We start from the raw sequence: 114,586 nt of genomic DNA, 5'->3' as shown, positions 1-114,586 counted from the left end.
ACTCCGGCTCCCTGCTCGCCACGGCCCTCGACTACCGGGTGACCATGCTGTCGTTACGGGAGCAGGAGGAGGAGCTGCGGAGTGCGGCGCTGCGCGACCACCTGACCGGCCTGCCGAACCGGCTGCTGCTGGAGGACCGGCTCACCCAGGCCGGGCTGCGCGCCACCCGCGACCCCGACTACCGGTTCGCGGTGATGCTGCTCGACCTGGACGGCTTCAAGGCGGTCAACGACTCCCTCGGCCACGCCGCCGGCGACGAACTGCTGATCAAGGTCGCCAAGCGGCTGACGAAGCTGCTGCGCCGCACCGACACGGTGGCCCGGCTCGGCGGCGACGAGTTCGTGGTGCTGATCGGCGGGGTGAAGGGCACCGACGGTCACCATGTCGTCCGGGACGCGATCCGCAAGACTCTGACCGAGCCCTTCGTCATCGACGAGGTGCCGGTCACCGTCGGCGTCAGCATCGGGGTGGCCGTCTCCGGCGACGGCGCGACCGACCCCGACCGGCTGCTGCGGGAGGCGGACGCCGCGATGTACCGCGAGAAGACCGCCGGCCGGCGCTGACACCGGACGGCCCTCACTCCTCGATCTCGAGCACCAGCCCGCCGCCTGCTGCGGCGTGGGTGACGCGCTGCCGGCGCCGCTGCCGGTCAGGCGGAGTCGCGGCGGATCAGGGTGGGCTGGAAGATGACCGAGCGCGGGGAGCGGCCGGGGTCGTCGATGTGGGCGATGAGCAGGGCGGCCATCTCGGCGGCCATCTCCTCGACCGGCTGGCGGACCGTGGTCAGCGCGGGCCGGCACTCGAGGGCGGCGCTGGAGTCGTCGAAGCCGACGACCGCCACGTCGGAGGGCACCCGCCGGCCCCGGTCCTGGACGGCGCGCAGCGCGCCCTCGGCCATCAGGTCGCTCGCCACGAACAGGCCGTCCAGCGACGGGTGGGCGTCGAGCAGCGCGTGGGCCGCGGCCTCGCCGCCGGCCCGGGTGAAGTCGCCGGTCACGGCGGGGATGTCGAGGCCGGGCAGGGCGGAGCGGAACCCGGCGAGCCGTTCCGAGCCGGCCGGGATGTCGAGCGGCCCACTGACCGTGGCGATCTCGCGGCAGCCCCGGGCCAGCAGGTGCTCGGCGGCGAGCCGGGCGCCGGCGCGCTGGTCGACGTCGACGTAGCTGACCGGCAGCGGGCCGGGCGGCCGGGACGACAGCACCGCCGGGATGCCCAGGGCGTGCACCTGGGCGGGCAGCGGGTCGTGCTCGTTGCTGCTGATCAGCAGGACGCCGTCGACGTGGCCCTGCCGCAGGTAGCGGACGACCCGGTGGTGGTCGGCGGCGTCGGTCGGCACGACCACCAGGTGCACGTCGTGCGGGCGCAGCGCTCCGGTGGCGCCGGCGGTGACCCGGCCGAAGTACGGGTCGGTGAAGATCCGGTTCAGGAAGGAGTGGTCGTCCGGCCGCTCCGGCTCGCTGATCACCAGGGCGACGGAGTCGGAGCGGCGGGTCACGAGGCTGCGGGCGGCGACGTTCGGCACGTACCCGGTGCGGGCGATCGCGCGCTGCACCGACTCCCGGATGGCGGGCGCGACCGAGACCGCTCCGTTGATCACCCGGGACACCGTGGCCCGGGAGACGCCTGCCGCGGCGGCGACCTCATCCATCGTGGGATGCTGTCCGCCACGGCCGGGTCGGGAATTCATGAGCACTGTTCTACACCGCCGGTCAGGTGGCGGCAGCGGGCGGTACGGGGAAGGTCACCACCATCGCCACCCCGGGGTCGCGTGGTTCCGCGACGGCCTGGCCGCCGTGCGCGACGGCCAGTTGCCGGACGATCCAGAGCCCGAGTCCGACACCCTGCGGCCCGCCGACCGCGAACTGGCCGAAGAGCCGGGACCGCAGCTCCGCCGGGATTCCCGGCCCGTGGTCGCGCACCTCGAGCCGGTCGAACCGGCCGTCCCGGGTGAGCCGGATGTCGACGGGCGGCCGGCCGTAGCGCAGCGCGTTCGTCACCAGGTTGATCAGGATCTGCTCGAACCGCTGCCGGTCGACGTGCAGCGTCAGGCCGGCGTCGATCGTCACCCGGATCTCGGCGTCCACGCGGACGTCGAGCAGCGCGTCCTCGACAAGTGGTTCCGCCGGGTGGGCCGCCAGGTCGAGGCGCAGGTGCCCGGTGCTGTCGATCCGGTCCAGGTCGAGCAGGCCGTCGGCGAGCCGGGCGATCCGGGCGGTCTGCCGCAGGGCCGCCTCGATCATCCGCTGGGTGTGGACGCCCGCCTCGTCCTGCAACTCCTCGAGCGCACCGCGCACGGTGCTCAGGGGTGCCCGGACGTCGTGGGCCAGGGTGCTGACCATCGCGGCCCGCCACCGTTCGATCCGAACCAGCCGCTCCCGGTCGTCGCGCAGGTGCCGGGCCTGCGCCTCGATCAGCAGGGCGACGGTGAGCGAGATCGGCATCATCACGACGGCGCTGGCGAGCACCATCTCGGGCTGCCCGGTCAGGATCAGCGGCACCAGGTAGGCGGCGGTGGCGGGCAGCAGGAAGAGCAGCAGGATCCAGCGCGGGAAGTGCAGCGCCGCCCACGCGTACAGCAGCACCAGGAACGGTCCGGTCCCGGCCGCGATGCCGCCGAAAGACCAGGTGGACAGGCCGATGACGGCGAATCCGGCGAGCCCGAGCACGGCCGGCGCGTTCGGCGGGGTGCGATGCCACGGGAAGAGCAGGGCGACCAGCCCGAGGGCGAGGTCGCAGGCCGCGACGATCAGCAGGCGGTGCGCATGGCCGGGGTCGTTGACGATGCCGAGCAGGGCGAGCAGGCCGGCGAGGAGGACGAGGACGGCGGCCTGCCGGGCCGCCGCCCGGGGCCCCGTCCCGAGCAGTCTGAAAGGCCCGTTGTGCACCGGTTCGGAGTGTAACGGAGTTGCTGCCCCTCGGGGACGCAGCCCGAGGGGCAGCAACCGTCAGGGCCGCCCGTCCACCCCGCACTTGACGATCGGGCGGATGCAGTCGTTCACGCGGCGCGCCATCTCCGCCACCGGCCAGGCGTTGAAGAAGTCGCCGTGCATGGTGTAGCCGGCACCGGACGCCAGCCGCAGCCGGGCCGGGTCGCCGGTCACCGGGTACCGCATGACCTGCCGCAGCTTCGGCACGACCACCGGGTGACTCGGCGGGCAGGCGTTGTTCACCGGGTACGCCATGTGGCTCTTGTGATCGGCCGAGTCCAGGTTGCGCCCGTCCCAGCAGTGCGGGAAGTCGAGGTACGACTCCAGCATCGAGCCGGCCGGGCAGTTCACGAAGTCCGGCGACGACCCGACGTGCCCGGCGTGCAGGCACGACCACCGGGCGAGGGTGTTGTCGGCCGGGCCGGCGGCCTTCGCGTTGCCGGCCACGATCCGCAGCCCCAGCGGCAGCGGCTGGGTCTGCGCGATCAGGTCGTCGCGGACGCCCTCACCGAGGTAGTAGAAGATGCCGGTGACCGGTTCCACCGGCTGGTTGTCGCGGTAGAGCGTCGGGATCCAGTACGACGACTTGTCGATCGACGGGTTGCAGTTGCTGTTCGCGTTGAGCAGGGTGTCGACCGTCGAGGACGCGTTCGTCACGGTGCTGCCGAAGAAGCTGTGCATGTGCGAGGCGCCGGGCAGGTTCGGGAAGATGATCGGGTCGTCCGGCAGCCGGTGACTGAACGGGCAGTCGGCCAGGAACTCGGCGACCCGCACGGCGCCCGGCGGGATCGTCGGCGGTGTGGTGGTGCCGCCGGACCCGTACACCTGGAACTCGGCAAGCGAAACGCCCCACTGCGTCGCCCGCGCGCTGGTCTCCAGCCGCACGTACCGGCCGGTGCCGGTCACCGTCAGGGTCTGCTTCCCACCGCCTCCGGCGGCGGTGGAGTGCAACGTGGTCCAGGTGCGGGCGTCCGCGGAGGCCTTGACCGCGAAGGTACGGGCGTACGCCGCCTCCCAGTCCAGCACGACCGAGGTGATCGTCGCGCTGGATCCGAGGTCGACCTGCAGCCACTGCGGGTCGCTGAACGCGCTCGACCAGCGGGTCCCGGCGTTGCCGTCGACGGCGTTGGCGGCCGGGAACGCGGCCGACTCGGTCGACGACGCGGTGACGGCCCGGCCCTGGGAGAGCAGCGTGTCCGCAGCGGCGGCCTCACCGGCCACGGCGATCGCGAAGCTGGCGAGAACCGCGGCCACGGCTCCAGCCATGACCCGCCTCATGACGCCACCTCCGCTGCGCTGCGGCGTCGACATGAGTTCCTGACTGATCCAGCTGATTCGCTCGCAAGCTCGCTCATTGGTACACCCGCACGTAGTCGACGAGCATCCGGGACGGGAACGGCGTGCTCGCGTCGATCGGGCCGGGGAAGTCGCCGCCGACGGCCAGGTTCAGGATCAGGTAGAACTTGTGGTCGAAGATCCACGGGCCCCGGGTGTTCTCCACGGTCTCCTTGTTCGCGTCGAAGACCTGCCGGCCGTCCAGGAAGAACCGGATGCCCTTGCTGTCCCACTCGGCCGCCCAGACGTGGAAGTCCTGGGAGAGGTCGACGGTCGGGTACTTCTGGCCGTACCCTCCGGCGCCGTTGTAGGCCGGCGCGTGCAGCGTCGAGTACGCCTCGCTGGTGTTACGGCCGAGGACCTCCATGATGTCGATCTCACCGTTGTACGGCCACGGCCGCCCCTGCAGGAAGTCGTCGCCCATCAGCCAGAACGCCGGCCAGAGCCCGTTGCCCTTCGGCACCTTGACGCGGGCCTCGATCCGGCCGTACTGGACCGAGAACTTGTTGCTCGTGTTCATCCGGTGCGACGTGTAGTCGCGGCCGTTGGAGGCTTCCTTGCGCGCCTCGATGACGAGGGCGCCGGTGCCGTTCATGGACGCGTTGCGGCTGTCCGGCGTGTAGTACTGGATCTCGCCGTTCTGCGGGAAGCCCGGGTCCATCGTCCACTTGGTGCCGTCCGGCCTGCTGCCGGCGGGACCGTCGAACTCGTCGGCGAAGACCAGGCGGGTGGCCGGGAAGACAGGGTCGGCGGGCTTCGCGGGCGGTGCGGTCGGGTTGCCGCCGGTGCCGTAGACGCTGAACTCCCAGAGCGAGTAGCCGTAGGCGCTGCTGCGGGCGGTGCCGTACATCCGCACGTACCGGCCGGTGCCGGTGGCGTTGACGACGTCCTTCAGGCCGTCACCGGTGGTGGTCGAGAAGATGGTCGACCAGGTGGTGGCGTCGGCGGAGACCTGGATCTGGTAGGCGCGGGCGTACGCCGGATCCCACTGCAGGACGACCTGGCTGATCTGGGCGGTCGCGCCGAGGTCGACCTGGATCCAGCCGGGGTCGACCCATCCGGTGGTCGGACTGGTGGCCCAGCGGCTCGCCGGGTCGTTGTCGAACGCCTTGTCCGCCGTGCACGGGTTGCACTGCGGGTCGTTCTGCTCGGTGGAGGCGCGAGCCGGTTTCGCGTACGAGAGCAGGCCGTTGCCGGGGTTCGTGGTGCCGCTGCCGGAGAAGACCTGGAACTCCCAGAACGAGTAGCCGTACGCCTCCAGCGCCCGCTGGGTCAGGTTGATCCGCACGTAGCGGGCGGTGCCGGTGACCGGGATGCTCTGTTGCCCGCCGGTCGCCGAGGTGGTGGTGTACGCGGTGGTCCAGCTGCTGCCGTTGCCGGAGAGCTGGATCTGGAAGCCCCGGGCGTACGCCGCCTCCCAGTTGATCGCGACCCGGCTGACCGCGGTGGCCGCGCCCAGGTCTACCTGGAACCACTGCGCGGCGGCGAAGGCGCTCGACCAGCGGGTGCCGTTGTCGCCGTCGACGGCGGACCCGGCCGGGGTGCCGGCGCCTTCGCTGGACGAGGCGGTGACCGGCTTGTTCTGCGAGACGAGGACCTCGGCGGCGGCGGCGGCCGGTCCGGCGGGGACGGCGAGGAAGGCCGCGAGCAGGGCGGCTACGGACAGGAGGCGACGTTTCATCACGGGGACTCCTCGGGGGGAATGTTGCGGAGGTGTTTCACAGCGTGGACGGAACTGTGAAAGCGCTCTCTTGTCCGACACTGTGAACCGGCCGATGAGGGCTGTCAATGCACCGAGAACGACGGGGAAGCGCTTTCTCCACGCCGGCGACATGCATTGACGCAGCTCAGTGCGGGGAGGGCGGAAACGGGCGTCCCCAAGTTCCGGAACCTGGGGATGCCCGTGGAGGTCAACTGCGGAGGCCGGTGCCAGGGACGGGCGGCGGCGCACCCGGAACGACCGCTGCTCGATGCCGGCGTTGCCATGGCCGCCGTAGGGGGTACACGTACACCTTTCCGACGCCGAGCGCCGCCGGGCTTGGGCTGGGGCCTGGGCTTGGGCTTGGGCTGGGACTTGGAAAGCGCTCTCCAAGTACCAATATTGTTTCTGCCATGTTGCCGGACGTCAATAGAAAGCATTGACATCTACGGTTCCGGAACCGGAGACTGCGCGAGTGCCAGCACATCATCGGGCATTTTTCACGGCCATCCTCGCCGCCGGCCTTACCGCCGGCCTTACCGCCGGTTGCGCAGGGCGGCAGCCCGCTCCCGAGGCCACCGCGCTCTCATCGGCCCCCGCCGCGCCACCGGCGGGCGCCCCGCTGCCGTCGGCCCTCTCCGCCTCGTTCTCCACCACCGACACGGCCTGGCTCGAGATCACCATCGCGATGAACGAGCAGCTGCTCCCCCTTCTCGACCTCACCAGCGCGCACGGCCGGGAACCGGGCCTCAAGGAGCTGTCGGAGCAGGTCAGGATGCGTACCATGGAGGAGTTGACCGAGTTGCGCCGGCTGCACACCGAGGCCGGGCTGCCCGCGGAGAACCCGCACAAGGGCATGCCGATGCCGGGCATGGTGACACCCGAACAGGTCGCCGAGGCGGCCGCACTGACCGGCGACGCGTTCGACGCGGTGCTGCGCACCCGCTTGACGGAGCATCTGCAACAGGGTCAAAGCCTGCTGCTCTCCCTGCTCAAGACGGACAGCCCGCCGCCGATCGCCACCGTCGCCGAACGCGTCAAGCTGAACCGCGAATTCGCCGTTCAATCACTGCGGTGGGTCACCGAAAATCCGCGCTGAAAAACTGTTATCCGCTCCCCTCCTGACCGTCACCGCACGCTTTCCGGCGCGTTCCCGCGCATTCCCGTCCCCTTTTCGCGCGGGCGGCATCGCGCGTTCGCCGTCGCACCGCGTGCATCCCGCCGCGCCCGCCTTCCCGCATAGCGCGGCCGCCGTCGCACCGCGTGCACCCCGCCGCGCCCGCCTTCCCGCATCGCGCGGCCGCCGTCGAACCTCCGCTGTGGCCGAGCCCGGGGCCACCGCCCCGGCTCGGTGTCACCCGGCGATCACCGCAGGTCGTAGTTCTCGTTCAAGGCGGCCCCGCGCTCCGGCTGGTACTTGTCGAAACCCGCGGATCGCACTGGTGCCCGTCGTTGACGCAGTGCCGCACCAGGGCGTCGGGCGTCGGGCGTCGGGCATCGGGCATCGGGCGTCGGGCGTCGGGCGTCGGGCGTCGGGCGTCGGCGGATCCCACACGTTCGTAGTGGAACGAGTAACCCCGCCCACTGGAGCTCCAGCGGACGGCGGAGCAGCCACCGAAGGCATCCATCGCGGATGCCGGAGCAGCCACCGAAGGCAGCGATCGCGGACGTCGGAGCAGCCACCGAAGGCGGCGATCGGGGGCGACTCGCCGTTCTCCACGGAGGAGGCGAGGGCCGACCGGCCATGTGACAGCAGGGTGTCCGCAGCCTGGGCGGACTGGTTGCCAGCGGCCGGTGACTCGGAGAGCGCTTTCCCCCAGCCGTTCCGACATGACATACGTCAATGCCTTCAGGCTGCCGGAGGCCGGTGCTTGCGCAGGCCGCTGTTCCCCGCACTACCGCTTCCCCACCTGTTGAGCGGGCCATTGGAAAGCGCTCTCCCCGTGCTATAACTTCGGTCATGCAGAGCCAGCGGCTGCCCACGCTCGAAGATGTGGCCCGCGTGGCGGGTGTCTCCCGGGCGACCGTGTCCCGTGTCGTCAACGGCATCCGCAACGTCGACCCGCAGCTGCACCAGCAGGTGTGGAACGCCGTCGACCAGACCGGTTACGTGCCCAACCGGCTGGCCCGGTCGCTCGTCACCCGCCGCACCGGCACCGTGGCCCTGGTCGTCTCCGACTCGGAGACCCACGACGACGACCCGTTCATGAGCCGGTTCTTCTCCGACCCCTACTTCGGGCGGGTGGTCGGCGGCCTGATGAGCGTGCTGCGGCCCGCCGGCGTCCAGCTGGCCCTGCAGATGGTCGGCGCGGACGGTCACCGGCGTCTCATCGGCGACCTGCGCAACGGCCAGGCCGACGGCGCCGCTGTGCTGTCCCTGCCGGCCCACGACCCGCTGCCCGGCCTGCTCGCCACCGCAGGCATCCCGGCCGTCCTGATCGGCCGCCCCGCCGAACCCGTCCCGATCAGCTACGTCGACCTCGACAACGAGGCCGGTGCCGCCCTCGCCGCCGACCACCTAGCCGCCCGCGGCTGCCGCCGGCCGGCACTGATCTCCGGCCCCGCCGAGGTGCCGGCGAGCGTCGACCGCGACTCCGGTTTCCGCCGTGCCGCAGCCCGGCACGGCCATGCCTGGGTGCCGGGCGCCACCGGCAATTTCACCCGCGAGAGCGGCGCCACCGCCATGCGCGAGCTGCTCACCGCCCACCCTGGCCTGGACGGCGTCTTCGTCGCGAACGACCTGATGGCCCTTGGCGCCCTCGCCGTCCTGCGCGAAAGTGGCCGCGCGGTCCCCGACGACGTAGCCGTGATCGGCTTCGACGACAGCAGCGCCGCCCTGGCCGCCGCGCCGGCTCTGACCACCGTGCGGCACCCCCTGGAGGACATGTCCGCCGAGGCGGCCCGCCTTCTGCTCACCCAGGTGGAGACGCCGGCCGGCCGGGTACGATCGGTCATCTACGAGCCCAAGCTGGTCGAACGCCAGAGCGCCTGACCCGGCACCGCATTGCTGGTGGATCGGCTGCGGCACGGAGTGCGGCGGCGGGTGGCGGCCGGGACGGTGAGCGCCGCAGGTGCGGTATGTCGACGCGGCGGCGCTCGGTGAGGCGGATGAGGGTGGGGTCGTGTACCCCTGCGTTCGGCTTTCCTGTGGCCAGTGGATGGCCAGGCGCGTTTCGCTGCGAAGGGTCCGAGCGGCGATGTTGATCTGCTAGCGATGCAAAATCGTCGTCACAGCCCCATGATCACAGCAATTTCGCATCGCTAGCAGATCAACTTCTCGGCATGGGCAGCGCGTCCGGCGTCACCCGGGCCGGGAAAGGGGCACGGGGCGGCGCCGGGTCAGAGGATCGCGCGGAACTCGGGCCAGCATCCCCAGAAGCGTTCGACCTCTTCGATGATCGGTTGCAGGTTGGTGGCGATGTCGCGCGGCACCGGCGTACCGTCGTCCCAGCGCGGCACCGACGGCAGGTAGTAGAGACCGCCGCGGACGCCCGGCTCCACACCGAGCGTCAGCACGTGACCGTCAACCTCGAACTGGCGGGCGAACCGGCCATGACCCCGCAAGATCGCGCCGGAATGATGTTGTGCCTCTTGGCGGTGCAGTTCCCGGACCGTCATGGTGTCCTCCATCGTGACGCCGGGGGTACCCGGCATCAGTGGATACGCCGTACGCCCGCGAGCCGTTCATCACAGACCGTGACATTCCTCTGTGGATGCCGGTGGGCCGCCCTTTCGGGCGACAGCGCACGGGTTCGACCGCGCGGCGCGGCTCCGGCGGCACCGGACACGCCGTCCATGGCGAGAAGTTGATCTGCTGGCGATGCGAAATCGCGGTGATAACCCCATGATCACAGCGATTTCGTAGCGCTAGCAGATCAACAACGCCGCGCCGAGCACCGCTCGCACTCGCCGGTTGACAACCGGCAGCACAGGCCGAAAGCACGGCCGACAGCACAGGCTGGGAGCACGGGCCGGGGGCACGGGCCGGGGGCACGGCCGACAGCACAGGCTGGGAGCACGGGCCGGGAGCACGGCCGACAGCACAGGCTGAGGGCACGGGCCGGGAGCACGGCCGACAGCACAGGCTGGGGGCACGGGCCGGGAGCACAGGCCGGGGCTGCCTGACCGCACGTGGTGAACGCACACCCCGGTGTGGGCTCGCTCGCGTTGACAGCAGGCGGCATACTCCCCGCGTGCGCAAGAAGATTCTGACCTGGTCGGCGGTGGCCGTCGTCGTGGCGGCCCTGGTTGTCGCCGGCGCGACCCGGCCGTGGCGTGACGCGCCCGGCGACGCCGTCCCCGGCGGTCTCGAACTGCCCTGGATGTGGCAGGCAACCGTGGACATGGATCCGCCCGGCCGGGCCTCCGTGCTGGTGGGCGGTGACTCGATCGGTTTCCGCGGCACCGACATCTTCGACTCCGAGGGCAAGATCGCGGTGGTTGGGCGTGCGGGCGACTACCGGATGCTGCTGCACGGTGGCTGGGATTCCGTCGCCGCCGGTGCCGATGTGCTGCTCTCGCCGGACGGGCTCCGGGTGGCCCGGTCCGCCGTCGACACCGAGGGTCTGGAAATCATCGACCTGACGACCGGGAAGTCCCGGATCCACCCGGTGGAGCTGTCGTCGGCCGGTCCGATCGCCTGGGCGCCGGACGGCCGGTCGGTGCTGACCTCGGTCTACGTCGGCGCGAACAGTGAGAACGTCCAGTTCGTCCTGATCGATCTGGACACCGGGGGCCGCCGGCTGATCGGCGAGGAGATCCCCGACTGGTCGGTGCGCAGCGCGTCCCGGGGTGCGTTCGCCCCCGACGGCCGGCACCTGGCCATCACGTCCGGTGAGACGCTGCGGTTGATGGACCGCACCGGCGCCACCGTGTGGACGGCCCAGCTGGGCGACCGGGCCCACCTCGCCGGCACCGGCGCGTTCACCCCGGACGGCACGCGCATCGCGATCGCCCGGCTCGACGGCTGCGTGCAGGACTGCGACGAGACGGCCCTCGCCGCCCGCCGCTGGACTGTCGGCTACCTCGACGCCGCGACCGGCGCGCCCGCGACCGGGCCGGAGCTGCCGGCGGTGACCGGGATGGCGATCCGCGCGCTCGGCTGGAGCCAGGGCCGGGATCTCGTCGTGGTGCGGCATCTGCCGGAGAAGGACGCCTACCGCGAGGCCCAGTCGGACGCGACGCCGGGATTCTGGAACGACACCGGATGGTACGAGACCGGCGACATCGCCCTGCTCGGCCTCAGCCCCGGCGGCGGTACGCGGACCCTGCTCGACCCGCCCGGTGACGTGCTGACCATCGACGTCGCGGCCGACCTGCTGCAGGCGGGCCGGTTCGGCGGTGCCACACCGGCGGCGAACCCGTTCCCGGCGCGGCCGATCATCGTGTGGGCCGTGGTGCCGCTGATCTGCCTCGGCATCGTCTTCGTGCCGCTGATCTTCGCGGCGGTCGCAACCGTCCGCCGCCGGCGCCGCTCGTCTGCCCCGGCCGGTCCGCCGAGCAAGCCGGGTCCCACGCCGGCGTAAGGGCCGGGCCGGGCGCCGGCGTGGGATCAGCGGCGGCGGCGGTTGCCCCGGTAACGGTCCTTGCGGCCCGACGCCACCACCAGAGCGATCAGCCCGACCACGGCGACCGGCACCACGACCAGGACCATCGGCGACATCCCGAGCAACGCCGAACGGGGCTCGGGTGCCGCGACCCGGTCCGGTGCGATGGTCGGTTTCGCCGTGGATTTCGTGGTGGGTTTGCGCGACGGCGCCGGCGACGGCTTCAGGTCTTTTTTGATCACCGACAGGATCCACGGCGCCACCGCGTCGACCCGGGTGGCGATGTCGGGGCCGGTGTGCGGGCAGTCCGGCCCCCGGCTGACCACCCCCACCACGATCGGGGTGCCGCCGTCGGGCTCGGTGAAGTACGGCCCACCGGAGTCGCGTTCGCACGGGCTGGTGTCCGCGCGCGGCGCGATGCCGGAAAGTCCCATCTCCGACGCACCCACCGACGTGACCGTGAACCTGCCGGTGCGCGCCCGGTCGGGGGTGCGGGAGGCGCCCGCCTTCGTCAGCCCGTACCCCACCAGCCTGGTCTTCTGGCCCGAGGCCGGTTTCTTGCGGCTCAGCCGCAGCGGGGTGATGTCGGTGATCGCCCGGTCGAGCCGCGCCAGGGAGATGTCGGCCTCGCCGTGCTGGCGCACCTCCACCACCTCGGCCTGATAACCCGCGTCACCGCTCTGGTCGGTCCGGCCGACCGTGGCGTACGTCTGCTCGGCGACGGTCCGCGACACCCGGTTGCCCTGCGCGTCCTTGAAGCAGTGCGCGGCCGTCAGCACCCAGTGCGGCGAGATCAGGCCCCCGGAACAGGAGCTGTCCCGGGTGCCGCCGTCCGCCGTCGGGATCCCGAGAGCGATCAGCTTGACCGAGAACGGGTAACGGCCGTCCGGCACGCTTTCCCCGTTCGCGATCGCCTGAGCAGGCGTCGCAGTCGCGATCACGCCCATCGTGACCGCGACCGACATCGCCAGCGTCTTCCACATGTGTCCCACCGCCCGTGCAGCCTAGGCAATTCCGGCAACCCCACCTGGATTGACGAACGGGAGACCCGAAAGGTTGAGTTTTTCGATGATCTAGGACTTTCCGGCGCCGGGCTCGGCCATCCGGCGGTGCATCTCGGCCTTGAGACGGTCCGGCATCACCTTCGCGCCGACGCCCTGCGCCTTGGTCTTCAGCGAACCGGCGACCACCTTCTCCTTGTCCTTGAGCATCGCCTCGAAGCCCTGCGCGGCAACCTGCGCCGGGTCGTCCTTCTTGCTCTGGCCGACCCGGGTGTCGTCCATCTCGGCGCGGTGGAAGAAGTTGGTGTCGGTCGGGCCGGGCATCAGCGACGTCACCGAGACGCCGGTGTCGTTGAGTTCGGCGCGCAGCGCCTCGGCGAACGACTGCACGAACGACTTGGAGGCGTTGTACACCGCCTGGTATGTGCCGGGCATCTCGGAGGCGATCGACGAGGTGAACAGCACCTGGCCCTGCCCGCGCGCCACCATGTCCGGCAGGACGCGCTTGGCCAGGTGCACGGTGGAGGTGACGTTCACGTCGATCACGTTGAGTTCGTCGGCCAGATCGGTCTGGCGTACGAAGTCGCCCCCGATGCCACGGCCCGCGTTCAGGGCCAGGGCGTCGACGGGCCGGCCGGTCTCCCGGATGGCGGCGTAGGTCTGTTCCACCCCGTCGAAGGTGGCCAGGTCCGCGCGTACGGCGACCACCTGGTTCTCACCGTCGCGGCGCAGCACGTTGGCGGCCTCCTCGATGCCGGCGTCCTCCGCGACGATCAGCAGGTCGTAGCCGTTCTCGGCGAACTTGCGGGCGAGTTCGTACCCGATGCCGCTGGAGGCACCGGTAACCACAGCGAATTCGTTGATTTCCGTCGTCATACCGCTGAGATGCCCGGCTCGCCGCCGTTCTAACTGCCCCCGGACGGCCGGTAACCGAACGCCGCCTCGGCCGCCGCCGGTCGCCCGGCAACAGGTCCACGCCGACCGTCGTCATGCGGTGCCCAGCCCCGGCCGGGCGGATGTCAGGCGGGGTCGTCGTGGAAGCGGATCGCCACCCGTGCCACGCGGCCGCCCGCCCAGCCCAGGACGACCGTGCCGGCGCCACCGCGGGACCACCTGAACCGGACGACGCCGTCCGGCCCGAATTCCACGGGTTCGATCGTGTCGTCGGGCGGGTCGGCCGCGTACGCCCGCGCGATCGCCTCCCGTCCGTGGAACGGGCCCACCGGCGGCCCGGTGAAGGTCATCACCGCGTCCGGGTGCAGCGCGTCCGTGAAGGTCTGCCAGTCGCCGGTGGTCACCGCCGCGTTGAACGCCGCGACGTAGGCGCGGGCCGCCTCCTCGTCGCTCATCAGCGGGACAGGTCGTGTTTGCGGTGGGTGGCCTTCTCGACCAGGGTGGCCGGCAGCAGGCGGCGCAGCGCGAACACCAGCGGGGCGTTGCTGCCGACCGCGTAGTGCGGTTTCGGCCGGGGCGCCTCGATGGCCTTGACCACCGTCGCGGCGACCTGGGTGGCGCTGATGCCGGTGCCCTCGTTGCGGTTCAGGGCCGCGAGCATCCGGTCGAAGTCGGCGCGGTGCGGGGAGTCGTCCGCCACGTACGTGGTGCGCCGCTCGCTGATGCCGGTGTTGATGGAGCCGGGTTCGACGGTGGTGAGCCAGACACCGTACGGCGAGTACTCGTGCCGGGCCCCGTTGCTGAACCCCTTGATGGCCGCCTTCGTCGCGACGTAGGACGACCGGTAGGCCAGCGGGAACGACGCCAGCATCGACCCGACCATGACGACCCGGCCGGAGCGGCGTTCGCGCATCCCGGGCAGTGCCAGCTGGGCCAGCCGCACCGGGCCGAGCACGTTTACCTGGAACAGCCGCCGCAGCGCGTCCCCGGGTAAGTCCTCGAACGGGCCGGACTGGCTCTCCCCCGCGTTGTTGACCAGCACGTCCACTTCGGTGAGCAGGCCCGCCAGGGACTCGATCGACGTGTCGGAGGTGAGGTCGAGCGCCACGTACTCCACGCCGGGGGCGCGCTGGGCGTCGCTCAGTGCGGACGGATGGCGGCTGGTGCCGATCACCCGGTAGCCGCGGGTGGCGAGGGCGGCTGCGGTGGCGAGGCCGATGCCGGAGGAAGCCCCGGTGACCAGAGCGGTGCGCTTCACCGGCTGACCATACCGTCAGTCACACCGGGTTGACCCGGACCGCGTCATCAGACGCGGCGGGTGAGCAGCACCGCCAGCAGGATCGGCGCGAGCCCGGCGACCGAGGCGGCGATGGCGATGGAGTGGTCACCGGAGTGGAACGCCGTCCAGCTGTTGACCGCGGCCAGCGCGACGATCACGACGAGTGCCAGCCAGAGGAACGCGGACATGATCCGGCGGGCGACGACAACGACCTGTGAGGATTGCACTGTCATCGGCTGCTCCCTTGAACGAGTGGCGTCGATCTTAAATGGTCAGCGCCCGCGGCGACAGAAATGTCACTTACCCATGTCCGCGCGGTCTCATGACGACGGATCGGAAACGGCGGGCGCCCGGTTTCGCACCGGGCACCCACCGTCGCAGCAAGGCGAGCGGCCGACCTCAGGCACGCATCACGGTGGCGATCGGGATCCCGGCCGCGCGCAGCGCCGGGATGAACCCGCCGAGCACGCCCGCCACGATGCCGGCGAGGATGCCGGCCACCCCGGCGTCCCACGGGAACTGCACGTTCGCCAGCAGCGGCTCGGAGTCGCCGAGCAGCATCGACACCGCCTTGAGCCCGGCCACCCCGACGCCGATCGCGGCGGCCGCGGTGAAAAGCCCGGTCAGCATCGTCTCGGCGAGCACGATGCCGGCGAGCAGCGAGCGCGGGGTGCCGACGGCCCGGCGCAGGGCGAACTCCTCGACCCGTTCGCCGACCGTGGCGAGACCGACGTTGAGGATGCCGGCCACGCCGATCAGCAGGACCAGGCCGGCCATCGACAGGAAGATCAGCCGCATCAGCTTGAGCTGATCCTCCATCTGTTTGCGGGACTCGATCAGATTCGGGTACGACTCGACGCCCGCACCCCGCAGCTTGGCCGTGAGGACCTGCTCGACCGGGCCGCCCGGATAGGTGAGCACCTGGATCGGCATGCCGAAGTTCGGGTCGTTCAGGGCGGTGGCCGGCATCCAGTTGGTCAGCTCGTCGTGCCGGACGTAGGCGCGCGGCTGGATGTCACCGTCGTCGACCACACCGACGATCTGCGGTGTGACGTTCTGCTTGGCGCCGTTGATCCGCATCTCGGCCGGGACGTGGTGGCTCTCGAAGCCTTTCGCCGCCTCCTTGTTGATCACCAGGCGGGGTGACAGGGACGGGACCGTGCTCGCGTCCAGCCAGTCGCCGGAGACGTGCCGCAGCGGCCGGAACGTGAGCAGATCACCGGAGACCGCGGTCAGCGCCACCTCGATGGCCTCCCCGGTCGGCGGGCCGGGCACGCAGTTGCCACTGGGGTCGCAGACCTCGGTGCTGCCCCAGCCGCCCTGGTCGAAGGGGGCGGCGCCCGGGTTGATCGGGCTGACCCCCGGCTCCCCGATGATCGCCTGGGTGAAGATCAGGGAGACCGCGTCGGGGCGGCCGGCCACCGTGTCGGCGACGATGCCCGGCGACTTCGCGTGCGGCATCACGTCGATCATCAAAGTGCCGTCGTACGCGGACCGCAGCTCCAGGTCGGACATCAGCGCGCGTTCGGCGATGCTGGCACCGGCCTGCACGGTGACCACCGCGAGCACGCCGAGGAACAGGCTGATCATCGAGAGCAGGGTGCGCAGCTTGCGGGCCCGGATGCCCTGCAATCCGATGATCAGGGCGGACCGGAACCGGCCGGAGAGCCGTCTCATACCCGCACCTGCTCGGTGAGTACCCCGCCGACCAGGCTCATCGTGCGGCCCATCCGGGCCGCGTGGTCACGGTCGTGGGTGACCAGGATCAGAGCGCAGCCCCGGTGGGTGGCCGCCGACAGGGCGTCGATCACGGCGGCGCCGGTCTCGGTGTCCAGGGCGCCGGTCGGCTCGTCGGCCAGCAGCACCCGCGGTTCGCGGACCAGCGCGCGGGCGATCGCCACCCGCTGCTGCTCGCCACCGGACATCCGGGTCGGCCGGTTCTTCGCCAGGTGCGCGATGCCGACCCGGTCGAGCGCCTCCATCACCTGGGCGCGCCGCTGCCGCCGCGGCAGCCAGCCCTGCCCGTTGACCAGCGCCATCGCCACGTTCTGCGCCGCGGTCAGGTGTTTGAGCAGGAAGAACCGCTGGAAGACGAACCCGAAGTGCGAGCTGCGCAACTTGGCGGCCTTGCGTTCGGGCAGCCGGCTGATGTCGTCGCCGGCCAGCCGGTAGCTGCCGGAGTCCGGTCGGTCGAACAGCCCGAGGATGCTGAGCAGGGTGCTCTTGCCGGATCCGGAACGGCCGACGATCGCGACGCTCTCGCCGGCGTGCACGGTCAGGTCGACGCCGTCGAGGATGGTGCGTGGTTCCTGCTGGCCCTTGAGGACCTTCGAGATGCCGGCCAAGTCGATCATCGGCTGGTTCATCCGGGCTGCCCCGGCTGGGCCTCGGCGGTGGGCAGGTTCGGCCCCGGGACGGCGACCGTCTCGTCGCCGGTCAGGCCCTTCTTGATCTCGATGACCTTGCCGTCGGTGAGCCCGAGGGTCACGTCGACGGTCGTCCGGTTGCGGTTCTCGTCGACGAGGTCGACCTTGCCCTTGCCCTGGGTGCCGGCGACCGCCTCGACCGGCAGGACCAGCACGTCCTTGGCCTTGCCGGTGACCACGTCGAGGGTCACCTCGGCGCCGTTGATGAGCTTGACGTCGGCGGGCGGCGTGCAGACCAGTTGCAGGCCGGTCGCGTCGGAACCCGCCGGCGCCTCGGGACCGGTGGTCGGCTCGACCGGCTGGACGGGCGCGACCGGGGCACCGGAGGCGCCGGTCGTCGGTGTCACGCTCGGCGCCGGCGGCTCCGGGATCGTGCCGGCGGGGAGGGCGGCGATCGTACCCTTGGCCTTGCACTTGAACGGGCCCGGACCGTTCTTGATCTGGCCGGTGACGCTCTTCGCCGCGCCCGAGATGCGGTAGGCCTGGTTGCTGTCGATGTCCGCGACGATGCCGTAACCGGCGTGCCGGGCCGAAATGATCGGCATGCCCTCGGTGACCGCCGACCGGTCGTCCATCAACCGGCCGGCCATGATCGAGCCCTTCGGGATGGTCACCTCGTGTGGGTGGCCCTGCTTCCAGATCGTCGCCACCCACAAGGCCCGGGTGGCCGGCTTGGTGGCGGGGGTGCGCTGCACGTAACGGATCTCGCCGTCCGTCGGCGCGACGACGCCGAAGACCGGGTTGACCGCCACCTTGCCGGCCAGGCTGATCTGGTTCGTCAGGTCCTGGCGCTCGGGCTTCACCGTGGTCAGCACGGTGCCGCGTTGCTCGAGCCCTGGTGTCTGGGCCGGTTCGGCCTCCGACGTGCAGCCGCTGATCAGCATCACGCCGGCCGCTGTCACCGCCCCCGCGCGGGCCAGTCCGGGTCGTCTCACGGTGCCTCTTCTCTCCGAGCCGGCAACCCACCGGCCAAAGATGATCTCGAATACGCTGTGGCGCGGAGCAGACGGTACAGGGCCGTCGCAACCTCACGCGAGAGCGTGATCGAGACGCGGAGAATCAGGCGGCGCCGGTGGCCGGGGCGTCCGCCCGTACCCCCGCTGTCCCGTCCTGCGGGTGCCGCAACCCGGGATGGCCCGCCGGCAGGTTGCGGCGGATGACCCACCAGCTGACCGCCAGGCACGCCGCCACCAGCGGCCAGCTCAGCGCCACCCGGGCGATGCCCAGCTCGGTGACCCGGCCGGCCTCGTAGAGCGGCACGAACACGGCAACCCGGATCACGTACTGGCAGACCCAGACCCAGCTGCCCCGCGAGTACGCCCGCACAAGGTCGGGATCGCGCCGCCACCGGGTCCGCTGCTTGAGCACGCCACCGACGATCAGACCGAGCAGCGGCCACCGGACCACGATGCTCAGGACCCAGAGCAGGGCGCTCGCCGCGTTGCTGAGCAACTGGAGCAGGAAGAAGTTCTCCGCCTTGCCGGTCCAGAGCGCGATCAGGCCGGCCACGCAGACGCCGAGCAGGCCGATCACGACCGCGCGGGGCTTGTCACCGCGCCACATCCGCCACACCGAGAGGGCGAGGGCGAACACCACCGCCGCACCGACACCGGCCCAGATCGAGGAGTCGCCGATCAGGTAACCGGCCACGAACCCGATCGGCGGCAACGACGCGTCGACCGCGGCACGACGGCCGTTGAGCAACTCCGTCAGCGATTCCGGCTCCGCCATCTTCACCCTGCCCCTGATTCAGTTAGGTGAGCCTAACTGAACCGGGTGTCCCTCAGCCCACCGGCCCGTACGCGACCAGGTAGGCCCTCGCCCGCCGGTACGCCGCGACCAGCTGGACCAACGCCACCGCGAACAGGGCGCAACAGGCGAGCTGGAGCGCGGCCGTCCAGAACCGGCCGCCGTCGGCCAGGCGCAGCGCCGCCGCGACCCCGTTCAGCACCAGGGCCAGCGCCGCACCGGTCATCGCCGCCGGCAGCACCCGGCGGGCCCGCGCCGCCTCCCCGACGGCCAGTCCCCGTTCCGGCTCGGGCAGCTCCTCCTGCTGCCGGATGGCCCGCGCGACCCGGCCGGCGACCTCCGGCGTCAGCCGCGGATCGGCCTTGCCGGCACGCCGGTTGAACACGAACACGACAACCGCGACACCCACCGCGATCATCAGCACGGTCACGGCCACGAACACACCGTCCGACACGTTCATCGCTTCTCCCGTCCCGTCCTCATGCCCCGCCGCACCGTTCCCGGCCCGGGTCGATCCGCCAGATCCGGACGGTGCCGTCCAGGGCGCCCGTCACCAGATGGGTCCGGCCGTCCGGGGCGTCCGCGAACTCCATGTCCGTCACCCGGTCACTGTGCCCGGTCAACGCGCTGATCAAGCATCCGGTACGGGCATTCCAGACCTCGACGGCCTCGTCCATCCCGTTACGGGTCGCCAGATAGCGGCCGGCGGAGTCGTAGAGTGCCACCTTTCCCGGATCCTCACCCTCCTCCACATCGGAGAAGGCCAGCGTCTGCGGGGTCCGGAGCGGCAGCGTGCGGACCAGAGAGCCGTCGGAGGTGCGGCGCACGGTCAGGTCACCGCCGCGCACCACGAACGTGTCACCGGCCGGGCTGGGCAGGATCTCGTCGCGGAAGGTCCCGAGCTGGGTTCCCGAGGTGACGTTCCACAGCGTACGGTCCTCGCCCGGCGCGGGTTCCTCGGGCACCTGCAGCATCGGGCCCTTGAACGCCTCCTCCTCGTCGAAGTCCGGCAGGCCGCCGGGCATCTCCACCGTCCGGATGACCCGCCCGTTCGCCACATCCACGAAGTCGACTGTCTGCGGGGAGTGCCCGACGAGCAGAACCGGCTTCTTCCCGGCCTCGACCACTCGGTGATCGGTCACGTCCGTGAAGGCTCCGACGAGGTCGCCGTCCGTCACGCGGTGCACCCGCAGGTCGAGTTTTGCCTGCTCCGGATCATTCAGGGTGATCACCACCATCCGACTGCTGAGGTCGAATGTCAGGGCGACCTGCGAACTGACGGCCGGAAGCGGATGTGTGGCAACCTCGCGGCCTTCGCCGTCCCAGACGCGAAATTGGTACCGCCCTTCCATTTCGGAAGTTGCGGTATCCGTCACCGCCGCGATCCGATCGCCGCTCGGGGTGATGACCGGAGACCCGACGAGCATGTCGTCACTGAGGATGCGTGGCGCGGCCGCCGGCTGGGCCACATCGTACAACTGGGCGCCTCTTTTGCCGGTCACCACCAGCGTCCGGCGGCCACCCGGCAGGGTGAGGATGTCGCTGGCGCCATTGCTTCGGAAGATCACTTTCCCACTTGCCAGATCCCGGATCTCGGATTTCTGCAGGTCGGCGCCGGTGTCCACGAAGTCCGCGCTCTGCCAGTCGAGGAAAGTGGTGCCCAGGTCGGAGATCGAATTACCCATGTACCAGCTACGGGCGGCAGCGAGCTGACGCCCCTCGGCGTCGAACAGCCTCAGATCCGAGGAGCCCCGGTCGATCACCCCGAAAGTGTTGCCGCCGGCCAGAAGCACCAGGACCGAGTCCTCCGCCACCGTGGCCAGCCGACGTCCGGTGTCGGCCCGCCAGACCGTGGTGGCCAGTTCGCTGCGGCTGTTCTCCCTCGTCACCACGAGCCGATCGGAATTGCCGAACAACGGCTTGCCGGCGTCCGCGAGCAGCGGGCCGGCGCTCTCCCCGGACGGCAGCCGCCACAGCCGTACGCCGACCCCCCACGTCGTGGTCGCCAGGTAGGTGCCGCCGGGACTGACCGTCACCGAGTCCGGGTCGTGCCCGTAGGGCAGGTTGATCGTCACCGTGTCGGTGTCGCGGGGTACCAGGCCCAGCGGCAGCACGGCCAGCGCCACCAGGACCACGGCGATGCCGGCGACCTGGATCCGGCGGAACCGCCGGCCGGGGCCGGCACTGCGGGCCGGAGCCGCGTCCAGACCGGCGAGACGTTCCTGCAACCGCACGTGCCGGAACTGGTAGGCGCCGCCGGCCTGCCGCAGCAGGTCGCGCCGCCGGGCGTCGACCAGGAACGCGGTGAGACGCCACGGCAGTTCGCCGCGGGCCGCCAGCACCAGCCGGGCCAGGGTGAAACGGGTCCAGGCTCGGCTGATCAGCAGGAGCATCGCGAAGACCAGACCCGGCAGCACCATGGCACCACCGACCGTCAGCGGCCAGGTGTCGAAGATGGCGACACCGGCGTCCCGCCAGCGCGCCGAGACCAGGTCACCCAGATCGGCCCGCGCCGGCCAGCCAGCCCAGCCGCTGCGCACCTTCGTCAGATAGCTGCCGAACACCATGCCGAGCACCACGCCGGGCAGCAGGAGCAGTCCGACGAGCAGGCCGGCGACCGCCGACCCGACGAGCGCGGAGTTGCGGTCCTGCCGCAGGAAACCGGTCGGCGAGACGAGCTGGGCCCGGTCCGGCGGCGCCTGGAGCCAGCGGTGCACGGCCAGGGCCACGCCGACCACCACGGCGGCCGCGACGACACCCCAGCTCCAGGCCGCGTACCACTCGACGAGGAACGTCATCCAGGCGTTGACCAGGAAGATCGCGATGGCCACGGCGGCGGCGATCGGGATGCCCGGCATGGCGATCACCTTGAGGCCGGTCAGGAAGCCGATCCGAAGCCGGCCCAGCGACCCGCGCACCGTGGACACCAGGCGGCCCGGTGTGCTGCCGGACGTCGCGTACCACACCAGCGTGGTCAGCACCGCCACCACGCTGCCGATCCAGGCGCCGGCCTCGATGCCGCCGGGCAGTTCGCCGCTGCCCTCGGTGACCACGTGCCAGACGATCGTCGCGACCGCCAGCAGCAGGCCCGCGGTGATGCCCACCAGGATCGCGGCCCACGGCGACAGCAGCCGGTCGCTCATCCGCCACCACACCAGGTCCCGTTCCCTGTGCCGGTGCAGGTAACGGGAGAGGAACGTCATGTACCGCCGCACCTGCTCCGGTTGCCAGTCGCCGTCCGCCGCGTACGCGGCGTCGATCACCCGGTCGGTGAGTCGCTGCTCGACGGCGTACCGGCTGCCCAGGCCCAGCAGTTCCGCCGGATGCCCGCCGAGCCGGTCGTAGACGGTCCGGGCGATCGACACCATCAGCGGCGTGGAGAACGCCCGGGCCACCGGACTGTCCGGCCGCGGCGACCGCAGCTCCGCGAAGATCGGCGCCCAGTCGACCTCCGGCCGCGGGGTCACCGCCTCGAGGTAGACGATGGCGTCCTCCGCCCGCACCGGAAGCACCTCGACCACTGCCGCGCTGCGCAGCATCGGGGAACCGGTCTTGATCAGGTCCTCGTACTCGAAGACGCGGCAGGTGACCACCACCGGCCGGTCCCGGTCGATCGCCCGGTTGATCGCCGCGACCGCCCCGGCACGGGCCGCCTCGGCGATCTCGTCGAGGCCGTCCAGGATCGGCAGGAGGCGGTCGGCGGCGAGCAGCCGGCGAGGCACCTCGACCCGGCCGCCGTAGTAGGTGGTGGCGAGGAACTGCACGACGAACTCGTCGAGGTCCTGCACCATCGGGTCCCACGACGAGACCGGGATGAGCACCGGGACCCGCACACCCGCGTCGTCGGCCTGCCGTGCCGCGAGCAGGCCCACCTGAAGCAGCAGGGCCAGCACGGTCTTGCCCGCGCCGGGCTCGCCGAGCACCACCAGCCGGTGCTTCGGCAGCAGCCGGAACGCGGCGGCCAGCTGCTGGGTGGCGACGGCGATGTCGTTGCGGATCCGGCCGTCCAGGCGCAGCGACCGGTCGTCGTCGAGCACCGCGTCCCGGTCGTCGCCGACGCCACGCCGGCTCTCCTGCCACCGCAGCGGCAGGACGTCGCCGGCGCGCAACCGGGCGTCCGCCTCCTCGGTGCTCTGCTCCCGGAGAATCCGCGCGAGGTCGTCGGCCAGGTCGTCGACGGGTGGGCCGTGACCGGCCGACCGGCCCCGCGTGCCGACCTGTCGCACCGTGCTGCGCAAACCCATGGCCCGGCCCTCCACTCCTCACCAGCGAGGCTAGGCCGCGGCATCCGGCGCCGCATTCACCCGGATGGATCGTGACGCGGGAAAATCGTTGCCGCCGGCGAACCGTCCGTGTCCCCGTCCGCGCCGGGCCCGCGCACTTCGCCGAGCCGACTGATCGCTTCCGGACCGCGGGCCGGTGCGGTGACCGGCGCGAGCACCGCCACGACCCCGGTCAGCGCCACCACCAGCCACAGCGCGCCACCGAGCCCGATCACCGACGCGATCCCGCCGATCAGGGACGGCCCGGCGATGAAGCCGAGATAGCCGCATGTGGACACGGCCGCGACCGCGGTCGCGGGCGAATGCGACCGCTGAGCGGCCGCGGTGAACACGACCGGGACGAGGGTGGCCAGACCGGCGCCGAGAACGGCGAACCCGGCGACCGCGGCCCAGCCACTGTCGATCAGCAGTGCCGCAGCCAGGGCGGCGGTGGCGACGGTGGCAGCGAGACGTACGGTCCGCACCGGTCCCACCGCGGCCACCACCCGGTCGCCGACCATCCGCCCCACGGTCATCGTGACGCTGAATGCGACAAATCCGGCGCCGGCCAGCCCGGGTGACGCCCCCAGCGACCCGCTCAGGTAGACCGCGCTCCAGTCGGCCACGGCCCCTTCGGCGAGCAGCCCGGCGAAGGCCAGACCACCGAGAACGGCAAGCGCAGGCGTACGGATCAGACGCCCGAGCCCTCGCACCACGCCCTCGTCCGCCCCACCCGCAGACACCGGCTCCCCACCGGTCCCGCCCGCAGACACCGGCCCGCTCTCCGGCGGGGCCGCACGCGCCGGCCCGTCGGGGTCGGGCACCGGGATCCGGCTGACCACCACCGCGACGAGCAGGCCAAGCCCGCCGGCCGCCAGCAGGTGCGTCGCCACCGGCAGCCCGAAGCCCGCCGCGACCGAACCCAGCACCGCCCCGGCCAGGCCGCCCGCGCTGAAGACGCCATGGAACCCGGAGAGCACCGGCCGCCCGTACCCCTGCTGCACCCCCAGCCCCGCGGAGTTCATCGACACGTCGAGCGCGCCCATCGCGGCACCCCAGACGAGCATCGTGAGGAACAGCCAAGGCAGCGACGACGCGAACCCGATCATCGGCAGCGTCACCGCGAACCCGGTCAGCGCACACCGCAGCACCCGCCCGGCCCCGAACCGCTGCACCAGGAACCCGGTGACCAGCATCGACCCGACCGAACCCAGCGCCGGCGCGAGCAGAGCCAGCCCCAGCTCCCCGTCGCCGAGCCCGAGCGCCTCCTGCACTGCCGGAATCCGCGGCGTCCACGTCCCGAAGAGCACTCCGTTGGCGGCGAACGCCAGCCCCACCGCTACCCTGGCCCGCCGCAGCCCATCCGTGACCATCCCGCTCCCCTCCCCTGTGCGTCACCGCCGATCAAGCAGCACCGCCGATCCCGTGCGTCACCGCCGATCCCGTGCGTCACCGCCGATCAAGCAGCGCCGCCGATCCTGCACGTCACCGCCGATCAGCAGCGCCGCCCATCGCAGCCCCGCCCATCGCAGCCCCGCCCATCGCAGCCCCGCCGATCCGCAGCACCGCTGTGGGAACGCGACAGCACCGCCCGAAGTCCGCAGGACAAAACACCTGCCGCGCTCCAGGTTTACCGGTAAACAAGACGAAGTTTACCGGTAAACTAGAGGCATGACGACGACACCTGTGACATTGCGCGACGTAGCCCTCGCCATGGGTGTCTCGCACACGACCGTGTCCAACGCCTACAACCGGCCCGCCAAGCTCAGCGAACAGTTGCGCCGGCAGATCCTCGACACGGCCGCCACCATGGGCTACCAGGGGCCGGACCCGCTGGCCGCCGGCCTCGTCCGCGGCCAGGCCGGCGCACTCGGCGTGATCTTCGATGAGACGCTCGCGACGGCGCTGACCGACCCGGCCGCTCAGCTCTTCCTGCAGGGCGTGGCCCGGGCCGGACAGGATTCGGCGGTCGGGCTGACCCTGCTTCCGGCACCGCGGTCGGGCGCCGACGACACGGCCACTGCCGCGCGGATCGCCCTGGTGGACGGCTTCGTGGTGTACTCCGTCGCCCTCGACCACCCCGGCTTCCAGGCCGCACGCCGCCGTCGCAACGTCCCGCTGATCGTGGTCGACGAACCCGTGCCGCCCCTCGGTGACGACTGGATGTACCTCGGTGTCGACGACCGGGGCGGCGCTCACCAGGCCGCCCGGCACCTGCTCGACCTGGGGCACCGCCGGATCGCGATCCTGGTCGACCGTCTCACCCAGGGCGACCATCGGGGGCCGGTGAGCAGTGTGCGCCTGGCCGCCACCACCTATCAGACGGCGCGTGCCCGGCTCGACGGGTACCTGTCGGCGCTCGACGGGCACGTCCCGATCTGGGAGTGCGGCGGCGGCACCCCGGAACACGCGGACCCGGCCACCCGGGCCCTGCTCGCCGCCGCACCGGAGCATCGGGTGACGGCGATCCTGGCGATGACGGACGAGCTGGCTCGCGGGGTGCTGCGGACTGCCGCGGACCTGGGGATCGACGTGCCCGGCGAGCTTTCCGTGGTGGGGTTCGACGACGTGCCGGAGGCCGGGCGCACCGATCCGCCGCTCACCACGGTCCGCCAGCCGCTGAGCGAGAAGGGGACGCTGGCGGTCGAGATGCTGACCGGCGTACGGTCCACCGGCGACCGCCTGCCCACGGAGCTGGTCGTCCGGGGCAGTACGGCGCCGACTCCTTAACATCGGTGCGGCCGGACCGACAGAACATCTGCGGGCCGGACCGACGACACATGGCGAGGCCGGGCCGACAGAAGATCGGCAAGGCTCGCCGACAGGGGACACGCGGGCCCGCGGACGGGCGATCACCGAGGAGGACCGGCATCACCAGCGAGCTCTCGTTTCTGCTGCTCAAACCCGACTGCGTGCGGCAGGGACTGATCGGCGCCGCCGAGCGTACGATCGCCGACGCCGGCCTGACCGTCGAGGACCGCCGCCAGGTCCGGCTCTCCCCGGCCGACGTGCGCCACCTCTGGGCGGAGTACACCGACGACGGCCACCCGCTGGCCCGCGCGTTCCTGGACCGCTACCTCACCACCGCGCCCTCGGAGATCGTCCTGGTCAGCGGCGAGGATGCGTTTGAGCGGACACGCCGGGTGAAACGGGCACTGCGCTCGCGGTACGCCATCGGCGTGTTCGCCAACGTCGTGCACGCCGCCGAGTCCCGCACCGAGCTGACCCGGCAACGGGACCACCTGTTCGGCGGTACGTCCCACGATCTCAGCGTGCCGACCCGCCCCGCCGGCCTCGATCTGCGGGCACACTTCGACGTGCCGGCGCTGGTGAACCGTCTCTGGCCGTTGCTGCAGCAGGATCTGGTGCCGCCGAGCCCGTACCCCTTGGAAGTCGGCCTGCCGGAAGCAGCAGTGATCCTCGGCAGTGATCGCAATCGGACACTCGACTCGACGGTCTCCGCGATCTGGCAGGCCCTGCCCGGCATCGACCCCGGGCACGCGGTGATGCTGGCCCTCCACACCGACCGGGTGGGCGCCTACCCCGTCGCCGCAGGCGGGCGCCGCACCGTGAAACGCTGCTGGAAGGCGCTGCGCCACCACGGCATCCAGGCCTGCGGGCGCGCCACTTTCCCCGACGCCGCCCTACCGGCCACGCCACCGCCGGCCCACTGGTCACCCCCCGCCGCACCCCGGCCCACCACGCCGCCGGCCCACCGGTCATCCACCCAATCGGCCACGCCGGTGCCAGCCCATCGGTCACCTTCCGACATCGCACCGGCACCCACAGTGCCGGCGCACAGCTGACCCGGGCCGGCGGGGCGCCAGGCGGGTGGACGGGTGCGCGGTCCATACCGGCCGCGCATCATCGCCGCGTCCTACCCTCCGGCCCTCGTGGCGCCGAAAGTGCCGTCCCTGCCGAGATGTTGATCTGCTAGCGCTACGAAATCGCTGTGATCATGGGGTCAAAACCGCGATTTCGCATCGCTAGCAGATCAACAACGCCACGCGGGCCCAACGCAGCCGATCGCGGCCACCCAAACCACCGGCCGCGTGCAATCAACCGGCGTCCAAGCCAACCGCATGCAGGGACACCACCACGCTGCCGCCCACAGCCCGCAGCCGCCCGCAGCCGCCCTCAACCCGCAGTCGCCCGCCGCAGCGCGCCGCCCGTCGCCGCCACCCGCCGCAGCCCACCGCAGCCCGCCGCAGTCCGCAGCCCTCAGCCCGCCGCAGCCCGCCGCAGTCCGCCGCAGTCCGCCGCAGTCCGCAGCCCTCAGCCCGCCGCCCGGCGCCGCCCGCAGCCCGCCGCCGCCGTCCGCGGGCCGCCGGGCCGCCGGGCCGCGGCCATGCTCTGCGGTGGGACGCGGTGAGGGCCGCACCCCCACGAAGCGGGTGCGGCCCTCAGCCGAGTGATGGCTCCCTGGTCGGGGGCCTGCGGTCACTTCTTCCAGTTGCCGCCGTTGTGCTGGAGGTCGTGGTCGCGGAAGTCGGGGCCGCCGTGACCGTGGTGGCCGTGGTGGCCGCCGTCCCAGCCGTAGTAGACCTTGAGCGCCCACCCACCGCGGTGGAAGCTGCGCACCGGGAAGCACCGGTAGCGCTCCCAGCGGTCCTGCCAGACGCCCATCCGGCCCACCTTGTGGCAGGTCCGCGGGCTGCGGAAGGTGTCGATGATCCGGTCGCGGCCGCGGTGGTCCTGTTTCTGGGCCGTGGACTTGCCGGACTCGGCCTGTTGCGGTGCGGCCGGGCGGGCGGTCGAGGTGGTCGATGCGGTTGCGGGGCCAGCGGCCATTGTTGCGCCGGTGGCGACCGCCACGCCCGTCATCACGAGCGTGCGCGTCAACTTGTTCATGGGTCACCTTTCCACAAGAAAGGGCTTTTTCGGACAAGCAGCAGCATATGATCTTGTCCGACCCGGGACGGCCGACACCGCGATCACGATCGGGTGATTCTGCGATGCCCTTGCTTGCGGAGCGGCCGGTTCCCTCCTGCGGAGCCACGGTGGGCGATTGCCCGTACCAGAGCGCCCGAAGATCTCAGACGGCGATCCTGGTCCGGGCCGCCGGGCGCAGGTAGACCGCCCAGGTGACCAGCACGCAGAGGGCGTAGAAGGCGATGAAGGCGATGTACGCGGCGTCGGCGTCGCGGTAGGTCAGGAACGACTGGCGGAACGCCAGGTTGACCAGGACGCCGCCGACCGCGCCGATCGCGCCGGCGATGCCGATGACGGCGCCGGAGATGCGGCGCGCCTGGTGCTCGTCGCCGGCGTACTTCTGGCGGAAGATCGCCGGGATCATCTTGTACGTGGACCCGTTGCCGAGTCCGCTGAGGATGAACAGTGAGATGAAGCCGAGCAGGTAGAGCGGCAGCGACCGCTGCTGTGACGCCACCAGCACGATCGAGGCGCCGACGGCCATCGCGATGAAGTTGGCGAAGGTGACCCGGGCGCCGCCGAGCCGGTCGGCGAGGGCGCCGCCGAGCGGGCGGATCAGCGAGCCCAGCAGCGGGCCGAGGAAGGTCAGGTAGGCCGCCTTGATCGGGGTGTCGAACTGCTCGGCGAACTGCACCTGGAGCACCTGGCCGAAGGCGAACCCGAAGCCGATGAACGAGCCGAACGTACCGATGTAGAGCAGGGACATCACCCAGGTGTGCGACTCCTTGGCGGCGTCGCGCATGCCCCGCTTCTCGTTGCGCGCCTGGCTCAGGTTGTCCATCCAGAGCGCCGAGGCGACGGCCGCGATCACGATGAACGGGATGTAGATGCCGGCCACGATGCCCGGCGAGCCGGCGCCGAACGTCGCCAGCACGAAGAGGCCGACCAGTTGCGCGACCGCGACGCCGAGGTTGCCGCCACCGGCGTTGATGCCGAGCGCCCAGCCCTTGAGCCGGTCCGGGTAGAACGCGTTGATGTTCGCCATCGAGGAGGCGAAGTTGCCGCCGCCGACACCGGCGAGCGCGCCGAGGATCAGCAGGGTGGAGAAGGAGACACCGGGTTCGATCAGGACGGCGGCCGCGATCGACGGCACGAGCAGCAGGGACGCGCTGATGATGGTCCAGTTGCGGCCACCGAAACGGGCCACGGCGAAGGTGTACGGGATCCGCAGTGCCGCCCCGACCAGAGCCGGCACGGCGGTGAGCAGGAACTTCTGCGCCGGGTCGATGCCGTACTGGGGGCCGAGGAAGAGCACCAGCACCGACCAGAGCGTCCACACCGAGAAGCCGATGTGTTCCGAGAAGATCGAGATGATCAGGTTGCGCTTGGCGATGGCGGAGCCGCCGTTGTCCCAGAAGTCCCGGTCCTCGGGCCGCCAGTCGTCGATCCAGTGGCCGCCGAGACTCTTGGCTGCCGGGCGTTCCAGTACAGCTGTCATGTCAATCTCCCAGAACGATCAGATCGCCGTCGGCCCGCACCGGGTAGACGTCGATCGGTGGTTGGCCGGACTGGGAACACCCGGTGGCGAGGTCCCATGCGTTGAGGTGCAGCGGGCAGACGACGACCCGGTTGTCGATCTGGCCGTCCGCCAGCGGGCCGCCCTTGTGCGGGCAGACCGCCGAGACGGCGCGCAGCGAGCCGTCCCGCAGGTGGAAGACCGCGATCGTCTCGCCGCCGACGACGTAGGAGCGCCCCTCGCCGGGCGGGATGTCGGCGAGCGGGCCGAGGACGGTCCGGGTGTTAGAGGAGGCAGAGGTCGAGAGGGTCATGAGCGCACCGGAACCTGCGGGAGGACGGTCAGGGGAAGGGAGGTACGGAACTGGCCGGGCGTGGCCGGTTCGGCCCGCTCCTTCCAGGGGTCCTTGTAGGCCTGCACGGCCTCCTCGACGGCCGCGTCCAGGTCGGCGGCGACGCCGTCCGCGTCGTCGACGACGATCTCCCGGATCCGGTCGATGCCGATCCGCGGCACGAACGTGTAGGTGCGTTCCAGCCAGTTCGCGTTCTCCCGGTAGTACTGCAGGAACCGGCCGGTCAGGCGGATCACTTCTTCGGCCGTGCCGACCGTGGTGAGCAAGTCGCCCTTGCGGATGTGGGCGCCGGCCGCGCCGCCGACGTAGATCTCCCACTTGCCGCCGTCGATGGCGACGACACCCAGGTCCTTGCAGTACGCCTCGGCGCAGTTGCGCGGGCAGCCGGTGACGGCGAGCTTCATCTTGCCGGGGCCCTCGAGACCCTGGTACCGCTCCTCCAGCGCGATGCCGAGCGCCGTGGAGTCGCCGACACCGAAGCGGCAGAAGTCCGAGCCGACGCACGTCTTCACGGTCCGGAAGCTCTTGGCGTACGCGTACCCGGACGGCATGTCCAGGTCCGCCCAGATCGCCGGCAGCTTCTCCTTCGGCACGCCGAGCAGGTCGATCCGCTGTCCACCGGTGAGCTTCACCATCGGCACGTCGTACTTCTCCGCCACGTCCGCGATCTTGCGCAGCTGGGCCGGGGAGGTGACGCCGCCCTTCATCTGCGGCACCACCGAGAACGTGCCGTCACGCTGGATGTTGCCGTGCACCCGGTCGTTGATGAACCGGGCGTCGCGCTCGTCGACGTACTCGTCCGCCCACATCATCTTCAGCAGCGAGGCCAGGCCCATCTTGCTCTTGGCGTCGTGCTCGCCACCCGGCACCAGCTTGTCGAAGACCGACGAGACGCTCTTCAGCTCGTACTTGCGGATCGCGGCCATCAGCTCCGGCTTCGGCATCGGCACACCGGGTACGTACCAGGACGCGGCCGGGTCCTCCTCGACCTCGCCACCGGCGGCCCATTCGACGATCCGCTGCACCAGCGGCTTGCAGGTCCCGCAGCCCTTACCGGCCCTGGTCTTGTCCATCACTCCGCCGACCGTCTTGCAGCCGGCGCTGACGGCACCGCAGATGGCGCCCTTGCTGACGCCGTTGCAGTTGCAGACCTGCGCGTCGTCCGGCATGTCCGCGGGCGCCACCTCGCCGGCCGGCCCGCCGATGTCGAAGAGCAGCTCGGCCCGCTCCTCCGGCAGCGCCATGCCCCGGTCGAACGCCTGGATCAGGCCGGCGGCCTTGCGGTTGTCACCGACCAGGGTGGCGCCGACCAGCACGCCGTCCCGGATGATGATCTGCTTGTACACGCCCTTGCGCGGCTCGCTGTAGACGATCACCTCGTCCTCGTCGGTCGCGGGCTCCTTCAAGCCCATCGAGGCGACGTCGATGCCGGCGACCTTGAGCTTGGTGGAGATCTTCGAGCCGGTGTACGCGGCGTCGAGGTCCCGGCCGGTGATGTGGTCGGCGAGCACCTTCGCCTGGTCCCACAGCGGCGCGACCAGGCCGTACATCTCTCCCCGGTGCTGCGCGCACTCCCCCACCGCGTAGACGTCGGACTCGCCCCGCACCCGCATCTGGTCGTCGACCACGATGCCGCGCTCGACCGGGAGCTCGCTGTCCGCGGCGACCTGGGTGTTCGGCCGGATGCCGGCGGCGACCACCACGACGTCGCACTCGATGACCGTGCCGTCGCCCAGTTTGACGCCGGTGACCCGGTCCTTGCCGAGGATCTCGCTGGTCATCGCGTCGACGATGACGTCGATCCCGAGTTTGTTCTCGATGCTGTCCTTGAGCATCGAGCCGGCCTTCGCGTCCAGCTGGGTGTTCATCAGGTGACCCATGGCGTGCAGCAGGGTCACGTGGTTCAGGTGGTTCTGCAGGCCGCGGGCCGCCTCCAGGCCGAGCAGGCCGCCACCGATCACGACGGCCCGCTCGTGGTCCCGGGCGTACCGGATCATGGCGCGGGTGTCGTCGAGCGTCCGGAAGGCGAAGACGCCCTGGTGGTAGCCGCGCTTCGGGTGGTGGATCCCCTTGATCGGCGGCGTCCAGGCGTAGCTGCCGGTCGCGATGATCAGCTTGTCGTACGGGGTCTCGCTGCCGTCGTCCCCGAAGACGACCTTGCGCGCCTTGTCGATCCGCTGGATCTTCACGCCGGCGTTCAGCGTGATCCCGTTCTCCTGGTACCAGGCCAGGTCGTTCAGGAAGATCCCGTCCTCGGTCTCCACCCCGGCCAGCAGGTTGGAGAGCATGATCCGGTTGTAGTTGCCGTACGGCTCGTCGCCGAACATCGTCACGGTGAAGTCGCCGTTGCGGGCGAGGATCTCCTCGACCGTGCGGGCGCCCGCCATGCCGTTGCCGATGACGACCAGTCGCTGACTCATCGAATCTGCGTCCCTTCGGGTGCGGCGGGCGCGATGGACACCGCGCACACCTTGAAAGCGGGCATCTTGGAATGGGGGTCGAGAGCCGGGTTGGTCAGCGCGTTGGCGCCCGGCCAGTGGAACGGCGCGAACACCGTGTCCGGGCGGATGCCGTCGCTGAGCCGGGCCCGCAACGTCGCGGCGCCCCGGCGGCTGCGGAGCTCGACCAGGTCGCCGTCGGCGATGCCGTGGCGGCGGGCCAGGTCGGGGTGGATCTCGGCGCGGGGCTCGGGCAACGCCACGGTGAGCGCCTTCACCCGCCGGGTCTGCGTGCCGCTCTGGTAGTGCTGCATGTTGCGGCCGGTGGTCAGCACGTACGGGTACGTGGTGTCCGGAAGCTCCGCCGCGTCGCGGTGCTCGACCCGGATGAACTTGGCCCGGCCGCCCGGCCGCGGGAAGCCGTCGGCGAACAGCCGCGGGGTGCCCGGGTGGTCCTCGCTCGGGCAGGGCCAGAAGACGCCCTGCTCGGCGTCGATCCGCTCCCAGGTGATGCCGTTGTAGTCGGCGAGGCCACCGGCACTGGCCCGGCGCAGCTCGTCGAAGACGGCCCGCGGGTCGTCGGTGAAGAACCGGCCGCGACCCAGCAGCTCGGCCAGGTCGGCCAGGACCGTCAGATCCGGCTTGACCATCGGTGGCGGCGGCAGAGCCCGGCGGCGGCGCAGGACCCGGCCCTCCAGGTTCGTCATCGTCCCCTCCTCCTCGGCCCACTGGGCGGTCGGCAGGACGACGTCGGCGAGCGCGGCCGTCTCCGACTCGAAGATGTCCGAGACGACCAGGAAGTCGAGGGACCGCAGCCGCTCGATGACGTGGTTGCTGTGCGGCGCGGAGACGGCGATGTTGCTGGCCAGCACCATCAGGACCCGGACACCGCCGTCGGTGCCGAGCCGGTCGAGCATCTCGTAGGCGCTGAGCCCCGGCATCGGCAGCTCGTCCGGGTCGATCCCCCACACCCCGGCGACGTGCGCCCGAGCCGCCGGGTCGTCGAGCCGCCGGTACCCGGGCAGCTGGTCCGCCTTCTGCCCGTGCTCACGGCCGCCCTGCCCGTTGCCCTGTCCGGTGATCGTCCCGTACCCGGAGAACGGCCGGCCGACCAGCCCGAGCGCGAGCGCCAGGTTGAGCCAGGCCTGCGCGGTGTCGGTGCCGTTGCTGTGCTGCTCGGCGCCGCGGGCGGTGAGGATCATGCTGGGCGTCTCGGTGGCGAGCAGGCGTACGGTCTCGCGCAGTTGCGCCTCCGGGACACCGGTGATCCGCTCGACGCGTTCCGGCCAGTAGGAGTTCACCGCCGCGCGGACGCCGGCGAAGCCCTCGGTCCGCTCCTCGACGAACGCCGAATCGACGAGGCCCTCCTTGAGGGCGATGTGCAGCAACCCGTTCGCCAGGGCCAGGTCGGTGCCGGGCGACGGCTGCAGGTGCAGGTACGCGCCCGCGGCCGTGTTGGTCCGGCGCGGATCCACCACGATGTGCTTCGCACCGGCCGCCCGGCCCTCGTCCAGGTACTGCATGGACGGCGGCATCGCGTCCGCCGGGTTCGCGCCGACCAGCAGCACGGTCCGCGCCTTCGCCACGTCGGCCAGCGGGAACGGCAGACCCCGGTCGACACCCAGCGACCGGTTCGCCGCCGTCGCCGCCGACGACATGCAGAACCGGCCGTTGTAGTCGATCGCCGACGACCGCAGCGCCACCCGCACGAACTTGCCGAGCGCGTACGCTTTCTCGTTCGTCAGTCCCCCGCCGCCGAAGGCGCCGACGCTGTCGTTGCCGTACCGCTCCCGGCTCTTACCGATCGCGGCCACGATCAGCGAGTACGCCTCCTCCCAGGAGGCCTCCCGCAGCGGGCTGTCCCGGTTGCCGGGCTCCTTGCGCACCAGCGGCGTCAGCAGCCGGTCCGGATGGTCCAGCAGATCCGCCGCGGAAAAGCCCTTGGCGCACAGGCCGCCCCGGTTGACCGGGAAATCGGCCGGTTCGAGCCGCACCCGGGGAATCTCGGGTGTCAGCGTCATGCCGCACTGCAGGGCGCAGTACGGGCAATGCGTCTGGGTCGCCGTCACAAGGAGTAGCCTCTCGGCCGCCCGTTAACCCCGCAGACGCCTTACGGTGACGCTGTTGTCAGCAATTCCCTACAACGGGCTGCCGGCGAATGTGAGCCGCCCGGCATCTGTCTGTCGCGCGGCGTCTGTTTTCCGTGCGGCGTCGAATCGGCGCAGGACCAGATCGGTGACCGCCGGGTTGTGGCACAGCGGCGGTGTCACGGCGTCCGCGCCGGCGTCGCGCAACGACCGGTAGAACAAGCCGTCGGCCAGCAGATAGGCGGCGACCGCCACCGTCCGGGCACCGTCCCTCCGCAGCCTTGCCACGACCTCCGGAACCCGTGGCCCGTCCCCCGACGTATAGGCGACCGTGGCACCCCCCGGCAGCCGCGCCGCGACCCCCGCCACGTCGGCCCGCCACAGCGGATCCGACGAACCGGCCGCCGCCAGCACCACCGCGTCGGCCGCCGGCAGATCCCGGATCATGCTGTCGAGCAGGACGTCGTCCGGCCCGAGCGGCGGCGCCACCGGGAAACCCGTGCCTTCCACGGCGTCCGCGATGTCGACCCGCACGTGATAGCCGCACGACAACAGCAACGGCACCACGACAGCGTCCGCCACTGTCGGGACGACGTCCGCGACCTTCGGCTCCTGAACGTCGACATAGCACAGCCGCACGTCGAGACCGGGACGCCGGCGCGCCACAGCCGCCGCCAGTTCCTGGATCTGCCAGCGCCCGGCCGGCGAACGCGTTCCGTGCGCGACAGCTATCAGAGTGGTCACGGCTTCTCCTCAGCTCTGCCCGGGCACGACTCGCACGCACCGGGTGGTTGGTTGCGGCAGAAGCGGCCCGGCAAGGCATCAGGCACGCGGCTTCCTGTCACCCGGCGGCGCTGCTCGGGCTCTGTTCTGTGTTGCTCCGCGCGGCGTTGCTCCACGCGGCGTTGCTCCGGGCGGCGTTGCTCCCCGCAGCGTTGCTCCCCGCAGCGTTGCTCCACGCGGCGTTGCTCCCCGGCGGGCGGGCGGTTTCGCCGGCGCCGGTTCACACGGCCTTCGTCGGGGCCGGTTCAGGCGGCTTCGTCGACGCGCAGGCGGTAGCCCCGCTTGATCACCGTCTCGATGTGCTTGCCGGAACCGAGCGCCGCCCGCAGCCGGGCCACCGCCACGTCCACCGCGTGCCCGTCGTTGCCCCGGGGCAGCGCCTCGGCCAGCACTTCCTTCGGCACGACAGCACCGGGCCGGCGGGCCAGCGCGGTCAGGATGGCCATCGCAGCCGGCGCGAGCGCGTGGAAGTTGTCGTCGATCAGGACCGCGTGACCGCGTACCTCCAGAAGCGATCCCGCCACCCGCAACCGTACCGCCCGCCGGGGCAACTCGTCCGTGACCGTCTTGATCAGCGCGCCCAGCCGGAACCGTTCCGGCGTGACCACCGGGATGCCGCGCTCGACGAGCGGCGCCGCGGTGACCGGCCCGACGCACGCGGCCAGCGTGGAGCAGTGGAACGCCGCACCGACATCCGTCGCGGCGTCCTCGGCGACCTTCAGGAACGCCTTGACCGCGGGCGCGCTGGTGAACGTGACCGCGTCGATCTGCCCGGCCGCGACCTGTTCGACAAGGCGGCGCACCGGGGCCACATCCGGCGGCATCGCCCACCGGTAGACCGGCACCTCGACGACGGCGGCCCCGGCGGTACGCAGCGCGTTCACGAACTCGACCTGCGGCTCGCCGTGTTCCTGCACCACGATCCGCCGGCCGGACACCCCGTCGGCGAGCAACCGTTCCAGCACCTCCTCGGAGGCCTCGGTCTTCGCCGCCCAGTCCTCGGAGAGCCCGGCCGCACGGATCGCGCCGCACGGCTTCGGCCCCCGCGCGATGATCTTCGCGTTGCGCAGCGCCGCCCGCAGCGGCTCGCCAAGGCCCCAGCCCTCGGCCGCCTCCAGCCACCCACGGAACCCGAACCCGGTGGTGGCGACCACGAGGTGCGGCTCCAGCCCGATGCACGCCTCGGTGGCCGCCCGCAACGCGTCGTCGTCGACAAGCGGGATGATGGTGATCGCCGGTGCGCTCACCACGCGGGCGCCGCGTCGTTCCAGCAGCGCCGCCATCTCGCTGCGACGTCTCTCCGCGGTCACCGCCACGGTGAATCCGGCCAGCGCACCCTCGGTCATCCGGTCCCCATCCTGTGCCGCCGTGCTGCCCTCCGACGAACCCGTGCCGCGCGCCCGCCGGGAACAAGCCCCGCCGCAAGACTCCTAAGGCCTCATTTCCGAACCGGCAATGCCATGTTTCCGCGACAATAACGGCCGGTCACTTGGCAGCCGCCCACCGTTGTGAGCACTTGATCACCCACCCGGAACGAACCCCCGCAGCCGCCCCCGCCCAGCCCGGCCTGCTCAGCCCTCGCCGGCCAGCAGCCGTCGGATCTCGGCGCGCAGCTGGAACGCCGCGATCCGCCCGTCGAGCAGCCCGATCCGGTAGTCGGCGCCCCACTCGGGGTCCTCGGCGATCTGCGCGTCCCGGCAGCCGGCCGCACCGTCCATCAGGCCGGCGTTGTAGGCAACCAGCGCCTCGTCCATCGATCCCAGCTCCCCGGCATGCGTCATGATCGCGCCAATCTCGCACGCGCCGGGGCGTCCGCGAACCCACCGTCCGTCCGATTCCGCGACCACAAGGCAACCTCCGGGTCAGCCGTCCGGCGTCCGTCCACCCGCAACCGACCCGAACCCGTCCCGCACCCGAGCGACGTCCATCACCCTCCTCACCGACAGCACCATCCCGATGACCCGGGGTGACCGATCAATCGATAGGGCAGAGGCGTCCCCCACCGTGGCCCTGTCGAGAAGTTGATCTGCTAGCGATGCGAAATCGCGGTTTCGGGCCCATGATCACAGCGATTTCGTAGCGCTAGCAGATCAACAACGCCACGCGGACCCACCGCAGCGGGCCACTGACCGCAAGAAGCCGAGGGGCAGGAAGCACCACGCCGCGGCCTCGACATCCCGCACGCCATGCGCGCACGGCGCGTGACGGGGCGCTCAGGCCGGTGGATGGGCGGGACGCTCAGACCGGCGCATGGGCGGGACGCTCAGCCCGTACACGAAGGGGCCTCACATGCCCGCCCACCAGCCCAGCGCAAGCCCGCCGGCCAGCGACGATGTCAGCAGCAGGCCACACAGGACCGCGATGCGCCGCCGGCGCCGGACGCTGTTCCGCCGGTCCGCGGCGGCGAGAGCCGCGACCAGGCAGCACGCCGCCGCGACCAGCAGCAGCGTGCCGTCAAGAACCACGGCGACCGGCGCGTGGGCCCGCGCACCCCAGCCGGTGACGACCGCGTAGAGGGCGGTCAGTGCGAGCCAGAACAGTGCGGTCGGGGCGTGGTACGCGAGCGGTTCCCACCACCGGGTCGTGACGGGCCGCTTGCCGGCGATGCGCACGGCGGCGTCCTGGTACGCGATGTCCATCCGGATACCCTACAACCCCCATGGGAGATAGCGTGATCCCGGGACGCGATGGACGCCGGACCCGGGAGAGTCAGCCCGCCAGAAGTCCCGAGGCCCGCCACAGGCGCACGCCGGGGCCGCCGATCAGGTCCAGATCCTGGAGGTACGCGACCACGCGCTCCCCCGCCCACCGCATGGTCTCCCGGTGGTACGGGTTGGCCCAGGCCGCCCGCCGCCCCTCCTCGGGCGAGATCCCGACGGCCCGGTAGACGCGCGGGTCGATGAGACGGCGGCCGGTCAGGTAGGCCGCGCGGGCGATCACCAGCCGGTCGAAGGCGAGTCGTCCCCGGCCGGCGAGGCGGATCTGGCGGGCGAGTTCCTCCCGGGCGTACCGCACGTGCCGCGCCTCCTCGACGACGTGGACGCGGGAGACCATCCGGACCAGGGGCTGCACGGTCTCGTCGGCCATCGCCTCGCGTTGCAGGGTGTCCAGGATCTCCTCGGCGATCAGGATGGCGGCGAACATGCGCGGGCCGGTGCCGGTGTGCGCGATCCATCTGCCGAGCCACTGGTTGACGCCGTCGGGCTGGTAGAGCGGGGTGTCCAGGCGGCCGATCATCCGGCCGAACATCACCGAGTGGCGGCACTCGTCGCCGATCTCGGTGAGCGCGTACTGGGCGTGGGCAGCGGTCGGGTCCTGCTTGAAGTAGTCGCGGATCAGCAGCTGCATGAGGATCGTCTCGAACCAGACGCCGAGGCCTGCGATGCTCGCGACCTCGTGCTTGGTGAGTTCGATCCGCTGCTCCTCGGTCATCCGGTCCCAGAGGGCGGTGCCGTAGAGGCTGGACCGGTGCGGCGGGACGAAGAACTTGCCGGGGGCGAACGGCGCCTCCCAGTCGATCTCCACTTCGGGGTCGTACGAGTGCTCCGCTGACGAACGGAGCAGCCGGGTGGCGGTGCGGTCACGGTCGGGCGGAGTCACGGTGGTCATGGAGGCCTCCAACGCAAGAAGTCCTTGACGTTACCGGCGGTAACAGTTACTTCTAGTACTATGAGCCCGGTCACCCCACCCGTCAATCCCGGGAAGAACGACGGCCGTCGAGGCCGCTGGGACACCCATCGCGAACAACGCCGAGCCGAGCTGACCTCGGCGGCCATCGAGGCGATCCGGCAGCACGGGCCGGACATCGGCATGGAGGCGATCGCCGCGCACGCCGGCGTGAGCAAGCCGGTGCTCTACCGCTATTTCGCCGACAAGAGCGAGCTGTGGCTGGCGGTCGGCCAGCAGGCCGGCGAGATCATCCTGGAGGCGATGGTCCCGGCCGTGGCGGGCGTCCGCGAGGAGCGGGCCGTCGTGGCCGCGGTGATCGACGTCTACCTGGCGCAGATCGAGGCCGACCTCAACCTCTACCGGTTCGTGGTGCACCAGCCGGACATCGCCCGACACCGGGACGTGGTCGCCGACGTTATGGACACCGTGGCCAGCGGACTCGCGAGGATCTTCGGGGACCGGCTGCGGGCACGCGGCCTGGACTCCGGTGCGGCGCTGCCCTGGGCGTACGGGGTGGTCGGCTACGTGCAGTCGGTCGGTGACTGGTGGCTCCGGCAGCAGCAGCCGATCAGCCGGGAGGCGCTCGCCGAATACCTGACCACGTTCCTGTGGACCGGGATCTCCGGGATGCGCCGGGCAGCCGACACGCCCGGCGGACTGGCGGCACACGAGTGGGCGGAGGAACAGTGACGGACGAGGAGGAGTACCGCGGACCGGCGGTCCTGCGACTACCGGCCGGCGGCAGCGGCGGAAAGAGCGGCGGCGGAAAGAGCGGCGAGGAGCGCACCGTCGAGGTCCGGATGTCGGCACGGTTCGAGCCGGTCGAGGGCCGCTTCCGCTGGGCCGGCCGCACCGAACCGGACGACACGCTGCGCGAACGCGTCAGCGGCGGCCTGCGGCAGGCCCTGATCGTCATCGACAACCGGGAGACGCCGGTCAAGCTCAGCGAACCCGACCCCTGGGGCGGGGTACGGATCTCCGGCACCGGGACACCACCCTGGTACGCACGGCAGGAAAGAGTGACACGTGACTGAGCACTTCGACGTACTGATCATCGGGGCCGGGCTGTCCGGGATCGGTGCCGCCTGGCGGTTGCAGAAGCAGCGCCCCGGCGACACGTACGCGATCCTGGAGTCCCGGGCCGCGATCGGTGGCACCTGGGACCTGTTCCGCTACCCGGGCGTCCGATCTGATTCGGACATGTACACGCTGAGCTATCCGTTCCGGCCGTGGCGCGAACCGGAGTCGCTCGCCGGCGGCGACAAAATCCGGCAGTACATCCAGGACACCGCGGACGAGGCCGGGATCACCGCGCACATCCGGTTCAACGCCCGGGTGGTCCGCGCCGACTGGTCCACGCCGGATGCCCGCTGGACTGTGCGCACCGCCGACGGCACCGTGCTGACCTGCGACTTCCTCTACGGGTGCAGCGGCTACTACAGCTACGACGACGGGTACCGGCCGGACTTCCCCGGCGCCGGGGACTTCGCCGGCACGGTGGTGCACCCGCAGTTCTGGCCGGCGGACCTCGACCACACCGGCAAGCGGGTCGTCGTGATCGGCAGTGGTGCCACCGCGATCACCCTGGTGCCCGCCATGGCCGGCGAGGCGGAACACGTCACGATGCTCCAGCGCTCACCGACGTACGTCACCGCCCTGCCCAACCGCGACGCTCTCGCCGACCTGGCCCACCGCGTCCTGCCACCCGCGGCGGCGCACCGGGTCGCGCGCGCCAAGAACATCGTCCTGACGCAGGGGTTCTATCAGCTGGCCCGGCGGCGGCCGCAGCTCGTGCGCCGGGCGCTGCGCGGGCTCGCCCTGCGCTACCTGGAGGACCCGGGATATGTGGACGAGCACTTCAAGCCCCGCTACGACCCCTGGGACCAGCGGCTCTGCGTGATCCCGTCGGGCGACCTGTTCGAGGCGATCAGACAGGGCCGGGCGTCGGTGGTGACCGACCACATCGACACGTTCGTCCCGGAGGGCATCCGGCTGCGATCCGGCCGGATCCTCAAGGCCGATCTGGTGGTCACGGCGACCGGCCTGACGCTGCAGGCGGTCGGCGGCGTCGCGCTCACGGTCGACGGCACGCCGATCGACATCGGACAGCACGCCGCCTACCGAGGCGTGATGCTCAGCGGCGTGCCGAACTTCGCGTACTGCATCGGCTACACCAACGCCTCCTGGACGCTCCGCGCTGACCTCTCCCACCGGTACGTGCTCAAACTGCTCGACCACATGGACCGCCACCGCTGGGCGACCGCGACACCCACCGCACCGGCGCGCAGCGGGCGCCCGCTGATCGACCTCTCCTCCGGGTACGTGCAGCGGGCCCTGGACAAGTTCCCCCGGCAGGGCGACCGGGACCCGTGGATCGTGCGGCAGAACTACCTGCGCGACCTGCTCACCACGCCGCGTGCCGACGTCACCCGCGACATGACTTTCACCCGCGTGCCCGTACCCCAGGAAAAGGTGGCCTCATGAAGCCCTACCGTTTCGCCGGACAGACCGCCGTCCTGACCGGCGCGGCCGGCGGCATCGGCGAACACCTCGCCTACGGCCTGGCCCAGCGCGGCAGCGACCTCGTCCTCGTCGACGTCGACGCGGCCCGTCTCGAACCCGTCGCCGGCCGGATCCGGCACGCCCACCCCGGCCTCACCGTCACCACGATCGTCGCCGACCTGGCCGACCGGTCCGCCGTCGAAGGCCTCGGCACCCGCGTCCTCGCCGAACATCCCCAGCTCGGCCTGCTGATCAACAATGCCGGCATCGCGCTCGGCGGCCGCTTCGACCAGGTCTCCGTCGAACAGTTCGAGACCGTGATGAACGTGAACTTCCGCGCCCCGATGCTGCTCACGCACACCCTGCGGCCCGCGCTCACCGCCGGTTCGCACCTGGTGAACGTCTCCAGCCTGTTCGGGCTGATCGCGCCGCCCGGCCAGTCCGCCTACAGCGCCAGCAAGTTCGCCCTGCGCGGGCTGAGCGAATGCCTGCGCAGCGAACTCGCCGACGACGGGATCGGCGTGACCACCGTGCACCCCGGTGGCATCCGGACCAGGATCGCGGAAAGTGCGCTGGTGGGCGTACACGTCCCGGAAGAAGAGATCGAACCCAACCGCAAGCTGTTCGCCGCGCTGCTCAGCTTCCCCGCCGACAAGGCCGCGGAGCAGATCCTGCGCGCCGTCGCGAAGCGCCAGGCGCGACTGCTCATCGCCTCCAGCGCCAAAGCCCCCGACCTGCTGGCCAGGCTCCTGCCGGTCGGTCACGCGCGGATCGTGCGCGCGCTCACCGCCGCGTCCGGCTCCCGCGCCAAGGTGGTCCAGCATTGAAATTCATAGATGTACGGGGTACGCGTCTCCGCCTCCACGACTCCGGCGACCCGGCCGCCCCGCCCGTCCTGCTCCTGCACGGCATCGGCCGCAGCCTGGAGGACTGGTCCTGCCAGCACGACCTGCTCGGCGACGACCACCGGGTGATCAGCCTGGACATGCCCGGTTGCGGCCTCTCCCAGCGCCTGCCCGAACCCACCACACTGGACTCCCTCGCCGGCGGCGTCCGGGCGGCGCTCGACGCCCTCGGCGAAACCCGGCCGGTACACCTGATGGGCAACTCCCTCGGCGGGGCCGTCGCGATGACCATGCTGGCCGACACCCCCGAGCGGGTGTCCACGCTGACGCTGGTGAACAGTGCCGGCTTCGGCAAAGAGGTCACCATCGCCCTGCGCCTGCTCGCCGTCCCCGGCATCGGCCGCCGGCTGCTCACCCGGATCGACAGCCGCACCGCCCCACGCGTCGAACGCACCCTCTTCGCCGACCGGGCCATGGTCACCCCGGAACGCGTCGCGACGGCCATCAAGATCGCCCAGCAGCCGGACTTCGTACCCGTCTACCTGGAGATCGCCAAGGCCCTGGGCGGCTTCCGCGGCGTCGCCGCACCCTGGCGGACGACGCTGCTGCAACGGGTCGCGGCCCACCCGAAACCCACGATGCTGATCTGGGGCGACCGCGACACGATCCTGCCGTGCGCCCACCTGGCGGCGGCCCGGGCGGCGTTCCCGCACGCCCAGAGCCACCTGTTCGGCAGGACCGGGCACATGCCCCAGATCGAGAGACCGGAGGAGTTCGCCGCCCTGGTCCGCCCACACCTGGCCGCCGGCCCGCCCGCTGATCTGCCCGCTGATCTGCCCCGCCGGTCCTCCCGCTGATCTTTCCGCCGGTCTTCCAGCTGATCTTTCCGCCGGTCTTCCCGCTGGTGGGCGGCCCGCTCCCTATTCGGCGGCTCGCTGGACCGTGACTTCCTGGCGGGCCAGCGGCTCCGACTGGGCCGACTCGGCGACGACGACGGCGAACCGGTACGTTCCCGCCTCACCCAGTGTCACCGGATCGCAGACGTAGGTCTCGCCGCTCCCGCAACCGCCCTCCGGCTCGAAGTCGCCGTCACCAGCGGGCCGGGACAGCAACCACACCTGATAGCCCACCGGCACCTCGGCATCCCCACTGACCGTGACGCTGCCCTCGACCGTCGCACCGTCCTGCGGGCTGCCGATCGACACCTCGGCAGCCGGTGCGGCAGGCGTGGCGGGCGGATCCTCGTCGTCGCCGCGGGCCACCCGCGGACCGGCCGGTGACGCGGCGGGCGACTCACTGCCGCGGTCGCGCGCGCCACGACTCTTCCGTGCCTTCGGCTTCCCCGAACGCCGACCGGCATCCGGCGACGGCGTGACCGCCTGCGCCGAACCGTCCGGGCTCGCCCCCAGCGGCGGGTAAGGCGCGACCGCACCGGGAGCGCTGCTCGTCTCCGCCTCCGCGTACGAAATCACCGGCTCCGCCTGGGCGAACGTGGGCTCGCCAGGCTCGGTGCGCGCCAACGCCCAGGCACCGGTGACCACGACCGTCAGCCCCGTCGCCGCGGACACCATGCTGAGCAACTTGCGCCGCCGCATCCGACGGGCCCGCCGGGCGACGTCCTCCGGCTCGACGGCACGCCAGGCCGGCCGTTCCACGCGCGGCATGACGAGGGTGGCGCCCAGCCGAGGCCGTACGCCGCGGCTTTCGTCCTCCTCCTGCCGCGCGATCATCTGGGTGGCGTCGTTCTGCCGCGCGGGCACCTGACCCGCGTCGCCCAGCCGCGCGATCACTTGCGTGGCGTCGCCCAGCCGGGCGGGCGCCTGACCTGCGTCGCCCGGCCGCGCGAACATCTGCGTCGCATCGTTCATCTGCGTCGCATCGTGCTGCTGCGTCGCATCGTGCTGCTGCGTCGCATCGTGCTGCTGCGTCGCATCGTGCTGCTGCGTCGCATCGTGCTGCTGCGCGAACACCTGGGTGGCATCATCCTGCCGCGCGGCCACCTGGGGGGTGGCATCGTCCGGATGGGTTGCCTGCACATCCGGAGGGCGCGGCGTCACCGAGATCTCGTGCGGGTCATCAGATCCCCGCGGGGTGACAGCCATCGATTCCTTCCGCGTATCACTAGGCCGCCGGCAGAAGCCGCCGGTCGGCATGTCTTACCGGCCCGGTTCAGGTCCTGGTCCTGGTCCCTATCCGTATCCAGGTCCAGGTCCAGGTCGGGTCGCGGTCGGCGTTTGGGTCGTGGTCCCGAGTCCTTTGGCCCTATCCGGGCCGGCCCGGGTCCGTTCGGTTCCGTTGGTGCAAATCGCGCATAAGTGTCGCTTCCGACCCGATAACCGCATGACCGCCGCGTCGGATGCGGGCGTACCTACTGATGTCGGACACCTTGTGCACATTCACGTCCATCCCCCGCCAGGGGACTTGCCGGGCACCCGTACGAGCGATGGCATGGTTCCATGCGGACAGCGACCCTGATCATCACCGCTCTGCTGGCCGCGGCGGCCGGCGGCTGTGAATCCAGCACCGCCCCCCAGCCGACCAATTCCGCTGCGCCGGGGGCACCAGCACCGGGAGCCACTCCGGAGTCGGCACCCGAAACCCCACCAGAGCCGCCGCCGGGGTCGGCAGCCGGCGCCGCGCCGGGGTCATCTCCGAGGTCGGCAGCCTGCGCCGCGCCGCGGTCATCTCCGGGGTCGCTCCCCGTATCGGCGTCGGCACCCCCCTCAGGTGACCGACCCGATCCGCTGCTCGAATCCGCCCGCGTCGGCTTCGGCGACGCCTCCCCGACGGTGGCGCCCCGCCGGACTTACCCAACGCCAACAGCCCGTCGAACTCCTCCGCCAACAGCCCGTTGAACTTCTCCAGCAGCCACGCTCCGCCAGCCTCCCGCAAGAGCGACGCCCCGTCGGCCTCCCGCAGCAGCGACGCCCCGCCAGCTTCCTGCAGCAGCGACGCCCCGCCAGCTTCCTGCGGCGGCCCAGCTTCGTCGGCCTCTTCCGCCGGCGGTGTCGTTTTGACCTGATTCGTCCCAGCGGTTGCGCCACACGCGCCGCCCATGGCGAGATGTTGATCTGCTAGCGCTACGAAATCGCTGTGATCATGGGCTTTAAACCGCGATTTCGCATCGCTAGCAGATCAACACCGCTGCGGGCTCACCGCAGCGGCCCGCGGCTACTCGTCCAGAACGCTCAACGGAGCCGAGGGCAAGCAACACCACGCCGTACTCCGCTGTCTCGCTCGCCGCCGCGTCGACCTCCTGCGCGCCACACTCCGCACCCGAACCTGCTGCCAGCACAAACCGGCAGGAAAGCTCACACTCGCTGCTTGACAGGACCACTCGCTGCTTGACAGGACCGAAGGACACCCCGGCTCGCGCCAGTACGGCACGGTCAATCTCTGCCACGCCGGACTGCTCAGCCATGTGCGATAGTCCACTTCGATCTTGAACGGGGACAATCGATGAACCACACCGTCCGATGGACAGTGGCGGCCGGCGCCGCCCTCGCACTGCTCAGCGCCTGCGGCGAGGACGCACCCGGCCCGGCCGCTGCCGCAGCCTCGCAACCGGCCTGGCAGGGCGTCGCCACCGATTGCCCGCGGCTCACCGCGCCCGCCTTCGCCGGGCTGGAACTCGACGGCTCCGGCGCGAAGACCGATGAGCCCGACGTTCTTTCGATCAGGTGCGGGTACGGCGCAGCCGACGCCCGGCCGTCGCTGGTCCTGAACCTCCAGCTCAACCGGAACCCGGACGCGCACGGTCAGCCGGCCCGCCACCTCGAGGGCAAGCGGAAGTACGCCGAACTCGGCGGCCACCCGGTGATCGACCTGCCCGGCGACGCGGTGCTGCTCGCGGCGCCGGGCGGAGCAGCGGAGGCGGTCGCGGCGTCCGGGAACGCGATCCTCACCGCGCTCGCTCAGTTCGACGAGCCGCTCGACACGGAGGCTGCGCTGGTCGCACATCAGGCGGAGCTCGAACAGTCGCTCAACGACCTGATCGCCAACCTGCGCTGAGCACCGCGACACCCGGCACCGCAGCTCACCCGCGATTCGTTCACGGCTCGCCCGCGACTCACCCGCGGCACACCCGTGGCTCGCCCGCGACTCGCCCGCGACTCGCCCGTGGCACACCCGCGGCTCCGCCGGTTCAGGCAGCCGACCGCGCTGCCGCCACCGACCAGCCACGCACCGAGGAGGCGTCGCGTTCGGCCGGGCCGGTGTAGTCGGCTGACGGGCGGATGATTTTGCCCAGCGCCTTCTGCTCCAGGATGTGAGCGCTCCACCCCGCCGTACGCGCGCACGTGAACATCGCGGTGAACATGTCGGCCGGGACGCCCGCGAAGTCGAGGATCACGGCCGCCCAGAATTCGACGTTCGTCTCGAGGACGCGGTCGGGTTTGCGGTCCCGCAGCTCGGCCAGGGCGGCGATCTCGAGTGCGCGGGCCACCTCGTACCGCGGGGCTCCCAACTCCGCCGCCGCCGCCCGCAGGATGCGCGCCCGTGGATCCTCCGCCCGGTAGATCGCGTGTCCGAAACCCATCAGCCGCTGGCCGCTGTCCAGCACCTGCCGCACGTAGGTTCGCGGGTCGGCACCGCGCTCGACTGCCTCGATCATGCCGAGTGCGCGGGACGGCGCGCCCCCGTGCAACGGACCGGAGAGCGCGGCGATGGCGGCGGACAGGCAGGCCGGGGCGTCGGCGCCGGTGCTGGCGACGACGCGGGCGGTGAAGGTGGACGCGTTCATGCCGTGTTCGGCCGCGCAGATCCAGTACCGGTCGATGGCCGCCACATGTCGCGGGTCCGGTTCGCCCTGCCAGCGGATCATGAACTGTTCGGTGGGGGTGCGGCCGCCGGCGACGACATGCGGCGGTACGGCGGGCCGGTCGCTGCCGCGGGCGGACTGAGCGGCGTACGACAGGACCATCGCCGAAGCCCGCGCCAAGTCGTCGCGTGCCTGCTCCTGACCGATGTCGATCAGCTGGCCGCACCCCCAGCGCGCGGCAAGCATCGACACGGCTGCCTGCACGTCGATCCGCAGGTCACCGGTGTGCACGGGCAGTGGCAGCGGCTCGGCGGCCGGCAGGCCCCGTTCGAGGTCGCCGTCGACGAGCAGTCCCCAGACGTCGCCGTAGGAGACGTGACCGGCGAGCGAGCGGATGTCGACACCGCGGTAACGCAGCGATCCGCCGTCCCGGTCGGGTTCAGCGATTTCGGTGTCGAACGCGACGACACCGGCCAGCCCTGGATTGACAGTCAACATGTCCTCAATCTGAAATCAACACGACTTGATGTCAATGTTGATCCAGTCAATATGAGAGCATGCGCACAACCGACACGAACACACGCACGACACGCAGAGAAGGAGTACGCATCCCCATGGACACGAACCAACCACTGCTCACCACCGAAGAGGTCGCCGAACGGCTCGGCGTCAAGCCGGCGACCGTCTACGCGTACGTGAGCCGCGGCCTACTACGCAGCCATCGCAACGCCGACGGCAAGGGCAGCCTCTTCGCCAGATCGGACGTCGACACGTTCGCGGCCGGCCGGCGCCGGGACACCACCCCCCGCATCCAGACCGGCATCACGCTCATCCGGGACGGCAGCCTCTTCTACCGCGGGCGGGACGCCACGGTCCTCGCCGCGACGACCACGTTCGAAGCGGTCGCCTCGCTGCTCTGGACCGGCGAACTGGACGAGACGCCGTTCCCCATCAACAGCGAACTCGTCAAACTCGCCGAGCGCGTCACCGAGCACCTGCCGCCGACCGCCCGGCTCACCGACCACCTGCGCGTCACGGTGGCTGCCGCAGCCTCCGCCGACCCGCTGCGCTTCGACACGACCCCGGCGGCCGTGGCCGCGACCGGGCGGCAGTTGCTGACCACGATGGTTCACGCGCTGCCGGCCCAGAACTCGGTCGTGCACCTCAACGCCCCGCTGGTCGACGCCCTGTGGGCCCGGCTGACCAGGGAACGGCCCACGAGGTCCGGCATCCAGGCCCTCAACGCCGCCCTGATTCTGCTCGCCGACCACGACATCGCCGCGTCGACACTTGCCGCGCGGGTGGCGGCGTCGACGCGGGCCCACCCGTACGCGGTGGTGAGCGCCGGGCTCGCCGCCCTCGACGGCCCGTTGCACGGTGCGGCGAGTGCTCTCGCGTACCCCCTTGTCGCCCAGGCCGTCGACACCGCCGACCCGCTCGGCGTGGTTTCTGATCATCTCCGGTCAGGCGGGACGATTCCGGGGTTCGGGCATCCGCTCTACGCCGGCGGCGACCCGCGGGCCACGGCGCTGCTGCGCATGATCGGCGGCCCGGCCGCGGACACGGCGAACCGGCTGGCCGACGCGGTGCGTACCCGATCCGGGGTGTTGCCCAACGTCGATCTGGCGCTCGCGGCGCTTGCCGTGCGGTACGCGATGCCCGCGCACGCCGGCGAGGCCATCTTCGCGGTGGCGCGGACCGCGGGGTGGCTGGCGCATGCGATGGAGGAGTACGCGGACCGGCCGCTCCGTTTCCGTCCGAGTGGCCGATACGCGGGCGAATCACCCACATGACCAGCGCGGTAGTCCGATGTGGCTACTGTCGAAGGGTGATGGCCGCACGGATCGGCTGGGCAGTGGCCGGGTTGTTCCTGGTCGCCTTCACCGTGTCCGAGTGCGCCAAGCACGAGGCGCCCGCCACCGCCGCCGCAGTGATCTTTCTCGGTCTTCCCTGGTTGCCGTGGCGACCGTTGCGAATTGCCTGGGTCCCGCTGTGCCTGCTGGTCCTCTACACGTTCGGCACGTTCGTCTTCCCGCCGTTCTTCACCGCCGGGCTGGGGTGGCTGACCGGGATCGCCACCTATCGCGTCGTGCGCGGGCCGGAACCGTAGGCTGCGACAATGACCACGCCCTCCCCCGAAGAGCTGCCGCTGCTCGAGGCGCTGCACTCCACGCCGGCCCGCCGCTACCTCTCCACAGAGCCGATCTCCGACGACGTCGTCCGGGCCATCCTGGACGCGGCGATCCGCGGACCGTCCGCCGGCAACGGCCAGTTCTGGACGTGGATCGTGGTCCGTGACCCGGGGACGAAGCGGCAGATCGCGGAGTGGTACCGGGAGGGCTGGGAACGCCACTACGGCTCCCGCCGCGAGCAGATCCTCGGCGCGCCCGACGGTGCGCCGATGAGCAAGGCCAGCTTCCTCGCCGCCGATCACCTGGCGAACCACCTCGAGGAGGCCCCGGTCTGGATCTTCCCGGTGCTCCTCGGCGCCGCGAGGTCCACGAACCCGCGGCTCGGGTCGTCGATCTACGGGGCGGTGCAGCAGCTCATTCTCGCGGCCCGCGCCTACGGCCTCGGCGCCACGCTCACCACCTTGCACATCGGGCACGAGCAGGACGTCCGCGAGCTGCTCGGGCTGCCCGAGGACGCACTGACGATGGCCTTGATCCCGCTCGGGTACCCGGCGAAGGGCCGCTGGTCGCAGCCGAAACGCCGGCCGCTCGACGAGGTCGTCCACTTCGAACGGTTCCAGGATCGGGCACCGGCCACGGACGGGATGCGGTGACGGCGCTGCGACTCGACTTCGAGGACGACTTCACCGGGCCGGGGCTGCGCGCCGACCTGTGGGTTGATCACTACTTGCCGCACTGGACGACTCCGGAGCGGTCCCACGCCCGGTACGACGTCGACGCCCGCGGCCTGCGCCTGCGGATCGACGCCGACCAGCCCGACTGGCGGCCCGAGGACGCGCCGCTGCGTGTCTCCAACATCCAGACGGGCAGCCACGCGGGCACCCATCGGCACCGCCCGGACGGGCTGAAGATCCGTACGCCGGTGCCGACGTCCCTGCTCTGGGCTCCCTCGGCGGGCCGGGTCGAGGTGACCGTCACGGCGAGCGCCGACGAGAACTGCATGCTGGCCGCCTGGCTGGTCGGCACGGAACATCTGAGCCCGCGGGACAGCGGGGAGATCTGCCTCTTCGAAATCGACGCGGCGGCGGTCGGGCCCTCGTCGCTCCGGGCCCGCTGCGGCATCAAGGCGCACCACGACGACCGGCTGCGCACCGACATGACCGAGGTGGAGATCCCGGTGCCGGCGGGAATCGCGCACACCTGGGCCGCCGAGTGGGGTCCGGACGGCACGACGATCACTTGCGAGGGCGAGACGGTACGGGTCCTGCCGCAAACCCCCGACTACCCACTGTTCCTGCTGATCGACCTCTTCGAGATCGGGCCGCCGTCCGGTGCGTACCCCAAGTCCGCCCGCGTCCACACCGTCCGCGGCTGGTCCCCGAGCGAATAGCGGCGGAAAGCCGGGCCGAACGGCAACCGGAGCGCAACGAGGCAGACCCGTAAGTCGCGCCCGTCGCAACCGATCCAGGAGGGCGTGACTCAGCAGCCGCTTCTCGACCCGCCCGCCGACCGCCCGATCCTGGACGAGGCCGACGCCCTGCTGGCGCGCGGCCGGGCCGGTGACGTCGTGGACCTGCTCGCGCCGCATGTCGGGCGCGAGCCCGGCGACGTCGACGCCTGGCACCGGATGGCGCGTGCCCGGCTCGACCTCGGTGACGCGCCGGGGGCGATGCGGGCAGCGTGGGCGGCCTGGCAGCAGGACCCGGACGGCCCCGAGTCGCTGTTCTGGATCAGCCGGTCGTGCAGCGCCTCCGGTGATCACGCCGAGGCGATCCAGACGGCGGCGACCGCCTGCCGGCAGGACCCGGGCAACCCGCGTCTGCACAACCGGCTCGGCGAGGCGCAGCTCGCGGACGGCCGGATCGGCGACGCGGTGGCGGGTCTGCAGGTGGCGGTGGAGCTTGCGGGGTACGACGCCGACCTGCAGGTCACCTACGGCCTGGCCCTGTTCGCGGCGGGCCGGCCGCTCAGCGCCCGCGAAGCCGTGGCACGTGCCCTGACGTTGGCGCCGGGCCACGAGGGCGCCCGGTCGGCGCTGGCCCGGTTCGAGGACGCGATGCGCCAGGTCGTCGACGCCGTCTCGCTGGAGCAGGCGGCGGACCGGTTCGCGGAGTCGCTGCGGGTCCGTCCCGGTGCGCGGCGCCGGACCGCGGGTCGCGACGCGTTCGCGTACGCCATGCGGGTCTCGTTCGTCTGGTTCTTCACCGCGTTCCTCGGCGTCGGCGCGCTGGACCTGCTCGGTCTGGTCGCGGTGCCGGAAGGGCTCTACCTGACGCTGCTCTGCACGGCCGGCCTCTTCGCGATCGTGGCCCGCCTGGCACGCCCCGCGCTGCCACACCCCCTGTCCTGATTCACCCCCCTCGTGAGACCCAGCCGACCCCCCGGCTGGGTCTCATGGCTTTCCCGGCACCGCAAGCGGCGGGCGCGTGGCGGGGCGTCAGTCGCGCAAGGCGCGCAGGATCCGGGTCAGCTCCGCGCGATCGGCCTCGCCGAGTACGGCGAACAACCGCTCCCCCTCGGCTGTCCGCGCGTCGTGGATCGCGGTCGCCGTCGCCTCCCCTTCGCCGGTCAGCGCGACAAGCGTGGCCCGCCGGTCGGCCGGGTCGGGGCGCCGGGACACCAGGCCGCGCTGCTGGAGGTCGTCGACGACCTCGGTGGCGGAGCGGGGCGCGATGCGCAGGTGTTCGGCGAGCGCGCTCAGCCGCATCTCGCCGTGCCGGGTGAGCACGCCGATGGCCCGGGACTGTGACGGTGAGACGTTCCACGGTTCCAGGGCGATCCGGGTTCGGTGCCGCAGGCGGCGGGTAACGGCCCAGAACGCTTCGAGGAGGCTCTCGTCCTCCGCGCCGGCAGCGGTGTCATGCACGGGAATAGGCTACCAACAGTTGCGGTTGTACCCTCATGTTGAGGTAACCTCAGCGTTGTCGGAGCGGTCCCGCCGGAACCACGAGAGCCGGATGGGCGCGCATCCCCCCGTACCGAAGAAGGTCGAAAATTTGGCAGAACGCCCAGGCCGGGGCGCGGCACGGACCGTGACCCCCGCGGAGAAGGCGCAGGCCCGCGCCGTTTCCCTGCGCCGCATCGGCGCATTGTTCATCAGGCACCGGCGGCAACTGGCCGTCGTTGTCGCCGTCATCGTGATCTCGTCGGGACTCGCGATGGTGTCGCCGTTCCTGCTGCGCGAGGTCATCGACGTCGCCCTGCCGGACAACAATCTGAAACTGCTCGTCTGGCTGGTCGCCGGAATGGTCGCGGTCGCCGCTATCACGTCGGCCCTCGGCGTCGTGCAGACCTGGATCTCGACGCGTGTCGGGCAACAGGTCATGCACCGGCTGCGCACTGATGTGTTCGCCCATCTGCAGCGCCAGTCGGTCGGTTTCTTCACCCGCACCCGCACCGGCGAGGTGCAGTCCCGCATCACCAATGACATCGGCGGAATGCAGCAGGTGGTCACCTCCACCGCCGGCTCGGTCGCCTCGAACGCCACCACCGTCGTCGCCACTCTCGCCGCGATGGCCGCCCTTTCCTGGCAGCTGACCCTGGTCTCGCTGGTGGCCCTGCCGCCGGCGATCTACTGGACCAGGCGCGTCGCGCGGATGCGGCAGGCCATCACCGCTCAGCGGCAACGCGAATTGGCCGAACTCAACGTCATCATCGACGAAGGCCTCTCGATCAGCGGCATTCAGCTGAGCAAGACGATGGGCGCCGGTGACGCCCAGATCGATCGTTTCACCGCCTCGTCACGCCGGCTCATCGACCTGGAACTTCGCTCCGAACTGGCCGGACGCTGGCGGATGGCCACCATGAACATCATTTTCGCGGCCATTCCGGCCGCCATCTATCTGGCGGCGGGGCTGCCGTTCAACGCCGGCGCGATGAGCATCGGCACGCTTGTCGCCTTCACCGGTCTGCAGGCCGGGCTGTTCCGCCCGCTGATGAGCCTGCTCGATGTCGGCGTCACTCTCACCGCCTCGCTCGCGCTGTTCCAGCGCATTTTCGAATACCTCGATCTGCCGATCGAGGTGCGGGAACCGGCGAACCCGGTGCGACTGGGGGAAGTGCGCGGCCACCTGCGCTTCGAGGACGTGACTTTTGTGTACGGGGACAGCGAGGCCGCCGCCCTGGCCGGGGTGAGCCTGGACGTTCCCGCCGGTTCCTCGCTGGCTCTCGTCGGCGAGACCGGATCGGGCAAGAGCACCATTGCCTCGCTCATCGCCCGCCTGCACGATCCGACGTCGGGTCGGGTGACGATCGACGGTGTCGACATCCGGGAGATCTCGTTGACCCGGCTCGCGGAAATCGTCGGCGTCGTCAGCCAGGAGACCTATCTGCTGCACACGACGATCCGGGAGAATCTGCGGTACGCCAAACCGGACGCGACCGACGAGGAAATCGTCGCGGCGGCACGGGCGGCGCAGATCCACGATCTGATCGCCGCGTTGCCGGACGGGTACGACACCATGGTCGGTTCCCGGGGACACCGTTTCTCCGGCGGCGAGAAACAGCGCATCGCGATCGCCCGGACCCTGCTGCGCAACCCGCGCATCCTGGTGCTGGACGAGGCGACGAGCGCGCTCGACAACGAGACCGAACGCGCCGTCCAGCGAGCCTTCGACGCGCTCAGCGTGGGCCGCACCACGGTCACCATCGCGCACCGGTTGTCCACCGTGCGCAACGCCGACCAGATCGCCGTGATCGACCACGGGCGGATCCTGGAGTCCGGCACGCACGACTCCCTGGTCAACGAGGGCGGCCGCTACGCCGCCCTCACCCGCTGACGCACGGACGTCAGCGGGCCCGCAGCTCGTCCCGGTACTCCACCAGGGCCGCGGTCATCCCGTCCAGGAACTTCTCGACCGCCTGAAGCTCCTCGACGCTGAACTTCTCCATCACCCGGTCGGTGTGCGGTCGCAACGGCGTGAAGAACGCCATGGCGAGCTGCATGCCGGCGTCGCCGTACCGCAGGTGCACCACCCGCCGGTCGTTGCTCTCGCGCGATCGGCGCAGATGCCCGCCGCGCTCCAGGCGGTCAATGAGCGCCGTGGTCGCGCCGGACGTCAGCCCGATCGCCTCCCCCAGCCGGCCCGGTGTCAGCGGTGCCCCGTCCCGCTCGGCCTGCATCACCGCCAGCAGCGCGTGCATGTCGGTGGCGTGCAGATTGTTCCGGTTGGCGAACGCGTGCCCGATGTGTTGTGCCTCGCTGCTGTATGCGTTCAACAGGTCGACAAGCGCCCTGCGCAACCGCTGGCGTTCGGCGGCCTCTGTTCCCTCCACGGGGGTAAGTCTTGCAGATCGGCGCTCAATCGTGAACAATCTCGATCGTAAAGATTCTCAGTCTTGGAGGTTTCATGAGAAGGGCATGGGCGACGCTGTTGCTGGCCCTCGTCTTCGGCGGCGCCGTCCTGGCCTTCGCCGGCTCGACGACCACGGACAACGACCCCACCTCGTCGCTGCCGTCCTCCGCCGAGTCGACCGAGGTCGCGCAGCTGCAGAAGACGTTGCCGTCCGGCCGGACCAACCCGGCGCTCATCGTCATCGCCAAGGATGGGGAGGCACTCACCGACGCCGACCTCGCATCGGTGAGCGACCTGGGCCGGCCGATCCCGTCCGAGGACCGCAAGGCCGCGATCATCACGGTGCCGCTGGCCGCGACCGGCAACGCGGACGAGACCATCGCCAAGGTGCAGGAGCTGCGTGACAAAGCGAAGGACGGCCTGCCGCCGGGCGTGACCGCGCAGGTCACCGGCGGTGCCGGCTTCAGCGCCGACCTGTCGGACAGCTTCAGCGGCGCGAACACCCGGCTGCTGATCGTGACGGTGGTCGTGGTGACGATCCTGCTGCTTGTCACCTACCGCAGCCCGATCCTGTGGATCGTGCCACTGTTCGTGGTCGGGCTCGCCGACCAGATCGCGGCGAAGGCCATCTCGCTCTTCTCACAGCACACCGACCTGGCCATCAACGGCTCCACGACGGGCATCGTCACGGTCCTGGTGTTCGGCGCGGGGACGAACTACGCGCTGCTGCTGATCTCGCGGTACCGGGAGGAGCTGCACCGGTACGAGGACCGCCTCGAAGCCATGCGCAAGGCGTTGCGGGGTGCCGGGCCGGCGATCCTGGCCAGCTCCGGCACCGTGTTCCTGGCGCTGCTCACCCTGCTGCTGGCCAGTCTCAAGAGCAACGCCGCCCTCGGCGTGACGGCGGCCGTCGGCATCGCGATCGCCGCCGTGTTCGCCCTGGTCGTACTCCCGGCCGCGCTGGTGATCTGCGGCCGTGGCCTGTTCTGGCCGTTCATCCCGCGGGTCGGCCAGGCCGGCGCGGAGAGTGAGCGCGGCTTCTGGGGCAAGGTCGGTCGAATGGTCGTCCGCCGCCCGGTCACGGTGACCGCCTTCTCGATCGTCGTGCTCGGCCTGCTCTCGCTCGGCGCGATCGGCACCAAGGTCGGCCTGTCCCAGACCGAACAGTTCCGGGTCGAGGCCGAGTCGGTCGCCGGCCTGGAGACGCTCAGCAAGTACTTCCCGGCCGGCGCCGCCGGACCGGCGACCGTGCTCACCGAGCCGGCCAAGGCCGAGCAGGTGCTGCAGACCGTGTCGGCCACCCCCGGCGTCGTGCAGGCCCGGGTCGCCGAGGAGACCGGCACCCTGGTCAGCATCAGCGCCGTGCTGGAGGCCGCGCCGGACACGGCCGAGGCCTTCGCGACGATCCGGGACCTGCGTGAGGGACTTGACGGTGACGCCCTCGTCGGCGGGACCGTGGCGACCGCACTGGACACCCGCGACGCGGCCCGCCGGGACCTGGTGGTGATCGTACCGGTGATCCTGGGCCTGGTCTTCCTGGTGCTCGTCGCCCTGCTGCGGGCGCTGGTGGCCCCGGTGCTGCTGATGGGCACCGTGGTGCTCAGCTTCCTGGCCTCGCTCGGCGCCGGGTCGTGGCTGTTCCGCAACGTGTTCGACTACCCGGCGCTGGACAACTCGGTGCCCCTGTTCGCGTTCCTGTTCCTGGTGGCGCTCGGTGTCGACTACAACATCTTCCTGGTCACCCGGGCCAAGGAGGAGACACCGGCCCGCGGCACCCGGGACGGCATGGTGCACGCCCTCGCGGTGACCGGCGCGGTGATCACCAGTGCGGGCATCCTGCTCGCGGCGGTGTTCGCGGTGCTCGGCGTGCTCCCGGTGGTGACGCTCACCCAGATCGGCGTCATCGTCGGCATCGGCGTCCTGCTGGACACCCTGCTCGTGCGGACCGTGCTGGTGCCGGCGCTGGCCACGCTGACCGGCGACAGGTTCTGGTGGCCGGGCCGGCCGCAGGACAAGCAGCCGCCGGCGGACGACGGTGACGGCCGGTCCGAGCGGGCCGGCTGGGACGCGGTGAACCGCAGCAAGCTCACCGAGCGGGCAGACACCTGACCGACCTCTGTGTACGGCCCGGACGCGTCCCCGCGTCCGGGCCGTGCCGCTTTCCGGAGCGCATCGACCCTACCCACTTCTCCTATCTACCCAATAGGATGCGTGGGCATGAACGAGCGTGGATACGACGAACGCCGCCTGCAGGACTTCCTGGCCGGACGGGCACGTGGCTTCACCCGGCGTGACCTGCTGTTGCTGACCACCGCGGCCGGTGCGGCAGCGGCGATCCCGGGCCCGGCCGCCGCCGCGCCGGGCACCACCCCGGCGGCCGCCGCCGGCCCCATCGTCAAGCCGCTGCCGCCGGAGCTGTTCCGAACGCTCGGCACCAACGCGGAAACCCGCTGGTCGGCCCTGAAGGACCAGGGTTACTACGTGCCGGTCGACAGGTTCTTCGTGCGCAACCACACGTCCACGCCGATCATCGACGGCGCTTCGTGGAGCCTCGAGGTGTCCGGGTCGGGCCTGCGCGGCGGGCCGGCCCGGTACGACCTCGGCCGGTTGCGGCGGTTCCCGGCCGTGACGGTCCCGGCCGCCGTCGAGTGCGCCGGCAACGGGCGCGGCTACTTCACCACGCAGCAGGGCCAGGCCGTCTCCGGTACGGCGTGGACCCTCGGCGCGGTCGGCGTCGCGCGCTGGCGTGGGGTACGCCTGTCCACCGTGCTGCGCCACGCGGGCCTGAGCCGGCACGCCGTCGACGTGCAGCCGATCGGCCTGGACGCGAACTTCGTCAGCGGCGGCGTGGACCTCGGTCCGGTACGCCGGCCGTTCCCGCTCGCGAAAGCCCTCGACGACGTGATCCTGGCCTACGAGATGAACGGCTCGGAGCTGCCCGCCGACCACGGACATCCGGTACGCGTGATCGTCCCCGGCTGGATCGGCATCGCGTCGATCAAGTGGGTGGGCCGGATCGAGGTCTCCGCCGAACCGCTGTTCTCGCCCTGGAACACCCAGTTCTACCGGCTCTTCGGGCCCGGTCACCCGGCCGAGGGTCAGCCGTTCGACCGTCAGGTGGTCAAGAGCGCGTTCGAACTGGAGGCCGGGGCGACGTTCGCCGCGGGCACCCGGACCACACTGAGCGGACGGTCGTGGTCGGCGGCCGGCCCGATCCGCCGCGTCGACGTCAGCACCGACGGCGGCACCACGTGGCGGCGGGCCCGCTTCCACGGCGCCACCCCGGGCGGCGTCTGGCAGCGCTGGGAGCTGGACTGGACGCCGGCCGCGGGGGCGCACGAACTGCTGGCGCGGGCGACCGATGTGCACGGCAACACGCAGCCGGACGTGACGGCCCACAACACGCTGGGCTACCTCTTCGACGCGGTGGTGCGTGTGCCGGTCAGCGCAGCGTGACGCCCCCTGCGGTAACGTGCGCGCATGCGGTCGAGAAAGCCCACGTCCAGTGATGTGGCAGCGGCCGCCGGGGTGTCACGGTCCGCGGTGTCCTTCGCGTTCAACAACCCGCAGCGGATCTCGGCGGCGACCCGGGAACGGATCCTGAGCGCCGCCGAGGAACTGGGTTACACGCCGAGCACACTGGGCCGGATGCTGCAGGCCGGCACCACGAACTCGATCGGGGTGCTGCTGCCGCAGCGGCTGGCCCAGGTGCTCGACAACCCGTACTACTCACGGTTCCTGATGGGCGCCGGGCAGGTGTGCGATCAGGAGGGTTACACGCTGCTGCTGACGCCGCCGCTGCAGGACTCGGTGCTCAAGGCGATCCCGTACGCGGCCGTCGACGGCTTCATCGTGTGCGGCCTCGAGGTGGACCGCGGCGAGGTGGCTGAACTGGACCGGCGCGGCATCCCGTTCGTGCTGATCGACTCGGATCCGCACGAGGGCGCGCCGAGCGTCGAGGTGGACGACCGGGGTGGCGCCCGGGAGGTGGTCCGCTACCTGCTGGAGCTCGGTCACCGGCGGATCGCGGTGCTCACCCTGGGCCCGGCGACCGGTGCGGGCGGCTATCGCGGGCCGCTGGCGCGGCGGATGGCCGGGATCGGGGACGCGCTGGGCGAATTCGGTCTGGAGCTTTCCGATGTACGGGTGGCCGAAGCGCCCGTTTCGCGCGAGGAAGGCTACCGGGCGACCCGGGAGCTGATGGCGTCGCAGGACCCGCCGACGGCCATCGTCGCGCTGTCCGACGTGCTCGCCTACGGGGCCGTGGACGCTCTGCAAGAACTTGCGGTGAATGTCCCCGATGAGGTCTCCGTGACTGGGTTCGACGACCTTGCCGAGTCTGCCTGGTTCCGTCCCCGGCTCACCACCGTCCGGCAGCCGATCGTGACCAAGGGCCGGATGGCGGCCGACTTCCTGATCTCGGCGATCAGGGGTGAGGACCAGCATCCGCACCAGATGCTCGGCACCTCGTTGATCATCCGGGAATCCACCGCGAAACCGGCATAACCCGGCACTGCAAGAAGTTGCTGAAAGAAAGCAACCGGTTGGCTCTGTAACACGTGTTAGTAACCTGCTAGCGTTCCTCGCCATGACTGACCAACTGACCGCACCGCCCACCGTGGAGGCGTCACCGGCATCCTGGTGGCGCAACGCGGTCATCTACCAGATCTACCCGCGCAGCTTCGCCGACTCCAACGGCGACGGCATCGGCGACCTGCCCGGCATCCTGACCCGGCTGCCCTACCTGCGGGACCTGGGCGTCGACGCGGTGTGGCTCTCCCCGTTCTACGCCTCCCCGCAGGCCGACGCCGGTTACGACGTCTCCGACTACCGCACCGTCGACCCGATCTTCGGCACCGTCACCGACGCCGAGAAGCTGATCGCCGGCGCGCACGAGCACGGCCTGCGGGTGATCGTCGACCTGGTCCCCAACCACTCCTCCGACCAGCACGACTGGTTCAAGCGGGCGCTGGCCGAGGGCCCCGGCTCGCCGTTCCGCGACCGCTACCACTTCCGGCCCGGCAAAGGCGAGAACGGCGAACTCCCGCCGAACGACTGGCCCTCGATCTTCGGCGGGCCGGCCTGGACCCGGGTCGAGGACGGCGAGTGGTACCTGCACCTGTTCGCCGCCGAGCAGCCGGACTTCAACTGGGAGCACCCGGCGGTCCGCGACGAGTTCAAGACGATCCTGCGGTTCTGGCTGGACCTGGGCGTCGACGGCTTCCGGGTGGACGTGGCGCACGGGCTGGTCAAGGAGGACGGCCTGCCCGACGTGGGTGAGCACGCCGAATGGCACCTGCTCGGCGTGGGCGAGAGCCCCTGCTTCGACCGCGACGGCGTGCACGAGATCTACCGCGAGTGGCGCAAGATCCTCGACGAGTACCCCGGTGAGCGGATCGCGGTCGCCGAGGCCTGGGCGCCGAACCTGGCCCGGGTCGCCGACTACGTCCGCGCCGACGAACTGCACCAGGCGTTCAACTTCAGCTACCTCGGCACCGCGTGGGACGCGGCCGCGCAGCGCCGCATGATCGACGAGTCGCTCGCCGCGATGCGGCAGGTCGGCGCGCCCACCACCTGGACGCTGTCGAACCACGACGTGGTCCGGCACACCAACCGGCTGCTCCAGACCGGCGAGGGCGAGGTGGCCGGCCGCCGGCCCACCGCGGTCGACCCGGTCGCCGGCCTGCGCCGGGCCCGCGCGGCCTCCGCGCTGATGCTCGCGCTGCCCGGCTCGGCCTACCTCTACCAGGGCGAGGAGCTCGGGCTGCCCGAGGTCGTCGACCTGCCGCCGGAGGTGCGCCAGGACCCGGCGTTCCACCGGGCCACCGGGCAGGACGGCTACCGCGACGGCTGCCGGGTGCCGATCCCGTGGAGCGGCGACACCGCCCCGTACGGTTTCGGACCCGACGGCGGTGACAGCTGGCTGCCGCAGCCGGCCTCGTGGGCGCAACTGAGCGTAGCCGCGCAGACCGGCGTACCGGACTCGACGCTGGAGCTCTACCGCACCGCGCTGGCCGTGCGCCGCGGCAACCCGGCGCTGGCGCCGACCGACAACCTGCGCTGGGTGCCGGCGCCGGACGGCGTGCTCGTCTTCGAGCGCGCGGTCGAGGGACAGCCGGTGTTCCGCTGCACGGTGAACATGAGCGACCGGCCCGTCGCCGTCGGCCGGCCCGGTGAACTGCTGCTGAGCAGCGGTTCCCTGGAGGGCACACCGGTTGACGTGGTGCTGCCGCCGGACACCACCGCCTGGTGGTCCGTCTAGGTCGTCCCGGCCCCGGCCACCCTTGGACGGTAAGGGTGGGCGGGCGTGGGATGCGGGCGTGTCGCGGACGGATCCGCGTCACGCCCGCCCACTTCCGGGGCCTGTCCACGTGTACTCCCCCAACCGGGACCCCACCGTCCTCATCGGACCCGCGTATGCTCTGCGTCACCAAACGTCAGGAGCCCCCGATGACCGACAGTGACGCCAAGCTCGACACTTCTGTCCCGCACTCCGCCCGGGTCTGGAACTACTGGCTCGGCGGTAAGGACAACTATCAGGTGGACCGCCAGGTCGGCGACGACTTCGCGAACCTCTACCCGGACATCGCCGTGGTCGCGCGCCAGTCCCGGGCGTTCCTCAAGCGGGCCGTCACCCACCTGACCGTGGACGCCGGCATCCGGCAGTTCCTCGACATCGGCACCGGCATGCCGACCGCGGAGAACACCCACCAGGTGGCGCAGGCCGCGGCCGCCGACGCGAAGGTGGTCTACGTCGACAACGACCCGCTCGTGCTGGTGCACGCCCGGGCGCTGCTCACCGGCACCCCGCAGGGGCGTACGGAATATGTCGACGCCAACCTGCACGAGCCGCACACGATCCTCGAGGCTGCCCGCGGCACCCTCGACCTGGACCAGCCGGTCGGCCTGATCCTGATGAACATTCTCGGACACGTCCCGGACCTCGACGAGGCCGTCTCGATCGTCCGGACCCTGCTCGGCGGGCTCGCCCCCGGCAGCTACCTGGTCACCGCCGACGGCACCAACGTGATCGACGGGCCGGCGTTCGAGGAGGCCATCGGTGTCTGGAACGCGAACGCGCCGCTCAGCTACAACCTGCGCCACCCGGACGACCTGCGCCGCTTCCTGGAGGGCCTGGAAGTCCTGGAACCCGGGCTCGTCCCGTGCGCCGACTGGCGACCGGCCGAGGGCGCGACCGGCGACGAGAAGCGCCCGGTCGACGAGTACGGCGCGGTCGGCCGCAAGCCGTGATCCGAAGGCCGTAGCCCGCAAGCTGCAGGTCGCACTCCGCAGGCCGTAGCCGCAAGCCTCAGGCCGTATTCCGCAGGGCGTAGCCGCAAAAGCCTCAGGCCGTATTCCGCAAGCCTCAGGCCGTACTCCGCAGGCCGTAGCCGCAAGCTTAAGGTCTTACCCCGCAGGCCGTCGTTCCGTACTCCGCGAGGCGTAGGACAGGCTCGGAGGCCGTCACCGCCCAGGCCCGGGACGGTGACGGCCTCCGTCGGTGAGCACCGGCCCGCGAGACGCAGAGCCCGGTACCGGTCAGAGATCCCGCTCGCCGGGGAAGTCCTCGGCGGTGCGCGCACCGGTGTCGTCCACCAGGCCCGGTGCCATGCTGCCGCCGTGCGCCTCCTGCTCCGGGGGCGGCTGCTCGTTGAAGGCCCGCTCCTCCTCGGCGTCGGCGGATCCCGGGCCGTCCTGGGTGGCGAACTCGGCGAAAGATTCAGGGTTGACGTCGCTCATGATCGTGCGTATACCCCTGGCGCGGGGTTTCTACCGTCGATGACATGCAGTGGCTTCTATGGGCCGCCGTGGCCGCGGCCCTCGCAACAGTCCTGGTCACCCTCATGCTCCGGGCCCGGCGGCGCCGGCGACTCCCGCAGACCCGGGCGGAACGCCTCGCCGCCGCCCGCAACGCCGGCCGGGACGTCCGGCGCGGCGCACCACGCGGCCCGGTCGCGGCCCGCCGGGGCGTCGCCCCCGACGACCGGTGGGCGCGGTGGATGGCGTTCTTCGGCGTCAGCAGCGGCAGCCACGGATCGGACAGCGGCAGCCACGGGCGGGACGACAGAAGCGGCAGCAGCCACGGGCGGGACGACAGAAGCGGCAGCCACGGGTCCGACGGCCGAAGCGGCAGCCACGGGTCGGACGGCGGCGGAAGCGGAAGCGGCAGCGGCTACGACAGCGGGGGCGGCGGGAGCTTCGGTGGCGGCGGCTTCGACGGTGGAGGGGGCGGCGGCGGAGGCGGTTACTGAGCACTGCCGAAACCTCATCCGGTCCCCGCTGTACCCGATGCATACGGCACCTGACCCCGCGTACCCGAAGGTTGCCGCATGTCCGTTCTCACCCGGCCCGCCGTCCTGCTCGCCGCCGCGTCCGTCGCCGCCGGTCTGCTCGTGGCCCCCGGCACCGCGTACGCCACCGACACCACCGCAGCCACCGGCACCACCGCAGCCACCGACCCCACCGTCATCGAGCCCGCTGACCCCGCCGCACCCACCGACGTCACCACCGAGCTGACCGCGGCACAGCTGACCGTCGCTCTGCGGGCGGTGGAGAAGGCGTCCGCGACGGCCGGCGCGCAGGGCTGGAAGACGGTGTCGGAGTACCGCTACACGGTGGCCGGCAACCCGGCCGGGATGACCGCGACCGAGACGTCCGTCGCCGACCTGGTCGGCGGCCGCTACTCCGACGTGCTCGCGGCCAACGGGTTCACGTCCACCGGCACGTTCGCCGCCGACCGCAAGGGCCGCTGGATCGGGGTGGACTCGTCCCGGCAGCATCAGGCGCTCGACATGATGGGCCGCTCGGCCGTGACGCACGTCTTCGTCGCCGATCCGAAGCTGAACCTGACCGGCCACCTCTCCGCCGAGGGACTGGACCCGGCCGCGATGGCGACCGGGTACGCCGGCGGCGGCACCAGGGTCTCCCACGCCGACGGCAGTGCGGACCTCGCGGTCACCGCCGACGAGGACCTGGACGTCACCCTGCACGTCGCGGCGAGCGGGGTGCTGACCGGGGCGCGCGCCGACGTCGACTACGGGGACGGGAACACGGCCGGCATCGACATGACGTTCGCGTACGGGCCGCAGTCGGTCACCCTGCCGGCCGGTTCCACGACGGTCGCCGAGGGGACGCTGGCGACCGGTGTCGCGTACCTCGACATGGCGACCGCCGTGCGGAACGCCGCGAACGGGGCCGCCACCGAGGTCCGCAAGGCCGCCAAGAAGCGCACCGTGAAGGTCGCGACCCTGCGCAAGGTGGTCCGCAAGGACGTGGCCGTCACGAACCGGTACGCCCAGGTGCGGGTCAAGGTCGCGAACGTCGCCGGCGGTGTGCGGGTGTCCGCGACGAACCCGTGGACGAAGAAGTCGGTCGGCTGGACCGTCAAGGCCGCCGGCAAGAAGGTCGTCGTCAAGAAGGCCTGACAGGTCGAGCGGTCTGACCGGTCACGAGCAGCGCGGGCCGACGAAGTTGATCTGCTGGCGCTACGAAGTCGCTGTGATCATGGGGTCGAAACCGCAATTTCGCATCGCTAGCAGATCAACACCGCCGCACGGACACAACGCAGCAGACCCCGGCGACCGCGGCAGCCATGAAGCGGCAGGAAAGCTCGCCCCGGGCCGCTCGGCAAGACGACAGGAACATCCCCGGAGAGCGAAACTACAGCGGCTCCTCCGTAGGGGGCGCCGCCTCCGGACCGCGCCCAGCCACCTCGACCAGATGGTGCCGGCAGGACTGGGCGGCGGCGCTGAGGGGGCGCTCGCGCGAGTGCATGACGCCGATCGGCGGGTGCACCGGTGCCGGGTGCAGGTTGCGGACCGCGATGGCGGGGCCGCCGGCGAGGTCGGTGACTGATTTTGACAGCAGGCCGACGCCGAGGCCGGCGGCGATGAGGTCGCGGATCCCGGTCGAGGTGGTCGACTCGAACTCGACGCGGGGGGTGAATCCGGCGGATCGGGCGGCGTCCTCCAGGATCCAGCGCAGGCCGCTGCCGGGTGGCAGGCTCACGAACGGTTCGTCGCGTGCCTCGCCCAGGGTGAGCCGGCCGGAGCGGGCGAGGGCGTGACCGATGGGCAGGGCCAGCAGCAGGTGTTCGTCGGTCAGCGGCAGGGCGTCGAACCGGGGTGGCAGGTCGGCGTACACCGGGCCGATCACGAGGTCGAGTTCGCCTTCGTCGAGGGCGCCGAGCAAGCCTGTCACGGCGCCGCTGCGCAGGCGCAGCGCGATGCCCGGGAATCGGTCGCGGAAGCGGGCCAGGGCCTGTGGGAGGTCGTACGGTCCGAGCCCCGCCGTGGCACCGATGCTGACCCGCCCGCTGACCACGGCGGTGATCTCGTGGATCTCGGTGCGGGCGCCGTCGATCTCGGCGAGGACGCGCCGCGCCCGCGCCACGAACAGTTCGCCGGCCGGGGTCAGCGCGACCCGCCGGGTGGTGCGCGCGAACAACGCCAGCCCCAGCTCGGTCTCCAGCGCCCGGATCTGCGCGGACACCGCCGACTGGGCGACGTGCAGGCGTTCGGCGGCCCGGGTGAATCCGCCGTAACGGGCCACCGCTTCGACGTAGCTCAGCTGGCGTAACTCCACGCGTCGATGGTGGCCTCCGCCGGGGCCGGCTGCCGGGCTGATCGCGACAGGTCCATCATGCGGGGGAAACGTCGTGCAGTGGTCTTCGGCCCATCGGCGCAGGGCCCGCAGCGGCACGGTGAGGCTACGACCGGTTTCGGTCAGCTCGTATTCGTCGTGGAGTGCGACCGCGGGGTAGACCGTGCGGCTGATGAGTTCGGCTTCTCCGAGGCCGCTCCGCATCCCCTACCTCTCCACAGACCTCTTGGTGGGAGCCGGAATACTCGGTCCGGCGGGACGCCGCGTTCCGGCAGCAGCCGGACCGCCCGGTCCACGAAGTCGTCCAGCCCGGCCGGTCAGATGCGGGACGAGGATGAAGCCGTCGCGGGCGTCCGTCCGGACGTACTCGTGGAGCTGCGCGGCGACCCGCCTGCGGTGTGCCGATGAATGATCCGATCGGGTGCCGGGGTGAACCATCCCGGTCAGCCGTCCGTTCCCCATGGCGTGCAGCCGACAGATCTCGCCGACCCGAAGACCGACGACGACGCCGAGCCGGCCCCGGACGCCCCGGCCCCGGACGCCACGGCCGGCGACACCCCGGCCGCGGACACCCCCGCGGCGGCGCCGCCGAAGGAGCCGGGACGGGTACGCCGGATCCTGTCGCACCCCCGGTTCCAGACCGGCCTGACCGTGCTGGCCTGCGTCGTCGTCTTCGCCGCGCTGGTCTACCCGAACGTCGTCAAGCGGCTCAGCCTCGGCGGGTTCGCCCGCATCCCGATCGAGGCGGCCGTCGGCATCGCCGTCCTGATCCTGCTGCCGGCCCGGCCGCGCAAGATCGTGGCGGCGGCCGGCGGCGCTGTCCTCGGCTGGCTGATCATTGAGAAGAGCTTGGACATGGGCTGGTTCGAGATCCTGAACCGGCCCTTCGACCCGGTCCTCGACTGGATCCTGTTCGACGACACGTACGGCTTCATCCGCGACTCCTACGGCCAGGCCTCGGCGTACGCGGCGATCGTCGGCGGCCTGCTCGGGGCCGTCGCCGTGCTCGCGCTCACCGTCTGGGCGGTGCTGCGGGTGACCGCCCTCGTCGGCCGGCACCGGCGCGTCTCCGCGTACACCGCCGGGGGTATCACGGCGGTCTGGACCGTCGTCTTCCTCACCGGTGTGCAGGTAGTCCCGAAGGCGCCGGTCGCCGCCCGATCCACCGTCACCTACGCCTGGGACCGCGCCCGGCAGGCCGGGGCGGGCATCGCCAACAGCGCCACCTTCGCCAAGGAGATCAAGAACGACCCGTTCAAGACCGTCCCCGGCGACCAGTTGCTCACCGGACTGGCCGGCAAGGACGTCGTCTTCACGTTCGTCGAGAGCTACGGACGCAACGCGGTCGAGTCCCCCGAGTTCGCCGCCGGCACCGAGGCCGTCCTCGACCGGGGCGCCGCCGGGCTGGCCACCGCCGGGTTCGCCGCCCGCAGCGGCTGGCTGACCTCACCCACGTTCGGCGGCAACAGCTGGCTGGCGCACTCCACCCTGCTGTCCGGGCTCTGGATCAACAACCAGAGCCGGTACCGCAACCTGACCGCCAGTGACCGGCTCACCCTGACCAGCGCGTTCAAGCGCGCCCAGTGGGACACCGTCAGCGTGATGCCGGGCGCCACCCGGGCCTGGCCGGAGGGCAAGTTCTACGGCTACAACCGGGTCTGGGACAGCCGCAACCTGGGGTACCAGGGCCCGAAGTTCAGCTGGGCGCCGATGCCCGACCAGTACACGCTGAAGCAGTTCACCGAGCGCGAGTACGGCAAGTCCGGCCGCGCGCCGCTGATGGTGGAGATGCCGCTGGTCTCCAGCCACACCCCGTGGACCCCGCTGCCGGCCTTCATGGACTGGGACGAGATCGGTGACGGCTCGGTCTACCACGGGGTCGTCGCCGACGCGCCGAAGAAGGCCGACATCTGGGGCAGCACCGGCAAGGTCCGCGCCGCGTACGGCAAGTCCATCGAGTACACCCTGACCACGCTGCTCGACTGGGTGCGCGAGTACGGCGACGACAACCTGGTCCTGGTCTTCCTCGGCGACCACCAGCCGGCCAAGGTGGTCTCCGGCGAGAACGCGAGCCACGACGTGCCGATCACCATCGTCGCCAAGGACCCGAAGGTGCTCGACCGCATCGACGGCTGGGGCTGGACCGACGGCCTCAAGCCGGCCACCGACGCCCCGGTCTGGCCGATGAACGCCTTCCGGGACAGGTTCCTCACCGCGTACGGCTCCGCCCACTGACCCGGTGTGTGGCACCGGCCCCCCGGTCACCGCCGGTGCCACACACCGCCCCCCGCCCGGACGGACCGATCGGTCCGGACCGCGCGGTCCGTCACGCCGCCTGCGGGAACACCCGTTCCACCAGGGTCGCCAGGGTGGTCGCCAGCAGCGCGTGCACCTGCTCCCGGCTCAACACGCCCCGCTCCAGCCACTCCCGTCCCGTGAACACCGCCAGCCCCACATACGACCTCGCCATGCCCCGCAAGGCAGCACCAGCGCCGTCGTCAAGTCCCAGCGCTTGCAGCACATCGTCCGCTGCCACATCGATGGCCTCAGCGATCACGGCATCCACTTCCGCATCACCGGCCATCCCGCCGGCGTTGATGGCCGCGAGCCAGGACGTGCTGTGCCGCGAGACGACGTCGAGGAACCAGCTGACGATCGAGTCGATCCGGCGGTCGAGGGTTTCGCCCTGCGGAAGGCTCTCCAGCGCCACTCTGGGCACGGTCAGCATCACCCGTACCACTTCGAGGTACAGGTCCTTTTTCGTCCCGAAGTAGTGGTTCACCAGCCCACGCGCCACGCCTGCCGCACGGGCCACATCGGTGGTCGACACCTCCGAGTACGGACGGCGGCCGAACAGCCGCACCGCCACGGCCAGGATCTGCTCGCGCCGGCTGTCCGGTTCCATCCGCCGCCGGCGGGTCGCCTCGACATGCACGCCGTGACCCTACGTCACCGCCACCGGGTTGCCGGACGCCACGTCGATTCATCGCCCGCCGCGATCGGCGCGCCGTCCATGCGCCGATCGCACGGCCAGATAGGCGGCCCATGATCCATCCTGCGGTCATCGCGCGAGCAGATGAATCGCGCGAATTCATATCCGGCTTATTGACACATCGCCAACAACGATCGACGCTGGATCGATGTCGACGCCTGGATTGGACGGCTACACCGAGCCGTGGCGCAAGCCGGAACACGAGGACCTCGCCGAACTGGCCCGTGCCTTCTTCACCAAGGAGGTGCTGCCGCACGCCGGCCGCCTGGAGAAGCAGGGCCACCCCGATCGCGAGCACTACCGGCGCGCCGGCGAGCTCGGCCTGCTCGGTCTCTCGGTGCCGGAGAAGTTCGGTGGCGGCGGCGGCGACTTCACCCACGAAGCCGTGCTGCTGCACGAACAGATGCTGGCCGGCGAGGGCAGCCTCGGCCTCGCCGTGCACAGCGGCATCGTCACCGGCTATGTCAGCCACTACGGCACCGACGAGCAGAAGGCACGCTGGCTGCCCGGCCTGGTCAGCGGCGAGCTGATCGGCGCGATCGCGATGACCGAGCCGGACGGCGGTTCCGACGTCCAGGCGATACGGACCCGTGCGGTCCGCGACGGCGAGGACTACCTGGTCAGCGGCTCGAAGACCTTCATCACCAACGGGTACTTGGCGGACCTGCTGGTCCTCGCCGTGAAGACCGATCAGTCCGCCAAGGCACGCGGCATCTCCCTGCTGCTCTGCGACCTGCGCGACGACCCGCCGGGCTTCCGGCGCGGGCGCAACCTGGAGAAGATCGGCCTGCACGCCAACGACACGGCGGAGCTGTTCTTCGACGAGATGCGGGTGCCGGCGGCCGACCTGCTCGGCGGCGCGGAGAACCTCGGCTTCATCCAGCTCATGCAGCAACTGCCGCAGGAACGCCTGGTCATCGGGGTGGGTGCGGTCGCCGCGATGCAGCGGGCGGTCGAGCTGGCCACGGCGTACGCCAAGGAGCGCCACGCGTTCGGCAAACCCCTGATCGGGCACCAGAACACCCGGATGGTCCTCGCCGACTGCGCCACCCGGACCCGGGCGTCCCGGGCTTTCCTGGACGACTGCATCCAGCGGCACACCCGTGGTGAGCTGGACGTGGCGACCGCGGCGATGGCGAAGCTCTACCTCACCGAGGGCCAGTGCGAGGTCGTCGACCGCTGCCTGCAGATCTTCGGGGGCTACGGCTACACCACCGAGTACCCGATCGCCCGGATGTATGCGGACGCCCGGGTCCAGAAGATCTACGGCGGCACGAACGAGATCATGAAGGAGCTGATCGCGCGTGTCCTCTGAGCGCTGCGGCCCGCTGCACGGCACCCGGGTGGTCGAACTGGCCGGCCTGGCACCGGGCCCGTTCGGCTGCATGATGCTGGCCGACCTCGGCGCCGAGGTGGTGCTCGTCGAACGACCCGGCGGGTCCGGACCGCTCGTTCCGCCCGCCGGTCCGCTGCAACGCAACCGCCGGGTGGTGCGCCTCGACCTCAAGTCCGAGGCCGGGCTCGGCGACCTGCTGCGCCTCGCGGCCCAGGCCGACGTGCTGGTGGAGGGCTTCCGCCCCGGGGTGGCCGAGCGCCTCGGCTTCGGCCCGGCCCGGTGCGCGGAGATCAACCCCAGGCTGGTGTACGGGCGGATGACCGGCTGGGGCCAGGACGGTCCGCTCGCCGCCGCCGCCGGCCACGACATCGACTACCTGGCCGTCGCCGGGGCCCTCGAACCGCTGGGCCGCCCCGGCCGGCCGCCACACGCGCCGATCAACCTGCTCGCCGACTTCGCCGGTGGCGGCATGCTGCTGGCCGTCGGGGTGCTCGCCGCCCTGCTGGAACGGGAACGCTCCGGCCTCGGCCAGGTCGTCGACGCCGCGATGGTCGACGGGTCGGCGCTGCTCACCACGTTCCTGCACGGCATGATGGCGGCCGGGATGTGGCCCGGCGGGCGCGGCGAGAACCTGCTCGACGGTGGTGCGCCGTTCTACGACACGTACCGCGCGTCGGACGGCGGTCACCTCGCGGTCGGCGCCCTGGAACCGCAGTTCTACGCGGCGCTGCTGCGGGGCCTCGACCTGGACGCCGGCACCCTGCCGGACCAGCTCGACCGGTCCGGCTGGCCGGAACTGCGCCGGATCTTCACGGAACGGTTCGCGACCCGGACCCGGGACGCATGGGCCGCGGTCTTCGCCGGCCTCGACGCCTGTGTCAGCCCGGTGCTCTCCCCCGCCGAGGCGCCGGACCACCCGCACAACCGTGCCCGCGGCACCTTCGTCGAGGTGAACGGGCTGCGCCAACCGGCTCCGGCACCCCGCTTCGGGCGTACCCCCGCAAGCACGCCCGCCGCCGCCGAGGCCACCACCGTGACCGAGGTCCTGGCCGGCTGGAAATGATCAGGCGGCGAGCTTGCGCTTGTCGCGGTACATCGCGGCGTCCGCCTCGGCGGTGAGCGCCTCGAGGGAGACGTCGGAGCCGGCCGCACGCAGGGCCTGTCCGACGCTCACCCCGACCGTCACCTCGCGGCCGTCGCCGAGCCTGACCGGACGACGCACCACCTGGCGGATCCGGTCGGCGACGCCGGCGGCCTCGGCGTCACCGGCATCCGGCAGCAGTACCAGAAACTCGTCGCCACCGAGCCGGCCGGCCAGATCCCCGTCGCGCAGCACGCCGCTCAGCCGGCCGCCGATCTCCCGCAGGAGCAGGTCACCGGCGGCATGCCCGTGCGTGTCGTTTACCTGTTTGAAGCCGTTCAGGTCGAGCAGCAGCACGGCGAAGGGCTGCCCGGTGTGCCGGTCCGCGTGGTCGGCCAGCCGGCCCCGGTTCGGCAACCCGGTGAGCGGGTCGTGGTTGGCCTGGTGGTGCAGCGCCGCCCGGATCCTCTGCAGGGTGGTGAGCTGGCGGGCGAAGGCCGACGACTGGGTGCCGGTGATCACCGCGATCATCAGGTTCACACCGATCACGAAGGCGTGGTCGGGCGACTCCGGGACCAGCAGCAGGAACGCGGCCGACGACAGCGCGAAAACCGTCAGCGCCCCGGCGAGCCGGTGCCGGACAGCGGCGACACAGATGGCGAGGCTGAGCAGCGGCCAGGTGGTCTGCGGGCTCTCCCGCGTGGTGAGCACCACGAACATGACGATGGTCAGCGTGTCGAGGGCGACCTGCAGCGCGCTGAACATCGGGTACCGGTGCGACCGCGGCCGGCGGCGCGCGGCCCAGGCGAACACGTCGGCGGCCGACATCGCGCCGATCCCGAGCCAGCAGGCGGCCAGCATGCCGGCGCTCAGCGGCGGGCCCGCCCAGCCACCGGAGCCGAGGGTGTAGGCGAGCGTGTAGATCAATCCAACGGTGCGGGCCACCAGGGCGGCGGTCTCGATCGTGCGACGGCGCGACAGCAACGAGTCGTCGATCACCGTACGCATGTCTCCCCCATCGGCCCCGCTCCCGGGGACATGAGAAAAGGCCGGCCGCCCAAGGGGCGACCGGCCTCGCTCGTGCGTACGGCTCAGAACCGGAAGGCGCCGACCAGGTTGCGCAGCTCCTCGGCGGTCCGGGAGACCTCCTCGCTGGCGGCGCGGGTCTGCGCGACACCGCCGACGGTGGCCGCGCTCGCCGACGAGACGTCGCTGATGTTGGCGGCGATCCGGCTGGAGCCGGCGGCCACCTCGGCGATGCTGCGCGACATCTCGCCGGTGGTGGCGGTCTGCTCCTCCACCGCCGAGGCGATGGTGGTCTGGAAGTCGTTGATCTGCGCGATGACCTCGGAGATGCGGTTGATGACCTCGACCGCGCCGCCGGTGTCCTGCTGGATCGCGGTGACCCGGGCACCGATGTCCTCGGTGGCGCGGGCGGTCTCCTGGGCCAGGTCCTTGACCTCGCTGGCGACCACGGCGAAACCCTTGCCGGCGTCGCCGGCGCGAGCCGCCTCGATGGTGGCGTTCAGGGCGAGCAGGTTGGTCTGCTCGGCGATGCTGGTGATCAGCTTGATGACGTTGCCGATCTCGGCGGACGACTCGCCGAGCTTGCGGATGGTCTGGGTGGCACTGGCGGCCTCGGAGACCGCGATCGAGGCGACCTGGGCGGCGTCGGCGGCGTTGCGGGAGATCTCCCGGATCGACAGGCCCATCTCCTCGGAGCCGGCGGCGACGGACTGCACGTTGCGGGAGATCTCGTCGGCCTCGATCGAGGCGGAACTGCTCTGCCGGTCGGTGTTGTCCACCGCGTCGGCGATCTGGCCGGAGACGGAGGCCAACTCGGTCGACGCGACCGCCAGCTTGTCCGCGTCCAGCGCGATGGTCCGCATCGAGTCGCGCACCTTGTCCAGCGAACGGTCCAGGCCGGCGGCCATCACGCCCAGTTCGTCGCGGCTGGTGATGCCGCTGCGCACGGTCAGGTCGCCGCGGTCGAGGGCGTCGATGACCACGCCGAGCTTACGGATGGGGCCGAGGATCGACCGGACCATCGGGATCGCCATGCCGATCAGCAGCGCGAGCGCGGCAAGCGCCACGAAGATCGCCGTGTTCCGCACCGACGACTTCGTATCGGCCATCTCGGTTCGTTGCGCGGCGACCTGGGCCTCGACCGACTCGGTGAGGGTGTCCAGTTCCGTGTCGGTCGTGTCGTTGCGCTCGGCGATCTCGTCCGTGCGGCCGACGACCGACTTGGGGTCGGCCACGCCGGCCGCGACGAAGTCGGTGATGAAGGTGTTGAACGCCTCGAAGTCACGCCGGTAGCCGTTGAACTCGGTCACGATGTTCGCCGGCAGGCCGGAAGCGACGACCTTGTCGGCGGCCTCGACCGCCGACGCCACGTCGTCCTTCACGTCGCCGAGCACGTCGTGCCCGAGAGCCGCCCGGTACGCGTCGACCTTGAGCTCGCTCTGCCGGTTGTTGAGGTGGTTGAGCGCGGCGAGGCCGGCCTCCAGGCTGCGGATCTCCTCAGCCTGGTCCGCCAGCGACTCCTGCCCGATCAGGGTGATCGTCGCCATCGAGCCGAGCGCGACAGCGCCCGTGGCGACGATGGCACTCAGCCGTTTGGCTGTGCCGATGTTCTGCAATCCGCGCATCTGCCCTCCATCCGTGGTCCGACGCACCTTCCATCGGCCACACGGGGAAGCATCTGAGGACTGAAGTTTCGCCGGGCAGGAAGTCCCGAAGCGGACTATCCCATCCTAGGTCAGCGGTGGATCTTCTCGCGCCAATCCGCGGGAACCGCGCCGGCCGGTCCGGGCACCGGCTGATCGGCCGGGCGGCTGGTCGGCGGAGCCAGCTCCGGGCCGCCGCCGGCCTCCTCGGTGTCGAAGTTCCAGTACCAGTCCTCACCGGGCTCGAAGGACTGGATGACCGGGTGCCCGGTGCTCTTCCAGTGCGCGGTGGCGTGCTGCGAGGGAGAGGTGTCGCAGCAGCCGACGTGGCCGCACTCGGCGCATCGGCGCAGGTGGAACCACCAGCCGCCGGCGGCGAGGCATTCGGCGCAGCCGGTGCCGGAGGGCGGTACGTCAGTGTTGATCGGCGAAGTCACACGTCGGAACCTATCGCACCGCGTCGTACGCCTCCTGTGCCGCACGCATGGCGTTGATCTCACCTTCCAGTAACTCGATCAGCTCGACCAGCTTGGCCGCGGCCCGCGCGCCGAGGTCGGTGAGGCTGTATTCGACCCGCGGCGGGATGGTGGCCTGCACCTCGCGCCGGACCAGGCCGTCCCGTTCCAGTGCCTGCAAGGTCTGGGCCAGCATCTTCTCGCTCACCCCGTCGACGCGGCGGCGCAGGGCGTTGAACCGGTGCGGCCCCTCGTGCAGGGCGGCCAGGGCGAGCCCGCCCCAGCGCCCGGTCACGTCGGCGAAGACGCCGCGGGAGGCGCAGTCGCGGGCGAACACGCTGGGGATCAGGTCGTCAACCGGATCGGTCATGACGTAGACGATACCGCCTCGGAGTTGGCACTTTCAAAAAGTTAGTGCATTCTCAGAGGCAGCGCTTCGCTGAGGCGTTGATCAGTCCCGGGTCCCGGGCTGATCAGTTCGGTTGTTTCAGCCCGGGGCGTCCTGGCTGATCAGTTCGGTTGCTGAGGAGCAGACATGACCACCTACGCCGTCACCGGTGCCACCGGCCAGCTGGGCCGCCTCGTCGTCGACGCGCTCATCGCCCGCGGTGCCGCGCCGGGCGACATCGTCGCCGCGGTCCGGGACACCGCCAAGGCCGCCGGCCTCGCGGCTCGCGGCGTGCAGGTGCGCGAGGCCGACTACGACCGCCCGGAGACCCTCACATCCGCGTTCGCCGGCGTCGACCGCCTGCTACTGATCTCCGGCAACGAGGTGGGCAAGCGGCTGCCGCAGCACACCGCCGTGATCGAGGCCGCGAAGGCCGCCGGCGTCACGTTCCTCGCCTACACCAGCATCCTGCGGGCGGACAGCAGCCCGGTCGGGCTGGCGCCCGAGCACCTCGCCACCGAGCAGGCCCTCGCCGCCGCCGGGATCGAGCACGCCCTGCTGCGCAACGGCTGGTACACCGAGAACTACGCGGGCAGCATCACCGGCGCCCTCGCGACCGGCACCATCGCCGGCAGCGCGGGCGACGGGAAGATCGCCGCGGCGACCCGGGCCGACTACGCCGAGGCGGCGGCCGCGGTGCTGCTCGCCGGCTCGGCCGGGGTCCACGAACTCGGCGGCACCCCGTTCACCATGGCCGAACTGGCCGCCGAGGTCTCCCGGCAGAGCGGCCGGACCGTCACCTACACCGACCTGCCGGTCGCGGAGTACCAGGCGGTGCTTGTCGGCGCCGGCCTTCCCGAGGGATACGCCGGCCTGCTCGCCGACACCGACGCGAAGATCGTCGAGGGGCACCTGGACACCCGCAGCGGCGACCTGGAGAAGCTGATCGGCCGGCCGTCGACGCCGCTCGCCGACGCGGTGGCGAGCGCCCTGAAGAACTGACGCCTACCTGGTCACGCCGGTTCTGCTCGGTCACGCCGGTTCTACTCGGCCACGCCGGTTCTACTCGGTCACGCCGGTTCTACTCGGTCACGCCGGTTCTACTCGGTCACGTCGGCGAACGTGCCCCCGAGTGCCGCGACAGCCTCGTCCGCGGCGACGCGCAACCCCAGCCCGCGCTCGCCCGCACCGAGACTGATCGTGCGCCCCCGGGTACGTTCGTCGGCGACCACCGGCCACGCCGTGACCGAGCCGAACGGTGTGATCGTGCCCCGCTCGTACCCGGTAGCCTCCTTCGCGGTGGCCGCGTCCGGCATCGACAGCCGGCTCACCCCGAGCAGCGCGCGCAGCTTCGGCCACGAGATCGACCGGTCACCGGGGACGAGCACGAACAGGTACTCCCCCTCGGCCCGGCGCACCACGAGCGTCTTCACCAGGTCGCGCACCTCGACACCCTGCGCGGCGGCCGCCTCCTCGACGCTGTTCACCGGTCCGTGGGTGACCACGTCATGATGGAGACCGGCGGCAGTGGCGGCGGCGATGGCGGAGTTCGTCACAAGATCAGGATAGTCAACCGGAGAGGGGAACGTCATGACCAGCAAACCGCGGCTCCAGCCCGGACCGGACCACCCGATCACGATCAAGCCGAGCAACGACCGGATCGTGGTCACGGTGGCCGGCAAGGTGGTGGCCGACAGCAGGAACGCGCTGATGCTGCAGGAGGCGGACTACCCGCCGGTCCCGTACATTCCGCTGGCCGATGTGGATCAGTCGCTTCTGGAGCGTACCGAGACCACCAGCTACTGCCCCTACAAGGGCGACGCCGGCTACTACTCGATCCCGGCCGGAGGGTCGAAATCGGTCGACGCCATCTGGGAGTACACGGCACCCTTCGACGCCGTCGCGCCCATCACGAACCACATCGCGTTCTACCCGGACCGCGTCGACTCGGTCGAGGTCACGCGCGAATAGCGCTCCGCACGGCGGCGATCTGGTAGCGGTCGGCCTCGTACGGCGTGTAGAGCGACACCCGGTCGATCGCCGTGCCGAACCGCGCCTTCAAGCCGGCCGCAACCGCCGCCGCGTCACCGGCCACCGCGAAGGCGTCCAGCACGTCGTCGCCGATCAGAGCCGCCATCTCGGCCCACTCCTGGCGCCGGGACAGCACGTTCAGCCGGTCCGCCAGCTCGGACCAGCCGTGCACCTCGAGCACCGGCCGGTACGACGGCGTGGACGCGTAGAACGCGATCTGCCCCCGCACCGCCTCCTCGGCGCGGGCCCGCTGCACCGGGTCCGCGCCGAGCACCACCATGGCGCTCATCTGCAGGGTGAACCCGTCCAGGCTGCCGCCGCGGGCCTCGCGCAGACACGGCAAAATCCGCTGCCACAGATAATCCTTACTGGTCAGCGGATGCACGAGCATCCCGTCCGCGACCCGGCCCGCCACGGCGACCATCCGCTCGCCGACCGCGGCCAACTCGACGGGCGGGTTCCCGTACGGATTAGGGCCCGGATTGAAGAAATCGGTCATCACGGTGTGCTTGTAGAACGCGCCACGGAACATCAGCCGATCCCCGGTCGCCCACGAGTGCCAGATCGCCCGCAACGCCCCGACGAACTCCTCCATCCGCGCCGCCGGACTGCTCCACGGCATCGAGAACCGCCGCTCGATATGCGGCTTGACCTGCGAACCCAGCCCCAGCCGGAACCGGCCCTCACTGATCAGCCGCAGATCGTTGGCGAGCACCGCCACATTCATCGGGTTCCGCGCGAACGCCACCGCGATCGCCGACTGCAGGCTGATCTGCCCGGTGGCCCGCGCCACGAGCGCCAGCGTCGTGAACACGTCGTGCCGCGTCTCCGCCGCCAGAAACCCGTCGTAGCCGACCTGCTCGGCCGACACCGCGGCCGCCTCAGCCTCGGCCGGCGTGGCCGCGACCGGCGCGGCGAAGTCCACCAACATCGTTAATGCATAACATCAAAACCCGCCAGGAGTACGCGCACCACCTCCCCAGACGCAACTAATCCCTCCCCACCGCCGAGACACCTGCGGTCCATGCCCCGGCGCCCGTCCGGCGCCGCCGCGTTGTCTAGGCCGGTCGGGGCACGGCCGCCCGGATCGCCTCGGCCATCACGTCGGTGGCGGTGGCGCGCAGCAGATCCAGATCGGCCTCCACCGCACCGGTCGCCAGAGCCACCACGGCATCGCCGTCGTAGCGGGAATGTGCCGGATGCAGAGCCCGCGCGAACCCGGTGTGCCCGCTCTGGGCCAGCAGGTAACAGTCCGGCTTGCTGAGCGTGGCATCGGTCAGGACGACCGCGATCGTGGTGTTCACCGGACCGAACGGAACCACCGGCCCGGTGCCCGCACCGGTTTCCGCACCCGCTTCCGCGCCCGTTTCCGCACCGGTTTCCGCATTCACGAGCGGGCGCCCGTCGGCACCGAGGACGTCACCCCACGCGTTCACCACGGCGACCACCGCCACCGACGCCGCGCCGCACCGGCCGGTGGCCAAGCCCAGTCCGCCCGGCGCCACGCCACCCCGCCATTTGCCGGTGGTGGCCCCGGTGCCGGCTCCGACCGTACCGCCGCTGAAATGATCCCCACGGAAGGCGGAAAGCGCGGCAGCCCGCCCGGCCGCCGCGTCAGGTGGCGTCCCGCCGACCGAGCCGTCGAAGATCGACATGCCGACGACGATCGGCACCGGACCCAGCGGGGTGGGGAAGCCGAGACCGCGCTCGCGCAGCAGGTTCATCACGCCGTCGCCGGCGGCCAGCCCGAACGCGGAACCGCCGGAAAGCACCACCGCGTCCACCCGGTCGACGAGCATCGCCGGTTCCAGCAGGGCGAACTCGCGGGTCGCCGGCGCTCCACCCCGCACCTCACCGGACCCGACCGTGCCCGGCGGCGGCAGGATCACGGTCACGCCAGTGCCGTCACCTGTCCAATGGCCGGCCCAGGCGGAGAGCAGCTGCGGATCTTCCACGGTCCGACCGTAACCCCGCCCGACGCGGTCCGCGCGTAACCCGTTGCCTTTTCGATCGCCCCCAGCTGGGACTGCTCGTATGAGTGACTGCCCCTGTCGTACGCACGATCCGTTGTCACCGGGCCGGGTGGCGCCGAACGCGCGATGTTGATCTGCTAGCGCTACGAAATCGCTGTGATCAAGGGGTCAAAACCGCGATTTCGCACCGCTAGCAGATCAACACCGCCCGCCGGATCCAGCGCAACCGGCCGCGGCCACCTGTCCGGGGATCGCACCAGAGCCGAGGACGAGCAACACCACGCCGGACCCCTCTGCCTCGCCGCCGCATCGACATCCGGCGCACCCCTGCTCCGTAACCTCCCACCAGCGCAAACCGGGCAGAAACGTTCGCGCTGCCTGCTTGACAAGACCATCGGGACACCCCGCAGGCGATCCGCCCACAAGCCGCTCGACGCGCGGGCGGACGCACCCGGTGGCCGTGAACAACGATCGGGCCGGCGCACCGCCGGCCCGATCATGGGTGTGGGGAGAGATGTCTGGTTTGTGCGGTGGGCGCCTACCTCGTGCTCTGTCTCATGTTCTGTCTCGTGCTCGGCCTCGGCTGACCGGACCGGATCAGCTGGTCAGTTCGGCCTTGTCATCCTTCGAAGCGCCCTCCAGAACCGCGCCGCCACCGGTGGCGATCTCGATGCGCCGCGGCTTGGCCGCCTCCGCCACCGGGATCGTCAGGGTGAGCACGCCGTCCTGCCACGTAGCGGCGATCCGGTCCAGGTCGAGCCCGTCACCGAGGGTGAGCCGCCGCTCGAACGTCCCGGTCAGCCGCTCCCGCCGAACCCACTGCACGTCGGCGTCGGTGCGGGCGGAACGTTCGGCACGGATCGTCAGCACGCGGCCGTCGACGTCCACCTGCACGGAACCCGGGTCGATGCCCGCGAGGTCGCAGTGCAGCACGAAGTGGTCACCGGAACGGTAGAGGTCCATCGGCATCGCCGCCGTGGCAGCACCCGCGACGGGGGCGCCCAGCATCTGGCCGGCGAGCCGGTCGAACTCACGGAAAGGATCGAAAGTCAGCACCACGGATCCACCTCCTCAGGACAGCTGCCAGCCTCTCCAGCAGCTCGTGGCGCTCGGCCGTCAATCATCGCCGAGTGTCTTCGCAGATCCTCCTGACCTGCACCGACAAGACATTTTCTAGCACTGTACGAGCCCGAGTGCCAACCCCTTCCGCCAATATTTTTCCCAGCCGCCGGAGAACCCGTCCCCAAGCCCGAAAGGTCCCGCGCAGCACTCCCCAGGGCGGCCTTGTTGATCTGCTGGCGATGCGAAATCGCGGTGATCACGGGGCCGTCACAGCGATTTCGCATCGCTAGCAGATCCACATCTCCCCGGCCGGGCCGAAACCCACCGGTACAGGCCGGCCCAGCTACGCCGTGTCCATGCCACCCGCGCCCCCGCGCGCCTCATGCGTAGCCACCGCGCGCGAAAGGCCCGGTCAGCCACCGCGCGCGAAAGGCCCGGTCAGCCACCGCGCGCGAAAGGCCAGGTCAGCCAGCGCGCGCGAAAGGCCCGGTCAGACGAGTACCAGCGACCGGGACGGGATGCGCGACCACGGCGGTGGCACCCAGGCCGCCGCGAGCTGGGTGGAGGATGCGGCGGCGAGGCGGCGCAGCAGGATGCCTTCGCGCAGGCCCCACGGGCAGATCCGGGCGCTGTCCTCGTCGAAGGCGCCCAGCAGTTCGTGCGCGATTATCGCGCCGGCCAGGATCTGGTGTGCCCGGTGCGCGGAGACGCCCGGCAGGTGCTGGCGTTCGTCGGCGGAGAGCCGGGACAGCCGCTCAATCCATTTGCGCAGGGCTTTGCGCTGCACGTGCCGGGGGCGGTGCTGGCCGTGCCGCATGGGTGCGGCGCCGGTGAGGCGGGCCAGCTGGTAGAAGGTGCGGGACGCGGCGACCACGGTTCGCGGTTGGGCCCAGTCGCCGGGCTGGACGACTTCGCGGATCTGGGTGCGCACGTGCCGGCGCAGGCGACGCACCGCGGCGCGGGACGGCGGGTCCCCGTCGAGCAGGAATTCCCGGGTCATCCGGCCGGCGCCCATCGGCAGTGACAGCGCCAGTTCGGGCAGCTGGTCGACGCCGGAGGCGACTTCGAGGGTGCCGCCGCCGATGTCGAGCAGCAGCATCCGCCCGGCGCCGCGGCCCAGCCAGGACCGGGCGGCCAGGAACGTCAGCTCGGCCTCCTCCACGCCGGTGAGCAGGCCGAGTCGCAGCCCGGAGCGGAACTCGATCTCGTCGAGCACGTGGTCGCGGTTGGCGCAGTCACGGATCGCCGCCGTCCCGTACGCGAAGATCTCGTCGACGCCGGCCCGCCGGGCACGGGCGACCGCCTCGGCGACCGCGTCCGCGACCCGTTCCCGGCCGGCGCAGTCGATCGTGCCGTCGGGCGCGATCCGCCGGGCGACCCGGGTGCGCGTCTTCCACGAGGTGGCCGGGAAGGGCTTTTTGCGGTCGGGCCGGTTCCCGGTCTCGCTGACGACCAGGTTGACCGATTGAGATCCGACGTCGAGCACTGCTATCCGCATCGGCGCCGCCTACCCAATTCCTGCCTGCTCTCACACCTCGTCGGACGTGTTCACCGGCACACAGCGGCACGAGGCAGCGGGGCGGGCCGGAGACGAAACCCCGACCCTACCCGGCGAAAGTTAACAGCTCAGGAGAACTGCGGGACGACGTCCTGCGCGAACCGGAGCAGGGGTTCGTGGTCGTACGCCACCCGCGGGACGTAGACGATCACGTAGTCGGCGCCGGCCTCGGCGATCTGTTCGACCTTGCGGATCACGTCGGCGGTGCTGTCGGAGAGGTCGAGGTTGAGGCTCGTCGACTTCGCGATCCGGTCGTAGTCGCGCCCCTGCTCGTCGCAGTGCTGCCGGAGGATCGCCAGCTTCTGCTTGATGACGGCCGGGTCGCCGTTGCCCAGGTTGCTGCCGTCGGCGTACTTGGCGACGAGTTTCAGCGTCACCTTTTCGCCACCGCCGCCGAGCCAGAACGACGGGTGCGGCTTGCGCACGCCCTTCGGCTCGTTGATCGGCTTGTCGATCCGGTAGTGCTTCCCGGTGAAGACGGGCTCGTCCTCGGTCCACATCCGGTGGACGACCTGCACGGCCTCCCGGAACGCGGCCATCCGCTCGGGCACGTCGGCCCACTCGTACCCGTACGCCTTCCATTCGTGCTCGTACCACCCGGCGCCCAGCCCGGCGTAGAGCCGCCCATGGCTGGCGACATCCACGGTGGACGCCATTTTCGCGTACAGCGCGGGGTGCCGGTAGCCGTTGCAGCCGACCATCTGCCCGATGTTGACGCGGCTGGTGTCGCGGGCGAGCCCAGCGGTGACCGTCCACGCCTCGAACGTCGTGTTCATGGTGGGCTCGGGAAAGGTGTGAAAGTGGTCGTAGACCCAGATCGAATCCCACGGGCCGGCGTCGGCCAGTTTCGCGACAGCGGTCATCGCCTCGTACTGCTCGATCGGGTCGGCGATCTCATCGAGATCGTTCTTCCAGCCCTGCGGAACGAAAACCCCGAAACGCAAGCTCATGAGCCCTAACCTACCTGCCTGCTCATCGACTCCGGTGGCGCCCTCAGATCAGCGGCCAAGACAGGAGAGTCGCTGTCGCGGCGACTCTCCAGCCGGTCACGGGGACCGTCGACCTACTACGCCGCGAAGACCCGCCCGGCCAGCGCGCGATCACGGCGTGACGCCGCGCTGATCGAGATGATCAAGAAGATCCACGCCGAGAACTACGGCGTCTACGGCGCCCGCAAGCTCTGGCACGAGCTGCAGCGACGTGGCGTGCAGGTAGCCCGGTGCACCGTCGAACGGCTGATGCGCGAGATCGGGCTGCGCGGGCTGCTACGTGACAAGTCCCCGCGCACGACCAGCCCTGCCGCGGAGACCGACCGGCCTCGTGACCTGGTCAAACGCGATTTCACCGCGACGGCCCGAACCAGTTGTGGGTCGCCGACCTGACCTACGTCCGCACTGCCGATGGGCTGGCAGGTATCCACCTCGCTCTACACCGACCTGGCGCTGGACGCGTTGGAACTGGCGATCTGGCGCCGCCAAAATCAGGGCGCTGACCTGCAAGGACTCGTGCACCATTCGGACCGCAGCGTCCAATATCAAGCGATCCGCTACACCCAGCGCCTCGCCGAGGCCGGCGCCGTGGCGTCGGTCGGGTCGAAGGGCGACTCGTTCGACAACGCGATGGCCGAGGCGACGGCGAGCTCGGACACGTCCACCCGCCGAACACGAGGCCCTGCACGCCATGACCCGCCCGGTCACCGCACCCCGGGAAACCAGCTAACCAACTCTCCATCAAACCCGGGGCTTGACAGCTGGTTCCGGGTTCTCGAGACCGATAGGCCCCTGCGGCTGGTGTGCGAGGAATTCCCGCACCTGGCCAGCCATGACCCCTGCACAGGTCGACCTCGCCGACGGTATGGGATAGCCCGTATCAGCGCTACTCTAAGGGCATGGAGCAGGACACCAGCGCCAGTGAGCCCTTGGTCGACGCGCTCGCCCGGGTCGGTATCACCGTCACCGACGAGGGTCGCAGCCGTGCCCGCCGGCTCCTGGACGAGGCGCGGGCCCGCCGGGATCCGGCGAAGTTCGAGGCGCTTCGTGAACGCCTCGGGTTCAACGCTTCGCGTCCGGCGTGAACTACCGTCCGATCCACCTGATCCTCGACACGTCCGCGGTGATCGAGTACACGCGCGGTTCGGACCATGTCGGTGAGCTCCTGGTCGAGGTCGACGCGGAGGACGCCGCAGTGGGGGTGCCGTTCCTTTGCTTGTCCGAGGCGCTGCCGTATGTCACCGACCGGGACCGGCTGCAGTTGCTGGTCACCCACCCTGCGGTCCGGATCGTGTCGGACGAGCCGTGGTCGTGGCAGGCCCACGCGGCGTTGCGGGATCTGGTCGGTAGTTCGGACGCGGCGTCGGCGGCGAGCGCGGCCATCAACGACGAGGTGTGGGTACTGACCCGCCGGCCTGGCTTGTATGCGGGCATCAACGACGGTGACCTGGCAATCCCGATCCCCGACTAGTCGACGGACGCCAACCGGTCGACGTTGACCCCTGAACGAACAGCCCATCGCTCGATACCGCCACCACCGGTTGGATCGTTGCGGCCGGGTTTCGTGGATTGGGGCCCGGCACCAAGCAGTAGCTGACCACCGGCCCGCCCTGCTCAGGGGCGGGCTGTGTCGCAGGATCGGCGCTGCTAGCCCAAAGACTGACAGCCTGTGCGCTACGAGGCACTGGCCGGTAGGGTGCCATCCACCGCAAGTCGGCCGGCCGCGAGGAGGCGCCGCGGTGAGCTCGCAACCGGACTCCATGACACCAGGAGACCTAGGGGAGGTCAGTCCTGCCCAGGCGCTGCGTCCGGCCGGCAGGGGGCCGGTGATCCGCTGAACTACGAATCAGTACTCAGCAGCGGGCGACCGAACGGGTTGTTGCGCAGCCGCACCGAAACCTGGGGTCGTTCCACCATCAATGAGATCACGAGCGGAGTCGCCCCATGTTCGCCGACCTCCTGCATGCCAGCGCGTCACTGCTGCATGACATCAGCGTGCAGGTGCAGGACGCCTCGAGACGCTGTCCTGGTGTGTGCAGCCCGGGTTTCCCCAAATCCTCAGTGCCATCGACCTCGCCCGTGCCGCAGCAGAGACTGCCAGCCTGGCGGCGCGGCTTGGTCGCCCTGAGTCGGACGGTGAACGCCGCCTTCGCCGCCTGATGTACATGGTGCAACGCGCGGACGGGGAGCAGCGCGGTTTACAGACCGCGTTGGGTTGGGAACTGTCCTCGACGTCGAAGTCATGCTCGATTGGGCTGGACGCAGGAATCGCGTGCCGAGAAGTACGCGTCTCGTGAGGCGCTGCTCGTCGCCGCCGACGAGGAGTCCGGTTCTGTGCACTACAAGCAGTTGAGCTCGTTCACGCACGGCAACCTCGACGCGAGGATGACCCTGTACACAGAGATCGAGCAAGCGCACAAGGGCGACAATCGCCTCCTCGAGGTACACGCACTCTCTGTTGCGACTGTGGCCGCCAGTTACATGGGGGCGGGTTCCCGGATACGTGGACCGATCGGGTGACGGCCGGCGGCGCCCCGGGGGGCGACAATCTCGGGATGGCCCAGATGATGCCCGGGGAAGGGCGCCAACCATCGGTCGACGAATACCTGACAAGGATCGAACCGCAGGCTCACCCGGGTGCCACATCGGACAGCGGCGCGGCGCGGGACGAGCAGCCGCCCGCGTCGCTGGACGAGGCGCTGGCGCAGCGAGCGGCGCAACCGCCGCCGGTGGATCACCCGGCGATCTGGCGACAGCACAATCAGGAGCAGTCGGCGAAGGCCTGGGCGGTCGTGGACGATTTCCTGGGCCGTGAGCCGGAGCCGTTCCACTCGGTGGAGACTGTCGTGGTCACCGAGCATCGTGACTGGCTGCGGCGTACGCGCAGGACGTTCGAGCCGACCGTGCTGGGCCTCGGCTGGTGGATCTGCGCGTCCTCCAAGACGATGCCGAACAGCTCTTCGAACGACGTCTGGAGTCACCACACGGTGATGCTGCTGGACACCGGGGACCTGGTCACCGGTACGACGTACCAGAAGTTCCGAACCTCGTTCCCGAGCCGGTACCCGGAGGACTGGGAGATCGTCGTCAGCGAACCCCGGATCATCAAGCGCGGCGCGACGATCGACACCCTCAAGATGACGTCGTTCAATCTGAAGCTGGAGAAGCTACCAGCAATCCTTGCCGCCTATCTGTGACGCGAGTTCCATGTCCCGAGCCTCAGGACGGGAACCGCTGTCGTCCGCAGGTCCGGGACGGTCGCCGTGTGATGATCGCGCAGTAGCCTCGCATCCATGGCACAACGACTGATCAGCGTCTGGCAGCCCTACTTCCTGAGCCCTGACGCCGATGACAGCAGCGTGGTTTCCGCCGCCGTCGAACTCGAGGAACTCGGCTACCACCGGCTCTGGTTCTCCGCCGGTTTCGGGCACAACGTCCCGGCCCGCTTCCGGCAGGTCCTCGACGGCACGAAGCGCCTCGGCGTCGCCACCGGCATCCTGAGCATCTGGCACTCCGAGCCGGCCGAGGTCGCGGCGTACACCGCGGAGGCCGGGAGCGCTCACCCTGGACGGTTCTTGCTGGGCCTCGGCACCAGCCATGCCGTCCTGGTCGACAGCACTCCGGGCGCCACCTACCGCAGGCCGTACACGAAGATGGTCTCCTATCTCGATGCTCTCGATGCCGCAGGTCAGGCACCCGAGGGTCGCGTCCTGGCGGCGCTCGGGCCCCGGATGATGGAGTTGGCGCGGGATCGGGCGGCGGGTGCCCACCCCTACTTCACGACCGCCGAGCACACCGCCGAGGCGCGCGGCATCCTGGGCGCCGACCGGCTGCTCGCGCCCGAGGTCGCCGTGGTCCTGGAGTCCGATGAGCAGACGGCCCGCGCGATCGCCCGGCAGTACACGGCCGGTTACCTCACCTTGCCGAACTACGTGAACAACCTGCGCCGCTTCGGCTGGACCGACGAGGACCTCGCCTGCGGCGGCTCCGACCGCCTGGTCGACGCTCTGATCCCGTGGGGCTCGCCCGGCCAGGTGGCCGAGGGCATCGAGAAGCACTTCGCGGCGGGCGCCGACGAGGCGACGATCCAGGTACTTACCGGCGGTGAACCGATCTTCCCGGCCGAGGCCTTCCGCACGCTGGCTGCCGTGCTGCTCTGACGCTGGTCCGCCGGGCGCTGCGGCAGGGCGGATCCGCCTCCGCAGCGCTCCCAAAGATCGCCGGGAGCCGGCCGGAGGCAACCCGAGTGGCGCGAGGCGGGTATCGCCTGAGCGCCCGCCATCGGCCGGGCCGGCAGTATTGCCCGGGCAGGCGGTATCCGCCGGCCAGGCGGTGTCGGCCGGGCCGCGGTCTGGAGCAAGGAAACAAGCAGCCGAGATGTTGATCTGCTGGCGCTACGAAATCGCTGTGATCATGGACCCAAAACCGCGATTTCGCACCGCCAGCAGATCAACACCCCCACACAAGCCTGCGACGTCAGGAAGCACGCGCGAGGCAGCCCCGGCACCTCCGGGAAGCGCGGCCGGCCGCCGGAGTAACGCGAACCACGCATGCCGTTGAACCGTTTTACCTCGCGGCATGGCATCATTTCGATGCCGGATCCGGAAGTTGCAGCGGGAACACCCGGCGGTAAGGAGCGCTCCCATGGCCATGGCTCGGCAACGCGTGACCATCGCGGCCATCGCGGAGGCGGCAGGTGTTTCGGTCCCCACGGTGTCCCGCGTGCTCAACGGACGTTCCGATGTGTCGCCGCAGACGCGGGAGCTGATCGAGCGGCTTCTCCGTGAGCACGACTACCGCCCTCGCAACTCTCGGCACTCCGGCCGGGCCCGGCTGATCGACCTGGTCTTCAACGACCTGGACAGCCCGTGGGCCCTCGAGTTGATCCGCGGTGTCGAGGACGTCAGCCACGCCGACGGGGTGGGCACTGTCGTGTCCCAGGTGCACCATCGGACCACCGCGACGCGGCAGTGGTTGCAGAACCTGCGGGCCCGCGCGTCGGACGGGGTCATCTTCGTGACCTCGGACGTGGCGGAGCCCATCCACACCGAGCTGCACCGGCTCAAGGTGCCCGTGGTGATCATCGATCCGGCCGGGGGCGCGGCCGCGGACGTGCCGACGATCGGGGCTACCAACTGGTCCGGCGGGCGCACCGCCACCGATCATCTGCTGTCGCTGGGGCACCGGCGGATCGGGTTCGTGGCCGGCCCCAAGAACCTGCTGTGCAGCCGGGCGCGGCTCGACGGTTACCGTGCGGCGCTTGAGGCGGCCGGTTTGCAGTCCTCCGAGGAGCTGATCGAGACCGGCGACTTCCGGCACGAGTCCGGGTTCGCGGCCGCCACCAAGTTGCTCGACCTGCCGGACCCGCCGACCGCCATCTTCGCGTCCAGCGACCTGATGGCGCTGGGTGCGTGCGAGGCGGCGCGACGGCGCGGGCTGCGGGTGCCGGACCAGCTCAGTGTGGTCGGTTTCGACGACCTGCCGGAGTCGCGGTGGGCTTCTCCCCCGCTCACCACGGTGCGGCAGCCGCTCGCCGAGATGGGGGCGCTCGCCGCGCGGACCGTGCTGCGGTTGTCGCGCGGCGAGACCATCGAGACCCCGCGGGTGGAGCTGGTCACCAAGCTGATGGTGCGGGAAAGCACCGCACCACTGGCCTGAGACACGTCACGTGCTGGAACGACACGTCACTTGCTGACAAGACGCGTCACTTGCTGAAACCGGCGGTCAGACCGCTGAGCAGCTGCCGGCGCCCGAGGATGTAGAGCGTCAGGATCGGCAGCGTGGTCAGCACCACCGAGGCCAGCACCGCCGGGATGTTGATGGTGTACTGCCCCTGGAAGCTCCAGAGCGCGAGCGGCAGGGTGCGCTGCTCGGGGCTCTGGGTGAGGATGAGCGGCAGGATGAAGCCGTTCCACACGGTCAGTCCCTGGTAGATGGTGACCGTGACCAGGGCCGGGCGGGTCAGCGGGAAGGCCAGCCGCCACAGGGTGCCCCACTCGGTGGCGCCGTCCATCCGCATCGACTCGAAGAGCTCCTTCGGCACGTCGCGCACGAAGTTCGACAGCACCAGCACGGAGAGCGGGATGGCGAACGCCAGCGACGGCAGGATGATCGCGCCGAGCGTGTCGTACATCTGGATCTTGATGATGATCAGGTAGATCGGGATGATCACGGCCTGGAGCGGGATCGCCAGGCCCATCAGGAACAGTCCGTTCACCCCGCGCAGGAACCGGCTGGCCGCACTGCCGCGGACGATGGCGTACGCCGCCATGAACGACACCAGGACCGCCGGGCCGACCGCGCCCACCGTGACGATCACGCTGTTGATGAAGTAGCGGACGAAGTCGTTCTCCAGGACGAACCGGTAGTTGTCCAGGGTCGGGTTCGTCGGCGGCGCCAGCGGGTTGGTGGCGTAGTAATCGGCCTGCACCTTGAAGCTGGTGATCACGATCCAGTAGATCGGCAGCAGCACCACCACGAGCCAGAGCCAGCCGGCCACGCCGCCGAGCAGGTTGTAGCGCAGCAGGTTGAACCCGCGGCCCTTCGACGGCGGGGTGGGACGCGCGTGCGCGCCGGGAGGCCGTTTGTCGAGCGTGGTCGTCATCTCAGACCCCTTCCAGCTGGCTCGCGGAGGCGTCGCGGCCGCCGAGCCGGCGCAGCCCCAGCGCGAGGGCGAGGCCGACGAGCACCAGGATCACCGCGATCGCGCTGGCCGGACCCATCAGGTCGGCCTTGAAGCCGCGCTGGTACATGTCGACGGCGAGGGCGCGGGTCGCGTCACCCGGGCCACCGGCGGTGAGCACCCAGATCAGGTCGAAGAACGTCAGCGAGCCGACCACCATCAGCGTCGACGACGTGATGATCGTGTACTTGAGCTGCGGCAGCGTGATGTTGAAGAACTGCCGGATCCGGCCGGCCCCGTCGATCTGCGCGGCCTCGTACATCGAGGTCGGGATCTGCCTGATGCCGCCCTGGTAGATCAGCGTGTGGAACGGGATGAACTGCCAGGACACCACGAACACCACCACGCAGAGCGCGAGCGTGCTGTCGCCGAGCCAGTCCTGCTGCAGAAACTCGAAGCCCAGGCCGGCGCCGAGCCCGAAGTTCGGGTCCAGCAGCGCCTTGTAGGTGATCGAGATGGCCGCCTGACTGAGCAGCAGCGGGACGAAGAAGAGCACCGCGAGCACCGACCGGTACCGCTTGTGCGCGGCGATGAAGACGCCCAGCAGCAGCGAGATCGGGGTCTGGAACAGCCAGGACAGCGCCATGATCAGGAAGGTGACCCAGAGCGCGTGCGGCAGGCCCGGATCGCTGAGCACGCTGCGCCAGCTGTCGAGGCCGGTGAACGGGATGTCGGTGCTGAGCCGGTTCCACGACGTGAAGCTCAGCAGCACCACACCGATCAGCGGCACCACACCGAACGCCACGAACGCGACGAGCGCCGGCCAGGCCATCCAGGTGACCGAACCGCTCCGCCCGCCGCTGGACGCGGCCGGCGGAGCGGAGGGCACCACGGGAGGTGCGAGCGTCATTTGCCGATGACCTGGTTCATGTTGTCGGCGAACTGCTGCGGCGAGACCTGCATCTGGAACAGCTTGGCGATGTTGTCGAGCAGCGTCTCGGCGGCGGTCGGGCTCAGCGCCTGGTCCCAGGACTGTCCGAAGTACTTCGCGCTGCTCGACACGTTGTAGATGAACTTGAGGAAGTCGGCGTCCGGGGAGGCCGCGAGCTTGGCGTCGGAGCCCTTGACGATCGGCACGCCGCCGGTCTCGATCCAGCCCTGCTGCTCGGTGTCGTCCAGGAGGCTGGTGAAGAACTTCTTCGCCGTCTCCTTCTGGGCGTCGCTGGCCTTGGAGTAGATCGAGAGGAACTGGCCGGCGTTGCCGACGGTGTTGCTCGGGTCGCCCTTGCCGCCCTCGACGGTCGGGAAGTTCATGTAGCCGAGCTTGCCGTCCTTGATGAAGCTGCCACCCTCGGCCGAGATGATGCCGTAGGACCACGAGCCGTGCAGCATCATGGCCGCCTTGCCGCGGTAGAGCAGCGCCTGGTCGGCGTTGGAGTCGGCGGTGATCGAGGAGAAGCCCTTGACGAAGCCGTTCGCCTGGATGAGCTTCTGCATCTCGGTGAGGCCCTGGATCGCGGCCGGGTTGTTCCACGCGTTGGCTTCGCCGTCGAAGACGGACTGGAACACCTCGGGGCCGCCGATGCGGTCGAAGAGGAACTCCAGCCACATCATGTTCGTCCAGCGGGACTGACCACCCAGCGAGAACGGCGCGACGCCCGCGGCGTTGATCTTCGGTACCAGGCTCATCACCTCGCCCCATGTCTGCGGCGGGGTCAGCTTGAGCTTCTCGAAGACCTCTTTGTTGTAGAACATGACGATCGGCTGGACCGTCTCGCACGGCATCGCGTAGATCTTGTCGTTGATCGTGGCCGGGCCGAACGAGGCCGGGAAGAGCCGGTCCTTGACCGCCGGGTTCTGCGCGAACCAGTCGGTCAGGTCGTCGACCTGGTTGTTGTCGACGTAGCTCTTCAGGCCACCGCCACCCCAGCCCCAGATAATGCTGGGCGCCTGACCGGCACCGAGGGCGGTCTTCAGCTTGTCCTTGTAGGCGTCGTTCTGGAACGTGGTGACCTTGATCTGGCCACCGGAGTTGGCCTTGTTGAAGCGGTCGACCGCGCCCTGCCGGATCGGCTCGCCGGGCGGGCCGGACAGGAACCAGTAACCGGCCTCACCGGAGGCGGTGTCGCCGGTGGAACCGTCGGAGGGACCGGAGCTGCCGCACGCGGCAAGGGCAGCGCCCGCGGCGGCTCCGGCGGAAAGGGTCAAGAAGTTCCTGCGCTTCACGCTGGTCTCCGTATTCGAAGAAGCCGCGCCGGGGAGCGCGGCTGGTGATATGGCGGTGGCCAGGGCCCTTTGTTTCCAGAACCGGTTAAGTTTCGGAACTTTCGAGCACCAGCCGCAATTTAACGCGAGGTTTCGTTAACGTAGGGTTTCGCTGTCACGGGTGTCAAGACCCTTGCCGTAACAGTGCTCACAGCGCGAGAGTAGGCAACGTTGGCGCGCGCCGGACGACGTCGGCGCACGCGGTCCGCCGCTGATCGGCGGACACCGAAAGTTTCGGAGGATTTCCTTGACAACAGATCAGGTCACCCAGCCCTGGCGTGACCCGGCCCTGCCGGTCGCGGCCCGGGTCGAGGCGCTGCTCGCCGAGATGACCCTCGAGGAGAAGGTGGCGCAACTCGGCAGCCGCTGGGTCGGCAAGGACAAGGGTGCCACCGGGGCGGCCGGCCCGGAACCCGAGGAGAGCCACAATGTGGCACCGATGGAGGACGAGTTCGCCGCCGGCGCCGCTCTCGAGGACGCGAGCCGGCACGGTCTCGGCCACCTCACCCGGGTCTACGGCAGCTACCCGCTCTCCGTCGCCGAGGGTGCCGCCGAACTGGTTCGCCAGCAGCGGATCGTGATGGCCTCCTCGCGGCTGGGCATCCCGGCGATCGTCCACGAGGAGTGCCTGACCGGCTTCACCGCGTACGGCGCCACCGTCTACCCGTCGGCGACCGCGTGGGGCGCCACGTTCGACCCCGAGCTGATCGAGCGGATGGCCGCCGCGATCGGCCGGGACATGGCCGCACTCGGCGTGCACCAGGGCCTGTCCCCGGTGCTCGACGTGGTCCGGGACTACCGCTGGGGCCGGGTCGAGGAGACGATCGGCGAGGACCCGTACCTGGTGTCGCGGGTCGGTGCCGCGTACGTCCGGGGGTTGCAGAGCGCCGGCGTGATCGCCACGCTCAAGCACTTCGCCGGCTACTCCGCCTCGCGCGGCGCGCGCAACCACGGCCCGGTGCCGATGGGCCGCCGCGAGCTGCTCGACGTGATCCTGCCGCCGTTCGAGACCGCGATCCGCGAGGCCGGTGCCGGTTCGGTGATGAACTCCTACGCCGACATCGACGGTGTCCCGGCCGGTGCCGACCCGTGGCTGCTCACCGACCTGCTGCGCGACGAGTGGGGCTTCACCGGCACGGTCGTGTCGGACTACTGGTCGGTGCCGTTCCTGGCGAGCATGCACGGCGTCGCCGCCGACGCCGGTGACGCCGGTGCCCTGGCGCTGGCCGCCGGGATGGACGTGGAGCTGCCGGACACCATCGGGTACGGCGACGAACTCACCGAGCGGGTCCGCCGCGGCGCGGTCCCCGAGGAGCTCGTCGACCGCGCGGTCCGCCGCCTGCTCACCCAGAAGGCGGCCCTGGGCCTGCTCGATCCGACCTGGACACCGGAGGCGTCGGTGTCCGGTGCGGCCGGCCTGGACCTGGACTCCGCGGCCAACCGGGACCTCGCCCGCCGGCTCGCCGAGCGTTCGGTGGTGCTGCTCGACCCGGGCACCGCGCTGCCGCTGACGGCACCGGCCCGGATCGCCGTGGTCGGCCCGTGCGCCGACGACGCGCGGACCTTCCTGGGCTGCTACGCGTTCCCCAACCACGTCCTGCCCCGCTACCCCGGCGTCGACGCGGGCATCGCGCTGCCCACCGCCCGGCAGGCCCTCACGGCCGAGTTCGGGACGAGCGAGATCGTGTACGCGGCCGGCTGCGCCGTCGACGGCGACGACCGTTCCGGCATCGCCGCGGCGGTCACGGCCGCCACCTCGGCCGACGTCACGCTCGCGTTCGTCGGCGACCTGGCCGGCCTGTTCGGCAAGGGCACCTCGGGCGAGGGCTGCGACGCCGCCGACCTGCGGCTGCCGGGTGTGCAGGCGGACCTGCTCGACGCCCTGCTGGCGACCGGCAAGCCGGTCGTGGTGGTGGTCGTCTCCGGCCGGCCGTACGCACTGGGCGACGTCGCCGGCCGCGCCGCCGGTCTGGTGCAGGCGTTCATGCCGGGCGAGGAGGGCGGCGCCGCGATCGCCGGGGTGCTCTCCGGCCGGATCCAGCCCAGCGGCAAGCTCCCGGTGCAGATCCCGCGCACCCCGGGCGGCCAGCCGGGCACCTACCTGCTGCCCCGGCTCGGTGCCGAGTTCACCGGCACCAGCAACCTCGACCCCACCCCGCTGTACGCGTTCGGCCACGGTCGCTCGTACACCTCCTTCGCCGTGGACGGGCTGCGGATCAGTGCCGCCGAGGTGCCGACCGACGGCGAGTTCACCGTCACCGTGCGGGTCACCAACACCGGCGAGCGCTCCGGCGCCGAGGTGGTGCAGCTTTACCTCGCCGACCCGATCGCCGAGGTCACCCGTCCGGTGAAACAGTTGACCGGCTTCCAGCGGGTCGAGCTGGATCCCGGGGCGGCCGCCGACGTGGTGTTCACCGTGCACACCGACCGCGCGGCCTTCACCGGCCGCCGGATGCGCCGCATCGTCGAGCCCGGTGAGCTGCGCGTTCTGGCCGGCAGCTCGGCTGGTGACCTGCCCTGCGAGGGCGTCGTGCGGCTCACCGGCCCCGTGCGGGAGGCCGGGGCGGACCGCCGGCTGGTCACCCCGGTGGAGGTGCGTCCGACCGATTCATGACAGCGGGTTACGCCGGTGGCCCGGCGGCGAACACTAGGCTTTGACCGTGCCCCGACGCATCAACGACGACGAGCGGCTGCGCCGGCTCCAGGCGGTCACTGATGCGACGCTGTCCCGGCTCGACGTCTCGGATCTCCTCGACGAGCTGCTGGACCGGGTGCGCGATCTGCTCGACGTGGACACCGCCGCGGTGCTGCTGCTCGACGTGCACGCCCAGCAGCTGGTCGCGACCGCCGCCAAGGGCCTGGAGGAGGAGGTCCGCAACGGTTTCCGGGTCGCGGTGGGCCGGGGTTTCGCCGGCCGGATCGCGGCGACCCGCAGGCCGGTGCGGCTCGCCGAGGTCACCGAGGCCGACGTGCTCAACCCGGTCCTGCTGGAGAAGGGGATCCGGTCGCTGCTCGGCGTACCCATCATGGTCGGCAGCGACCTCGTCGGGGTTCTGCACGTCGGTTCGCTGAGCCGGCGCGACTTCGGCGACGACGACGTGGCGCTGCTGGAGCTCGTCGCCGACCGGGCCGGGGTGGCCGGGCGGATCCGCACGGTCAAGCTGGAGCAGCAGGCCGCGCTCGCGTTGCAGCGCAGCCTGCTGCCGGCCCGGCTGCCCGAGGTGCCGGGCCTGGAACTGGCCGCCCGTTACGTCCCGGGCCACGCGGCGGGCGTCGGCGGCGACTGGTACGACGTGTTCACCCTGCCCTCCGGCTGGGTCGGCGTGGTGATCGGCGACGTGTCCGGGCACGGCCTCGCCTCGGCCGTGGTGATGGGACGGATCCGCAGCGCCCTCCGGGCGTACGCGTTGATCTGCGACGACCCGGCGGAGGCGCTCACCCTGCTCGACCGCAAGGTCCGGCATTTCGAGGCCGGCAGCCTCACCACCGCGCTGTACGTCATGTTCAGCCCGGAACGCGACCGCGCCCTCATCTCCTCGGCCGGGCACCTGCGCCCGGTGCTGGCCGAGCCGGGCCGCCCGGTGGTGCTGGCCGGGTGCGCGGTGGATCCGCCGCTGGGTGTGGGCCGGCACCGGCGGGCCCGGCGCAGCACGGTGCTGGCGCTGTGCCCGGGGGCGGTGCTGTTCTGCTACACCGACGGCCTGGTGGAGCGGCGTCACCAGGTGATCGACGTCGGGCTGGACGACCTGATCGGCATCGTCACGCCGGGACCGGCCGACGTGGTCTGCGCTACCGTCATGGCGGAGGCCGGCGTCGAGCGGCCGACCGACGACGTCGCCGTTCTGGCGGTCCGCCGCCAGCCATGAGACGGCCGCGTTTCCGGTACGGAAAAATTCTTGGACCCTCTTGTTCGCCACGGATTCAGCGGAAAAGATGGGCCCGCATGCACTGATACCACAGCTGGAGGCCGGATGAGCGCCAAGACGGTTCTGCACAACTTCGTCGCCGGCGAGGCCGTAGCGCCCGTCGACGGGCGCTACGAGGACCTGATCGACCCGTCGACCGGCGAGGTCTTCGCCTCCGCGCCCGTCTCCGGCGCCGAGGACGTCGACCGCGCCATGCAGGCCGCCGCCGGCGCGTTCGGGAAATGGCGTTCCGCGACACCCAGCGACCGGCAGCGGGCGCTGCTCAAGTTCGCCGACGCGATCGAGGCGCAGGCCGACGAGCTGGTCGCCCTGGAGTCGCGCAACACCGGCAAGCCGCTGGGCCTGACCGCCAGCGAGGAGCTGCCGCCGGCGATCGACCAGATCCGCTTCTTCGCCGGCGCCGCCCGGCTGCTCGAGGGCCGTTCCGCCGGGCAGTACCTGGACGGCTACGAAAGCTACGTGCGGCGCGAGCCGATCGGGGTCTGCGCCCAGGTCACGCCCTGGAACTATCCGCTGCTGATGGCGGTCTGGAAGATCGCGCCGGCGCTCGCCGCGGGCAACACGGTGGTCCTCAAGCCTTCCGACACCACCCCGGTCACCACGGTGCGCCTGGCCGAGATCGCCGCCGAGTTCTTCCCGGCCGGCGTCTTCAACGTGGTCCTCGGCGACCGGGACACCGGCCGCGCCCTGGTCACCCACCGCACCCCGCAGATGGTGTCGATCACCGGTTCGGTGCGTGCCGGCATGGAGGTCGCCGGCTCGGCCGCCGCCGACCTCAAACGCACCCACCTGGAGCTGGGCGGCAAGGCCCCGGTCGTGGTCTTCGACGACGCCGACGTGGCGGCGGCCGCAGCCGGGATCGCCGAGGCCGGCTACTTCAACGCCGGCCAGGACTGCACGGCCGCCACCCGGGTGCTGGTCGGCGCGGGCGTGCACGACGACTTCGTGGCCGCGCTGGCCGAGCAGGCCCGCGGCATCCGGACCGGCGCGCCGGACGACGAGGACGTGCTCTACGGACCGGTCAACAACGCGAACCAGCTGGCCCGGGTCTCCGGTTTCATCGACCGGCTGCCGGAGCACGCGGTGCTGCAGGCCGGCGGCGCGCGGGTCGGCGACCGCGGCTGGTTCTACTCGCCGACCGTGGTCTCCGGCCTGCGCCAGGACGACGAGATCATCCAGAACGAGGTGTTCGGCCCGGTCATCACCGTGCAGCGGTTCACCGACGAGGACCAGGCGGTGGCGTACGCGAACGGCGTCGACTACGCGCTCGCCTCCAGCGTCTGGACCTCCGACCACGGCACCGCGATGCGGATGACCCAGCGCCTGGACTTCGGCTGCGTCTGGGTGAACTGCCACATCCCGCTGGTCGCCGAGATGCCGCACGGCGGGTTCAAGCACTCCGGGCACGGCAAGGACCTGTCGGTGTACGGCCTGGAGGACTACACCCGCCTCAAGCACGTCATGCACCACGTGGGGGCTTGAGCGATGTCCTCCCCCTCTTCCGAAGAACTGCACAAACGCCGGGTCGCGGCGGTGGCGCGCGGTGTCGGCTCCACCGTCACCGCCTACGTCGACCACGCCGCCGGCGGCACCCTCACCGACGTCGACGGCCGGGAGTGGATCGACTTCGCGTCCGGCATCGCCGTCACCACCGTGGGCAACGCGGCGCCGCGCGTGGTGGCCGCCGTCAAGGAACAGGTCGAGCGGTTCACGCACACCTGTTTCATGGTCGCGCCCTACGAGTCCTACGTGGCGGTCTGCGAACAACTGATCGCGCTGACCCCCGGCACGTTCGAGAAACGGGCCGCACTGTTCAACTCGGGTGCCGAGGCGGTGGAGAACGCCGTCAAGATCGCACGGCACGCCACCGGGCGGCAGGCGGTCGTGGTGTTCGACCACGCCTACCACGGCCGGACCAACCTGACCATGGCGCTGACCGCCAAGAACATGCCGTACAAGCACCGGTTCGGCCCGTTCGCACCGGAGGTCTACCGGGCACCCATGTCGTACCCGCTGCGCGACGGCGGGCTGGACGGCGCCACCGCGGCCCGCCGGGCGATCGACGTGATCGAGAAGCAGGTCGGCGCGGACAACGTGGCGGCCGTGCTGATCGAGCCGATCCAGGGCGAGGGCGGTTTCATCGTGCCGGCGCCGGGCTTCCTGCCGGCCATCGCGGACTGGGCGCGGCACAACGGCGCGGTCCTCATCGCCGACGAGATCCAGACCGGGTTCGCGCGTACCGGTCAATGGTTCGCCTGCGAGGACGAAGGCGTCGAACCGGACCTGATCACCACGGCCAAGGGCATGGGCGGCGGCCTGCCGATCGCCGGTGTCACCGGGCGCGCCGACCTGATGGACGCGGTGCACGCCGGTGGTCTCGGCGGCACCTACGGCGGCAACCCGGTGGCCTGCGCCGCCGCGCTCGCCGCGATCGAGACGATGCGCGAACTGGACCTGGCGGCCGAGGCACGCCGGATCGAGGGCGTGCTGGTCCCGGCGCTGCGGGAACTGGCCGGGACGGACCCGGGCATCGCCGAGGTGCGCGGCCGCGGCGCGATGATCGCGATCGAGCTGGTGCGGCCGGGCGGCCTGGAACCCGACCCGGTGCGCACGGCCGCGGTCGCCAAGGCCTGCCACGACGCGGGGCTGCTCACCCTGACCTGCGGCACCTACGGCAACGTGCTGCGGTTCCTGCCGCCCCTGGTGATCTCCGATGCGGATCTGCGCCGGGGCATCGACATCCTGCGTGCGGCGCTGAGCTGATGTCCGCGGTGCCCGCCCCGGCACGGGCGGGCACCGTCATTCTCCCCCGAAAGGCTCCGTCCCTTTGCTCTCGCCAATCCTCACAGGGAAGAATCGCGGCGTGACCGACGTGGCCCTGGACGACATCAACAAGCAGATCATCGAGCACCTGCAACGGGACGGCCGGATGTCGTACGCGACCCTCGCGAAGACGATCGGTCTCTCCGAGGCGGCCGTGCGCCAGCGGGTGCAGCGCCTGCTCGACAACGACCTGATGCAGATCGTCGCGGTGACCGACCCCCTCACCCTGGGTTTCGCCCGGCAGGCCATGGTCGGCCTGCGCGTCACCGGCGACCTGCGCGCCATCGCCGACGAGATCGCGACCATCCCCGAGGTCGACTACGTGGTGATCTGCGCCGGCCGCTACGACCTGCTCGTGGAGCTGGTCTGCACCGACGACGAGCACCTGCTGGACCTGCTCAACGAGAAGATCCGCACGGTCGCCGGCGTCACCGAGGCGGACACCTTCATGTACCTGAAACTCGCCAAACAGACCTACGCTTGGGGAACCCGCTGACCGTGAGCACCAGCCCCTCCTTCTGGCTCGACTCGATCGGCCCCCTGGACGCCCGGCGTCCCGCGCTGCCCGGTGACCGCGACGCCGACGTGGCGATCGTCGGTGGCGGCTACACCGGCCTCTGGACGGCGTACTACCTGGCCAAATCCGACCCGAGCCTGCGGATCGTGGTGCTGGAGGCGGAGTTCTGCGGATTCGGCGCCTCCGGCCGCAACGGCGGCTGGGCGTCCGGGCTGTTCCCGGTCTCCGAGGCGAAACTGGCCCGCCGGCACGGCGCGGAAGCGGCCGCCGCCATGCACACCGCACTCGGCGACGCGGTCGACGAGGTGGGCCGGGCCGCGGCCGCCGAGGGCATCGACTGCGACTACGCGAAAGGCGGCACCATCTCCCTGGTGCGCAGCCCCGCCCAGCTGCGCCGGGCCCGCGACGCCGACGGTTTCCTCGACGCCGCGCAGGCCCGGGCCGTCTGCGACGCGCACGGCGTGCTCGGCGGCATCTACAGCGAACACTGCGCGGCGCTGCACCCAGCCAAGCTGGTGCGCGGGCTGGCCGAGACGGTCGAACGGCTCGGCGTCACCGTCCACGAGGGCACCCGGGCGCTCCGGATCGGGCGCGGCACCGTGACCACCGGCCACGGCACGGTCCGGGCCGGGACCGTGGTGCGGGCGCTGGAGGGATACACGGCCGGGCTGGCCGGGCACCGCCGCAGCCTGGCGCCGGTCTACAGCCTGATGGTCGCGACCGAGCCGCTGCCCGCCTCCTTCTGGGACCGGGTGGGCCTGGCCCGGCGGGAAACCTTCACCGACGAACGCCGCATGGTCATCTACGGTCAGCGTACGGCCGACGACCGTCTCGCCTTCGGCGGCCGCGGCGCGCCGTACCACTACGGTTCCCGCGTCCGCCCCGAATTCGACCGGGTGCCCGCGGTGTTCGAGGCACTGCGCCGCACCATCGGCGAACTGTTCGGCGTCGAACCGCCGATCGCCGCTCGCTGGGGCGGCCCCCTCGGCATCCCCCGCGACTGGATGCCCTCGGTGGGCCTGCGCGACGGTGTCGCCTGGGCAGGCGGCTACGTCGGCGACGGCGTCGCGGCGGCCAACCTCGCCGGGCGTACCCTCGCCGACCTGATCCGCGGCACCGAGAGCGACCTGACCACCCTGCCCTGGGTCAATCATCGTTCCCGGCGCTGGGAGCCGGAACCGGCACGCTGGCTCGGCATCAACGCGGGCCTGCGCGCCACCGCCCTGCTCGACGCCTGGGACCGCCGCACCGTCGCCTGACCCTCCCCCTCTCGGCCGCGGACCGAGGGGCCCGGTTGAGGACTGGGGTGAACCCCTATATGCACCCCTGTTCCGCCAGGACGACAGACGGAAAGCGGCGTCGATGGGTAAGCCGGGCGACATGACTGAGCTACCGACGAACATCCTGACGGACGCGGGCTTCACGGCCGACGAGGCAGACGACATCGTTCAAGGCCTGGTGCAGGGTGTGGACCTGCATCAGGACACGCAGCGCACGCACTCCGTCAACATCGACGAACTCTCCCCGGAGAAGAAGGAGGCGCTCGAGCGGTTCAACATGGCCGTCGCCGCGGACTTCTGAGACGAGCACCGACCGGCGCCCTGACGTGTGCTCGATGATGCCGGGGCGTCGGTCTTCCACACCCCACGAGGTACCGCTGTCGCCGAGGCGGCAGCTCACCGGAGGTCTGCGCCGCCGGACGGGGTTTCCGGCAGCGGCAGGCGGACGGTGACGACCGTTCCGGAGGGACGGTTGTCGTCGAGGCGGATCGTGCCGCCGTGCTGCAGCACGATGGCGCGGGCCAGGCTCAGGCCCAGCCCGCTGCCGATGGTGCCCTGGTGGCGCACGTTGCTGCCGCGGAAGAAGCGGTCGAAGACCCGGGGGCGTTCCTCGGCCGGGGTGCCGATGCCCAGGTCGGCGATGCGCAGCTCGGCCGCCGTGGCGCCGGCCTCGAGTCGCACGTGCACCGGGGCGCCGGGCGGGCTGTAGCGGATGGCGTTGGAGAGCAGGTCGTCGACGACCTGGCGCAGGCGGCCGGCGTCGCCGGGCACGGACAGTTCGGCGGGGAGTTCGGTGATCAGGATGGGCCGGTCGGCGCCGCGCCGGGCCGCGGTGACCGCCTCGGTGACCAGGGCGGCGAGGTCGAGGGGGCGGACGTCGAGTTTCAGGTGCCCGGACTCGAGGCCGGCCAGGTCGAGCAGGGTGTCGGCGATGTGTTGCAGGGCGGCGGCGTTGCGGGCGACGACCCGGGCCATCTGCCGGCAGTCCGGGTCCAGGCCGGCGGTGTCCTCGGCCAGCAGGGTGGCGTTCGCGGTGATCGAGGTGAGTGGGGTACGCAGTTCGTGGCCGACGAGGTCGACGAAGTCGGCCTGCGCCCGGGCCAGTTGCCGGCCCAGTTCCTCGGCACGGCGGAGCGCGACGAACACGCCGATCTGCGCGGCCACCCCGTCGAGCAGCACGGTGAGCAGGTCCGGTTCGTACTCCTGGGTACCGGCGTAGCAGGTGAGCACGCCGAGCAGGGTGCCGCCGTCGCGGACGGGCACGGCCAGCGCGGTCCGTATCCCGCTGCGCAGGCAGATCGCGAGGCGTTCCCGCTCGTACGCGGTGCGCAGGTCGGGGCTCGCGGCGAGGTCCGGCACCCAGATCGCCCGCCCGGTCTGCCAGGTCCGGCCGGTGATGCCTTCGCCGCGCACCGGGGTGTGCCCGAAGAAGTCGTCCGGGTCGAGCCCGGAGCTGTCGCAGTGCCCGACCGCCTCGAGGGTGCCGGTGGTGTCGTCGATCAGGAAGAGTTCGGCGGCCGGCCACCCCAGCGTGCCGGTGACCGCGCGCAGCACCCCGGGCGCGGCCTCGGCGATGGTGGTGCTCTTCTTGAGCGCCTGTTCGACGGCGAGGTGGCAGGCGCGGAACCGTTCGGCCCGGCGCAGCGCGGTGACGTCGTGGGCGACGGCGACCGCGCCCAGCAGTTGCCCGTCGGGGCCGAGGATGGTCCGGGCCGTGCTGTCGAAGACCCGGCTGCGGTGGCCGGGCAGGGTGACGTGCACGTCCTCGGAGCAGACCTGTTCGCCGCGCAGCGCCCGGATCATCGGGGTCTGTTCCCAGGGCATCGGGCGGTTGTCGGGGTGGCGCAGCACGGCGGCCGTGCGTTCCTCGAAGTCGGCCGGCACCGGGCCCTCCGGCGGCAGGCCGCGCACCTCCCGCATCGCCCGGTTCAGGAAGACCACCCGGCCGGCGGCGTTGCAGGCGATCACCCCGGCGTCCATGCTCTGCAGCAGGGCACGCAGGAACGCGCCGTCGTCGAGGGCTGTCACGTCGGGGCCGGCGGGCAGGATCAGCGTCTCGGCGATCGTCATCAGGGTGTCCGACTGCTCGCCGGCCCAGTCCCGGGGGCGGGTGTCCAGCACGGTGAGCGAGCCGATCGGGCGGTCGCCGGCGTTGCGGACCGGCACGGTGAGGAAGCTGCGCACCCCGAACTCCCCGATCAGCGGGTGCTCGCCGAGCTCGGGGTCCGCCTCGGCGGCCATGTCGGCGCAGTGCACCAGGTGGTCGGCGCAGACGGCGTACTTGCAGACCGAGTAGGCCATCGGCACGAGGCGGGTGCTGCGGAACGGATCGGGCACGCCGTGCATGCCGAGGATGTGTTCCTGTGCGGCGCCGACCAGGGTGATCGTGGCCATCGGGGCGTCGAGCAGGCGGGCGGCGAGTTTGGCGACGTCGTCGAGATGGGCGGGGCGGCCGGGCAGGGTACGCAGCGCGTAACCCACCGCCGCCAGCCGGACCGGATTTCCCAGCACTGCCTCGTCCAGCACCATCACGTCAGCCCGATTCTCACGGCCCCGGCCCCTTGGTCAGGGATGGCCGCGCGAGTACCCGGATTTTTCAGACTGAAACTGACATTTCCGCAGGGCAGGGTGAGCCGGCTGTGCCGTGCTGGTGCGGCCCGATCTCCAGCAGTTCCTGCACGGTGGCCAGCAGCTGATCGTTCGGGCAGGGCTTCAGCAGGATCGCGCAGCACCGCGCGGTCCCGGCCCGCGGATCCCCCGGCCGCAGGTGCCCGCTGAGCACCACGATCGGCGTGCGGCCGACGTCCGGGTCGGCCCGCACGGCCTCGATCAGCTCCCAGCCGTCCATCCGGGGCATGCCCAGGTCGGTGACCAGCAGGTCCGGGCGTTCCTGGAAGACCAGTTCCAGCGCGGCGAGGCCGTCCGGGGCGCGCAGCACCGTCATCCCGGCACGTTTGAACACCCGCGCCAGGACCATCGCGATGTCCTCGTCGTCCTCGGCGATCAGCAGAACGGCCATATCAGCTCCATCAAACGGTCTCGGGATCAGCATGCCCCTGCGCCGGGTACCCCGGGCCGCTATACCGTTTTTCCGGCCTGCCGGGGCACCGATTCGGGTTCCGTCACGGGCTTGACGAAAACGTGCGAAGGTGAGCCGCGCGGCGTGCGGGGCCACCGGAGTGGTGATCATGTGCCACCATCGGGCGATGCCGCCGATCGTCCGCCGCGCCGCGACCACGCTGGCGCTCGCCGCCGCACTGCTCGCCGGCTGTTCGGACGACCCACCGGACTACCGGCTCGACGGCGACGTCTGCGCGCTGATCACCGAGAACCAGGTGCAGGCCCGGATCCCCGAGGCGCCGGAGCAGCGCTCCGACCCGGCGAACGGCCAGTGCGAGCTGGCCTACGCCAGCGGCAGCATCACCCTGCTGCTCTTCGCCGAGGTGCTGCCCGACGAGGCGGCGGCCCAGGCCAAGTTCGACCAGTTCAAGACCGCCGACGGTACGGTCTCCGAGGTCACCGGCCTCGGCCAGGAGGCCTACCTGCGGCGCTGGCACGACGACAGCAAGCCGTGGCAGCCGCAGAACCTGAGCGTGTTCAAGTTCGTGGTGCGCGACGGCGGCCTGGTGCTGTCCTACCACTACTCGGGGTTCGTGACCGAGCCGGCCGGCTGGCCGGCGACCGAGCAGGAGATGCAGGACGCGTTGCGCGGCGACGTGGTCCGGGTGATGGACAGGCTGGCCGGGTCCGCCTGACGAACCCGGCCGGCCCGGCGGCTCAGAGCAGGGTCTGCGCCTCGGTCAGCACCGAGCGCAGGATCTGCTCGATCTCGGCGAACTGCGTCTCGGTCGCGGTCAGCGGCGGCGCCAGCTGGATCACCGGGTCGCCCCGGTCGTCGGCGCGGCAGTAGAGACCGGCGTCGAAGAGCGCCTGCGACAGGAACCCGCGCAGCAGCCGCTCCGACTCGTCGGCGTCGAAGGTCTCCTTGGTGGCCTTGTCCTTGACCAGCTCGATGCCGAAGAAGTAGCCGTCGCCGCGGACGTCGCCGACGATCGGCAGGTCCAGCAGCTTCTCCAGGTACGACCGGAACAGCGGGCTGTTGTCGGTGACGTGCCGGTTGAGGCCCTCACGTTCCATGATGTCCAGGTTGGCCAGCGCGACGGCGGCGCCGACCGGGTGGCCGCCGTAGGTGATGCCGTGCGCGAACCAGTTGGTGCCGGTCAGGAACGGCTCGGCCAGCCGCTCCGACGCGATCATGGCGCCGAGCGGTACGTAGCCCGAGGTCAGGCCCTTGGCCACGGTGATGATGTCGGGCTGGTAGCCGTACTTGTCGGCACCGAAGAACTCGCCGAGCCGGCCGAACGCGCAGATCACCTCGTCGGACACCAGCAGCACGTCGTACCTGTCGCAGATCTCGCGGACCCGCTGGAAGTACCCGGGCGGCGGCGGGAAGCAGCCGCCGGCGTTCTGCACCGGCTCCAGGTAGACGGCGGCGACGGTGTCCGGGCCCTCGAACTCGATCGCCTCGGCGATCCGGTCGGCGGCCCAGACGCCGAACTGCTCCGGTGTCATGTTCTCGTCGGGACGCCGGTAGTAGTTGGTGTTCGGCACCCGCACGGTGCTCGGCACCAGCGGCTCGAAGTCCTGCTTGAACGGCGGGATCCCGGTGATCGACAGGGCGCCCATCGAGCTGCCGTGGTAGGCGACCGCGCGGGAGACGACCTTGGTCTTGAGCGGCTTGCCGACCCGCTTGTAGTAGGAGCGCGCCAGCTTCCAGGCGCTCTCCACGGCCTCGGAGCCGCCGGTGGTGAAGAAGACCCGGCTCAGGTCGCCGGGGGCCAGGTCGGCCAGCCGGCCGGCCAGCTCGATCGCCTTGGGGTGCGCGTACGACCAGATCGGGAAGTAGGCGAGTTCACCGGCCTGCTTGGCGGCCGCCTCGGCGAGTTCCTGCCGGCCGTGACCGGTCTGCACGACGAACAGGGCGGACAGACCGTCGAGGTAGCGCTTGCCGGTGGAGTCCCAGATGTAGCAGCCGTCGCCCCGGGCGATCACCGGGACGGGCGCGTCCTGATAGGCGGAGAGCCGGGTGAAGTGCATCCACAGGTGGTCACGGGCGGTCGCGGAGAGGGCGTCCACGTCAGCGGGTCGATCTGTCACGTTGAGTCTCCTGCACGCCACTGGTTACGGCTGTTGCAGGTGATCCTGCCTACGGAATCCGTTGCGCACAAGACCACAAGCAACTATTTCCGCGCCGTTTCGGGACGTCTGGGCGTACAAAAACGGCGCCGCCGGGCCGATGACCCGGCGGCGCCGCACGCACCTCTGTCAGCCGGTCTGCCGGCGGGGCCGGGACCGGATGCTGGTGAGCACCGCGATCAGCACGCCGGCCGCGAAGATCAGCGTGCCCATCACGTTCACCTGCGGCGGCAGGCCGACACGGGTGGCGCCCCAGATCCACAGCGGGAACGTGACGCTGGTGCCCGCGGTGAAGTTGGTGACCACGAAATCGTCCACGCTCAGCGCGAACGCCAGCATGAAACCGGAGAAGACGGCCGGCAGGATGATCGGGAAGGTCACCTTCCAGAACGTCGTCCACGCGTTCGCCCCGAGGTCGGCGGCGGCCTCCTCGAGCGACCGGTCCAGGGTGAGCACCCGGGCCCGCACCACGGTAGCGACGAACGAGATGGAGAACATGACGTGCGCGATGGTGATCGTCAGCGGGCCCAGGCCGACGCCGAGCGAGACGAACAGCGTCAGCAGCGACGCGCCCATCACCAGCTCCGGTGACGACATCGTGGCGAACATGATCAGGTTCATGCCGCCGGCGCCGCGGAACCGGTGCCGGCCCAGCGCGTAACCGATGCCGGTGCCGAGCGCCGCCGAGATCACCGACGCCGCGATCGCGATGACCAGCGACAGGATCAACGCCGAGGTGAGGTCCTCGAGCGCGAAGAGCTGCCCGTACCACTTCAGTGTGAAGCCCTGCCAGGTCTGGTTGTAGCGCCCGCTCGGGTTGTTGAACCCGAACAGGATCATCACCAGGATCGGCAGGATCAGCCACCCGATGATCAGCCAGGTGTAGAGGTGCATCAGCTGGACGCCGCCGAAACGGATCAGCCGCCGCCGCGGTACCGGCGGCGTAACCGTCGTCTCCGGCGCGGGCATCGTCGTGGTCATCGGGCCGCCACCTTCATGACGTCCTCGGTGCCGAGCGCCCTCGCGTAGGAGAAGACGCCGATCAGCAGCACCGCCATCAGGGTGAAGGAGAGCGCCGAGGCGGTCGGGTAGTTGGAACTCGACAGATACTGACTCTGGATTACCTGCCCGATCATGGTGGTCTCCGAGCTGCCCAGCACCTCCGAGTTGACGTAGTCGGAACTGACCGGGATGAACGTCATCAGCACGCCGGCGAAGACGCCGGGCAGCGCCAGCGGCAGGATCACCCGGCGGAACGCGGTGATCGGCGAGGCGTACAGGTCCCGCGCCGCCTCGACCACACGCGGGTCGATGCGCTCCAGGGCCACGTAGATCGGCAGCACCATGAAGGGCAGGAAGTTGTACACCAGGCCGCCGATCACCGCGACCGGGGTGCCGAGGATGTGGAATCCGTCGGCGAGGAGCCCGATCTCCTTCAGCGGGCGCAGCAGGAAGCCGTCGTCGGTGAGGATCAGCCGCCACGAGATGGTGCGCAGCACGAACGACACGAAGAACGGCAACAGCAGCAGGAACAGGTAGGTCGCCTTGCGCCGGCCACCGTAGAAGGCGATCCAGTACGCGGCCGGAAATGCCAGCACGATCAGGATGATCGTGGCGACGGCGCCGTACACCAGCGAGCGGATCAACTGGGTCTGATAATCAGAGATCGCCTCCACGTAGGTCTGCCAGTGACCCGTGAAGACGTACCCGTTGACGATGTCGCCCTCCTGCAGCGACAACGACAGCATGGTCGCCATCGGCACCGCGAAGAACATCAGGAGCCACAACCCACCCGGCAGTACGAGCAGGTAGGGCGCGAGTGCACGTCTGACCCGGCCCATGGATCAGCCCAGCACGATCGGGTCGAAGATCTTGGTGAAGTCCTGCTGCTCCTCGGCCGTGTTGAAGTCGACGTAGTAGTGCAGCTTGGCGTAGTCGGACTCGCCCGGGAAGACCAGTTCGCTGCTCGCGACCGACTCCAGGTACTCCTTGTCCTCGCCGGAGAGCGCCGCGGCGTGCTTCCTCATGGCAGCCTGCGCGGCCGGCACCGGGCACACGTAGTTGATGTACTCGGCCAGGGTGGCGGCGTTCTCCACCTCGTAGAAGAAGTCCATCGCGGTGATCGCGTCGACCGGGTTCTCCGCCGTGATCGGGATGGTCATGTTGTCGGTCCAGATGGTGCCGCCCTCCTCGGGGATCACGAACTTGAAGTTCGTGCCGTCGGAGACGTTCTTCTGGAAGATGTCACCGGACCAGGCCTGGGTGATCCAGACCTCGCCCTTGCCGAGCGCGTCGACGTAGCTCTGGTCGTAGTACTGCCGGACGATGTCGGCGTCCTTCTGCTCGCGCAGCTTCGCGGCCGCCTTGCGCCACTCCGCCTCACCCGACTCGGCCGGCTTGAGGCCCGCCGCGAGCAGACCGAAGTTGCCCAGCTCCTGCAGGTCGCGGAACATGCCGACCTTGCCCTTGAACTCCGGGTCCCACAGGTCGGCGAGCTTGGTGATCGGGCGCTTGATCTTGTCCGGGTCGTAGGCGATGCCGGTGATGCCGGAGGCCCACGGGATGCTGAACACGTTGCCCAGGTCGTAGGAGGACTGCGCGTACGACTTGGCCGCGTTGGCCACGTAGTTCGGCAGCTTCGAGTGGTCCAGCGGCGCCAGGAAGCCGGCGTCGCGGAACTGGCCGAACTGGATCGAGTTCGTGATCACCATGAGGTCGAAGCCGATCGACTGCCCGGCGGACAGCTGCGGCTGGACCTTGGCGAACCACGGCCCCATCTCCTCGATCACTTCGTCGTAGTTGACCTGGATGCCGGTCTTCTCGGTGAACTTCTTGAGTTCCGGCTTCTTCGGGTCCATGTACAGCGGCCAGTTGGCGAAGTTCAGCTTGCCGTTCTTGGCCTTGCCGCCCCAGAACTTGGCGACGGCGTCGGGCGCGACACTGGCCTGCGGCTTGCCCTGTCCTTGCACGCCGCAGGCGGCGAGGAACGCTCCCATTGCCGACATCCCGCCGAGGCGCAGCGCGTCGCGGCGGCCGAACCGCCGCTGCGTCATGCCCCGGAGGACGGAGGGGTCCGGCTTATCGGTGGGAAACAACTTCAGACTCCGATCGGGTACGAGTGCTGCGGGGCCCAGGTGAGGAAGACGCGCTCGCCGCGCGAGGCGACGTCCTCGGCGTCATGTGCGTTCTGATCGAACACCACGAAGTCCGATCCGGCGGTCGTCGCCACTGTGTAGTTCGTCGATGTGCCGTGATACACAACCTCGGAGACGACACCGGAGACGACGCTGAGGCCCGGCGCGTGCGGCGCCGTGCGGTGCAGGTCGATCTTCTCGGGCCGGACCGACACCTCGACGTCACGGCCGGGCTGCACCGTGCCGGGCACCGGCATCAGCACCCGCTCCCCCGAGCCCAGGTCGATCACCCCGAGGCCGTTCTCGACCCAGGCGATCCGCCCGTCGATCAGGTTCGAGGTGCCGATGAAGCCGGCCACGAACCGCGACGCCGGGCGCTCGTAGATGGCCCGCGGCGAGCCGAGCTGCTCGATCAGGCCGCCGTTCATCACCGCGATGTGGTCCGACATGGTCAGCGCCTCGCCCTGATCGTGCGTGACGTAGACGAAGGTGATGCCGACCTCGCGCTGGATGCGCTTGAGCTCGACCTGCATCTGCTGGCGCAGCTTGAGGTCGAGGGCGCCGAGCGGCTCGTCGAGCAGCAGGGCGCGGGGATGGTTCACCAGGGCCCGGGCCAGGGCCACCCGCTGCTGCTGGCCACCGGACATCTCCTTGGGCTGCCGCTTCTCCATCCCGGTCAGCGACACGATCTCCAGCATCTCGCCGACCCGGCGGCGGATCTCGCTCTTCGCGACCTTCTTGCGCTCCAGGCCGAAGGCGACGTTCTGCAGCACGTTCAGGTGCGGGAAGAGGGCGTACGACTGGAAGACCATGTTGACGTCCCGCTTGTTCGGCGCGACACCCGTGACGTCCTTGCCGTCGAGGAAGATCTTGCCGGCGGTGGGGTCCTCGAAGCCCGCGATCATCCGCATGGTGGTGGTCTTGCCGCAGCCGGAGGGGCCGAGCAGCGAGAAGAACTCCCCCTGTCCGATCGCCAGGTCCAGGCTCTTGACGGCCGGCACCGCCTCACCGTGCGACAGGTAATCCTTGCGCACGCCGGCGAACTCGATCGCCGGGTGCCCGGTGTGCTGCCCGTTCCCAGGCGGCGCACTCGTGGCGTGGTGCGGGGGAGAAGTGGTCATCTATCACCTCAAGCGGGGCTTTTTTGCGGGTTCTGGTGGCCGGATCAGCCGTTGTAGCTCATCACGTGCTTGATCCGGGTGTACTCCTCGAAGCCGTACATCGAAAGGTCTTTGCCGTAACCGGAGTGACCGTAGCCTCCGTGCGGCATCTCCGAGACGAACGGCAGGTGCGTGTTGATCCACACCGCGCCGAAGTCGAGCCGACGGGAGACTCGCATCGCCCGGCCGTGGTTCTGCGTCCAGACGCTGGCGCTGAGACCGAACCGGACGTCGTTGGCCCAGCGGACCGCCTGTGCCTCGTCACTGAAGCTCTGCACCGTGATGACCGGGCCGAAGATCTCGTCCTGGATCATCTCATCCCGCTGGCGCAGTCCGGTCACGACGGTCGGTTCCAGGAAGTATCCGCGCTCGCCGATCCGCTTGCCGCCGGCCACCACCGCGGCGTGCTCTGGGGTGCGCGCCAGGAAACCGGTGACCCGCTCCAGCTGGTCGGCGTTGTTGACCGGGCCGAACCAGGCACCGGTGTCCGACGGCGGGCCCACCCGGGTGCCGCGGGCCGCGGCCGCCAGCGCGGCGCTGAAGTCGGCGGCGATCCGCTCGTGCACCAGCACCCGGGTCGCGGCCGTGCAGTCCTGGCCGGCGTTGAAGTAGCCGGCGCCGGCGATCGCGGCGGCGGTCGCCTCGATGTCGACGTCGTCGAAGACCACGACCGGCGCCTTGCCACCGAGCTCCAGATGAACCTTCTTCAGATCCGGTGCCGCGGCCGCCGCCACCTCCATGCCGGCCCGGGTCGAACCGGTGATCGACACGAGTTGCGGCACCGGGTTCGCCACCAGGGCCCGGCCGGTGTCCCGGTCGCCGCAGACCACGTTGAGCACGCCCGGCGGCAGGAACTCCGCGGCGATCTCGGCGAGCAGCAGCGTGCTCACCGGGGTGGTGTCGGAGGGCTTGAGCACCACCGCGTTGCCGGCCGCGACGGCCGGCGCGAACTTCCAGACCGCCATCACCATCGGATAGTTCCAGGGCGCGACCTGCGCGACCACGCCGATCGGCTCACGCCGCACGAACGAGGTGTGGTCCCGCAGGTACTCCCCCGCCGCCTTGCCCTCCAGGATGCGCGCCGCGCCGGCGAAGAACCGCAGCTCGTCGAGGATCGGCGCCATCTCCTCCTGGCGGGTCGCCTCAACCGGCTTGCCGGTGTTGCGGCACTCCGCCGCGATGATCTCCTCGGCCCGGGCCTCGACGGCGTCCGCGATCCGCAGCAGCGCCCGCTGCCGCTCCGCCGGGGTGCTGTCGCGCCACGTCTCGAACCCCTCGGCGGCGGCGTCGACGGCCGCCGCCACGTCGCGCGCCGAGGAGACCGGCGCCTGCGCGTAGGTCTCCCCCGTGCTGGGGTCGACGACCGGTGAGGTGATCCCGTCGGCGGTGTCGGTGTACGACCCGGCAACGAAGTTGCGCAGCACGGTACTCACGAAAGAGGGGGCCTTCCGGTTCATGGTGTGCCGGGGATCTCACCCGGGCTGGCGAGACCATTCCACATCGGCGTGTGGAGGGGCAAGGGAATCCGAAGTAATTTCCAAGCCTGAAACGGAATCAGAACTTCGACCCCGTTTCAGGCGACGTAATCCTGTGTTCAGGTGGTGGTATAGCCGTCCGCCACGGTCAGGGCCTCGTCCAGGATCGCCAGGCCCTGCCGCACCTCGTCCACACTGATGGTGCACGGCGGCACCACATGGATCCGGTTGAAATGGGTGAACGGCCAGAGGCCGCGCTCCTTGCAGGCGGCGGCGACCGCGGCCATCGGCGCGGCGGCCGGGCCGATGGCGTTGAAGGGCACCAGCGGCGTCCGCGCGGCCCGATCGGTGACCAGCTCGACGGCCCAGAAGACGCCCAGGCCGCGCACCTCGCCGACGCTGGGGTGCCGCTCCGCGATCGCGGCGAGTTCCGGGCCGATCACGTCCTCACCCAGCATCCGGGCGTGCTCGACGACGCCCTCCTCCTTGAAGATCTGCATGCTCGCCACCGCGGACGCGCACGCCAGCGGATGCCCGGAGTAGGTGAGGCCGCCCGGGAACGGCCGCTCCCGGAACGTCTCGGCGATCGCCTCGGAGATGATCACGCCGCCGAGCGGCAGGTACCCCGAGTTCACCCCCTTGGCGAAGGTGATCAGGTCCGGGACGACGCCCCAGCGGTCGACGGCGAACCACTCGCCGCACCGGCCGAACCCCGCCATCACCTCGTCGGCGATGAGGACGATCCCGAACTCGTCGCAGATCGCCCGCACGCCGGCGAGGTATCCCGGCGGGGGCACCAGGATGCCGTTGGTGCCGACCACCGTCTCGATCAGGATCGCGGCGATCGTGCCCGGCCCCTCGAACACCACGGTGTCGCGCAGGTGCGCCAGCGCCCGCTCGGCCTCCTGCTCGGCGCTGTCCGAGTGGAACGGCGAGCGGTACGGGTACGGCCCCCAGAAGTGCACGACGCCGACCGCCACCGGCTCGTTGGGCCAGCGCCGCGGGTCGCCGGTGGCGGTGATCGCGGTCGCCGTCGAGCCGTGGTAGCTGCGGTAGGTGGAGAGCACCTTGTGCCGCCCGGTGTGCAGCCGCGCCATCCGGATCGCGTTCTCGTTCGCCTCGGCGCCGCCGTTGGTGAAGAAGACCTTGTTCAGCCCCTCCGGCGCGACCTCAGCGATCATCCGGGCCGCCTCGCCGCGCTTGTCGTTGGCGAAGGCCGGCTGGATCGTGCAGAGCGTGGCGGCCTGCTCCTGGATGGCCGCCACCAGCCGCGGGTGCTGGTGCCCGATGTTGATGTTGACGAGCTGCGACGAGAAGTCCAGGTACCGGCGGTCGTCGTAGTCCCAGAACCAGCTGCCCGACGCCCCCTTGATCGGCAGCGGGTCGATCAGGCCCTGCGCGGACCAGGAGTGGAAGACGTGGGCGCGGTCGTCGGCGCGCACCTGCGAGTCCGAGGTCATGTGATCCATCCTCACCGGGTCTGCGGGAAGCCGAGGTCGATCGACGAAGTCCCCGGGTCGGGCCAGCGCGACGTGACGACCTTGCCGCGGGTGAAGAAGTGGATGCCGTCCGGGCCGTACATGTGGGTGTCGCCGAACAGCGACGCCTTCCAGCCGCCGAACGAGTAGTAGGCCACCGGCACCGGGATCGGCACGTTGACGCCGACCATGCCCGCGTTCACGTCGAACTGGAACTGCCGGGCGGCGCCGCCGTCCCGGGTGAAGATCGCGGTGCCGTTGCCGTACTCGTTGTCGTTGACCAGCCGGACCGCCTCGGCGTAGGTGTCCACCCGCACGACGCTCAGCACCGGGCCGAAGATCTCGTCGGTGTAGACGGTCATCGACGGTGTCACGTTGTCGAGCAGGGTGGCGCCCAGGAAGAAGCCGCCGCCCGGCAGGTCCTCCGAGCGGCCGTCGGCCACCACCGTCGCGCCCTCGGCCGCGCCGGCCTCGATGTAACCGGCGACCCGGTCCCGGTGCTGGGCGCTGATGAGCGGTCCCATCTCCGAGGACGGGTCCGCGCCGTCCCCGATCTTGATCGTGGGAAGCCGGGCCGCGATCGCCTCGACCAGCGGATCCGCGATGTCGCCCACGGCCACCACCACGGAGATCGCCATGCACCGTTCGCCGGCCGCGCCGTACCCCGCACTGATCGCCGCGTCGGCGGCCGCGTCCAGCTCGGCGTCGGGCAGCACGATCATGTGGTTCTTCGCGCCGCCGAGGGCCTGCACCCGCTTGCCGTACGCCGTGCCGGTCTCGTAGATGTACTTCGCGATCGGGGTGGACCCCACGAAACTGACCGCCACCACGTCCGGGTTCGCCAGGATCGCGTCGACCGCTTCCTTGTCGCCGTGCACGACCGTGAAGACACCGTCCGGCAGCCCCGCCTCTTTCCAGAGCCGGGCCAGGAACAGCGCGGCCGACGGGTCCTTCTCACTCGGCTTCAGCACGAACGCGTTGCCCGCCGCGATCGCCGTCGCACACATCCACAACGGCACCATGGCCGGGAAGTTGAACGGCGTGACACCGGCGACCACCCCGAGCGGCTGGCGGATCGAGTAGACGTCCACCCCGGTGGCCGCCTGCTCCGAGAACGAGCCCTTCATCAGGTTCGGGATGCCGGTGGCGAACTCGACGTTCTCCAGGCCGCGGGCGATCTCCCCGGCCGCGTCGGCGAGCACCTTGCCGTGCTCTCTCGTCACGATCTCCGCGAGCTCACCGGACCGGGCCGCGAGCAGCTCACGGAACGAGAAGAGCACCGCGGAACGCTTCGACAGCGACGCCGTCCGCCACTGCGCGGCGGCCTCCTTCGCGACGGCGACGGCGGCGTCCACCTCGGCGGCGCTCGCGAGGCCGACCTCGGCGATCTGCCGGCCCGTGGCGGGATTGAAGACGGGGGCTACCCGGCCGGAGGTGCCGGTCGACTCGGCTCCGCCGATCCAGTGCGCGATGTGATCCATGGGCCGACATTATGTGACGGCCATGGACCGAACAATCCTTGAAATGTACTGTCACAAAAGTGCCCAGCGATGTGACCCCACGCCCCACCGACCTCGGCGCCGTGCCGCAACGGCCTGACCTCGGCGCCGTGACGCCACGCCGCACCGACCTCGGCGCCGTGCCGCAACCGCCTGCCCTCGGCGCCGTGACGCAACGCCTCACCGATCCCAGCGCCCGCGGCCTCGCCGAAGCCGTCAGCCGGGCCGTCGGCGACGGCGCCCTCGCCCCCGGCGCGAAACTGCCGCCCGTCCGTTCCGTCGCCGCCGAACTGCGCCTCTCCCCCAGCACCGTCAACGCGGCCTGGCAGCTGCTGCGCCGCGCCGGCACCATCCGGACAGACGGCAGGCGCGGCACCTCCGTCGCCACCGCCGGCCCCGGGCGCTACCGGGCCGCACTGCGCCACACCCCCGGCTTCGGCCTCGACCTCTCCACCGGCGTGCCCGACCCGGCGCTGCTGCCACCCCTCCCGGCGCTGCACGGCCTCTCCCCCGCACCCACGAGCTACCTCGACGCGCCGGTGCTGCCCGCGCTCGGCGAACTGCTGCGGGAGCAATGGCCGTACCCCGCCGAACGCCTCGCCGTGTTCGACGGCGCGATGGACGCCGTCGACCAGGTCTCCACCGCCCTGCTGCGTCTCGGCGACCTCGCCGTGGTCGAGAACCCCTGCTTCCCGCCCCTGCTCGACCTGCTCGAAGTCCTCGGCGTCTCGGTGATCGGCGTCGGCACCGACGCCGCCGGCATGCTGCCCGACCAGCTCGCCACCGCCCTGACCCGGCGACCCGCCGCCGTCTTCCTGCAACCCCGGGCCCACAACCCCACCGGCGCGTCGTGGACCGCCGCGCGATCCGGCGCCCTCGCCGGCGTCCTCGCGCCACACCCCCAGGTGTACGTGGTCGAAGACGACTCCGCCGGCGACCTCGCGTCCGGACCGCTCTGCTCCCTCGGCGCCCACCTGCCCCGCCAGGTCGTCCACGTCCGCAGCTTCTCCAAATCGCACGGCCCCGACCTGCGCCTCGCCGCGGTCAGCGGCCCCGCAGCCGTGCTCGACCCCATCCTGGAACGGCGCCTGCTCGGCCAGGGCTGGACCAGCCGCCTCCTCCAGCATCTGCTGCTCACCCTGCTCACCGACCCTGCCTCGATCGCGGCGGTCCGGGCCGCCCGCGACGAATACGCCCGCCGGCGCCACCTGATCACCACCGGTCTCGCCGCCGCCGGCATCAACCTGCCGCCCGGCGAAGGCCTCAACATCTGGCTCCCCGTCGCCGACGAACAGGCCGCCCTGCTAAACCTGGCCAGTGCCGGCATCGGCGCGGCGGCCGGCACCGCGTTCACCGTCGGCCCCGCCCGCCAGCCCCACCTGCGGGTCACCGTCGGCCTGATCGCCGACGGCCACCCGGAGGTGTCCACCCAGCTGGCGCACGCCGCACGAGCGGCCACACCCCCCATCACCCGTTGACGCCAGCGCAAACCGGCGGCTGAAGACGCACCTCCAAGCCGCAGCGAAGATCCCGTCCCGCCGCCCCCACACCCTCCCGCGGCCCCCCGCCGCCCCAGCCACCCCACACCGCGCGCTCGCCACCCCACGGCGTCCCCGCCACCCCACACCGCGCGCTCACCACCCCACGGCGTCCCCCCCCCCCCCCACCCCCCCCCCCCCCCCCCCCCGCCCCCCCCCCCCCCCCCGGC

The 114,586-nt window shown here is 70.9% G+C and carries 102 protein-coding genes and 2 pseudogenes (1 of these 104 cut by a window edge); 46 read left to right on the top strand and 58 right to left on the bottom strand.

What is annotated here, in order from left to right:
• Positions 1-563, top strand: partial view of a GGDEF domain-containing protein gene (locus tag LPA41_RS10920; RefSeq protein ID WP_229069988.1) — the end only. 1,240 nt of this gene lie to the left of the window's left edge; the window shows 563 of its 1,803 coding nt (coding positions 1,241-1,803); its start codon lies beyond the left edge, outside the window; it ends in the stop codon at positions 561-563.
• A gap of 86 nt (positions 564-649) precedes the next feature.
• On the opposite strand, the gene LPA41_RS10915 is transcribed toward LPA41_RS10920, so the two are convergent.
• From LPA41_RS10915 to LPA41_RS10900, 4 genes are all read right to left on the bottom strand, one after another.
• On the bottom strand, positions 650-1,648 hold the full coding sequence (locus tag LPA41_RS10915; RefSeq protein ID WP_229069987.1) for a LacI family DNA-binding transcriptional regulator: 999 nt from the start codon (positions 1,646-1,648) through the stop codon (positions 650-652).
• Positions 1,649-1,709: 61 nt separating this feature from the next.
• Complete coding sequence (locus tag LPA41_RS10910) at positions 1,710-2,885, bottom strand: sensor histidine kinase KdpD (protein WP_229069986.1); 1,176 nt, start codon at positions 2,883-2,885, stop codon at positions 1,710-1,712.
• Positions 2,886-2,945: 60 nt separating this feature from the next.
• Positions 2,946-4,205: a DUF1996 domain-containing protein gene (locus LPA41_RS10905; RefSeq protein WP_229069985.1), complete on the bottom strand. Its 1,260-nt coding sequence runs from the start codon at positions 4,203-4,205 to the stop codon at positions 2,946-2,948.
• Between the two features lie 73 nt (positions 4,206-4,278).
• On the bottom strand, positions 4,279-5,943 hold the full coding sequence (locus LPA41_RS10900) for a discoidin domain-containing protein (RefSeq protein WP_229069984.1): 1,665 nt from the start codon (positions 5,941-5,943) through the stop codon (positions 4,279-4,281).
• A 493-nt stretch (positions 5,944-6,436) separates the two neighbouring features.
• Between LPA41_RS10900 and LPA41_RS10895 the strand changes: the two genes are divergently transcribed.
• Together LPA41_RS10895 and LPA41_RS10890 are read left to right on the top strand one after the other, a co-directional pair.
• Positions 6,437-7,060 (top strand): DUF305 domain-containing protein, encoded by a 624-nt coding sequence (locus LPA41_RS10895; RefSeq protein WP_229069983.1) that lies wholly within the window; start codon positions 6,437-6,439, stop codon positions 7,058-7,060.
• Between the two features lie 861 nt (positions 7,061-7,921).
• Positions 7,922-8,953, top strand: a complete 1,032-nt coding sequence (locus tag LPA41_RS10890) for a LacI family DNA-binding transcriptional regulator (protein WP_229069982.1) — start codon at positions 7,922-7,924, stop codon at positions 8,951-8,953.
• A gap of 347 nt (positions 8,954-9,300) precedes the next feature.
• On the opposite strand, the gene LPA41_RS10885 is transcribed toward LPA41_RS10890, so the two are convergent.
• Entirely contained in the window at positions 9,301-9,615 is a 315-nt protein-coding gene (locus LPA41_RS10885) for a hypothetical protein (protein WP_229069981.1), read from the bottom strand.
• Positions 9,616-10,154: 539 nt separating this feature from the next.
• Between LPA41_RS10885 and LPA41_RS10880 the strand changes: the two genes are divergently transcribed.
• Positions 10,155-11,486, top strand: coding sequence for a WD40 repeat domain-containing protein (locus tag LPA41_RS10880; RefSeq protein WP_229069980.1), 1,332 nt, complete (start codon positions 10,155-10,157; stop codon positions 11,484-11,486).
• A 26-nt stretch (positions 11,487-11,512) separates the two neighbouring features.
• Here the strand turns inward: LPA41_RS10880 and LPA41_RS10875 are convergent, their stop codons facing one another.
• The 12 genes from LPA41_RS10875 to LPA41_RS10820 form a co-directional block, all read right to left on the bottom strand.
• Positions 11,513-12,490, bottom strand: coding sequence for a trypsin-like serine protease (locus LPA41_RS10875; RefSeq protein ID WP_229069979.1), 978 nt, complete (start codon positions 12,488-12,490; stop codon positions 11,513-11,515).
• Between the two features lie 90 nt (positions 12,491-12,580).
• Entirely contained in the window at positions 12,581-13,384 is an 804-nt protein-coding gene (locus LPA41_RS10870) for an SDR family oxidoreductase (RefSeq protein WP_229069978.1), read from the bottom strand.
• A gap of 143 nt (positions 13,385-13,527) precedes the next feature.
• Positions 13,528-13,857 (bottom strand): nuclear transport factor 2 family protein, encoded by a 330-nt coding sequence (locus LPA41_RS10865; RefSeq protein WP_229069977.1) that lies wholly within the window; start codon positions 13,855-13,857, stop codon positions 13,528-13,530.
• The gene (locus LPA41_RS10860) at positions 13,857-14,660 is read right to left on the bottom strand and encodes an SDR family oxidoreductase (RefSeq protein ID WP_229069976.1); all 804 of its coding nucleotides are present in this window, start codon (positions 14,658-14,660) and stop codon (positions 13,857-13,859) included. Before LPA41_RS10860 ends, LPA41_RS10865 begins: the two co-directional genes overlap by 1 nt.
• A gap of 47 nt (positions 14,661-14,707) precedes the next feature.
• The gene (locus LPA41_RS10855) at positions 14,708-14,914 is read right to left on the bottom strand and encodes a hypothetical protein (protein ID WP_229069975.1); all 207 of its coding nucleotides are present in this window, start codon (positions 14,912-14,914) and stop codon (positions 14,708-14,710) included.
• 166 nt (positions 14,915-15,080) lie between these two features.
• Positions 15,081-16,358 carry an ABC transporter permease gene (locus LPA41_RS10850; RefSeq protein WP_229069974.1) on the bottom strand — a complete coding sequence of 426 codons (1,278 nt, stop codon included), beginning with the start codon at positions 16,356-16,358 and terminating at the stop codon, positions 15,081-15,083.
• Positions 16,355-17,047 carry an ABC transporter ATP-binding protein gene (locus tag LPA41_RS10845; protein ID WP_374238144.1) on the bottom strand — a complete coding sequence of 231 codons (693 nt, stop codon included), beginning with the start codon at positions 17,045-17,047 and terminating at the stop codon, positions 16,355-16,357. Before LPA41_RS10845 ends, LPA41_RS10850 begins: the two co-directional genes overlap by 4 nt.
• Positions 17,044-18,042, bottom strand: coding sequence for an efflux RND transporter periplasmic adaptor subunit (locus LPA41_RS10840; RefSeq protein WP_229069972.1), 999 nt, complete (start codon positions 18,040-18,042; stop codon positions 17,044-17,046). Before LPA41_RS10840 ends, LPA41_RS10845 begins: the two co-directional genes overlap by 4 nt.
• A 124-nt stretch (positions 18,043-18,166) precedes the next feature.
• Positions 18,167-18,838: a DUF3159 domain-containing protein gene (locus tag LPA41_RS10835; protein ID WP_229069971.1), complete on the bottom strand. Its 672-nt coding sequence runs from the start codon at positions 18,836-18,838 to the stop codon at positions 18,167-18,169.
• A 52-nt stretch (positions 18,839-18,890) separates the two neighbouring features.
• Entirely contained in the window at positions 18,891-19,316 is a 426-nt protein-coding gene (locus tag LPA41_RS10830; RefSeq protein ID WP_229069970.1) for a hypothetical protein, read from the bottom strand.
• A 19-nt stretch (positions 19,317-19,335) separates the two neighbouring features.
• Positions 19,336-23,100 carry a WD40 repeat domain-containing protein gene (locus LPA41_RS10825; protein ID WP_229069969.1) on the bottom strand — a complete coding sequence of 1,255 codons (3,765 nt, stop codon included), beginning with the start codon at positions 23,098-23,100 and terminating at the stop codon, positions 19,336-19,338.
• A gap of 56 nt (positions 23,101-23,156) precedes the next feature.
• On the bottom strand, positions 23,157-24,491 hold the full coding sequence (locus LPA41_RS10820; RefSeq protein ID WP_229069968.1) for an MFS transporter: 1,335 nt from the start codon (positions 24,489-24,491) through the stop codon (positions 23,157-23,159).
• A gap of 298 nt (positions 24,492-24,789) precedes the next feature.
• On the opposite strand from LPA41_RS10820, the gene LPA41_RS10815 reads away from it, so the two are divergent.
• The gene (locus tag LPA41_RS10815) at positions 24,790-25,848 is read left to right on the top strand and encodes a substrate-binding domain-containing protein (RefSeq protein ID WP_229069967.1); all 1,059 of its coding nucleotides are present in this window, start codon (positions 24,790-24,792) and stop codon (positions 25,846-25,848) included.
• 50 nt (positions 25,849-25,898) lie between these two features.
• Positions 25,899-26,924, top strand: a complete 1,026-nt coding sequence (locus LPA41_RS10810; RefSeq protein ID WP_255689526.1) for a nucleoside-diphosphate kinase — start codon at positions 25,899-25,901, stop codon at positions 26,922-26,924.
• Between the two features lie 634 nt (positions 26,925-27,558).
• Here LPA41_RS10810 and LPA41_RS10805 read toward each other — a convergent pair.
• The 10 genes from LPA41_RS10805 to LPA41_RS10760 form a co-directional block, all read right to left on the bottom strand.
• Positions 27,559-27,969, bottom strand: coding sequence for a hypothetical protein (locus LPA41_RS10805; RefSeq protein ID WP_229069965.1), 411 nt, complete (start codon positions 27,967-27,969; stop codon positions 27,559-27,561).
• Between the two features lie 184 nt (positions 27,970-28,153).
• Entirely contained in the window at positions 28,154-29,488 is a 1,335-nt protein-coding gene (locus tag LPA41_RS10800; protein ID WP_229069964.1) for a NarK/NasA family nitrate transporter, read from the bottom strand.
• Between the two features lies 1 nt (position 29,489).
• Complete coding sequence (locus LPA41_RS10795) at positions 29,490-29,819, bottom strand: Rieske 2Fe-2S domain-containing protein (protein ID WP_229069963.1); 330 nt, start codon at positions 29,817-29,819, stop codon at positions 29,490-29,492.
• Positions 29,816-32,278, bottom strand: a complete 2,463-nt coding sequence (nirB, locus tag LPA41_RS10790) for a nitrite reductase large subunit NirB (RefSeq protein ID WP_229069962.1) — start codon at positions 32,276-32,278, stop codon at positions 29,816-29,818. The genes LPA41_RS10795 and nirB overlap by 4 nt, the downstream gene beginning before the upstream one ends.
• A complete protein-coding gene (locus LPA41_RS10785) occupies positions 32,275-34,365 on the bottom strand; it encodes a molybdopterin oxidoreductase family protein (RefSeq protein ID WP_374238143.1) in 2,091 nt (696 codons plus the stop codon). Before LPA41_RS10785 ends, nirB begins: the two co-directional genes overlap by 4 nt.
• Positions 34,366-34,434: 69 nt before the next feature.
• Positions 34,435-35,127 (bottom strand): sirohydrochlorin chelatase, encoded by a 693-nt coding sequence (locus LPA41_RS10780; RefSeq protein ID WP_229069960.1) that lies wholly within the window; start codon positions 35,125-35,127, stop codon positions 34,435-34,437.
• Between the two features lie 284 nt (positions 35,128-35,411).
• Complete coding sequence (locus LPA41_RS10775; protein ID WP_229069959.1) at positions 35,412-36,512, bottom strand: uroporphyrinogen-III synthase; 1,101 nt, start codon at positions 36,510-36,512, stop codon at positions 35,412-35,414.
• A 225-nt stretch (positions 36,513-36,737) separates the two neighbouring features.
• Complete coding sequence (locus LPA41_RS10770) at positions 36,738-36,920, bottom strand: hypothetical protein (protein ID WP_229069958.1); 183 nt, start codon at positions 36,918-36,920, stop codon at positions 36,738-36,740.
• Positions 36,921-37,451: 531 nt separating this feature from the next.
• Entirely contained in the window at positions 37,452-37,805 is a 354-nt protein-coding gene (locus tag LPA41_RS10765; protein ID WP_229069957.1) for a hypothetical protein, read from the bottom strand.
• Positions 37,806-37,875: 70 nt separating this feature from the next.
• Entirely contained in the window at positions 37,876-38,775 is a 900-nt protein-coding gene (locus tag LPA41_RS10760; RefSeq protein WP_229069956.1) for a diiron oxygenase, read from the bottom strand.
• 60 nt (positions 38,776-38,835) lie between these two features.
• Between LPA41_RS10760 and LPA41_RS10755 the strand changes: the two genes are divergently transcribed.
• From LPA41_RS10755 to LPA41_RS10735, 5 genes are read left to right on the top strand one after another with little or no spacing between them, the layout of a single operon-like run.
• On the top strand, positions 38,836-39,525 hold the full coding sequence (locus LPA41_RS10755; protein WP_229069955.1) for a TetR/AcrR family transcriptional regulator: 690 nt from the start codon (positions 38,836-38,838) through the stop codon (positions 39,523-39,525).
• Positions 39,522-39,869, top strand: a complete 348-nt coding sequence (locus tag LPA41_RS10750; protein ID WP_229069954.1) for a DUF4873 domain-containing protein — start codon at positions 39,522-39,524, stop codon at positions 39,867-39,869. The genes LPA41_RS10755 and LPA41_RS10750 overlap by 4 nt, the downstream gene beginning before the upstream one ends.
• Positions 39,862-41,319: an NAD(P)/FAD-dependent oxidoreductase gene (locus LPA41_RS10745; protein WP_229069953.1), complete on the top strand. Its 1,458-nt coding sequence runs from the start codon at positions 39,862-39,864 to the stop codon at positions 41,317-41,319. Before LPA41_RS10750 ends, LPA41_RS10745 begins: the two co-directional genes overlap by 8 nt.
• Positions 41,316-42,164 carry an SDR family oxidoreductase gene (locus tag LPA41_RS10740; RefSeq protein ID WP_229069952.1) on the top strand — a complete coding sequence of 283 codons (849 nt, stop codon included), beginning with the start codon at positions 41,316-41,318 and terminating at the stop codon, positions 42,162-42,164. The genes LPA41_RS10745 and LPA41_RS10740 overlap by 4 nt, the downstream gene beginning before the upstream one ends.
• Entirely contained in the window at positions 42,161-43,039 is an 879-nt protein-coding gene (locus LPA41_RS10735) for an alpha/beta fold hydrolase (protein WP_229069951.1), read from the top strand. The genes LPA41_RS10740 and LPA41_RS10735 overlap by 4 nt, the downstream gene beginning before the upstream one ends.
• Before the next feature lie 63 nt (positions 43,040-43,102).
• On the opposite strand, the gene LPA41_RS10730 is transcribed toward LPA41_RS10735, so the two are convergent.
• Complete coding sequence (locus tag LPA41_RS10730) at positions 43,103-44,284, bottom strand: hypothetical protein (protein WP_229069950.1); 1,182 nt, start codon at positions 44,282-44,284, stop codon at positions 43,103-43,105.
• Between the two features lie 1,357 nt (positions 44,285-45,641).
• Between LPA41_RS10730 and LPA41_RS10725 the strand changes: the two genes are divergently transcribed.
• Complete coding sequence (locus LPA41_RS10725; RefSeq protein ID WP_229069949.1) at positions 45,642-46,193, top strand: hypothetical protein; 552 nt, start codon at positions 45,642-45,644, stop codon at positions 46,191-46,193.
• 133 nt (positions 46,194-46,326) lie between these two features.
• Here LPA41_RS10725 and LPA41_RS10720 read toward each other — a convergent pair whose 3' ends face one another.
• Positions 46,327-47,439: a citrate synthase 2 gene (locus tag LPA41_RS10720; protein ID WP_229069948.1), complete on the bottom strand. Its 1,113-nt coding sequence runs from the start codon at positions 47,437-47,439 to the stop codon at positions 46,327-46,329.
• A 116-nt stretch (positions 47,440-47,555) separates the two neighbouring features.
• Between LPA41_RS10720 and LPA41_RS10715 the strand changes: the two genes are divergently transcribed.
• The 5 genes from LPA41_RS10715 to LPA41_RS10695 all read left to right on the top strand — a co-directional run bounded on the left by LPA41_RS10715 (position 47,556) and on the right by LPA41_RS10695 (position 51,423).
• The gene (locus LPA41_RS10715) at positions 47,556-48,734 is read left to right on the top strand and encodes a citrate synthase family protein (RefSeq protein ID WP_229069947.1); all 1,179 of its coding nucleotides are present in this window, start codon (positions 47,556-47,558) and stop codon (positions 48,732-48,734) included.
• Positions 48,735-48,772: 38 nt separating this feature from the next.
• The gene (locus tag LPA41_RS10710; protein WP_229069946.1) at positions 48,773-49,051 is read left to right on the top strand and encodes a hypothetical protein; all 279 of its coding nucleotides are present in this window, start codon (positions 48,773-48,775) and stop codon (positions 49,049-49,051) included.
• Positions 49,052-49,060: 9 nt separating this feature from the next.
• On the top strand, positions 49,061-49,726 hold the full coding sequence (locus tag LPA41_RS10705; protein WP_229069945.1) for a nitroreductase family protein: 666 nt from the start codon (positions 49,061-49,063) through the stop codon (positions 49,724-49,726).
• Positions 49,723-50,463 carry a glycoside hydrolase family 16 protein gene (locus LPA41_RS10700; protein ID WP_229069944.1) on the top strand — a complete coding sequence of 247 codons (741 nt, stop codon included), beginning with the start codon at positions 49,723-49,725 and terminating at the stop codon, positions 50,461-50,463. Before LPA41_RS10705 ends, LPA41_RS10700 begins: the two co-directional genes overlap by 4 nt.
• Before the next feature lie 84 nt (positions 50,464-50,547).
• Positions 50,548-51,423 (top strand): tetratricopeptide repeat protein, encoded by an 876-nt coding sequence (locus tag LPA41_RS10695; RefSeq protein WP_229069943.1) that lies wholly within the window; start codon positions 50,548-50,550, stop codon positions 51,421-51,423.
• Between the two features lie 87 nt (positions 51,424-51,510).
• Here the strand turns inward: LPA41_RS10695 and LPA41_RS10690 are convergent, their stop codons facing one another.
• Positions 51,511-51,939, bottom strand: a complete 429-nt coding sequence (locus LPA41_RS10690) for a MarR family winged helix-turn-helix transcriptional regulator (RefSeq protein ID WP_229069942.1) — start codon at positions 51,937-51,939, stop codon at positions 51,511-51,513.
• 166 nt (positions 51,940-52,105) lie between these two features.
• On the opposite strand from LPA41_RS10690, the gene LPA41_RS10685 reads away from it, so the two are divergent.
• The gene (locus LPA41_RS10685; RefSeq protein ID WP_229070177.1) at positions 52,106-53,851 is read left to right on the top strand and encodes an ABC transporter ATP-binding protein; all 1,746 of its coding nucleotides are present in this window, start codon (positions 52,106-52,108) and stop codon (positions 53,849-53,851) included.
• A gap of 10 nt (positions 53,852-53,861) precedes the next feature.
• Here the strand turns inward: LPA41_RS10685 and LPA41_RS10680 are convergent, their stop codons facing one another.
• A complete protein-coding gene (locus tag LPA41_RS10680) occupies positions 53,862-54,347 on the bottom strand; it encodes a MarR family winged helix-turn-helix transcriptional regulator (protein WP_229069941.1) in 486 nt (161 codons plus the stop codon).
• A gap of 74 nt (positions 54,348-54,421) precedes the next feature.
• On the opposite strand from LPA41_RS10680, the gene LPA41_RS10675 reads away from it, so the two are divergent.
• From LPA41_RS10675 to LPA41_RS10655, 5 genes are all read left to right on the top strand, one after another.
• Positions 54,422-56,476 (top strand): MMPL family transporter, encoded by a 2,055-nt coding sequence (locus LPA41_RS10675; protein WP_229069940.1) that lies wholly within the window; start codon positions 54,422-54,424, stop codon positions 56,474-56,476.
• A gap of 108 nt (positions 56,477-56,584) precedes the next feature.
• A complete protein-coding gene (locus tag LPA41_RS10670) occupies positions 56,585-57,823 on the top strand; it encodes a sulfite oxidase (protein WP_229069939.1) in 1,239 nt (412 codons plus the stop codon).
• Positions 57,824-57,847: 24 nt separating this feature from the next.
• Positions 57,848-58,873 (top strand): LacI family DNA-binding transcriptional regulator, encoded by a 1,026-nt coding sequence (locus tag LPA41_RS10665; RefSeq protein WP_229069938.1) that lies wholly within the window; start codon positions 57,848-57,850, stop codon positions 58,871-58,873.
• 82 nt (positions 58,874-58,955) lie between these two features.
• Positions 58,956-60,629, top strand: coding sequence for a glycoside hydrolase family 13 protein (locus LPA41_RS10660; protein ID WP_229069937.1), 1,674 nt, complete (start codon positions 58,956-58,958; stop codon positions 60,627-60,629).
• A gap of 188 nt (positions 60,630-60,817) precedes the next feature.
• Positions 60,818-61,618 carry an SAM-dependent methyltransferase gene (locus tag LPA41_RS10655; RefSeq protein WP_229069936.1) on the top strand — a complete coding sequence of 267 codons (801 nt, stop codon included), beginning with the start codon at positions 60,818-60,820 and terminating at the stop codon, positions 61,616-61,618.
• 288 nt (positions 61,619-61,906) lie between these two features.
• Here the strand turns inward: LPA41_RS10655 and LPA41_RS10650 are convergent, their stop codons facing one another.
• Positions 61,907-62,107, bottom strand: a complete 201-nt coding sequence (locus tag LPA41_RS10650) for a hypothetical protein (RefSeq protein ID WP_229069935.1) — start codon at positions 62,105-62,107, stop codon at positions 61,907-61,909.
• Between the two features lie 44 nt (positions 62,108-62,151).
• Here LPA41_RS10650 and LPA41_RS10645 point away from each other — a divergent pair, with 44 nt between their 5' ends.
• The gene (locus tag LPA41_RS10645; RefSeq protein WP_229069934.1) at positions 62,152-62,619 is read left to right on the top strand and encodes a hypothetical protein; all 468 of its coding nucleotides are present in this window, start codon (positions 62,152-62,154) and stop codon (positions 62,617-62,619) included.
• A 78-nt stretch (positions 62,620-62,697) separates the two neighbouring features.
• Complete coding sequence (locus LPA41_RS10640) at positions 62,698-63,792, top strand: hypothetical protein (protein ID WP_229069933.1); 1,095 nt, start codon at positions 62,698-62,700, stop codon at positions 63,790-63,792.
• Positions 63,793-64,027: 235 nt separating this feature from the next.
• Here LPA41_RS10640 and LPA41_RS10635 read toward each other — a convergent pair whose 3' ends face one another.
• Positions 64,028-64,951: a LysR family transcriptional regulator gene (locus tag LPA41_RS10635; RefSeq protein ID WP_229069932.1), complete on the bottom strand. Its 924-nt coding sequence runs from the start codon at positions 64,949-64,951 to the stop codon at positions 64,028-64,030.
• A gap of 84 nt (positions 64,952-65,035) precedes the next feature.
• A pseudogene (locus LPA41_RS43235) lies at positions 65,036-65,173 on the bottom strand (winged helix-turn-helix transcriptional regulator); the annotation flags it as partial.
• A 225-nt stretch (positions 65,174-65,398) separates the two neighbouring features.
• Here LPA41_RS43235 and LPA41_RS10630 point away from each other — a divergent pair.
• On the top strand, positions 65,399-67,204 hold the full coding sequence (locus LPA41_RS10630) for a sulfatase (protein ID WP_229069931.1): 1,806 nt from the start codon (positions 65,399-65,401) through the stop codon (positions 67,202-67,204).
• Positions 67,205-67,295: 91 nt separating this feature from the next.
• On the opposite strand, the gene LPA41_RS10625 is transcribed toward LPA41_RS10630, so the two are convergent.
• Positions 67,296-67,874, bottom strand: coding sequence for a TetR/AcrR family transcriptional regulator (locus tag LPA41_RS10625; RefSeq protein WP_229069930.1), 579 nt, complete (start codon positions 67,872-67,874; stop codon positions 67,296-67,298).
• 235 nt (positions 67,875-68,109) lie between these two features.
• Here LPA41_RS10625 and LPA41_RS10620 point away from each other — a divergent pair, with 235 nt between their 5' ends.
• Positions 68,110-69,276 carry an acyl-CoA dehydrogenase family protein gene (locus LPA41_RS10620; protein WP_229069929.1) on the top strand — a complete coding sequence of 389 codons (1,167 nt, stop codon included), beginning with the start codon at positions 68,110-68,112 and terminating at the stop codon, positions 69,274-69,276.
• On the top strand, positions 69,266-70,360 hold the full coding sequence (locus LPA41_RS10615) for a CaiB/BaiF CoA-transferase family protein (protein WP_229069928.1): 1,095 nt from the start codon (positions 69,266-69,268) through the stop codon (positions 70,358-70,360). The genes LPA41_RS10620 and LPA41_RS10615 overlap by 11 nt, the downstream gene beginning before the upstream one ends.
• Here the strand turns inward: LPA41_RS10615 and LPA41_RS10610 are convergent, their stop codons facing one another.
• The 4 genes from LPA41_RS10610 to LPA41_RS10595 all read right to left on the bottom strand — a co-directional run bounded on the left by LPA41_RS10610 (position 70,361) and on the right by LPA41_RS10595 (position 73,872).
• A complete protein-coding gene (locus tag LPA41_RS10610) occupies positions 70,361-71,386 on the bottom strand; it encodes a GGDEF domain-containing protein (RefSeq protein ID WP_229069927.1) in 1,026 nt (341 codons plus the stop codon).
• A gap of 83 nt (positions 71,387-71,469) precedes the next feature.
• Positions 71,470-73,029 carry a methyl-accepting chemotaxis protein gene (locus LPA41_RS10605; RefSeq protein ID WP_229069926.1) on the bottom strand — a complete coding sequence of 520 codons (1,560 nt, stop codon included), beginning with the start codon at positions 73,027-73,029 and terminating at the stop codon, positions 71,470-71,472.
• Positions 73,030-73,139: 110 nt separating this feature from the next.
• Positions 73,140-73,484: a UBP-type zinc finger domain-containing protein gene (locus tag LPA41_RS42435; RefSeq protein ID WP_229069925.1), complete on the bottom strand. Its 345-nt coding sequence runs from the start codon at positions 73,482-73,484 to the stop codon at positions 73,140-73,142.
• A 10-nt stretch (positions 73,485-73,494) separates the two neighbouring features.
• Positions 73,495-73,872: a helix-turn-helix domain-containing protein gene (locus LPA41_RS10595; RefSeq protein WP_229069924.1), complete on the bottom strand. Its 378-nt coding sequence runs from the start codon at positions 73,870-73,872 to the stop codon at positions 73,495-73,497.
• Between the two features lie 165 nt (positions 73,873-74,037).
• Between LPA41_RS10595 and LPA41_RS10590 the strand changes: the two genes are divergently transcribed.
• Complete coding sequence (locus tag LPA41_RS10590; protein WP_229069923.1) at positions 74,038-74,892, top strand: SDR family oxidoreductase; 855 nt, start codon at positions 74,038-74,040, stop codon at positions 74,890-74,892.
• Positions 74,893-74,990: 98 nt separating this feature from the next.
• Here LPA41_RS10590 and LPA41_RS10585 read toward each other — a convergent pair whose 3' ends face one another.
• Positions 74,991-75,482, bottom strand: a complete 492-nt coding sequence (locus LPA41_RS10585) for a YbaK/EbsC family protein (RefSeq protein WP_255689525.1) — start codon at positions 75,480-75,482, stop codon at positions 74,991-74,993.
• On the opposite strand from LPA41_RS10585, the gene LPA41_RS10580 reads away from it, so the two are divergent.
• The gene (locus tag LPA41_RS10580) at positions 75,481-75,861 is read left to right on the top strand and encodes a DUF427 domain-containing protein (RefSeq protein WP_229069921.1); all 381 of its coding nucleotides are present in this window, start codon (positions 75,481-75,483) and stop codon (positions 75,859-75,861) included. The genes LPA41_RS10585 and LPA41_RS10580 overlap by 2 nt on opposite strands.
• Here the strand turns inward: LPA41_RS10580 and LPA41_RS10575 are convergent.
• From LPA41_RS10575 to LPA41_RS10555, 5 genes are all read right to left on the bottom strand, one after another.
• Positions 75,848-76,852: a TIGR03617 family F420-dependent LLM class oxidoreductase gene (locus tag LPA41_RS10575; protein ID WP_229069920.1), complete on the bottom strand. Its 1,005-nt coding sequence runs from the start codon at positions 76,850-76,852 to the stop codon at positions 75,848-75,850. The genes LPA41_RS10580 and LPA41_RS10575 overlap by 14 nt on opposite strands.
• Before the next feature lie 127 nt (positions 76,853-76,979).
• The gene (locus LPA41_RS10570) at positions 76,980-77,876 is read right to left on the bottom strand and encodes a P1 family peptidase (protein ID WP_229069919.1); all 897 of its coding nucleotides are present in this window, start codon (positions 77,874-77,876) and stop codon (positions 76,980-76,982) included.
• Positions 77,877-78,491: 615 nt separating this feature from the next.
• Positions 78,492-78,953 carry an Hsp20/alpha crystallin family protein gene (locus LPA41_RS10565; RefSeq protein WP_229069918.1) on the bottom strand — a complete coding sequence of 154 codons (462 nt, stop codon included), beginning with the start codon at positions 78,951-78,953 and terminating at the stop codon, positions 78,492-78,494.
• 493 nt (positions 78,954-79,446) lie between these two features.
• Positions 79,447-80,454, bottom strand: coding sequence for a Ppx/GppA family phosphatase (locus LPA41_RS10560; protein WP_229069917.1), 1,008 nt, complete (start codon positions 80,452-80,454; stop codon positions 79,447-79,449).
• A 128-nt stretch (positions 80,455-80,582) separates the two neighbouring features.
• Positions 80,583-81,464 (bottom strand): LLM class F420-dependent oxidoreductase, encoded by an 882-nt coding sequence (locus LPA41_RS10555; protein WP_229069916.1) that lies wholly within the window; start codon positions 81,462-81,464, stop codon positions 80,583-80,585.
• A 105-nt stretch (positions 81,465-81,569) separates the two neighbouring features.
• On the opposite strand from LPA41_RS10555, the pseudogene LPA41_RS10550 reads away from it, so the two are divergent.
• The 7 genes and pseudogenes from LPA41_RS10550 to LPA41_RS10520 form a co-directional block, all read left to right on the top strand.
• Positions 81,570-82,142, top strand: a pseudogene (locus LPA41_RS10550) (IS3 family transposase); the annotation flags it as partial.
• Positions 82,143-82,402: 260 nt separating this feature from the next.
• Entirely contained in the window at positions 82,403-82,588 is a 186-nt protein-coding gene (locus tag LPA41_RS10545) for a hypothetical protein (protein WP_229069915.1), read from the top strand.
• The gene (locus LPA41_RS10540) at positions 82,585-82,974 is read left to right on the top strand and encodes a hypothetical protein (RefSeq protein ID WP_229069914.1); all 390 of its coding nucleotides are present in this window, start codon (positions 82,585-82,587) and stop codon (positions 82,972-82,974) included. Before LPA41_RS10545 ends, LPA41_RS10540 begins: the two co-directional genes overlap by 4 nt.
• A gap of 779 nt (positions 82,975-83,753) precedes the next feature.
• Positions 83,754-84,023 carry a hypothetical protein gene (locus LPA41_RS10535; protein WP_229069913.1) on the top strand — a complete coding sequence of 90 codons (270 nt, stop codon included), beginning with the start codon at positions 83,754-83,756 and terminating at the stop codon, positions 84,021-84,023.
• A gap of 35 nt (positions 84,024-84,058) precedes the next feature.
• Positions 84,059-84,700, top strand: a complete 642-nt coding sequence (locus tag LPA41_RS10530; protein WP_229069912.1) for a hypothetical protein — start codon at positions 84,059-84,061, stop codon at positions 84,698-84,700.
• Positions 84,701-84,796: 96 nt separating this feature from the next.
• On the top strand, positions 84,797-85,663 hold the full coding sequence (locus LPA41_RS10525) for a TIGR03620 family F420-dependent LLM class oxidoreductase (protein ID WP_229069911.1): 867 nt from the start codon (positions 84,797-84,799) through the stop codon (positions 85,661-85,663).
• 490 nt (positions 85,664-86,153) lie between these two features.
• Entirely contained in the window at positions 86,154-87,161 is a 1,008-nt protein-coding gene (locus tag LPA41_RS10520) for a LacI family DNA-binding transcriptional regulator (protein ID WP_374238150.1), read from the top strand.
• 46 nt (positions 87,162-87,207) lie between these two features.
• Here LPA41_RS10520 and LPA41_RS10515 read toward each other — a convergent pair whose 3' ends face one another.
• Genes LPA41_RS10515 through LPA41_RS10505 form a run of 3 tightly spaced genes read right to left on the bottom strand, consistent with a single transcriptional unit; the run spans position 87,208 to position 90,351 of the window.
• Positions 87,208-88,107, bottom strand: a complete 900-nt coding sequence (locus LPA41_RS10515; protein WP_229069909.1) for a carbohydrate ABC transporter permease — start codon at positions 88,105-88,107, stop codon at positions 87,208-87,210.
• A gap of 1 nt (position 88,108) precedes the next feature.
• Positions 88,109-89,035, bottom strand: coding sequence for a carbohydrate ABC transporter permease (locus tag LPA41_RS10510; protein ID WP_229069908.1), 927 nt, complete (start codon positions 89,033-89,035; stop codon positions 88,109-88,111).
• Positions 89,032-90,351 (bottom strand): extracellular solute-binding protein, encoded by a 1,320-nt coding sequence (locus tag LPA41_RS10505; RefSeq protein WP_229069907.1) that lies wholly within the window; start codon positions 90,349-90,351, stop codon positions 89,032-89,034. The genes LPA41_RS10510 and LPA41_RS10505 overlap by 4 nt, the downstream gene beginning before the upstream one ends.
• Before the next feature lie 286 nt (positions 90,352-90,637).
• Here LPA41_RS10505 and LPA41_RS10500 point away from each other — a divergent pair, with 286 nt between their 5' ends.
• The 7 genes from LPA41_RS10500 to LPA41_RS10470 all read left to right on the top strand — a co-directional run bounded on the left by LPA41_RS10500 (position 90,638) and on the right by LPA41_RS10470 (position 99,237).
• Complete coding sequence (locus tag LPA41_RS10500) at positions 90,638-93,004, top strand: glycoside hydrolase family 3 N-terminal domain-containing protein (protein WP_306469495.1); 2,367 nt, start codon at positions 90,638-90,640, stop codon at positions 93,002-93,004.
• Between the two features lie 46 nt (positions 93,005-93,050).
• Complete coding sequence (locus LPA41_RS10495) at positions 93,051-94,256, top strand: PP2C family protein-serine/threonine phosphatase (RefSeq protein ID WP_229069906.1); 1,206 nt, start codon at positions 93,051-93,053, stop codon at positions 94,254-94,256.
• 105 nt (positions 94,257-94,361) lie between these two features.
• Complete coding sequence (locus tag LPA41_RS10490; RefSeq protein ID WP_229069905.1) at positions 94,362-95,798, top strand: gamma-aminobutyraldehyde dehydrogenase; 1,437 nt, start codon at positions 94,362-94,364, stop codon at positions 95,796-95,798.
• 3 nt (positions 95,799-95,801) lie between these two features.
• On the top strand, positions 95,802-97,079 hold the full coding sequence (gabT, locus tag LPA41_RS10485; protein ID WP_229069904.1) for a 4-aminobutyrate--2-oxoglutarate transaminase: 1,278 nt from the start codon (positions 95,802-95,804) through the stop codon (positions 97,077-97,079).
• A 100-nt stretch (positions 97,080-97,179) separates the two neighbouring features.
• Positions 97,180-97,635 carry an Lrp/AsnC family transcriptional regulator gene (locus LPA41_RS10480; protein ID WP_229069903.1) on the top strand — a complete coding sequence of 152 codons (456 nt, stop codon included), beginning with the start codon at positions 97,180-97,182 and terminating at the stop codon, positions 97,633-97,635.
• A 2-nt stretch (positions 97,636-97,637) separates the two neighbouring features.
• Complete coding sequence (locus LPA41_RS10475; protein WP_229069902.1) at positions 97,638-98,915, top strand: FAD-binding oxidoreductase; 1,278 nt, start codon at positions 97,638-97,640, stop codon at positions 98,913-98,915.
• A gap of 121 nt (positions 98,916-99,036) precedes the next feature.
• Positions 99,037-99,237 carry a hypothetical protein gene (locus LPA41_RS10470; RefSeq protein WP_229069901.1) on the top strand — a complete coding sequence of 67 codons (201 nt, stop codon included), beginning with the start codon at positions 99,037-99,039 and terminating at the stop codon, positions 99,235-99,237.
• A gap of 95 nt (positions 99,238-99,332) precedes the next feature.
• On the opposite strand, the gene LPA41_RS10465 is transcribed toward LPA41_RS10470, so the two are convergent.
• Both LPA41_RS10465 and LPA41_RS10460 read right to left on the bottom strand, forming a co-directional pair.
• Positions 99,333-101,465 (bottom strand): ATP-binding protein, encoded by a 2,133-nt coding sequence (locus LPA41_RS10465; protein WP_229069900.1) that lies wholly within the window; start codon positions 101,463-101,465, stop codon positions 99,333-99,335.
• 67 nt (positions 101,466-101,532) lie between these two features.
• Positions 101,533-101,955: a response regulator gene (locus LPA41_RS10460; RefSeq protein ID WP_229069899.1), complete on the bottom strand. Its 423-nt coding sequence runs from the start codon at positions 101,953-101,955 to the stop codon at positions 101,533-101,535.
• 187 nt (positions 101,956-102,142) lie between these two features.
• Between LPA41_RS10460 and LPA41_RS10455 the strand changes: the two genes are divergently transcribed.
• Entirely contained in the window at positions 102,143-102,691 is a 549-nt protein-coding gene (locus LPA41_RS10455; protein ID WP_229069898.1) for a hypothetical protein, read from the top strand.
• A gap of 22 nt (positions 102,692-102,713) precedes the next feature.
• Here LPA41_RS10455 and LPA41_RS10450 read toward each other — a convergent pair whose 3' ends face one another.
• The 8 genes from LPA41_RS10450 to LPA41_RS10415 form a co-directional block, all read right to left on the bottom strand.
• A complete protein-coding gene (locus LPA41_RS10450; RefSeq protein WP_308036538.1) occupies positions 102,714-104,093 on the bottom strand; it encodes an aspartate aminotransferase family protein in 1,380 nt (459 codons plus the stop codon).
• Positions 104,094-104,261: 168 nt separating this feature from the next.
• Entirely contained in the window at positions 104,262-105,113 is an 852-nt protein-coding gene (locus tag LPA41_RS10445; protein ID WP_229069897.1) for an ABC transporter permease, read from the bottom strand.
• Positions 105,110-105,973, bottom strand: a complete 864-nt coding sequence (locus LPA41_RS10440) for an ABC transporter permease (RefSeq protein ID WP_229069896.1) — start codon at positions 105,971-105,973, stop codon at positions 105,110-105,112. The genes LPA41_RS10445 and LPA41_RS10440 overlap by 4 nt, the downstream gene beginning before the upstream one ends.
• A 3-nt stretch (positions 105,974-105,976) precedes the next feature.
• Positions 105,977-107,185 (bottom strand): spermidine/putrescine ABC transporter substrate-binding protein, encoded by a 1,209-nt coding sequence (locus LPA41_RS10435; protein ID WP_229069895.1) that lies wholly within the window; start codon positions 107,183-107,185, stop codon positions 105,977-105,979.
• Positions 107,186-107,229: 44 nt separating this feature from the next.
• The gene (locus tag LPA41_RS10430) at positions 107,230-108,387 is read right to left on the bottom strand and encodes an ABC transporter ATP-binding protein (protein WP_229069894.1); all 1,158 of its coding nucleotides are present in this window, start codon (positions 108,385-108,387) and stop codon (positions 107,230-107,232) included.
• A 44-nt stretch (positions 108,388-108,431) separates the two neighbouring features.
• Positions 108,432-109,883 (bottom strand): aminobutyraldehyde dehydrogenase, encoded by a 1,452-nt coding sequence (locus tag LPA41_RS10425; protein ID WP_229069893.1) that lies wholly within the window; start codon positions 109,881-109,883, stop codon positions 108,432-108,434.
• A gap of 137 nt (positions 109,884-110,020) precedes the next feature.
• Positions 110,021-111,361: an aspartate aminotransferase family protein gene (locus LPA41_RS10420; protein ID WP_229069892.1), complete on the bottom strand. Its 1,341-nt coding sequence runs from the start codon at positions 111,359-111,361 to the stop codon at positions 110,021-110,023.
• Between the two features lie 11 nt (positions 111,362-111,372).
• Positions 111,373-112,860, bottom strand: a complete 1,488-nt coding sequence (locus LPA41_RS10415; RefSeq protein ID WP_229069891.1) for a CoA-acylating methylmalonate-semialdehyde dehydrogenase — start codon at positions 112,858-112,860, stop codon at positions 111,373-111,375.
• Between the two features lie 59 nt (positions 112,861-112,919).
• Between LPA41_RS10415 and LPA41_RS10410 the strand changes: the two genes are divergently transcribed.
• Positions 112,920-114,356, top strand: coding sequence for an aminotransferase class I/II-fold pyridoxal phosphate-dependent enzyme (locus tag LPA41_RS10410; RefSeq protein ID WP_308036537.1), 1,437 nt, complete (start codon positions 112,920-112,922; stop codon positions 114,354-114,356).
• Positions 114,357-114,586 lie beyond the last annotated feature (230 nt).

It is taken from the genome of Actinoplanes sp. DH11 (assembly GCF_020873875.1).
Taxonomy (GTDB): domain Bacteria; phylum Actinomycetota; class Actinomycetes; order Mycobacteriales; family Micromonosporaceae; genus Actinoplanes.
The sequence above is the reverse complement of the archived record's forward strand: the minus strand, read 5'-3'. Positions and strand labels throughout refer to the sequence as shown.

What these genes read in the sequence shown, in the direction of transcription:
- LPA41_RS10915 (WP_229069987.1), bottom strand. Translation starts at nt 1,648, where the DNA reads ATGGATGAGGTCGCCGCCGCGGCAGGCGTCTCCCGGGCCACGGTGTCC.
- LPA41_RS10905 (WP_229069985.1), bottom strand. Translation starts at nt 4,205, where the DNA reads ATGAGGCGGGTCATGGCTGGAGCCGTGGCCGCGGTTCTCGCCAGCTTC.
- LPA41_RS10900 (WP_229069984.1), bottom strand. Translation starts at nt 5,943, where the DNA reads ATGAAACGTCGCCTCCTGTCCGTAGCCGCCCTGCTCGCGGCCTTCCTC.
- LPA41_RS10890 (WP_229069982.1), top strand. Translation starts at nt 7,922, where the DNA reads ATGCAGAGCCAGCGGCTGCCCACGCTCGAAGATGTGGCCCGCGTGGCG.
- LPA41_RS10885 (WP_229069981.1), bottom strand. Translation starts at nt 9,615, where the DNA reads ATGCCGGGTACCCCCGGCGTCACGATGGAGGACACCATGACGGTCCGG.
- LPA41_RS10875 (WP_229069979.1), bottom strand. Translation starts at nt 12,490, where the DNA reads ATGTGGAAGACGCTGGCGATGTCGGTCGCGGTCACGATGGGCGTGATC.
- LPA41_RS10870 (WP_229069978.1), bottom strand. Translation starts at nt 13,384, where the DNA reads ATGACGACGGAAATCAACGAATTCGCTGTGGTTACCGGTGCCTCCAGC.
- LPA41_RS10865 (WP_229069977.1), bottom strand. Translation starts at nt 13,857, where the DNA reads ATGAGCGACGAGGAGGCGGCCCGCGCCTACGTCGCGGCGTTCAACGCG.
- LPA41_RS10855 (WP_229069975.1), bottom strand. Translation starts at nt 14,914, where the DNA reads ATGACAGTGCAATCCTCACAGGTCGTTGTCGTCGCCCGCCGGATCATG.
- LPA41_RS10850 (WP_229069974.1), bottom strand. Translation starts at nt 16,358, where the DNA reads ATGAGACGGCTCTCCGGCCGGTTCCGGTCCGCCCTGATCATCGGATTG.
- LPA41_RS10845 (WP_374238144.1), bottom strand. Translation starts at nt 17,047, where the DNA reads ATGAACCAGCCGATGATCGACTTGGCCGGCATCTCGAAGGTCCTCAAG.
- LPA41_RS10835 (WP_229069971.1), bottom strand. Translation starts at nt 18,838, where the DNA reads ATGGCGGAGCCGGAATCGCTGACGGAGTTGCTCAACGGCCGTCGTGCC.
- LPA41_RS10830 (WP_229069970.1), bottom strand. Translation starts at nt 19,316, where the DNA reads ATGAACGTGTCGGACGGTGTGTTCGTGGCCGTGACCGTGCTGATGATC.
- LPA41_RS10825 (WP_229069969.1), bottom strand. Translation starts at nt 23,100, where the DNA reads ATGGGTTTGCGCAGCACGGTGCGACAGGTCGGCACGCGGGGCCGGTCG.
- LPA41_RS10820 (WP_229069968.1), bottom strand. Translation starts at nt 24,491, where the DNA reads ATGGTCACGGATGGGCTGCGGCGGGCCAGGGTAGCGGTGGGGCTGGCG.
- LPA41_RS10815 (WP_229069967.1), top strand. Translation starts at nt 24,790, where the DNA reads ATGACGACGACACCTGTGACATTGCGCGACGTAGCCCTCGCCATGGGT.
- LPA41_RS10810 (WP_255689526.1), top strand. Translation starts at nt 25,899, where the DNA reads ATGGCGAGGCCGGGCCGACAGAAGATCGGCAAGGCTCGCCGACAGGGG.
- LPA41_RS10805 (WP_229069965.1), bottom strand. Translation starts at nt 27,969, where the DNA reads ATGAACAAGTTGACGCGCACGCTCGTGATGACGGGCGTGGCGGTCGCC.
- LPA41_RS10800 (WP_229069964.1), bottom strand. Translation starts at nt 29,488, where the DNA reads ATGACAGCTGTACTGGAACGCCCGGCAGCCAAGAGTCTCGGCGGCCAC.
- LPA41_RS10795 (WP_229069963.1), bottom strand. Translation starts at nt 29,819, where the DNA reads ATGACCCTCTCGACCTCTGCCTCCTCTAACACCCGGACCGTCCTCGGC.
- nirB (WP_229069962.1), bottom strand. Translation starts at nt 32,278, where the DNA reads ATGAGTCAGCGACTGGTCGTCATCGGCAACGGCATGGCGGGCGCCCGC.
- LPA41_RS10775 (WP_229069959.1), bottom strand. Translation starts at nt 36,512, where the DNA reads ATGACCGAGGGTGCGCTGGCCGGATTCACCGTGGCGGTGACCGCGGAG.
- LPA41_RS10770 (WP_229069958.1), bottom strand. Translation starts at nt 36,920, where the DNA reads ATGGACGAGGCGCTGGTTGCCTACAACGCCGGCCTGATGGACGGTGCG.
- LPA41_RS10765 (WP_229069957.1), bottom strand. Translation starts at nt 37,805, where the DNA reads ATGGACATCGCGTACCAGGACGCCGCCGTGCGCATCGCCGGCAAGCGG.
- LPA41_RS10760 (WP_229069956.1), bottom strand. Translation starts at nt 38,775, where the DNA reads ATGACCACCGTGACTCCGCCCGACCGTGACCGCACCGCCACCCGGCTG.
- LPA41_RS10755 (WP_229069955.1), top strand. Translation starts at nt 38,836, where the DNA reads ATGAGCCCGGTCACCCCACCCGTCAATCCCGGGAAGAACGACGGCCGT.
- LPA41_RS10740 (WP_229069952.1), top strand. Translation starts at nt 41,316, where the DNA reads ATGAAGCCCTACCGTTTCGCCGGACAGACCGCCGTCCTGACCGGCGCG.
- LPA41_RS10730 (WP_229069950.1), bottom strand. Translation starts at nt 44,284, where the DNA reads ATGGCTGTCACCCCGCGGGGATCTGATGACCCGCACGAGATCTCGGTG.
- LPA41_RS10725 (WP_229069949.1), top strand. Translation starts at nt 45,642, where the DNA reads ATGAACCACACCGTCCGATGGACAGTGGCGGCCGGCGCCGCCCTCGCA.
- LPA41_RS10720 (WP_229069948.1), bottom strand. Translation starts at nt 47,439, where the DNA reads ATGTTGACTGTCAATCCAGGGCTGGCCGGTGTCGTCGCGTTCGACACC.
- LPA41_RS10715 (WP_229069947.1), top strand. Translation starts at nt 47,556, where the DNA reads ATGGACACGAACCAACCACTGCTCACCACCGAAGAGGTCGCCGAACGG.
- LPA41_RS10710 (WP_229069946.1), top strand. Translation starts at nt 48,773, where the DNA reads ATGGCCGCACGGATCGGCTGGGCAGTGGCCGGGTTGTTCCTGGTCGCC.
- LPA41_RS10705 (WP_229069945.1), top strand. Translation starts at nt 49,061, where the DNA reads ATGACCACGCCCTCCCCCGAAGAGCTGCCGCTGCTCGAGGCGCTGCAC.
- LPA41_RS10675 (WP_229069940.1), top strand. Translation starts at nt 54,422, where the DNA reads ATGAGAAGGGCATGGGCGACGCTGTTGCTGGCCCTCGTCTTCGGCGGC.
- LPA41_RS10670 (WP_229069939.1), top strand. Translation starts at nt 56,585, where the DNA reads ATGAACGAGCGTGGATACGACGAACGCCGCCTGCAGGACTTCCTGGCC.
- LPA41_RS10665 (WP_229069938.1), top strand. Translation starts at nt 57,848, where the DNA reads ATGCGGTCGAGAAAGCCCACGTCCAGTGATGTGGCAGCGGCCGCCGGG.
- LPA41_RS10660 (WP_229069937.1), top strand. Translation starts at nt 58,956, where the DNA reads ATGACTGACCAACTGACCGCACCGCCCACCGTGGAGGCGTCACCGGCA.
- LPA41_RS10655 (WP_229069936.1), top strand. Translation starts at nt 60,818, where the DNA reads ATGACCGACAGTGACGCCAAGCTCGACACTTCTGTCCCGCACTCCGCC.
- LPA41_RS10650 (WP_229069935.1), bottom strand. Translation starts at nt 62,107, where the DNA reads ATGAGCGACGTCAACCCTGAATCTTTCGCCGAGTTCGCCACCCAGGAC.
- LPA41_RS10645 (WP_229069934.1), top strand. Translation starts at nt 62,152, where the DNA reads ATGCAGTGGCTTCTATGGGCCGCCGTGGCCGCGGCCCTCGCAACAGTC.
- LPA41_RS10640 (WP_229069933.1), top strand. Translation starts at nt 62,698, where the DNA reads ATGTCCGTTCTCACCCGGCCCGCCGTCCTGCTCGCCGCCGCGTCCGTC.
- LPA41_RS10625 (WP_229069930.1), bottom strand. Translation starts at nt 67,874, where the DNA reads ATGGAACCGGACAGCCGGCGCGAGCAGATCCTGGCCGTGGCGGTGCGG.
- LPA41_RS10620 (WP_229069929.1), top strand. Translation starts at nt 68,110, where the DNA reads ATGTCGACGCCTGGATTGGACGGCTACACCGAGCCGTGGCGCAAGCCG.
- LPA41_RS10610 (WP_229069927.1), bottom strand. Translation starts at nt 71,386, where the DNA reads ATGCGTACGGTGATCGACGACTCGTTGCTGTCGCGCCGTCGCACGATC.
- LPA41_RS10605 (WP_229069926.1), bottom strand. Translation starts at nt 73,029, where the DNA reads ATGCGCGGATTGCAGAACATCGGCACAGCCAAACGGCTGAGTGCCATC.
- LPA41_RS10595 (WP_229069924.1), bottom strand. Translation starts at nt 73,872, where the DNA reads ATGACCGATCCGGTTGACGACCTGATCCCCAGCGTGTTCGCCCGCGAC.
- LPA41_RS10590 (WP_229069923.1), top strand. Translation starts at nt 74,038, where the DNA reads ATGACCACCTACGCCGTCACCGGTGCCACCGGCCAGCTGGGCCGCCTC.
- LPA41_RS10580 (WP_229069921.1), top strand. Translation starts at nt 75,481, where the DNA reads ATGACCAGCAAACCGCGGCTCCAGCCCGGACCGGACCACCCGATCACG.
- LPA41_RS10585 (WP_255689525.1), bottom strand. Translation starts at nt 75,482, where the DNA reads ATGACGTTCCCCTCTCCGGTTGACTATCCTGATCTTGTGACGAACTCC.
- LPA41_RS10575 (WP_229069920.1), bottom strand. Translation starts at nt 76,852, where the DNA reads ATGTTGGTGGACTTCGCCGCGCCGGTCGCGGCCACGCCGGCCGAGGCT.
- LPA41_RS10560 (WP_229069917.1), bottom strand. Translation starts at nt 80,454, where the DNA reads ATGCGGATAGCAGTGCTCGACGTCGGATCTCAATCGGTCAACCTGGTC.
- LPA41_RS10555 (WP_229069916.1), bottom strand. Translation starts at nt 81,464, where the DNA reads ATGAGCTTGCGTTTCGGGGTTTTCGTTCCGCAGGGCTGGAAGAACGAT.
- LPA41_RS10545 (WP_229069915.1), top strand. Translation starts at nt 82,403, where the DNA reads ATGGAGCAGGACACCAGCGCCAGTGAGCCCTTGGTCGACGCGCTCGCC.
- LPA41_RS10530 (WP_229069912.1), top strand. Translation starts at nt 84,059, where the DNA reads ATGGCCCAGATGATGCCCGGGGAAGGGCGCCAACCATCGGTCGACGAA.
- LPA41_RS10525 (WP_229069911.1), top strand. Translation starts at nt 84,797, where the DNA reads ATGGCACAACGACTGATCAGCGTCTGGCAGCCCTACTTCCTGAGCCCT.
- LPA41_RS10520 (WP_374238150.1), top strand. Translation starts at nt 86,154, where the DNA reads ATGGCTCGGCAACGCGTGACCATCGCGGCCATCGCGGAGGCGGCAGGT.
- LPA41_RS10515 (WP_229069909.1), bottom strand. Translation starts at nt 88,107, where the DNA reads ATGACGACCACGCTCGACAAACGGCCTCCCGGCGCGCACGCGCGTCCC.
- LPA41_RS10510 (WP_229069908.1), bottom strand. Translation starts at nt 89,035, where the DNA reads ATGACGCTCGCACCTCCCGTGGTGCCCTCCGCTCCGCCGGCCGCGTCC.
- LPA41_RS10490 (WP_229069905.1), top strand. Translation starts at nt 94,362, where the DNA reads ATGAGCGCCAAGACGGTTCTGCACAACTTCGTCGCCGGCGAGGCCGTA.
- gabT (WP_229069904.1), top strand. Translation starts at nt 95,802, where the DNA reads ATGTCCTCCCCCTCTTCCGAAGAACTGCACAAACGCCGGGTCGCGGCG.
- LPA41_RS10470 (WP_229069901.1), top strand. Translation starts at nt 99,037, where the DNA reads ATGACTGAGCTACCGACGAACATCCTGACGGACGCGGGCTTCACGGCC.
- LPA41_RS10465 (WP_229069900.1), bottom strand. Translation starts at nt 101,465, where the DNA reads ATGGTGCTGGACGAGGCAGTGCTGGGAAATCCGGTCCGGCTGGCGGCG.
- LPA41_RS10460 (WP_229069899.1), bottom strand. Translation starts at nt 101,955, where the DNA reads ATGGCCGTTCTGCTGATCGCCGAGGACGACGAGGACATCGCGATGGTC.
- LPA41_RS10455 (WP_229069898.1), top strand. Translation starts at nt 102,143, where the DNA reads ATGCCGCCGATCGTCCGCCGCGCCGCGACCACGCTGGCGCTCGCCGCC.
- LPA41_RS10445 (WP_229069897.1), bottom strand. Translation starts at nt 105,113, where the DNA reads ATGACCACGACGATGCCCGCGCCGGAGACGACGGTTACGCCGCCGGTA.
- LPA41_RS10440 (WP_229069896.1), bottom strand. Translation starts at nt 105,973, where the DNA reads ATGGGCCGGGTCAGACGTGCACTCGCGCCCTACCTGCTCGTACTGCCG.
- LPA41_RS10435 (WP_229069895.1), bottom strand. Translation starts at nt 107,185, where the DNA reads ATGACGCAGCGGCGGTTCGGCCGCCGCGACGCGCTGCGCCTCGGCGGG.
- LPA41_RS10430 (WP_229069894.1), bottom strand. Translation starts at nt 108,387, where the DNA reads ATGACCACTTCTCCCCCGCACCACGCCACGAGTGCGCCGCCTGGGAAC.
- LPA41_RS10425 (WP_229069893.1), bottom strand. Translation starts at nt 109,883, where the DNA reads ATGAACCGGAAGGCCCCCTCTTTCGTGAGTACCGTGCTGCGCAACTTC.
- LPA41_RS10420 (WP_229069892.1), bottom strand. Translation starts at nt 111,361, where the DNA reads ATGACCTCGGACTCGCAGGTGCGCGCCGACGACCGCGCCCACGTCTTC.
- LPA41_RS10415 (WP_229069891.1), bottom strand. Translation starts at nt 112,860, where the DNA reads ATGGATCACATCGCGCACTGGATCGGCGGAGCCGAGTCGACCGGCACC.